At 75.4% G+C, this 115343-nt stretch carries 85 protein-coding genes and 7 tRNA genes (2 of these 92 cut by a window edge); 52 read left to right on the top strand and 40 right to left on the bottom strand.

The genetic code is table 11. From position 1 onward, the window contains the following. A protein-coding gene (locus HNR61_RS32735; protein ID WP_182847006.1) for a hypothetical protein crosses the window boundary here: on the top strand, positions 1 to 632 show its 3' portion. 583 nt of this gene lie to the left of the window's left edge; only the last 632 of its 1215 coding nucleotides appear in the window; its start codon lies off the left edge, out of view; it ends in the stop codon at positions 630 to 632. A 39-nt stretch (positions 633 to 671) separates the two neighbouring features. On the opposite strand, the gene HNR61_RS32730 is transcribed toward HNR61_RS32735, so the two are convergent. Then, on the bottom strand, positions 672 to 2189 hold the full coding sequence (locus HNR61_RS32730; protein WP_182847005.1) for an SDR family oxidoreductase: 1518 nt from the start codon (positions 2187 to 2189) through the stop codon (positions 672 to 674). Then, the gene (locus tag HNR61_RS32725; protein ID WP_182847004.1) at positions 2129 to 3058 is read right to left on the bottom strand and encodes a MerR family transcriptional regulator; all 930 of its coding nucleotides are present in this window, start codon (positions 3056 to 3058) and stop codon (positions 2129 to 2131) included. Before HNR61_RS32725 ends, HNR61_RS32730 begins: the two co-directional genes overlap by 61 nt. Before the next feature lie 72 nt (positions 3059 to 3130). On the opposite strand from HNR61_RS32725, the gene HNR61_RS32720 reads away from it, so the two are divergent. Genes HNR61_RS32720 through HNR61_RS32710 form a run of 3 tightly spaced genes read left to right on the top strand, consistent with a single transcriptional unit; the run spans position 3131 to position 6013 of the window. Continuing rightward, on the top strand, positions 3131 to 3901 hold the full coding sequence (locus HNR61_RS32720) for a maleylpyruvate isomerase family mycothiol-dependent enzyme (RefSeq protein ID WP_182847003.1): 771 nt from the start codon (positions 3131 to 3133) through the stop codon (positions 3899 to 3901). Between the two features lie 43 nt (positions 3902 to 3944). Next, positions 3945 to 4760 carry a F0F1 ATP synthase subunit A gene (atpB, locus tag HNR61_RS32715; RefSeq protein ID WP_182847002.1) on the top strand — a complete coding sequence of 272 codons (816 nt, stop codon included), beginning with the start codon at positions 3945 to 3947 and terminating at the stop codon, positions 4758 to 4760. Between the two features lie 47 nt (positions 4761 to 4807). Beyond that, the gene (locus tag HNR61_RS32710) at positions 4808 to 6013 is read left to right on the top strand and encodes a M20 metallopeptidase family protein (protein WP_182847001.1); all 1206 of its coding nucleotides are present in this window, start codon (positions 4808 to 4810) and stop codon (positions 6011 to 6013) included. A gap of 10 nt (positions 6014 to 6023) precedes the next feature. Here HNR61_RS32710 and HNR61_RS32705 read toward each other — a convergent pair whose 3' ends face one another. The 4 genes from HNR61_RS32705 to HNR61_RS32690 all read right to left on the bottom strand — a co-directional run bounded on the left by HNR61_RS32705 (position 6024) and on the right by HNR61_RS32690 (position 12256). Further along, positions 6024 to 6302, bottom strand: a complete 279-nt coding sequence (locus tag HNR61_RS32705) for a hypothetical protein (RefSeq protein ID WP_157419613.1) — start codon at positions 6300 to 6302, stop codon at positions 6024 to 6026. A gap of 94 nt (positions 6303 to 6396) precedes the next feature. Beyond that, positions 6397 to 8757, bottom strand: coding sequence for an ATP-binding protein (locus HNR61_RS32700; protein WP_182847000.1), 2361 nt, complete (start codon positions 8755 to 8757; stop codon positions 6397 to 6399). 72 nt (positions 8758 to 8829) lie between these two features. Further along, entirely contained in the window at positions 8830 to 10452 is a 1623-nt protein-coding gene (locus HNR61_RS50160) for a LuxR C-terminal-related transcriptional regulator (RefSeq protein WP_312898209.1), read from the bottom strand. Positions 10453 to 11137: 685 nt separating this feature from the next. Beyond that, on the bottom strand, positions 11138 to 12256 hold the full coding sequence (locus tag HNR61_RS32690; RefSeq protein WP_182846999.1) for a TDT family transporter: 1119 nt from the start codon (positions 12254 to 12256) through the stop codon (positions 11138 to 11140). A 71-nt stretch (positions 12257 to 12327) separates the two neighbouring features. On the opposite strand from HNR61_RS32690, the gene HNR61_RS32685 reads away from it, so the two are divergent. Further along, complete coding sequence (locus tag HNR61_RS32685; RefSeq protein ID WP_182846998.1) at positions 12328 to 13242, top strand: LysR family transcriptional regulator; 915 nt, start codon at positions 12328 to 12330, stop codon at positions 13240 to 13242. Between the two features lie 50 nt (positions 13243 to 13292). Here HNR61_RS32685 and HNR61_RS32680 read toward each other — a convergent pair whose 3' ends face one another. Continuing rightward, complete coding sequence (locus tag HNR61_RS32680; RefSeq protein ID WP_182846997.1) at positions 13293 to 13865, bottom strand: YceI family protein; 573 nt, start codon at positions 13863 to 13865, stop codon at positions 13293 to 13295. Positions 13866 to 14029: 164 nt separating this feature from the next. Here HNR61_RS32680 and HNR61_RS32675 point away from each other — a divergent pair, with 164 nt between their 5' ends. From HNR61_RS32675 to HNR61_RS32650, 6 genes are all read left to right on the top strand, one after another. Then, a complete protein-coding gene (locus tag HNR61_RS32675; RefSeq protein WP_182846996.1) occupies positions 14030 to 14836 on the top strand; it encodes a universal stress protein in 807 nt (268 codons plus the stop codon). A gap of 178 nt (positions 14837 to 15014) precedes the next feature. Further along, positions 15015 to 16061, top strand: a complete 1047-nt coding sequence (locus tag HNR61_RS32670; protein ID WP_182846995.1) for a CHAP domain-containing protein — start codon at positions 15015 to 15017, stop codon at positions 16059 to 16061. Positions 16062 to 16098: 37 nt separating this feature from the next. Next, positions 16099 to 16170 (top strand) — tRNA-Gly (locus HNR61_RS32665). A 313-nt stretch (positions 16171 to 16483) separates the two neighbouring features. Then, positions 16484 to 16555, top strand: a tRNA-Gly gene (locus HNR61_RS32660). Positions 16556 to 16579: 24 nt separating this feature from the next. Continuing rightward, a tRNA-Cys gene (locus HNR61_RS32655) sits at positions 16580 to 16650 on the top strand. 24 nt (positions 16651 to 16674) lie between these two features. After that, positions 16675 to 16749 (top strand) — tRNA-Val (locus tag HNR61_RS32650). A 45-nt stretch (positions 16750 to 16794) separates the two neighbouring features. On the opposite strand, the gene HNR61_RS32645 is transcribed toward HNR61_RS32650, so the two are convergent. Next, positions 16795 to 18234 (bottom strand): L-fucose/L-arabinose isomerase family protein, encoded by a 1440-nt coding sequence (locus tag HNR61_RS32645; protein WP_182847134.1) that lies wholly within the window; start codon positions 18232 to 18234, stop codon positions 16795 to 16797. 29 nt (positions 18235 to 18263) lie between these two features. Then, entirely contained in the window at positions 18264 to 19877 is a 1614-nt protein-coding gene (locus HNR61_RS32640) for an alkaline phosphatase D family protein (RefSeq protein ID WP_182846994.1), read from the bottom strand. Positions 19878 to 20411: 534 nt separating this feature from the next. On the opposite strand from HNR61_RS32640, the gene HNR61_RS32635 reads away from it, so the two are divergent. From HNR61_RS32635 to HNR61_RS32615, 5 genes are all read left to right on the top strand, one after another. After that, on the top strand, positions 20412 to 21200 hold the full coding sequence (locus HNR61_RS32635) for a DeoR/GlpR family DNA-binding transcription regulator (protein ID WP_067811813.1): 789 nt from the start codon (positions 20412 to 20414) through the stop codon (positions 21198 to 21200). A gap of 492 nt (positions 21201 to 21692) precedes the next feature. Then, a complete protein-coding gene (locus tag HNR61_RS32630) occupies positions 21693 to 22970 on the top strand; it encodes an ABC transporter substrate-binding protein (protein ID WP_182846993.1) in 1278 nt (425 codons plus the stop codon). A gap of 2 nt (positions 22971 to 22972) precedes the next feature. Then, positions 22973 to 23920: a carbohydrate ABC transporter permease gene (locus tag HNR61_RS32625; protein WP_182846992.1), complete on the top strand. Its 948-nt coding sequence runs from the start codon at positions 22973 to 22975 to the stop codon at positions 23918 to 23920. Further along, positions 23917 to 24744: a carbohydrate ABC transporter permease gene (locus HNR61_RS32620; protein WP_312898208.1), complete on the top strand. Its 828-nt coding sequence runs from the start codon at positions 23917 to 23919 to the stop codon at positions 24742 to 24744. Before HNR61_RS32625 ends, HNR61_RS32620 begins: the two co-directional genes overlap by 4 nt. Further along, positions 24741 to 28448 carry a glycosyl hydrolase gene (locus tag HNR61_RS32615; RefSeq protein ID WP_182846991.1) on the top strand — a complete coding sequence of 1236 codons (3708 nt, stop codon included), beginning with the start codon at positions 24741 to 24743 and terminating at the stop codon, positions 28446 to 28448. The genes HNR61_RS32620 and HNR61_RS32615 overlap by 4 nt, the downstream gene beginning before the upstream one ends. 1 nt (position 28449) lies before the next feature. On the opposite strand, the gene HNR61_RS32610 is transcribed toward HNR61_RS32615, so the two are convergent. Continuing rightward, positions 28450 to 28683: a hypothetical protein gene (locus tag HNR61_RS32610; protein ID WP_182846990.1), complete on the bottom strand. Its 234-nt coding sequence runs from the start codon at positions 28681 to 28683 to the stop codon at positions 28450 to 28452. A gap of 90 nt (positions 28684 to 28773) precedes the next feature. Here HNR61_RS32610 and HNR61_RS32605 point away from each other — a divergent pair, with 90 nt between their 5' ends. Continuing rightward, positions 28774 to 29676, top strand: coding sequence for a TIGR03619 family F420-dependent LLM class oxidoreductase (locus HNR61_RS32605; RefSeq protein ID WP_182846989.1), 903 nt, complete (start codon positions 28774 to 28776; stop codon positions 29674 to 29676). A 96-nt stretch (positions 29677 to 29772) separates the two neighbouring features. Here the strand turns inward: HNR61_RS32605 and HNR61_RS32600 are convergent, their stop codons facing one another. Continuing rightward, entirely contained in the window at positions 29773 to 30948 is a 1176-nt protein-coding gene (locus tag HNR61_RS32600; protein ID WP_312898207.1) for an MFS transporter, read from the bottom strand. Between HNR61_RS32600 and HNR61_RS48490 the strand changes: the two genes are divergently transcribed. After that, positions 30877 to 31179 (top strand): TetR-like C-terminal domain-containing protein, encoded by a 303-nt coding sequence (locus HNR61_RS48490; protein WP_312898222.1) that lies wholly within the window; start codon positions 30877 to 30879, stop codon positions 31177 to 31179. The two genes, HNR61_RS32600 and HNR61_RS48490, sit on opposite strands and share 72 nt — an antisense overlap. Positions 31180 to 31205: 26 nt before the next feature. Here HNR61_RS48490 and HNR61_RS32590 read toward each other — a convergent pair whose 3' ends face one another. From HNR61_RS32590 to HNR61_RS32570, 5 genes are read right to left on the bottom strand one after another with little or no spacing between them, the layout of a single operon-like run. After that, entirely contained in the window at positions 31206 to 32198 is a 993-nt protein-coding gene (locus tag HNR61_RS32590; RefSeq protein WP_182846986.1) for a LacI family DNA-binding transcriptional regulator, read from the bottom strand. Further along, on the bottom strand, positions 32195 to 33592 hold the full coding sequence (locus tag HNR61_RS32585; RefSeq protein ID WP_182847132.1) for a GH1 family beta-glucosidase: 1398 nt from the start codon (positions 33590 to 33592) through the stop codon (positions 32195 to 32197). Before HNR61_RS32585 ends, HNR61_RS32590 begins: the two co-directional genes overlap by 4 nt. A gap of 38 nt (positions 33593 to 33630) precedes the next feature. Continuing rightward, positions 33631 to 34500 (bottom strand): carbohydrate ABC transporter permease, encoded by an 870-nt coding sequence (locus HNR61_RS32580; protein WP_182846985.1) that lies wholly within the window; start codon positions 34498 to 34500, stop codon positions 33631 to 33633. Then, positions 34497 to 35465, bottom strand: a complete 969-nt coding sequence (locus tag HNR61_RS32575; protein ID WP_182846984.1) for a carbohydrate ABC transporter permease — start codon at positions 35463 to 35465, stop codon at positions 34497 to 34499. Before HNR61_RS32575 ends, HNR61_RS32580 begins: the two co-directional genes overlap by 4 nt. Continuing rightward, positions 35462 to 36763 (bottom strand): extracellular solute-binding protein, encoded by a 1302-nt coding sequence (locus HNR61_RS32570; protein ID WP_182846983.1) that lies wholly within the window; start codon positions 36761 to 36763, stop codon positions 35462 to 35464. The genes HNR61_RS32575 and HNR61_RS32570 overlap by 4 nt, the downstream gene beginning before the upstream one ends. A gap of 276 nt (positions 36764 to 37039) precedes the next feature. Here HNR61_RS32570 and HNR61_RS32565 point away from each other — a divergent pair, with 276 nt between their 5' ends. The 4 genes from HNR61_RS32565 to HNR61_RS32550 all read left to right on the top strand — a co-directional run bounded on the left by HNR61_RS32565 (position 37040) and on the right by HNR61_RS32550 (position 41556). Then, positions 37040 to 38437, top strand: a complete 1398-nt coding sequence (locus tag HNR61_RS32565) for a carbohydrate-binding protein (RefSeq protein WP_220510058.1) — start codon at positions 37040 to 37042, stop codon at positions 38435 to 38437. Positions 38438 to 38511: 74 nt separating this feature from the next. Continuing rightward, positions 38512 to 38874, top strand: a complete 363-nt coding sequence (locus tag HNR61_RS32560; protein WP_182846981.1) for an ArsR/SmtB family transcription factor — start codon at positions 38512 to 38514, stop codon at positions 38872 to 38874. 450 nt (positions 38875 to 39324) lie between these two features. After that, entirely contained in the window at positions 39325 to 40584 is a 1260-nt protein-coding gene (locus HNR61_RS32555; RefSeq protein WP_182846980.1) for an MFS transporter, read from the top strand. Between the two features lie 69 nt (positions 40585 to 40653). After that, positions 40654 to 41556, top strand: a complete 903-nt coding sequence (locus HNR61_RS32550; RefSeq protein ID WP_182846979.1) for an ROK family protein — start codon at positions 40654 to 40656, stop codon at positions 41554 to 41556. A 221-nt stretch (positions 41557 to 41777) separates the two neighbouring features. Here HNR61_RS32550 and HNR61_RS32545 read toward each other — a convergent pair whose 3' ends face one another. After that, the gene (locus HNR61_RS32545; protein WP_182846978.1) at positions 41778 to 42176 is read right to left on the bottom strand and encodes a hypothetical protein; all 399 of its coding nucleotides are present in this window, start codon (positions 42174 to 42176) and stop codon (positions 41778 to 41780) included. 119 nt (positions 42177 to 42295) lie between these two features. Here HNR61_RS32545 and HNR61_RS32540 point away from each other — a divergent pair, with 119 nt between their 5' ends. The 15 genes from HNR61_RS32540 to HNR61_RS32470 all read left to right on the top strand — a co-directional run bounded on the left by HNR61_RS32540 (position 42296) and on the right by HNR61_RS32470 (position 59456). After that, positions 42296 to 43570, top strand: coding sequence for a tetratricopeptide repeat protein (locus HNR61_RS32540; protein WP_182846977.1), 1275 nt, complete (start codon positions 42296 to 42298; stop codon positions 43568 to 43570). A gap of 18 nt (positions 43571 to 43588) precedes the next feature. Further along, positions 43589 to 43663 (top strand) — tRNA-Trp (locus HNR61_RS32535). Positions 43664 to 43670: 7 nt separating this feature from the next. Next, positions 43671 to 43743, top strand: a tRNA-Gly gene (locus HNR61_RS32530). 54 nt (positions 43744 to 43797) lie between these two features. Continuing rightward, positions 43798 to 43870: transfer RNA gene (locus tag HNR61_RS32525), tRNA-Cys, on the top strand. Positions 43871 to 43904: 34 nt separating this feature from the next. Next, positions 43905 to 45326, top strand: a complete 1422-nt coding sequence (locus tag HNR61_RS32520) for an SDR family NAD(P)-dependent oxidoreductase (RefSeq protein ID WP_312898206.1) — start codon at positions 43905 to 43907, stop codon at positions 45324 to 45326. After that, positions 45326 to 46483 carry a leucine-rich repeat domain-containing protein gene (locus tag HNR61_RS32515; protein ID WP_182846976.1) on the top strand — a complete coding sequence of 386 codons (1158 nt, stop codon included), beginning with the start codon at positions 45326 to 45328 and terminating at the stop codon, positions 46481 to 46483. The genes HNR61_RS32520 and HNR61_RS32515 overlap by 1 nt, the downstream gene beginning before the upstream one ends. After that, positions 46480 to 48093 carry an ankyrin repeat domain-containing protein gene (locus HNR61_RS32510; RefSeq protein ID WP_182846975.1) on the top strand — a complete coding sequence of 538 codons (1614 nt, stop codon included), beginning with the start codon at positions 46480 to 46482 and terminating at the stop codon, positions 48091 to 48093. Before HNR61_RS32515 ends, HNR61_RS32510 begins: the two co-directional genes overlap by 4 nt. Then, positions 48090 to 49592, top strand: a complete 1503-nt coding sequence (locus HNR61_RS50155) for an ankyrin repeat domain-containing protein (protein WP_182846974.1) — start codon at positions 48090 to 48092, stop codon at positions 49590 to 49592. The genes HNR61_RS32510 and HNR61_RS50155 overlap by 4 nt, the downstream gene beginning before the upstream one ends. Beyond that, on the top strand, positions 49585 to 51204 hold the full coding sequence (locus HNR61_RS32500; protein WP_182846973.1) for an ankyrin repeat domain-containing protein: 1620 nt from the start codon (positions 49585 to 49587) through the stop codon (positions 51202 to 51204). The genes HNR61_RS50155 and HNR61_RS32500 overlap by 8 nt, the downstream gene beginning before the upstream one ends. After that, complete coding sequence (locus HNR61_RS32495) at positions 51204 to 52916, top strand: ankyrin repeat domain-containing protein (RefSeq protein ID WP_182846972.1); 1713 nt, start codon at positions 51204 to 51206, stop codon at positions 52914 to 52916. Before HNR61_RS32500 ends, HNR61_RS32495 begins: the two co-directional genes overlap by 1 nt. Then, positions 52913 to 54556 carry an ankyrin repeat domain-containing protein gene (locus tag HNR61_RS32490; protein WP_182846971.1) on the top strand — a complete coding sequence of 548 codons (1644 nt, stop codon included), beginning with the start codon at positions 52913 to 52915 and terminating at the stop codon, positions 54554 to 54556. Before HNR61_RS32495 ends, HNR61_RS32490 begins: the two co-directional genes overlap by 4 nt. After that, complete coding sequence (locus HNR61_RS32485; RefSeq protein ID WP_182846970.1) at positions 54553 to 56067, top strand: ankyrin repeat domain-containing protein; 1515 nt, start codon at positions 54553 to 54555, stop codon at positions 56065 to 56067. The genes HNR61_RS32490 and HNR61_RS32485 overlap by 4 nt, the downstream gene beginning before the upstream one ends. Beyond that, positions 56064 to 57236: an AAA family ATPase gene (locus HNR61_RS32480; RefSeq protein WP_182846969.1), complete on the top strand. Its 1173-nt coding sequence runs from the start codon at positions 56064 to 56066 to the stop codon at positions 57234 to 57236. The genes HNR61_RS32485 and HNR61_RS32480 overlap by 4 nt, the downstream gene beginning before the upstream one ends. Before the next feature lie 4 nt (positions 57237 to 57240). Beyond that, entirely contained in the window at positions 57241 to 58419 is a 1179-nt protein-coding gene (locus HNR61_RS32475) for a vWA domain-containing protein (protein ID WP_182846968.1), read from the top strand. A gap of 95 nt (positions 58420 to 58514) precedes the next feature. Then, the gene (locus HNR61_RS32470; RefSeq protein ID WP_182846967.1) at positions 58515 to 59456 is read left to right on the top strand and encodes an MBL fold metallo-hydrolase; all 942 of its coding nucleotides are present in this window, start codon (positions 58515 to 58517) and stop codon (positions 59454 to 59456) included. A 16-nt stretch (positions 59457 to 59472) separates the two neighbouring features. Here the strand turns inward: HNR61_RS32470 and HNR61_RS32465 are convergent, their stop codons facing one another. The 10 genes from HNR61_RS32465 to HNR61_RS32420 all read right to left on the bottom strand — a co-directional run bounded on the left by HNR61_RS32465 (position 59473) and on the right by HNR61_RS32420 (position 85081). Next, on the bottom strand, positions 59473 to 61449 hold the full coding sequence (locus tag HNR61_RS32465) for a YehQ family protein (protein ID WP_182846966.1): 1977 nt from the start codon (positions 61447 to 61449) through the stop codon (positions 59473 to 59475). After that, complete coding sequence (locus HNR61_RS32460) at positions 61446 to 62594, bottom strand: VWA domain-containing protein (RefSeq protein WP_182846965.1); 1149 nt, start codon at positions 62592 to 62594, stop codon at positions 61446 to 61448. The genes HNR61_RS32465 and HNR61_RS32460 overlap by 4 nt, the downstream gene beginning before the upstream one ends. Before the next feature lie 127 nt (positions 62595 to 62721). Further along, complete coding sequence (locus tag HNR61_RS32455) at positions 62722 to 65013, bottom strand: DUF5682 family protein (protein WP_182846964.1); 2292 nt, start codon at positions 65011 to 65013, stop codon at positions 62722 to 62724. Then, a complete protein-coding gene (locus HNR61_RS32450) occupies positions 65010 to 66101 on the bottom strand; it encodes an ATP-binding protein (RefSeq protein WP_182846963.1) in 1092 nt (363 codons plus the stop codon). Before HNR61_RS32450 ends, HNR61_RS32455 begins: the two co-directional genes overlap by 4 nt. A gap of 17 nt (positions 66102 to 66118) precedes the next feature. Then, positions 66119 to 69418 (bottom strand): DUF4132 domain-containing protein, encoded by a 3300-nt coding sequence (locus tag HNR61_RS32445; RefSeq protein WP_220510057.1) that lies wholly within the window; start codon positions 69416 to 69418, stop codon positions 66119 to 66121. 29 nt (positions 69419 to 69447) lie between these two features. Then, on the bottom strand, positions 69448 to 72774 hold the full coding sequence (locus HNR61_RS32440; protein ID WP_182846961.1) for a DUF4132 domain-containing protein: 3327 nt from the start codon (positions 72772 to 72774) through the stop codon (positions 69448 to 69450). Between the two features lie 28 nt (positions 72775 to 72802). Beyond that, on the bottom strand, positions 72803 to 76159 hold the full coding sequence (locus HNR61_RS49510) for a DUF4132 domain-containing protein (protein ID WP_182846960.1): 3357 nt from the start codon (positions 76157 to 76159) through the stop codon (positions 72803 to 72805). Positions 76160 to 76191: 32 nt separating this feature from the next. Continuing rightward, entirely contained in the window at positions 76192 to 79509 is a 3318-nt protein-coding gene (locus HNR61_RS32430; RefSeq protein ID WP_182846959.1) for a DUF4132 domain-containing protein, read from the bottom strand. A gap of 48 nt (positions 79510 to 79557) precedes the next feature. Then, a complete protein-coding gene (locus HNR61_RS49505; protein WP_182846958.1) occupies positions 79558 to 82854 on the bottom strand; it encodes a DUF4132 domain-containing protein in 3297 nt (1098 codons plus the stop codon). Positions 82855 to 82885: 31 nt separating this feature from the next. Next, complete coding sequence (locus HNR61_RS32420; protein ID WP_182846957.1) at positions 82886 to 85081, bottom strand: DUF4132 domain-containing protein; 2196 nt, start codon at positions 85079 to 85081, stop codon at positions 82886 to 82888. Positions 85082 to 85207: 126 nt separating this feature from the next. Between HNR61_RS32420 and HNR61_RS32415 the strand changes: the two genes are divergently transcribed. From HNR61_RS32415 to HNR61_RS32395, 5 genes are all read left to right on the top strand, one after another. Then, positions 85208 to 85504 carry a hypothetical protein gene (locus tag HNR61_RS32415; protein ID WP_182846956.1) on the top strand — a complete coding sequence of 99 codons (297 nt, stop codon included), beginning with the start codon at positions 85208 to 85210 and terminating at the stop codon, positions 85502 to 85504. Between the two features lie 148 nt (positions 85505 to 85652). After that, positions 85653 to 86117: a DUF4383 domain-containing protein gene (locus HNR61_RS32410; protein ID WP_182846955.1), complete on the top strand. Its 465-nt coding sequence runs from the start codon at positions 85653 to 85655 to the stop codon at positions 86115 to 86117. A 62-nt stretch (positions 86118 to 86179) separates the two neighbouring features. Then, positions 86180 to 87199: an SDR family oxidoreductase gene (locus tag HNR61_RS48460; RefSeq protein ID WP_182846954.1), complete on the top strand. Its 1020-nt coding sequence runs from the start codon at positions 86180 to 86182 to the stop codon at positions 87197 to 87199. Further along, positions 87181 to 87984: an MBL fold metallo-hydrolase gene (locus tag HNR61_RS32400; RefSeq protein ID WP_182846953.1), complete on the top strand. Its 804-nt coding sequence runs from the start codon at positions 87181 to 87183 to the stop codon at positions 87982 to 87984. The genes HNR61_RS48460 and HNR61_RS32400 overlap by 19 nt, the downstream gene beginning before the upstream one ends. Before the next feature lie 25 nt (positions 87985 to 88009). Further along, positions 88010 to 88693, top strand: coding sequence for a catalase family protein (locus HNR61_RS32395; protein ID WP_182846952.1), 684 nt, complete (start codon positions 88010 to 88012; stop codon positions 88691 to 88693). Between the two features lie 12 nt (positions 88694 to 88705). Here the strand turns inward: HNR61_RS32395 and HNR61_RS50150 are convergent, their stop codons facing one another. Further along, positions 88706 to 89881: a zinc-dependent alcohol dehydrogenase gene (locus HNR61_RS50150; protein WP_182846951.1), complete on the bottom strand. Its 1176-nt coding sequence runs from the start codon at positions 89879 to 89881 to the stop codon at positions 88706 to 88708. Continuing rightward, positions 89878 to 90333 carry a hypothetical protein gene (locus HNR61_RS48445; RefSeq protein ID WP_182846950.1) on the bottom strand — a complete coding sequence of 152 codons (456 nt, stop codon included), beginning with the start codon at positions 90331 to 90333 and terminating at the stop codon, positions 89878 to 89880. Before HNR61_RS48445 ends, HNR61_RS50150 begins: the two co-directional genes overlap by 4 nt. 111 nt (positions 90334 to 90444) lie before the next feature. On the opposite strand from HNR61_RS48445, the gene HNR61_RS32380 reads away from it, so the two are divergent. Both HNR61_RS32380 and HNR61_RS32375 read left to right on the top strand, forming a co-directional pair. After that, positions 90445 to 91590, top strand: coding sequence for a carboxylate-amine ligase (locus HNR61_RS32380; RefSeq protein WP_312898205.1), 1146 nt, complete (start codon positions 90445 to 90447; stop codon positions 91588 to 91590). Then, positions 91587 to 92639, top strand: a complete 1053-nt coding sequence (locus tag HNR61_RS32375) for an iron-containing redox enzyme family protein (RefSeq protein ID WP_182846949.1) — start codon at positions 91587 to 91589, stop codon at positions 92637 to 92639. Before HNR61_RS32380 ends, HNR61_RS32375 begins: the two co-directional genes overlap by 4 nt. A gap of 26 nt (positions 92640 to 92665) precedes the next feature. Here the strand turns inward: HNR61_RS32375 and HNR61_RS32370 are convergent, their stop codons facing one another. Both HNR61_RS32370 and HNR61_RS32365 read right to left on the bottom strand, forming a co-directional pair. Continuing rightward, positions 92666 to 92917: a CDGSH iron-sulfur domain-containing protein gene (locus HNR61_RS32370; RefSeq protein WP_182846948.1), complete on the bottom strand. Its 252-nt coding sequence runs from the start codon at positions 92915 to 92917 to the stop codon at positions 92666 to 92668. After that, complete coding sequence (locus HNR61_RS32365) at positions 92889 to 93548, bottom strand: HemK2/MTQ2 family protein methyltransferase (RefSeq protein WP_182846947.1); 660 nt, start codon at positions 93546 to 93548, stop codon at positions 92889 to 92891. The genes HNR61_RS32370 and HNR61_RS32365 overlap by 29 nt, the downstream gene beginning before the upstream one ends. A gap of 83 nt (positions 93549 to 93631) precedes the next feature. Here HNR61_RS32365 and HNR61_RS32360 point away from each other — a divergent pair, with 83 nt between their 5' ends. After that, the gene (locus HNR61_RS32360) at positions 93632 to 95272 is read left to right on the top strand and encodes an FAD-dependent oxidoreductase (RefSeq protein ID WP_182846946.1); all 1641 of its coding nucleotides are present in this window, start codon (positions 93632 to 93634) and stop codon (positions 95270 to 95272) included. Here the strand turns inward: HNR61_RS32360 and HNR61_RS32355 are convergent. Continuing rightward, entirely contained in the window at positions 95269 to 96642 is a 1374-nt protein-coding gene (locus tag HNR61_RS32355) for an FAD-dependent oxidoreductase (RefSeq protein WP_182846945.1), read from the bottom strand. The two genes, HNR61_RS32360 and HNR61_RS32355, sit on opposite strands and share 4 nt — an antisense overlap. A 62-nt stretch (positions 96643 to 96704) precedes the next feature. After that, the gene (locus HNR61_RS32350) at positions 96705 to 97841 is read right to left on the bottom strand and encodes an amidohydrolase family protein (protein WP_182846944.1); all 1137 of its coding nucleotides are present in this window, start codon (positions 97839 to 97841) and stop codon (positions 96705 to 96707) included. Positions 97842 to 97932: 91 nt separating this feature from the next. Here HNR61_RS32350 and HNR61_RS32345 point away from each other — a divergent pair, with 91 nt between their 5' ends. Together HNR61_RS32345 and HNR61_RS46985 are read left to right on the top strand one after the other, a co-directional pair. Continuing rightward, entirely contained in the window at positions 97933 to 99339 is a 1407-nt protein-coding gene (locus tag HNR61_RS32345; RefSeq protein ID WP_312898204.1) for a type I glutamate--ammonia ligase, read from the top strand. Between the two features lie 67 nt (positions 99340 to 99406). Further along, complete coding sequence (locus HNR61_RS46985) at positions 99407 to 99952, top strand: CGNR zinc finger domain-containing protein (RefSeq protein WP_220510056.1); 546 nt, start codon at positions 99407 to 99409, stop codon at positions 99950 to 99952. Positions 99953 to 99988: 36 nt separating this feature from the next. Here the strand turns inward: HNR61_RS46985 and HNR61_RS32335 are convergent, their stop codons facing one another. Further along, positions 99989 to 101056, bottom strand: coding sequence for a M14 family zinc carboxypeptidase (locus HNR61_RS32335; protein WP_220510055.1), 1068 nt, complete (start codon positions 101054 to 101056; stop codon positions 99989 to 99991). A gap of 262 nt (positions 101057 to 101318) precedes the next feature. On the opposite strand from HNR61_RS32335, the gene HNR61_RS32330 reads away from it, so the two are divergent. Then, on the top strand, positions 101319 to 102635 hold the full coding sequence (locus HNR61_RS32330; RefSeq protein ID WP_182846943.1) for an FUSC family protein: 1317 nt from the start codon (positions 101319 to 101321) through the stop codon (positions 102633 to 102635). Between the two features lie 28 nt (positions 102636 to 102663). Here the strand turns inward: HNR61_RS32330 and HNR61_RS32325 are convergent, their stop codons facing one another. Then, the gene (locus HNR61_RS32325) at positions 102664 to 104109 is read right to left on the bottom strand and encodes an LVIVD repeat-containing protein (RefSeq protein WP_182846942.1); all 1446 of its coding nucleotides are present in this window, start codon (positions 104107 to 104109) and stop codon (positions 102664 to 102666) included. A gap of 208 nt (positions 104110 to 104317) precedes the next feature. Between HNR61_RS32325 and HNR61_RS32320 the strand changes: the two genes are divergently transcribed. Next, the gene (locus HNR61_RS32320) at positions 104318 to 105847 is read left to right on the top strand and encodes a peptide ABC transporter substrate-binding protein (RefSeq protein WP_182846941.1); all 1530 of its coding nucleotides are present in this window, start codon (positions 104318 to 104320) and stop codon (positions 105845 to 105847) included. On the opposite strand, the gene HNR61_RS32315 is transcribed toward HNR61_RS32320, so the two are convergent. After that, positions 105807 to 107159: an MFS transporter gene (locus HNR61_RS32315; RefSeq protein ID WP_182846940.1), complete on the bottom strand. Its 1353-nt coding sequence runs from the start codon at positions 107157 to 107159 to the stop codon at positions 105807 to 105809. The two genes, HNR61_RS32320 and HNR61_RS32315, sit on opposite strands and share 41 nt — an antisense overlap. A 60-nt stretch (positions 107160 to 107219) precedes the next feature. On the opposite strand from HNR61_RS32315, the gene HNR61_RS32310 reads away from it, so the two are divergent. Together HNR61_RS32310 and HNR61_RS32305 are read left to right on the top strand one after the other, a co-directional pair. Next, positions 107220 to 107789 (top strand): TetR/AcrR family transcriptional regulator, encoded by a 570-nt coding sequence (locus tag HNR61_RS32310; protein WP_220510054.1) that lies wholly within the window; start codon positions 107220 to 107222, stop codon positions 107787 to 107789. A gap of 72 nt (positions 107790 to 107861) precedes the next feature. Beyond that, a complete protein-coding gene (locus HNR61_RS32305) occupies positions 107862 to 108644 on the top strand; it encodes an MBL fold metallo-hydrolase (protein WP_182846939.1) in 783 nt (260 codons plus the stop codon). A 16-nt stretch (positions 108645 to 108660) separates the two neighbouring features. Here the strand turns inward: HNR61_RS32305 and recD2 are convergent, their stop codons facing one another. Further along, positions 108661 to 110895, bottom strand: coding sequence for an SF1B family DNA helicase RecD2 (recD2, locus tag HNR61_RS32300; protein WP_312898203.1), 2235 nt, complete (start codon positions 110893 to 110895; stop codon positions 108661 to 108663). Positions 110896 to 111045: 150 nt separating this feature from the next. Between recD2 and HNR61_RS32295 the strand changes: the two genes are divergently transcribed. Then, a complete protein-coding gene (locus HNR61_RS32295) occupies positions 111046 to 113154 on the top strand; it encodes a M28 family peptidase (protein ID WP_182846937.1) in 2109 nt (702 codons plus the stop codon). Positions 113155 to 113169: 15 nt separating this feature from the next. Here the strand turns inward: HNR61_RS32295 and HNR61_RS32290 are convergent, their stop codons facing one another. The 3 genes in view from HNR61_RS32290 to HNR61_RS32280 are tightly spaced (at most 31 nt apart) and all read right to left on the bottom strand, a layout consistent with a single transcriptional unit that may run on beyond the window. After that, positions 113170 to 114171 (bottom strand): NAD-dependent epimerase/dehydratase family protein, encoded by a 1002-nt coding sequence (locus tag HNR61_RS32290; protein ID WP_182846936.1) that lies wholly within the window; start codon positions 114169 to 114171, stop codon positions 113170 to 113172. A gap of 17 nt (positions 114172 to 114188) precedes the next feature. Continuing rightward, entirely contained in the window at positions 114189 to 115214 is a 1026-nt protein-coding gene (mtnA, locus tag HNR61_RS32285) for an S-methyl-5-thioribose-1-phosphate isomerase (protein WP_182846935.1), read from the bottom strand. 31 nt (positions 115215 to 115245) lie between these two features. Beyond that, positions 115246 to 115343 carry the 3' end of a polysaccharide deacetylase family protein gene (locus HNR61_RS32280; RefSeq protein WP_182846934.1) on the bottom strand. The gene runs 1321 nt beyond the window's last position, so only the last 98 of its 1419 coding nucleotides appear in the window; its start codon lies off the right edge, out of view; it ends in the stop codon at positions 115246 to 115248.

The following is a 115343-nucleotide window of genomic DNA, read 5'->3' as shown; positions in this document are numbered from 1 at the left end:
ACGCCCTGACGGTCATGTCGGCCGAGCAGCAGACGATGAACTTCTACATGACCGTCGGCCCGCAGTACATGGAGCCGATCGCGCGCCAGCTCTACCAGGAGATCGGCCTCATCGAGGAGGAGCACGTCACGCACTACGAGTCGCTGGTCGACCCCGGCGAGACCTGGTGGGAGCGCCTGGTCAACCACGAGTACAACGAGTGCTACATGTACCACTCGTTCATGGAGACCGAGAGCGACCCGAAGGTGAAGGCGATCTGGGAGCTCCACCTCAACATGGAGCTGGAGCACCTGCGCATCGCCTGCGACCTGATGCGCCGCCACGACGGCCGCGACCCCGAGAGCATCCTGGCCCCGCAGCTCCCGCCGCCGGTCACCTTCGAGCCCAACAAGGAGTACCTGCGCCACCTGCTGGCCACCCAGATCGACCTGACCACGCTCGGCGCCGGCTACGTCCGCGAGGCCCACGAGCGGTTCGAGAGGATGCAGGAGGCGATCCACGGCGGCGAGAAGCCCCCGTCCGAGCGCGTCATCGACATGCACCGCGAGAAGTTCGGCCAGGAGTACCGGCACCAGACCGACGGCCAGCACCCGGTGGAGAGCCTGCGCGAGGTGCGCGTCTCCCGGGACTGACCGGCCGGATCACCCGTTCCCTCCGCGCGGTCGGGCCGGTCACCCGGCCGCGCGACGCGCGATGTTGCGGGGCATCCTCCCGAAGATGAACCCGTGCAGCGGGGAGATGCCCCACCAGTACAGGTGGCCCAGCAGCCCGTGCGGGTGGAAGATCGCGCGCTGGGCGTAGACGCTGCCGCCGTCCCGGCCGGGACGGACCGACAGCTCCAGCCAGGCCAGACCCGGCAGCCGCATCTCGGCGCGCAGCCGCAGCAGACGGCCGGGCTCCAGGGCCTCCACCCGCCAGAAGTCCAGCGCGTCGCCGACCCGCAGCCGGGCCGGGTCGCGGCGGCCCCGGCGCAGGCCGACGCCGCCGAACAGCCGGTCCAGCGCCCCGCGCGCCCGCCAGGCGACCGGGAGCGAGTACCAGCCGTTGTCGCCGCCGATGCCCTCGACGACCCGCCAGACCGCCTCGGGCGGCGCGGCGACGGGGCGCTCGCGCTCGTCGGTGTAGAGGACGCCGCCCGCCCAGTCGGGGTCGGTGGGCAGCGGGTCGCTGGGCGCGCCGGCGGTGGAGGCCGACGACCAGCGGGTGGCGACGTCGGCCTCGCGGATGCGCTTCAGGGCCAGCTCCACCGCGCGGTCGAACCCGGTCAGGCCGCCCGGCGGGTCGGGGACGTACCCGGCGATGTCGTGCTCGCGGCAGACGACCTCGCTGGTCAGCGACTCCACCAGCGGGCGGGCCAGCGCGCCGGGCACCGGGGTGATGAAGCCGACCCACAGGCTGGACACCTCGGGCGACAGCACCGGGACCGGCAGCACGACCCGGCGCGGCAGTCCCGCGGCGGCCGCGTACCGCAGCATCATCTCGCGGTAGGTCAGCACGTCCGGGCCCCCGAGGTCGAAGGCCCGGCTGACCTCCGGCGGCAGCGTCGCCGCGCCGACCAGATAGTGCAGCACGTCGCGGATGGCGATCGGCTGGATGCGCGAGTGCACCCAGCGCGGGGTCACCATGACGGGCAGCCGCTCGGTGAGGTAGCGCAGCATCTCGAACGACGCCGAGCCCGACCCGATGATGACGCCGGCGCGCAGCACGGCCGTCGGCACCCCCGAGTCGAGCAGGATCCGGGCGACCTCGGCGCGCGAGCGCATGTGCCGCGACATCCGGCCGCCCGAGTACAGGCCCCCCAGGTAGACGACGCGCCGCACCCCGGCCGCCTTGGCGGCGGCGGCGAAGTTGTGCGCGGCGGTGCGGTCGCGTTCGGCGAAGTCGCCGTCCCCGCCCATCGCGTGGACCAGGTAGTAGGCGACGTCCACGCCGTCCAGGGCCGCGCGCAGCGAGTCGGCGTCCAGCACGTCGGCGCGGACGGTGTCCACCTCGCCCGCCCACGGATGGTCGCGCAGCCGGTCGGGGTGGCGCGCCATGCAGCGCACCCGGTGCCCGGCGGACAGCAGTTCGGGGACGAGACGGCCGCCGATGTAGCCGGTGGCGCCGGTGACCAGGCAGGTACGTGCGTTCACGCAGGCCCGGTACCCCGAAGTGACCGATTGGACACTCCCAGGGAGGCCAGCAGCCATTCATGGGTGAGGCCGAGGCTGAGCCGGTCGCCGGTGACGCGGGCCGCCAGCCGCCAGTAGCGGTCGAGGCGCGGGTCCTGGTCGAGGGTGAGCTCGGCGTGCAGGTGGCGGCGGAACTCCGGGGTGTCCCTGCCGCCGCGCACCCCCGCGTGCGCGGCGACCAGGCGGTCCAGGGCCGCGCCCGGGGCCGGCGGCGCCCCGGCCGCCAGGGCGGGGACCGCCAGCCGCCACGCCTCGCCGACGCCCTCCATCAGGGCCTCCTCGTCGGAGATCGCCCGGGCGTTGACGCGGCCGCGGGCGCGCACCCGCCGCACCAGCGTCGGGTCGGCGGCCAGGGCGACCATCTCGGCGTAGGCGACGACCTGGCCGGGTGTCGGGTCGGCGGGCGGGTCGGGGACCGCCAGCGCGACGAAGCCGTCGAGGTAGCGCCCGCCGATCGGCGCGACGATCACCGAGCGCCAGAACCCCACCAGCGCGTCGCGGGCGGCCGCGCCGTTCCCGGCGGCGGCCAGCAGGTCCAGGCGGGCGGCGCGCTCGGCGGGACCGGCCTGCTCGACGGCGCGCAGGGTGGCGTGCCGCCAGGCCAGCGCCGACAGCTCCACCTCCAGCGCGGCGCGTTCGGCCGCGACCGCCTCGGCGAGGGAGCGCTCGCCGTCCAGGACCCCGGCGATGGCGGCCAGGCCGAGGCCGAGGGCGCGCAGCCGCCGGATCGTGCGCAGCCGCTCCACCGCCGAGGGGTCGAAGCGGCGGTGGCCCCCGCCGCTGCGGCCCACCGGGAGCAGCCCCTCGTCGCAGTAGAACCGGACGGTGCGCACCGGCAGCCCGGCCCGGTCCGCCAGCTCCCCGATGCTCAGCGTGGTCTCGCTCACAGCGTCTTGAACCTCCACCCGGGTGGAACTCCTACGGTACGGGCGAGTCCGACAACGCGTGAGGAGACACCCATGGAGCACCCCGACGCGAGCACGCTCGCGGTGTGGCTGCACGAGCAGACGGCGGCGTTCGCGGCGGCGGCCGAGGGGCCGGACCTCGACACGTGGGTGCCGACCTGCCCGGAGTGGCGGATGCGGGACCTGGTCGCGCACGTCGGGCGCGCGCACCGCTGGGCCGTGGAGCTGGTGGCGTCCGGGTCCACGGAGATGCCGCCGCAGCCGGAGGTGACCCTTCCCGCCACCCCCGGCGAACGCACCGGCTGGCTGGTGGAGGGCGCCGAACGGCTGGTCGAGGCGGTCGAGCGGGTCGGCCCGGACACGCCGGTCTGGTCGTTCCTGGGGCGGCGGACCCCGGCGTTCTGGCTGCGGCGGATGCTGCACGACACCACCGTCCACCACGCCGACGCCGCGCTCACCGCGGGGATCGGGTACCGCCCCGAACCCGCGCTGGCGGCCGACACCCTCACCGAGGGCCTGGAGCTCATGGCCGCCGTGGTGGAGTCGGGGATCAACCCCACCCTCGCCGAGCTGCGGGGCGACGGCGAGACGCTGGCGTTCGTCCCCGACGAGACCGGCGTCGAGGGATGGGTCGTCACGCGGACCCCGGACGGGCTGGCATGGACGCGGGGAGGCGGGGACGCGCACGTCACGGTCGCCGGGCCGATGGCGTCCCTGCTGCTGGTGTTCAGCCGCCGGACCAGGCCCGACGACGCCTCGGGCGTGCGGGTCACCGGGCGGCGGCCACTTCTGGACCACTGGTTGGAACGGACCGCGTTCGGCTGAAAAAATGATCTTTCGTACGGCCTCGTGAAGGAGGTGCCGCACTGTGAGCCTCGCCTACGCCCTCGCCCTGGCACCCGGCGGCGACGGCGGATTCCACGCCCCCGACACCGAGATCTTCCGCTGGGGGCCGCTGTTCCCCGACGGGCCCCGCCGGCTGCGCTGGTTCACCAAGCCCGTGCTGCTGATCGCGCTGTCGGCGGCGCTCGTCGTGGCGTTCTACCGGATCGCGTTCCGCGCGCCCCGGCCCGTGCCGCGCGGCATGCAGAACCTCGGGGAGGTCGCCTACCTGTTCGTGCGCGACCAGATCGCCCGGCCCATGATCGGCAAGGACGGCGACCGGTGGATGCCGTTCCTGCTGTCGGTGTTCTCGTTCGTGCTGGTCATGAACCTCATGGGCGTGGTGCCGGTGCTCCAGCTCCCGGCCACCTCGCACTTCGCGATGCCGCTGCTGCTGGCGCTGGTCGTGTACGGGCTGTACCTGACCCTGAGCATCCGCGTCCAGGGGTTCACCGGCTACTTCCGCAACGTGATGTTCCCGCCCGGGCAGCCCGCGTGGATGTACTTCATCTACTCCCCCATCGAGCTGCTCCAGCACCTGGTGCTGCGCCCGGCCACGCACTCGATCCGGCTGTTCGCCAACATGTTCGCCGGGCACCTGCTGATCGCGTTCTTCGCGTCGGTGGCCTGGTGGTTCCTGGTCGAGAAGCCGTCGGCCGCCGGGGTCGGCGTCGGGATCGTCGGCGCGCTGATGACCGTCGTCATCACCGCGTTCGAGATCTTCGTGCAGGCGCTCCAGGCGTACATCTTCACCCTGCTGGCGGCGTCCTACATCGGCGGCGCCCTCAACCCCGACCACTGAGCGCCCGGCGGACGGGCGGGGCGCGGTGACCGAGTGAAGGAGAACCCATGAGCGACGCGCCGTCCCTGCGCGACGACGCCGCCGGACTGCGCGACGACCTCGTGCGGCTGCGCCGCTCCCTGCACCGCGAGCCCGAACTCGGACTGGACCTGCCGCGCACCCGGGAGAAGGTGCTGGCCGCGCTCGACGGGCTCCCGCTGGAGGTCTCCACCGGCGAACGGCTCACCTCGGTGACGGCGGTGCTGCGCGGGGCGCGCCCCGGGCCGACCGTGCTGCTGCGCGGCGACATGGACGCCCTGTCCGTCACCGAGCGCGGCGGCGCGGGCCCGGTGTCGCGGATCCCCGGGCGGATGCACGCCTGCGGCCACGACCTGCACACCGCGATGCTGGCCGGGGCCGCCCGGCTGCTGGCGGCGCGGCGCGAGCGCCTGGCCGGGAACGTGGTGTTCATGTTCCAGCCCGGCGAGGAGGGTCACGGCGGCGCCCGCATCATGATCGAGGAAGGCGTGCTGGACGCCGCCGGGCCGCGCCCCGTCGCCGCCTACGCGCTGCACGTGCTGTCGTCCGGGCCGCCCACCGGGCTGTTCACCACCCGGAGCGGGCCGGTCATGGCGGCGGCCGACCGGCTGCGCGTCACCGTGCGCGGCGCCGGCGGCCACGGCTCCAGCCCGCACCTGGCCCGGGACCCGCTCCCGGCCGCGTGCGAGATGGTCACCGCGCTGCAGACGATGGTGACCCGCTCGTTCGACCCGTTCGATCCGGTCGTGCTGACCGTGGGGACCTTCCACGCCGGGACCGGCGACAACGTCATCCCCGACGAGGCCCGCTTCACCGGGACCGTCCGCTCGTTCTCCGGCGAGGCGCACCGCGCGCTCCGCGACCGCAGCGTCCGGACGGTCCGGGGCATCGCCGCCGCGCACGGCCTGGACGTCGAGGTGGAGTACTTCCAGGACTACCCCGTCACCGTCAACGACGACGCGGAGGCCGCGTTCGTCGGCGACACCGTGCGGGAGGTGTACGGGGAGGAACGGTTCCGCGCCGCGCCCCGGCCGCTGCCCGCCTCGGAGGACTTCTCCTACGTGTGCGACGAGATCCCGTCGGCGTTCGTCGCGCTCGGCGCCTGCCCCGCCGACCGCGACCCCGCCAGGGCCCCCTTCAACCACGCGCCCGACGCGGCGTTCGACGAGGGCGTGCTCCCCGACGGGGCCGCCCTGTACGCCGAGCTCGCCACGCGCCGCCTGGCCGCCGGCTGACCCGCGCGGATCAGCGCCACACGATCGACGGCGTCAGGTCGTCGCGCGCCACCCGCGCGACCAGCCCCTCGTAGACGAACACCGCCGGGCGGGTCTGGCTGGGTCGCGCCCGCCAGATCTCCCCGACGGCGCCCGGCCCCGCCGACAGCAGGGCCTCCGACAGGGCGCGCAGCGCGCTCGGCTTGCTGCGGCTCACCCCGCACGGGCCCAGCCCGCCGTCCCCGGCGGGCAGGTCCTGCACCTCCCACGCGAAACACGCGGCGGGCACCGCCCGCCGATCCGTCTCCATGGCCATCGTCTCCCCCCGGAGCGAAACCGTCAGAGTTCCGAAAGTAGGACGAGGGGGCCCGGCGGCGCATGCGTGGACTCCCCCATCCGCATACCTATCCCGCCCGTCCGGCGAACCACTCGGCGATCTGCGAACGGGACGAGAAGCGCAGTTTCGCCAGGATGTGCTCCACATGGGAGTCGGCGGTGCGCTTGGCGATGACGAGCCGGTCGGCGATCTCCCGGTTGGTCAGGCCGTCGGCGACCAGTTCGGCGATCTGCAGTTCGCGGGGGGTGAGGGACGGTCCGGCCGAGCCGTTCAGCACGGCCGGCGCGGGGCGGCGCGGGCGCTCCCCCAGCGCCTCGGCGACCGCGTCGTCCAGGTCGAGCGCGCGGCCGTCCCGGCAGGCCGCCTCGAACCCCCGCTCGCCGAGCAGGTCCCGGGCCTGCCCGGTGACCAGCTCGCGCAGCATCCCGTGGTACGGGCCGAACAACCCCATGCCGGTCGCCGAACGGCAGCGTTCGGCCGCGCCCAGCAGCCGGGCCCCGCCCGCGCCGTCCCCGTCCGCGATCACCGCCGCGCCGAGCAGGTCCAGCGCCAGCGCGATCCCCAGCCGGTCCCGCAGGTCGCGTTTGACGCGCAGTGCCGCGCGCAGGTCCCGCGCCGCGCCGTCGGCGTCGCCGGTCGTCAGCAGCGCGAGGCCGTGCACGCACAGCGCGTAGGAGTGGCACCACTGCTCCCCCGCCTCCCCGGTCGCCGCGACGGTGGCGGCGGAGTGGCCGAGGGCGGCCGGGACGTCCCCGGCGGCCAGGCACGCCTGCGCCAGGAACACCTCCCCGATCGGGACCAGCACGTCGGCGGTGCCCGCCGCCTCGTGCAGCCGCCGCGCCTCGGTCAGCAGCCCGATCGCCTCCTCCGGGTGCCCGGAGTACACCGCGATGGTGCCCCTGACCTGGTGCGCGTAGCCGAGCGCGCGGGTGTCGCCGGCGGCGCGGGCGCGTTCCTCGGCCCGGTCGACCAGGTCGCGGGAGACGGCCAGGTCGTTCTGCACGGCGGCCAGCCACGCCGCCAGGGCCAGCATCTCGGTCCCCGCGGGGCCGGGCCCGGGCCCGCGTTCGGCCAGCAGCCGGTCGGCCCAGTGCCGGGCCTCGCCGATCAGTCCCTGCAACGCCAGGATGCGGCCCATCCCCAGCGCCGCGCGCGTCATCTGGTCGGCGGAGTCGTCCCGCAGCGCGAACTCGTACTGGGCGCGCAGGTTCGCCTGCTCGCGGTGGGCCCAGTCCAGCCAGTCCCTCTGCTCGCCGGTCGCCAGCGCGTCGGCGGCCCGCCGCACCAGCGCGGCGAACCGGGTGTAGGCGCGGGCCCGGACGCGTTCGGCGTCGCCGAGCCCGGCCAGGCGTTCGGCGCCGTACTCGCGCAGGGTGTCCAGCATCCGGTAGCGGGTCGCGCCGTCGCGTTCCACCCGCAGCACCACCGACTTGGCGACCAGCCCGGCCAGCACGTCGAAGACCTCGGCGACGGGGAGCCCCCCGTCGCCGGCGTGGTCGGTCCCGTCGGTGGCGTCGGCGTCGCAGCACACGTGTTCGGCGGTGGCCAGGTCGAAGTCCCCGGCGAACACCGACAGCCGCGCCCACAGCAGCCGTTCGCCCGGCGTGCACAGCTCGTGGCTCCAGTCGATCGCGGTGCGCAGCGTCTGGTGCCGGGACATCGTGGTGCGGCGGCCCCGGATGCGCAGGATGCGGCTGTCGAGGCGCTGCAGCGTCTCCTCCACCGACAGCGCCCGCAGCTGGACGGCGGCCAGCTCGATCGCCAGCGGGATGCCGTCCAGGCGGTGGCACAGCTCCGCGACGGCGTCCCGGTTGGCGTCGGTGATGCGCCAGCCGGGGACGACGGCGGCGGCGCGGTCGGCGAACAGCCGCGTCGAGTCGCACGGCGCGTCGTCGGCGACGCCGCCGGTGGGGGCCGCCGGGCCGGCGCACGGCAGCGGCGCGACCATCAGCGTGTGCTCGCCCGCGACGTCGAGGGGCTGGCGGCTGGTGGCCAGCACGCGCAGGCCCGGCGCGCTGCGCAGCAGCGCCTCCGCCAGGATCGCGCAGCCGTCCACCAGGTGCTCGCAGGTGTCCAGCACCAGCAGCATCCGCCGGTCGGCCAGATGGGAGGCCAGGGTGTCCAGCAGGGCGCCGGAGACCTGGTCGGGCAGGCCGAGCGCCGCGGCGACGGCCAGCGGCAGCAGCCCCGGGCCGCGCACGGCCGCCAGGTCCACGAAGCACACGCCGTCGGGCATCCGGTCGCGCGCCCGCGCGGCGGCGTGCACCGCCAGCCGCGTCTTGCCGACGCCGCCGGGCCCCATCAGCGTCACCAGGCGGCACCGCTCCAGCAGGCGGCCGACCTCGGTGAGCTCCTCGCGACGGCCGACGAAGCTGGTCAGCTCCGCCGGGAGCCGCCCGGACCGTTGTTCCAGAGTCGTGAGCGCCACGGCCGCCTCATGGTCGCTTGGGGGGACGTCGCCAGCATCGTACCCGCGCCGGGACCGTTCGCAACGGCCTTATCACGGTACGTGCCCGCCCTCCCCGGGAGGCCGCTCCGCGTGCCAGGTCGCGATCTGGACACGGGAGGTGAAACCGAGCTTGCCGAGGATGTGCTCGATGTGGGAGTCGACGGTGCGCTTGGAGATGACGAGGCGTTCGGCGATCTCGCGGTTGGACAGGCCGTCGGCGGCCAGCGCGGCCACCTCCCGCTCGCGGCGGGTCAGCGCGCGCCGCCCGGCCGGCCGTTCGGGCGTCTCCCCCAGCGCCTCGGCGACGGCCCGGACGGTGTCCAGCGACCGCCCGGCGGTGAACGCCGCCGTGAACGCGGCGGCGCCGAGCCCGTCCCGCGCGGCCTTCTCGAAGAACGCGCGCAGCCGCGCGTGCTGGCGGCCGAACAGCGCCGTGCCGATGGAGGTCCGCAGCCGGTCGCCCGCCCCGAACAGCCGGACGCCCGCACCGGACGCGCCCGTCCCGATCAGGCAGGCGCCGGTGATGTCGAGGGCCAGCGCGACCCCGAGCCGGTCCTCCAGCCCGTCCTTGACGGCCAGCCCGGCGCGCACGTGCGGCAGTGCGGCGGCCGGGTCCCCGGCGAGCAGGCGCGCCAGCGCCCGCATGCACAGGCCGTAGGACAGGCACCACTGCTCGCCGCTGTCCTCGGCCTCGCGCACGATCGCGGCGGCGTGGCGTTCGCCCTCCTCGGTGTCGCCCGCCAGCGAGCACGCCGCCGACAGGAACACCCGGGCGATCGGCACCAGCACGTCGCGGGAGCCCGCGGCCCCGTGCAGCCGCCCCGCCTCGGCCAGCAGCCGCGCCGCCTCGGCCATCCGGTCGGAGTACAGCTCGATCGTGCCCTGCACCTGGCGCACGTAGGCCGGCCCGGCCGGGTCGTCCCCGGCGTGGGCGGCGGCCCGCCCCACCATCCCGCGTCCCTCGTCCAGGTCGTCCTGGAGGGTGGCCAGCAGCCCGCCGAGGGCCAGCGCCTCGGCGGCGCACGTCCGGTCCGGCGCGGCGACGGCCAGCAGGCGGCGCAGCCAGTGCCGCGCCTCGCCGATGAGGCCCTGCAACGCCAGGATGCGGCAGAAGCCGAGGAACACCGGGTACAGGTCGGAGCCGTGGCCGTCGCGCAGGGCGTGGTCGAGCACGGCGCGGACGTTGGCCTGCTCGTCGCGGAACCAGCGCAGCCAGCCGGGCTGGGCGGCGGTGGCCAGCTCCTCGCGGGCCCGGTGGATCCGGCCGGTGAACCAGTCGAACGCGCGTTCCCGCGTCCGCTCGCGCTGGCCGAGTTCGGCCAGGCGTTCGGCGCCGTACTCACGGAGCGTGTCCAGCATCCGGTAGCGGGCGTCGCCGTCGCGTTCCACCCGCAGCACCACCGACTTGGCGACCAGCCCGGCCAGCGTGTCCAGGACGTGTTCGGCGGGCAGCTCCCCGCCGTCGGCGTCGTCGCGGCCCACGTGCTCGGCGCTCTCCAGGTCGAAGTCCCCGGCGAACACCGACAGCCGCGCCCACAGCAGCCGTTCCGGCGGCGTGCACAGCTCGTGGCTCCAGTCGATCGCGGTGCGCAGCGTCCGGTGGCGGGGCAGCGAGGTGCGGCGGCCCCGGGCGAGGACGAGGCGGTCGCCGAAGCGGTCCAGGAGCTGCTCCACCGACAGCGCCCGCAGCTGGACGGCGGCCAGCTCGATCGCCAGCGGGATGCCGTCCAGGCGGTGGCACGGCAGCGCGACGGCGTCCCGGTTGGCGTCGGTGACGCGCCAGCCGGGGACGACGGCGGCGCGACCACCACCGTGTGCTCGCCCGGCACCTCCAGCGGCTGGCGGCCGGTGGCCAGCACCAGCAGGCCGGGGGCGCTGCGCAGCAGCGTCTCGCTCAGCAGGGCGACGGCGTCGACCAGGTGCTCGCAGGTGTCCAGCACCAGCAGCATCCGCCGGTCGGCCAGCCGGGCGATCAGCGCGTCGAGCGCGGCGGCCGGTTCCTGGTCGAGCGGTTCCAGGCGTTCGGCGACGGTCTGGGCGAGCAGCGCGGGGTCGCGCAGCGAGCCGAGGTCGACGAAGCGGACCCCGTCCGGCAGGCCGTCGCCGACATGGACGGCGGCGCGCAGGGCCAGGCGGGTCTTGCCGACCCCGCCGGGTCCGGTCAGCGTCACCAGGCGGCACCGGGTGAAGAGGCGGGCGATCTCGTCGAGTCCCGCGCGGCGCCCGACGAAGCTGGTCAGCTCCGCCGGGAGCCGCCCCGACCTGTGTTCCAGGCCGGCCAGCGACACCTCGGCCTCTCAGCGGGAGGGGAAGGACTCCGCTGCATCGTACCTCCGGCGCACGGTCCGGATCGGCGCCGTCACGCGGCGCGCGCTTCGCGCAGCGGGACGCCGGCCGGGGCGGGCGCGGCGGGCGGGGCCAGCAGGCGGCCGGACAGGACGCCGCGCAGCGTGCGGGACGCGGCGACCGCCCACGCGACGGTCAGCAGCAGGAACAGCGCGGCGGCCACGGCGGTGAGCGCGGTCAGGCCGGTGCGCCGGGCCAGCGCGGCGGCGCCGGTGACGCAGGTCCCGACCGGGAACGTGTAGGCCCACCAGGTCATCGCGAACGGCATCCCGCCGCGCAGCGCCCGCGCGTTCGCCAGGCCCGCGACGGCCAGCCACAGCAGCGCGAACCCCAGCACCGGCACCCCGTACAGCACGGCGAACGCGCGCATCGCGGCGGCGTGCGCGGGCGCGGCGGCCCCGGCGGCGTCGGCGAGCTGGTTCACGGCGGTGGTGGACTGGCCGAGCGGCCCCAGGACCAGGAACAGGGTGGGGGTGAGGGTGACGGGGGCCAGGGGGTCGCGGACCAGGCGGGTCCACACGCCCGGCAGCAACGTCAGCGTGGCCAGCAGGCTCATCCCGAACATCGCGTAGCAGCCGTACAGCATCGTCGCGCGCGCCTCGCCCGGGGGCAGGTGCGGGACCAGCGCGGGGCCGAGGGCGGCGGCGACCATCGGCGCGACGACCGGCAGCAGCCGGGTCGGGTCCGAGGCGCCCGGGTGGCCGCGGTGCCGGGAGGTCATCAGGTACGGGACCGCGACGGCGACGGCCAGGGAGTAGAGCGTCCCCGTGGTCCACAGGACGAGGTCGAGGGCGACGGCGACGCGTTCGCCCAGGACGGCGGGGCCGATGACGAGGGTGCCGTGGCCGACGGCGAGCAGCGCCATCGGCGGGCAGCCGTAGAAGACGGCGGTGGAGGGCTCGTCCAGCAGGTGGGCGCGGGCGACGTCGCGGTGGCGCAGCAGGTGCGCGGCGCGGGCGGCGCCGACGGCGGCGAGGGCGGCCAGCGACAGCAGCCACACCGCGACCGCGAAGGCGTTCCGGCCGGGGAAACCGACGGGGAGGGCGTGGGCGGCGTTGGCCACGATGGCGGTGCCCATGACGCTGGCGTACCAGTTGGGGCCGATCCCGCGGCAGGAACGGGTGATGCTCATGGTCCCCAGGCTGGCCCGCGGGCGGGCGGGCCGGTAGAGGTCATCACCCTATGCCGTCATAAGCTGGCCTTATGAGTGTGGCGCGTCGCGTCCCCGATCTCGGGGCCCTGGAACTGCTGCTGGCGGTCGTGCGGCTGGGCAGCGTCGGGCGGGCGGCGGCCGAGCTGGGCGTGACCCAGCCCGCCGCCAGCGCGCGGATCCGGGCGATGGAGCGGCAGGTCGGGGTGGCGCTGCTGGAGCGGTCGCCGCGCGGCTCGCGGCCCACCGAGGCCGGGGCGCTGGTGGCCGGGTGGGCGCAGCAGGTGGTCGACGCGGCGCACGCGCTGGACGCCGGGATCGGGGCGCTGCGCGGGCGCCGCGACGGGCGGCTGCGGGTGGTGGCGAGCCTGACGGTGGCCGAGTACCTGATCCCGGGCTGGCTGGTGGCGCTGCGCGAGGCGCACCCGGAGGTGACGGTGACGCTGCGGCCCGCCAACTCCGCGGCGGTCGCCGACGCGGTGCGCGGCGGCGAGGCCGACCTGGGGTTCGTGGAGGGCGTGCGCACCCCGTCCGGGCTGGGCGGGACGGTGGTGGGGTCCGACCGGCTGGTCGTGGTCGTCGCGCCCCGGCACCGCTGGGCCCGGCGCCGGGGCGGGGTGGCGGCGGCGGAGCTGGCGGCGACGCCGCTGATCCTGCGGGAGGAGGGGTCGGGCACCCGCGAGGTGCTGGACCGGGCGCTGGCCGCGCACGGCGGGGCGGCCCCGCCGCGCCTGCAACTGGGCTCGACGACCGCGCTGAAGGCGGCGGCGGTGTCGGGGGCGGGTCCGGTGGTGGTGAGCGAGCTGGCGGTGGCCGACGAGGTGGCGGGCGGGCGGCTGGTGGTCGTTCCGGTCCCCGACCTGGACCTGAGCCGTCCCCTGCGCGCCGTCTGGCCCCGGGGCGGGCGTCCCGCGGGGCCCGCCCGCGACCTGCTGGCCCTCGTCCGGTCGGGGGAACGCGCCCTCTGAGCGACCGCCCGTGATCCCCGCTGCCGTCCCGGGATGTCCGTCCGGCGGCGTCAGGCGGCCAGGACGGCCTGGATCTCGAGCTGGATGGCGATCGTGTCGCCGAGCACGACCTTGCCGCCCTGGAGCGGGAGGTTGAACTCGACGCCGAAGTCGCCGCGGCTGATCGCGGCGGTCGCGGTGAAGCCGGCGCGGATGCCGCCCCAGGGGTCGGGGCCGACGCCGTGGTACTCGGCCAGCAGGCGGACGGGACGGGACACCCCCTTGATCGCCAGGTCGCCGTCGACGTGGTAGCGGGGCGCGCGGGCGCGGCGGCCGATGGCGGCGCGCCCGACGCCGCGGGAGGTGAACGTCATCACCGGGAAGCGCTCGACGTCCAGGAAGTCGGCCGAGCGGACGTGGGCGTCGCGCTCGGCGTTGCGGGTGTCGAGGGAGGCCATCCGGATGTCGGCGCGGACGGTCGAGGCCGGCACCTGTCGCGCGACCTCGATCTCGCCGGAGAAGGCGGTGAAGCTGCCGCGCACGGTCGTCATCAGATGGCGGATGGTGAAGGTGATCTCCGAGTGGGCGGGGTCCACGGTCCATCGCCCGGCCACCAGTCCGGGCAGCCCGGTCTCCAGAGTCACATTCCCCCCAAAAGTTATAAAAGCTGACAGATCACCAGAATCTACCTGAGGGCGCGGGCCGTCCCGGCCGCCTCCGAAGCGCTCCCGCCCAGGTCAGCCCGTTGCGCGGGAGGCCGGCGGCCCGCGGCGGTGCGAAGCGCCGTCGAAGGGGAATGACACCGACCATGATCGGAGAACACGTCCTGGTCGGGTACGTCCCCGACCCCGGAGGCAGGGAGGCGCTGGACCTGGCGCGCACGGTCGTCGCCCACACCGGCGGGCGGCTCACCGTCGCCCACGTCCACCCGCCCGACCGGGTCGCCGCCGCGGGCGAGGCGCACGCCCTGCTGGAGCAGGCCGCCGAACTGCTGGCCGGCCAGCCCGCCGAGTACACCGTCCAGGAGGGCCGCAGCGTGGGGCGGGGCCTGTCGTCGCTGGCCGGGAAGGTCGGCGCGGACCTGATCGTGGTGGGCTCCCCGCCGGGCGGGGCGCGCGGCCGCATCGCCGTCAGCGCGACCGGCGACCACCTGCTGCACTCGGCGCCCGAGGCGGTGATGCTGGCCCCGGCGGGCCACCGCCCCACCGAGGAGGGCCTGGCCCGGATCTCGGTGATGTACGTGCAGCGGCCGCAGGCCGACGAGGCGGTCGCCCGCGCGGCGGTGGCGGCGGTGACGCTCGGCGTCCCGCTGCGGCTGGTCACCCTGGCGATCGGCGACGTCTCCACCGGACGGCTGCGCGACGACCTGGCGCTGGCGATCCGGCTGGCCCAGGAGTCCTCCGGCCTGCCGCCCGAGAGCGTCACCGCCGAACTCGGCGAGGGCGACGACGTGGCCGCCGCGCTGACCGACGTCCCCTGGTCCGAGGGCGAGATCCTGGTGTGCGCCAGCAGCGAGGACGCCGGCGCGCACCGGGTGTTCCTCGGCGAGGTCGCCCTCAAGGTGCTGCGGGCCGCGCCGTGCCCGGTGGCGGTCCTCCCCCGGGGCTACTCCTGACCACCGGGGGACTATCGCCCTACTAGTCCGTAACGACCACTTCTCGCGGGACGACTTGTCACTCGTTCTTTACCTCGGCTAGATTCTCGCGTGATCGGAACGTGACCTTGAAACGGGGTCACGTTTCTCATGGTCGGGCGCACCCGTCCGCACCAGGCACGCCCCGGGGAGTACGTCAGTGGACCCGATTGGTCAGAAGCTGCTCGAAGTCGCCAAAGGCCAGCTCGGCTACACCGAGAAGAGCGACGGCTACACCAAGTTCGGCGACTGGTACGCCGAGAACGTCGACGGCGACAACGACGAGTACTTCAAGACCGCCCCCTGGTGCGACATGTTCCTGGCCTGGGCCGCCGACAAGGCCGGGGTCGCCGACGAGGCCGGGCAGTTCGCCTCGACGATCCTGCACGCCAAGTGGTTCGACGAGCAGGACGCGTTCGGCGACGACCCCGAGCCCGGCGCGCTGGTGTTCTTCGACTGGAACGGCTCCAACGACATCGACCAGATCGACCACGTCGGCATCGTCGAGAAGGTCGTCGGCAAGAAGATCCACACGATCGAGGCCAACGCCGACGGCTACAAGCTGACCCGCAAGGTCCGCTCCATGGACCAGATCGTCGGCTTCGGGTACCCCGGCAAGATCGCCGAGGTGAAGAGCGCGGCCGAGAAGAAGTACGTGCCCAAGCACGCCGCGCCCGCCCCCGGCGTCGAGGCGCTGACCGGCGCGACCCCGGCGACCGGCGTCAGGACCGTCCAGCAGCAGCACAAGCCCGCGCCCGAGATGGTGATCCCGCACGAGGAGGCGCTGCTCGGCGGACTGCTGGCGTTCTTCCTGTGCGGCACGTTCGCGCTCGCCTTCGGCAAGGCCGCCGCCGCCAAGACGCCCACCACCCCGCCCATCCGGGTCCGCAAGCGCGGCAAGCACCACCGCCCCGCCGCCCCGGTCCTGCTGCCCGCCGACATGACCCCCGCCGACCTGGCCGCCGCCGAGGGCGAGACCACGATCATGCCCGCGCTGTCGCTGGCCGCCGCCCACGAGGCCGAGGACCGCGAGTTCTGGGGCCGCATCGCCCACCTCCAGGAGGACGAGGAGCTGGCGTTCTGGGACGACCTGCACGCCGAGTCCACCCTCGTCGGCCGGGGCACCGACCAGCCCGAGCAGCCCGAACGGCCCAGGAACTCCCACGCCGTCCCCAGCGTTTTCGCGAGCGGCCCCGACATCGGCTAAAGTTGAGCCTGCGCGACGGGGCGAGCCCCGGAGCCAAGCGGAAGTGGCTCAGTGGTAGAGCATCACCTTGCCAAGGTGAGGGTCGCGGGTTCGAATCCCGTCTTCCGCTCGCGAGTTGGGCCACCCTGGTCGACGCGGCTGTGTCTTCCCCGGTGGCCCGCGGTGTCTTCTGGGGGGCGACCCCCAGGCCCCCGGGTTGGGGGCCCGCCCCCAAACCCCCGTCGGGGTTCCCCCTCACCCCCTTGGGGCCACGCCCCTGAATCCCCGCGTGCGGACGAGCCGCTCTCTGTCGAGAGCGGCTCGTCCGCTTTCCAAGATCCTTCGTAGCTCCTGACCTCGGGGCCCGGCTCGTTGGAGTACGCATCCACTCCGGAAGTCCGCTAAAGTTGAGCCTGCGCGACGGGGGAAACCCCGGAAGCCAAGCGGAAGTGGCTCAGTGGTAGAGCATCACCTTGCCAAGGTGAGGGTCGCGGGTTCGAATCCCGTCTTCCGCTCTGAGGAGGGGCCTGGCCCCACTCGGTGGAGTGGCCGAGAGGCGAGGCAACGGCCTGCAAAGCCGTGTACACGGGTTCAAATCCCGTCTCCACCTCGACATCCCGCGAGGGAACGTCACGGGCGATTAGCTCAGTGGGAGAGCGCTACCTTGACACGGTAGAGGTCACTGGTTCAATCCCAGTATCGCCCACCACCTCCGGAAGGCCCGGTCCGTATGGACCGGGCCTTCCGGCGTCTGTCAGGGGGTCACCTCGACCAGTTCGACCTCCATCAGGTCGGCCAGGGCCCGCAGGTCGGCGATGCGGTGGCCGGTGCACAGGGCCCAGTGGTGGGAGATGCCGGTGGCGCTCCAGGCGTCGGTCCACTCCCCCGGGTCGCAGCCGAAGTCGACCCGGGAGGTGGTGTTGCCGATCCTCATGAGCGGCCCGTCGACGACGTCGCCCTCGGACGCGACGAACCCGTAGCGGCCGTCGCGGCGCTGGACGATCCCGAACGCGGTGACCGGCCCGTGCCTGACGTCGAACTCCACCGACACGCCGTAGCCGCGCTTGCCGTGGTAGACGCCCAGGCCGCGCAGCAGCGGGCGGCGGGCCGAGATCGCCAGGTGCGCGGGCCCGTCGTGCCCCATCTCGACATGGCCGCGCCGGAAGTCCAGGGCCTGCAGCTCGGTGAACGAGCCGCCCCCGCCCAGCCGGTCGGCGACCAGCATCGCCAGCGAGGTGCGCAGCTCGTACTCCCCCGCCGCCGGGATCCCGCGCGCGGTGAGCAGCGAGGCGCCGAGGATCATCCCGGCGCCCAGCCGCTCGTGCACCTCGCCGTCCAGCCCGCGGTGGTAGTAGGCGAGGCTGTCCAGCCCGAAGTCCTCGACCAGGCGGTCCAGCCCGACCGAGACCCGGGCCGCCCAGGCCAGGTCGTCGCCGTTCACCGAGCCGTCCAGCTCGAAGATCTCCGCCGCCCGGTCCGTGCGGGCCCGGACCTCGGCGTCGGTGACCTTCTCCACCCGGACCCGCAGGTCGTCGAACTCCAGGACCTCGACGTGGCCGCCGAAGTTGGCGCTGACCAGGGTCAGGTCGGTGGAGACGTCCAGCATCCCCGGGTAGAGGTGCCCCATCAGGCCGTGGCGGCCGCGGCGCAGCGCGGCCCGCACCCCGGCGGCGCGGACCCAGCGTCCGATCCGGGTCCAGGCCCGCTCGTCCTCCAGGTGGCCGCTGACCGAGCGGAACGGGACGCCGCAGCGCTGGAACGCGTTCGCCATCTCCGGCAGGGGGCAGGCGCCGCAGTAGGCGAGCCACTGCCCGGTGTCGACGGACCCGTGGTCCATCGACTCGGTCGGCTGGAGGTTGATCAGCAGTACCGGCGCGTCGCCGCGCTGGGCGATCGGGACCAGCATCGTCGCGGTCATGTAGGTGGTGAGGAACCCGACGATGAGGTCGCAGCCCGCCGCGCGCAGCTTCTCCGCGGCCGCCGCGCCCTCCCGCGCGTCGGAGATGAACCCGACGTCGACCACGTCCGCGCCCAGTTCCCGCATGCGCGCCGACACCCGGTCGGCGGACCTGCGAAGCTGCGGCAGCAGGTCGGGGAACTGCGGCCAGTACGCGCCCAGGCCCCCGGCGACGAGGCCGACCCTGACGCGCGGCGCGGTGACGCGGTCGAGCGGGAGTTCGGTGGGGACGGTCATGGTGCCCTCCTCGGACATGGATGCGAACGCTATGCCTCCCGCACGCCCGGCCTGCGGTCCTCGACCACGAAGCTGGCGCGGGTGGTGACCGGCGCGCCCGGTTTGGTCACGTACGGCAGCACGCGGAAGTCGGTGCGCCACCGCTGCCGGTCGACGTTGATCCTCAGGTAGCCGCGCTGGGCGTTGAAGAACTTCATGTGCGGGTTGGCCGACAGGAACGTGCGGCCGAGGGCGTCGATGTCGGCCCCGTCGCCGCCGCTGGTGACCGACGTGCCGACGAACTCCGAGCCCACGGTCGGCGAGTCGGGGTCGTCGTGGTCGCGTTTGAGGTCGACGGCGTAGTTCTGGTGCCGGTCGCCGCTGACCACCACGAGGTTGCGGACGCCGAGGTCGTGCGCGGCGGCCAGGAGGCGGTTGCGCTCGCCGGCGTACCCGTCCCACGGGTCCACCCAGACGTCCTTGCCCGGCCCCGGGTCCCAGTCGGTCTCCGCCATCGGCATCTGGTTGCCCAGGATGTGCCAGCGGGCGCGCGAGGTGCGGAAGCCGTTCAGCAGCCAGCGCCGCTGCTGGTCGCCCAGCACGGTGCGGGCGGCGTCGAAGCGCTCGTCGCAGTCGCGCGTGCGGCCCGTGCCGTTGCCGTAGGAGCAGGCCTGGATGTCCCGGTGGCTCCGGGTGTCCAGCATGGTGAAGTCGGCGAGCCGGCCGTAGGAGATCCTGCGGTGCAGCCGGATGTCGGGGCCGGACGGCAGCTGCGAGCGGCGCAGCGGCAGGTTCTCGTAGAACGCCTGGAACGCCGCCGCCTTGCGCCGCGCGAACTCGGCCGGGTCCGGGTTCGGGTGGCGGCCCATGATGACCGTGTCGTCGGCCCAGTCGTTCACCACCTCGTGGTCGTCGAGGGTGTGGATCCACGGGACGGCGGCGTGCGCCCTCTGGAGCGGCGCCTCGGCCTTGTAGAGGGAGTACTGCAACCGGTAGCGGGCCAGGTCGAACGTCTCGGTGGTGAACTGCGGGCCCGGCACCGGCACGCCGCGCCGGTTCCTGGCGGGGATCTCGTACTCGTAGATGTAGTCGCCGAGATGGACGATCAGGTCGAGGTCGTCCTCGGCCATGTGGTCGTAGGCGGTGTAGAAGCCGTCCTGCCAGGCCTGGCAGGAGGCGACCGCGAAGTTCAGCCGGCGCGGCTGGGAGGTCGCCGGGGGCATCGTGCGGGTCCGGCCCGCAGGGGAGATCTCCCCGGCCGCGCGGAACCGGTAGAAGTACTCGTGGCCCGGCCGGAGCCCGGCGATCTCGGGGTGGACCGAGTGGCCGAGCTCCGGCGTCGCCACCGCCGCCCCGCGCCGGACGACGTGGCGGAACCGCTCGTCGCGGGCGACCTCGTACTCGACCCGGACGCGGCGGTCGGGCATCCCGCCCCGGCCGTCGGGGGCGAACGGCTCGGGCGCCAGCCTCGTCCACAGCACGAAGCCGTCGGGCGACGGGTCGCCCGAGGCGACGCCGAGCGTGAACAGGCCCGCCTTCCGCAGCGTGTAGGCGTGGGCGGCCGACGCGCCCAGGGCGCCGGTGCCGAGCATGACCGCCGCCGCGCCGGCCCCGCCGGCCCCGAGGAACCGGCGCCGCGACACCTTGTCGTCGTTCGGAGTCATCTGAACACTTCCCTTCGGGGGGCGGCGGGCGTGGACGCCGGAGCCGGTGAAGCGGATGTCCTCGTGGGTGGTCCGGCCGGGCCGGTGATCTCGGGGGCGGGCCGGGGGCGTGGTCGAGCGGGGAGGGGACCGTCCACGCACCGCTCCGATCACGGATCAATGTGTGAACGTAACTTTTAAAATGTGAAATGAGCGTAGGGGTGGCCCCGAACGGCGTCAAGATCCTCGGAGGCGGCGGCGCTCGGGGCCCGGCGCGGTAGGTCGGGACGGTCCAGGGCCTCGGGAGACGGGAGTGCGTCCATGGCCTACGGGGAAAGGCGCTGCTCGCGCCGCATGCCGACGCGCCGTCCGGGCGGCGACGGCGGGCCCGGGTGGAGGAGCCCCCTTCGCGTCACGGCTCCCGGATTTACCAACTGGTAGTGTTAACTTACACCGCCAGTCATCGCGTCAAGGGGTCCTCTTCACCGCCTCCGGACCAGCGGAGTGACGGCGGTCGTCCACCGCCCCGCCGCCCGGCCACGAGAGGAACGCAGCATGACCAAGGACAGCAGCGTCCGGCGCGGGCCCGACGTGCGCCGCCAGGCCATCACCGACCACGTCCTGTCGGCGGGCTCGGTCACCGCGGGGGAGCTGGCCGAGCGGTTCGGCGTGAGCCTCATGACGATCCACCGGGACCTGGACGAGCTGGAGCGGCAGGGCATCGTCCGCAAGTACCGGGGCGGGGTCACCGCGCAGCCGTCCGCGGTGTTCGAGAGCAACGTCGCCTACCGCATGAAGTCCATGCAGCCCGCCAAGGACGCCATCGCCGGGAAGGCCGCCGAGATGGTGGAGCCGGGCATGGCGGTGATGCTCGACGACTCCACCACCACCCTGGCGCTGGCCCGCCGCCTCGGCGCCGTCACCCCGCTGACGGTGATCACCAACTTCCTGGAGACCACCAACCTGCTGGCCCGCGAGCGCGGCATCCGGCTGATGGCGCTGGGCGGGGAGTACGACGCGCTGCACGACTCCTTCCTGGGGGTCTCCTGCGTGGACGCCATCGCGGCGCTCCAGGTCGACCTGTGCTTCGTGTCGACCTCGGCCGTCTCCGGCGGGTTCGCCTACCACCAGGAGCAGCACATCGTGTCGGTCAAGCGGGCCATGCTGGAGGCCGCCGCGCGCCGGGTGCTGCTGGTGGACCACTCCAAGCTCGGCCGGGTCGCGCTGCACAGGGTGGCGCCGCTGTCGGTGTTCGACCGCGTCATCGTCGACGACGGCGCGGGCGCCGAGGCGCTGCGGGAGCTGGACGAGCACAAGGTCGCCTACGAGGTCGCCGCCACCTGAGCGGGACGGGACTGCCGCGGGCGCGGGACACCATTTCGTAACGTTAGATCTGTTCTCATCGCACCGCCGCCCTCGTCCGGGCCGTAGCACCGCGATCACCGCTCACCGGCTGTCGCCGCACCCCTCGATGCCTTGCGACCAGGGCCGATGTGCCAGCAGGGCCCGGATTCGGGCTGCCCTCCCCCGGCTTCCCGGCAGCGCCGAAAGCCACCGGAGCGTGATCCTCCTAACATCTTGACACCCCAAATTGGTATCTCTACGCTCCTTCTCACACTCGCGGGTGTTAACTCACGATCAATTGATGTAGGGATCGGAGCGGCTCATGACCGGCCACCCCACGACGACGCCGATGCCCCATCACCCGCGTCACCAGCCGCCCGGTGAGCACCCGGCCGGCCCCGAGGCCGCCGGTCCGTCCCGTCCGCGGTGCTCGTGACGGCCCCGGGCCGCAGACACCATCGCGGCGCAGGGCCGCGGTTTCGAGGAGGACTCATGACATCGTCGTCCGGACCGGCGGCCCTCAGCCGCCGCGGATTCCTTGGCCTGACCGGCGGCGTCGCCGCCATGGGCGCGCTCGCGGCCTGCGGCGGGACGTCCGGCGGGGGCGGGGGCGGCGGAACGCTGCGCCTGGTCGCCGTCGCCGACCAGCAGAAGCCGCTGGAACTGCTGCTCAAGGAGTACACCAAGGCGAAGTTCAACGCCTCGTACGCCCCCACCGACCAGGTGCAGACCTCGGTGCGCACCCAGCTCGGCGCGGGCAACGCCCCCGACGTGCACGTGGTGTACCCCGGCGACGGCTCGGCGATGAGCATGGCGCAGATCGCCCAGGCCGGGCTGCTGGCCGACCTGGGCGACCAGGCCTGGGCCGGGCGCATCCCGGAGGGGCTGCGGCCCGCGTTCCAGAAGAACGGCAGGACGTTCCTCTACTCGGCCGGGTCCAGCGTCATCGGCGCCGTCTACAACAAGAAGGTCTTCCAGGAGGCGGACGTCGAGCCGCCCACCACCTGGAGCGGGTTCCTGGAGGTCTGCGAGAAGATCAAGAAGAAGGGCAGGGTGCCGATCGCGCTGGGCGCCCAGACCCAGTGGGTCACCCAGCTCATCACCTACGCCCTGGTCCCCTCCACCGTCTACGCCAAGAACCCCCGGTTCGACGAGCAGATGCGGGCGGGCTCGGCGAGCTTCGCGAACTCGGGCTGGACGGACGCGCTGGAGATGTACCTCGAACTCCAGAAGCGCGGGTACTTCAACGACAACCCCAACGGCACCACCTTCGAGCAGCAGACCTCGATGGTCGCCACCGGCAGGGCCGCGATGGCGATCCAGGTCTCGGCGGTGCTGCCCGACTTCCGCAAGGCCGCCGCCGGCGCCGACGACCTGGACATGTTCCCGGTGCCCGGCGCCGACGACGCGGGCGGGGTCTGGATCCCGGCGGGCGTGGTCGTCGGGCTCGGCGTCAGCGCGCGCGGGAAGAACGCCGACGCGGCCAAGGCGTTCATCGAGTTCCTCGGCGAGCAGCGGAACATGAACCGCTGGGCCGAGGCCGTCGCGTGCGTGCCGCTCAGCCGTGACGCCGACTCCAGGATCGATCCCGCGCTGAAGTCGTTCCTGCCGTTCATCGACGGGAACAAGGCCGTGCCGTTCATGGACCAGGGCTGGCCGAACGCCGAGGTCCAGCCCGCCCACTTCGCCGCGGTGCAGGAACTGCTGGGCGGGCGGACGACGGTGCCCAAGGCGCTGGCGAAGCTGGACGAGACCTACCGGAAGAAGTGACCGTGGCCTCCACCCTCCGTCCCGCCCCGGCCGAGCGGGCCGCCCCGCCGGACGCCGCGGCCCACCGGCGGCGGCGGGGCGCCCGCTTCCTCTCGCCGCCGTGGTGGTTCGCCGCGCCCGCCCTGGCCGTGTACGCCCTGGTGGTGCTCTACCCGAGCCTCAGCGGCATCCTGTACGCCTTCACCGACTGGAACGGCCTGGGCGACCGGAGCTTCGTCGGCCTGGACAACTTCACCAAGCTGTTCGGCGACGACGCGGCGCGCGGCTCGCTGGTCAACACGCTGCTGCTGACCGTGGCGATCGTGGTCGTGCAGAACGGCGTCGGGCTGCTGCTGGCCCTCGGCGTCCACACCGGGATCAGGTCGCGGACCGTCCTGCGGGTCGTGTTCTTCGCCCCGGCCGTGGTCAGCCCGGTGATGGTGGCGTTCCTGTGGAAGTACATCTACAACCCCTCGCCGGACGCCGGGCTCAACGGCATCCTCGGCGCGGTCGGCCTGGGCGGGCTGCGCCAGGACTGGCTGGGCGACCCCGACCTGGCGATCTGGTCGATCGCGGGCATGGTGATCTGGCAGTTCGCCGGCTACTCCATGGTGATCTTCCTGGCCGGGCTGGAGGGGGTGCCCGCCGAGCTGCACGAGGCCGCGATGATCGACGGCGCGGGCCGGTTCCAGCGCTTCCGGCACGTGACCTGGCCGCTGCTGGCCCCGGCGGTCACCATCAACCTGATGCTGTCGACCATCGGCGGCCTCAAGCTGTTCGACCAGGTCTACGCCGCGACCAACGGCGGGCCCGGGCACGCCAGCGAGACGCTGTCGACGGTGCTCTACAAGCAGGCGTTCGTGTTCGGCAACTTCGGCTACAGCACCGCGATCGCGCTGGTCCTGGCGCTGTTCGTGGCCGCGGTGTCGATGGTGCAGATCCACTACCTGCGGGGACGGGAGGTCGCGTGAACGTCAGGTACGGAGCGCGCACGCTCGGCCTGGAACTGGTGATGATCGTCGTGGCGGTCGCCTTCCTGTTCCCGGTGTACGCGCTGGTCACGCTGTCGCTCAAGGGCCAGCGGGAGGTCGCCGAGTCGCCGCTGGCACCGCCGGCCGACCCCACGGCGGACAACTTCGCCAACGCCTGGACGCGCGCCGAGCTCGGCCCGGCGCTGCTGAACAGCACGGTGATCACGATCGCGAGCCTGGTGGCGCTGATCGCGCTCGGCTCGTTCGCCGCCTACTTCCTGTCCCGCCGCGCCTCCCGGCTGGGCTACGGGCTGTACGTGCTGTTCCTGCTGGGCATCGTGCTGCCGTTCCAGCTCGGGATGATCCCGCTGTTCAAGCTGGTGGACGGGGCCGGGCTGCTCGGCACCTACCAGGGGATGATCCTCTTCTACACGGGGATCCAGCTGCCCTTCACGGTGTTCCTCTACACCGGGTTCATCCGGGCGCTGCCCGCCGACTACGCCAACGCCGCGCTGATCGACGGCGCCGGTCACTTCCGGGCGTTCACCCAGGTGGTGTTCCCGCTGCTGCGGCCGATCACCGGGACCGTGCTCATCCTCAACGCGGTGTTCATCTGGAACGACTTCTTCACGCCCCTGCTGTACCTGGGCGGCTCGGCCCGCGAGACGGTCCCGGTGCGGATCTTCGCCTTCGTCGGCCAGTACGTCTCCGACAACGGGCTGGTGTTCGCCGGGCTGGTGCTGGCCGCGCTGCCGATCCTCGCGGTGTTCCTGGTGCTGCAGCGCTATGTGATCAAGGGCTTCGCCAGCGGGCTGAAGGGATGATCCCCGACCGGCTGCGCGCGGTGCTGGACGCGCCGCCCCGCGCCTACTCCCCCGCGCCCATCTGGTGGTGGAGCGGCGAGCGGCTGGACCGGCGGCGGCTGCGCGACCAGCTCGAACGCTTCGCCGCGGGCGGCGTGTACAACCTGGTGATCCTCAACCTGGCGCCGTCGGGGCCCATGTTCGGGGCCGACGCCGACGACCCCGCGTTCTTCACCGACGCGTGGTGGGAGCTGCTCGACGGGGTGTGCGAGGACGCCGCCGGGCTCGGGGTGTCGCTGTGGTTCTACGACCAGCTCGGCTTCTCGGGGGCCGACCTCCAGGCGCGGCTGGTGCGCGACGTCCCCGCGTTCGCCGGGCGGTGGCTGGAGCCCGGCGGCGGCACCGCGGCGCGCGGCTTCGACTACCTGTCGGCGCAGGCGTGCGCGGCGCTGCTCGACCGCGTCCACGGGGAGTTCGAGCGGCGGCTCGGCCACCGCCTCGGCAACGTGATCGTCGGGTCCTTCCAGGACGAGCTGCCCGCGCTGCCGACCTGGACCGAGGGGTTCGCCGGGGAGTTCGCCGCCCGCCGCGGCTACGACCCGACGCCGCACCTGCCGCGCCTGTGGCAGGGCGGTGACCGGAAGGGCGGCGGCAAGGACGGTGACGAGGCGCTCCGGTTCCGCCGCGACTACCACCTCACCCGGGCGGAGCTGGCCGAGGAGGCGTTCTTCCGGCCGCTGGCCGACTGGCACGCCCGGCACGGGCTGCTGCACGGCTGCGACCAGCAGGACCCTGCCCGCGCCGGGCACCCGGTGGACGGGGTGCGGCTGTACGCCGACTACGCCCGCACCCACCGCTGGTTCGGCGCGCCCGGCTCGGACCACCACGGCGACGCGCGCGTCCACTCGTCCCTGGCCCACCTGTACGGCAGGGACCGGGTGTGGATCGAGGCGTTCCACTCCAGCGGCTGGGGAGGCACGCTGGAGGAGACCCTCGACTGGCTGCTGCCCTGGCTGCGCGCCGGGGCCACCCTCTACAACCCGCACGCGGTCTACTACACGACCAGGGCGGGCTGGTGGGAGTGGGCGCCGCCCGCCACCGACTGGCGGCAGCCCTACTGGGCGCACCACCGGGTCTTCGCCGACGCGGTCGCGCGGCTGTGCGCGGCCCTGTCGCTGGGCCGCCACGTCTGCGACGTGGCCGTGCTGCTCCCGACCGCGACCGCGCAGGCCGGCGCCCGGCTCGACGGCGTCGATCCGTCCGCCGCGCTGGCCCAGGAGACCTACCGGGAGCTGGTGGGCGACATGGCCTGGTTCCGGATGGTCCCCGGCGTCCTCGACCGGCTCGGCGTCGACGCCGACGTCATCGACGACGACTCCGTCCGGCGGGCCTCGGTGGAGGCGGGACGGCTGAACGTGGCGGGCGAGTCCTACGGCACGGTCCTGCTGCCCGCCTGCGACGTCCTGGAGGCGGAGACCGCCCGGCGGCTGGTCGCGCTGGTCGAGCGGGGCGGCCGGGTCGTCGCCGTCGGGCCGCCGCCCCGGCGCGGCGTCGGCGCCCCGGACGCCGACGCGACGGTGGCGCGGCTGGCGGCGCTGCTGGAGACCGTGCCGGACCCCGGCGCGCTCGGCCCCCTCCTGGCGGGCTCCCGCCGCGTCGAGGCCCCGGTCCCCGCCCTGGTCCGCGAGGTCGACGGCGCGACGGTGGTGTTCCTGACGGCGGCCGCGTCCATGGCCAGCCGCGTGTCGGTGGGCCGCCCGGACGAGCGCGGCGCCGACCTCGGCTGGCTGGACGTGACCTACGACTTCGACCCCGGCCGCTACCACCGCGACATGCGGGTCCGCGTCCACGGCGTCACCGGCCCGGCCCTCCTGGTGAGCCCCTTCGGCGGCCCGCCCCGGACGCTGCCCGCCACCCGGGCGGACTCCGGTGCGCCGGTCGAGGTGGTCGTCCCGTTCGACGACGGCCCCGCCGCGCTCCTGGTGTTCCCGGGCGGCGCGTGCCCGCCGCCGGAGACCGGCGGCCGGGAGGGGCGGCCGCGTCCCGTCCGCGAAACGGACCTCGGCCCGACCTGGGACATGGAGCTGGTGCCGACGCTCGACAACACCTGGGGCGACTTCGCCCGCCCGGCCGGTGCCATGGCGTCGGTGGAACGCCGGCGGCTGTGGCACCGGGTGGAGGACGACCCCGCCGGGGACTGGACGCCCGTCCACGCGACGTTCGGTCCCCACGGGCTCCGGTCCGGTCCCGGGGGCCGGTGGCGGCCGGTCGTCTACTCCGACAGCCGGGGCATCCGCAAGGACCCGGTCCACCGGACCGTGCTCGGTCCGAAGGGGCACGTCCCCGAGGAGTTCCTCGACTTCGGCGAGGTCGCGGCGGGCGAGCGGGTCGTCCTGCGCACCCGCGTGACCGTTCCCGCCGAGGGCTTCCTCGTGCTCGGCGCCGCCGCCGCCAAGACGCTCCTGGTGGACGGGGCCGCGGTCCCGCTCGACGACCACGGCTACCTGGCGGTGGCGCGGGCGCCGCTCCCGCCGGGCGAGCACGGTCTCGAACTGCGCCTGGTGCCCGACGAGGACGTGCGGCTGCGCGGCCACCTGTCCGTCGCGGCCGACCCCGCCCGCTGCCTGCGGCCCGAGTGGATCACCGTCGCGGGCCCCTCCCGGCCGGGCGCGCGGATCCGTTTCGGCGCCGTGCTGCCGGACGCGGCCGCCCCCTCCCTCCTCCAGGTCGCGTCCGCGTCCCCGTGCCGGGTCCTGGTCGACGGCGTGGAGATCGGCCGCCAGGGCGGCTTCGACCCGTACGCCGAGCAGCAGGCCCCCCGCGCCGGCCGCTACGACCTGCCCGGGACGCCCGGCGCCCGGCTCACCCTCGTCCTCACCGAGGGCGAGGGCCCGGCGGCGGTCCTGGTGGACGGCCCGCTCGTGTCGGGCGCCGGGTGGCACGCCACCCGCGACGGCGTCCCGGTGCCCGTCGTGCCCAGGCGCGCGCAGCCCGGCGACCCCGCGGCCTTCCACCTGCGGCGCCGCCCGCATCCGCTGCCCGGCGCGCACTGGCTGGAGGACGGCCCGCAGGAGGACGCCGTGCTGCCCGCCCGGTTCGCCGTCCCGGGCGCGCGGCCCCGGGTCGAACGGCTGCGGTTCGAGGTCCCGCCCGGCGCGACCCGGATGCGGTTCACCGCGCGCGGCGAGGTCCTGGACGTCCTGCTCGACGGCGTTCCCGTCCCGGCCGCCGCCCGTGACGGCCGTGTCGACCTGGAACTCCCCGGAGAGCGCCGCCCCGCCGGGACCGCGGAACTGCGGCTGCTGACCCGGCCCGAGCACCGGGAGGGCGCGGCGCTGGCCGGTCCGGTCGCGTTCACCGTCGGCCCCGGGACGATCGGGCTGGGCGACTGGGAGGACGTGGGGCTCGCCGGGTACAGCGGCGGGGTCCGCTACCGGCGGACCGTGGACCTGGCGGCGGCCCCGGCCGGAGCCGAACTCGACCTCGGCCGCGTCCGCGGCACCGCCGAGGTGGCGGTGAACGGGACCCCGGCGGGCGTCCGGATCTGCGCCCCGTACGCCTTCGACCTCGGCGCCGCCCTGCGCGGCGGCCGCAACGAGATCGAGATCGTCGTCTACGGCACCCTGGCCCCCCACCTCGACGAGACCAGCCCCACCCACTTCGTCTTCCCCGGCCAGCGGACCTCCGGGCTGCTCGGCCCGGTGGTCCTGCGGACCTTCGGGTGACCTACCAGGCCATGTCCCGGGCCACCTCCCCCCGCGCGGCCGCGATCTCCTCCTCGGTGGACGCGGTGACGTCGGTGTCCGTCTCAAGGCTCGCGAGCAGGTCGGCGAGGGCCTGCTTCTGCGCCGGATGGGTGACCGGGACGGTGTCGAGGTCCGTGCTCGCCAGCCAGTCGAACAGGACGACGGCGTCGGCCCGCCACAGCGTGACGTCCACGGTCGGCAGATCGGGGTCCATGACCGGCATCCTGCCCGGAGACCGATGATTTGTCCCCGGCCGCCGGGTCTACCGAGGGGACATGATCTGACGTAGACGGAGGCGAGCGACATGGGTCAAGTGGAACTGGGGGTCAACCTCCCCACCGCCGGGGAGGGCGCCGCCCCCGAGGCCATCGTCCGGGTGGCGGAGGAGGCCGAGGCCGCCGGGCTCGGCTCGGTGTGGACGTTCGAGCGGCTGCTCAGGCCGACCGTGCCGATCGCGATGGGCGGCGAGGGCGGTCCGGTGATGGAGCCGCCGGAGGCGTTCGGCAACGTGTACGACCCGCTGGAGGTCCTCGGGCACGTCGCGGCCCGCACCGAACGGATCAGGCTGGGCAGCAGCGTGGTGGTCGCGCTGTTCCACAACCCCGTCGTGCTGGCCCGGCGGCTCGCCACCCTGGACCGGCTGAGCGGCGGGCGGCTGCTGGCGGGCGTCGGCCAGGGCTGGATGGGCCAGGAGTTCGAGGCCGCCGGGGTGCCGCTGAGGCGGCGCGGGGCCGGGTTCGAGGAGCACCTGCGGGCGATGCTGGCCGTGTGGGGCCCCGACCCGGTGCGCTTCGAGGGCCGCTTCTACCGGATCCCCGAGAGCGAGATCGGTCCCAAGCCGGTGCGGAACGGCCATCCCGGCCTGCTGGTCGGCGGCGTCACCCCCGCCGCGATCGACCGCGCCGCGCGGCTCGGCGCCGGGATCTCCCTGGTGGTCTTCGACTGGGACGCGCTGCGCGGCCAGGTCGAGGCGTACCGGGCCGCGGCGGAGGCGGCCGGGCACGCCGCCGGGCCCGTCGTGGTGCAGGTGAACGGCCCGGTCACCGCGCGGCCGCTGGACGGGCGGGCCCCGCTGACCGGCTCCGCCGAGCAGGTCGCCGCCGACCTGGAGCGGCTGGACGCGCTGGGGGTCGACCACGTCTTCTGGTCGATGACCGGGGACCCCGCCGAACGCGTCCCGCTGGTCGCCCCGCTGCTGAAGCGCTGACCCGGCCGCCGGGAGGCCCGCGCGGGCCTCCCGGCGGCCGTCAGGGGCGGACGAGGCGGCACGACAGCGGCATCCCCGCCGCCGCGAGCAGGCCGGTCAGGACGAACACCCCCAGCAGCGCGGGCCGCGTCGACCCGCCGTGGTGGCGGCCGAGGGCGAGGGCCGCGCCGCCCAGGCCCGCGACCAGCGCGGTGGCGAACGTCTGGGCGAGCTGGAGCGCCGCGCTCGCCTCGCCCTGCCGGTCCCCGGGACCTGCCCGAGGGTGGCGGTGGTGGAGGCGTTGAACGCCACGCCCATGCCCAGCCCGCCGACCGCCCAGCCGGCCGGCGCGGCCCACGGCGGCAGCAGGTCCGTCAGGACCGTCACCGCGACCAGCGCGACCCCGGCCAGCAGCACGGCGAAACCGGCGACCGTGGCGGCCACGCGCCCGCCGCCCGCGTCGTCGCGCCGGGCCTGGAGGGCCGAGCCGACGACCCAGGTCACCGCCCCCGCCGACAGGCCCAGCCCGGCCGCGGCCGCGGCCACGCCGCGCAGCTCCCGCAGGCCCAGCGGCAGGAACGCCTCGCTGCCGAAGCACACCCCGCACAGCAGCGCCCGGACGACGACGCCCGCGCCCAGGCCGCGCCGCGCGGTCAGGGTGCCCTCCGGGGTGGCCCACCGCAGCGCGGGCACCGTCACCACCAGGCCCACCAGGGCCAGCGGGACCAGCGCGGCGGGGTTCTCCAGCAGCAGCGCCTGGAGGAGGACGCCGGTGCCCGCGGTCAGCAGGACCGCGCTGACCAGGGGCCGCCGCCACCACGGCAGGACGGCGGTGTCGGCGGTGTCGGCGGGCGCGTCGGCGGGCGCGGGGCGCAGGGCGCGCATCGGGGGCAGCGTGAGGACGGCCGCGACGGCGGTGATCGGCGGCATGAGGGCGAAGACCGCGCGCCAGGAGACGTGGTCGGCGGCCGTTCCGGCGACGGCGGGCCCGGCCGGCGAGGGCAGGGTCCACGCCGACGACAGCAGCGCGTACATCCGCGCCCGCAGCCGCTCGGGATAGGCCAGGCCGATCAGCGTGTAGGCCATCGCCATCACCGCGCCCACGCCGAGGCCCTGGCCGAACCGGCCGAGCAGGAACAGCGGCCAGCTCCCGGCCGCGCCCGCCACGGCGCAGCCGACGGCGAACACCAGCATGCCCAGCGCCATCGGCGCCGCCGGGCGCTGCCCGGCCTGGTCGCCGACCTGGCCGCCGACCCGGTCCTGGAGAAGGAGTTCCCCGACACCTTCTTCCACCCGCGCCGCGCCACCACGGCCGCGGCGCTGCGGCGCGGCGTCGCCCGCGGCGACATCCGCCCGGGCGCCGACATCGACCTGCTGCTGGACATGCTGGCCTCGACGACCTACTACCGCGTCCTGTTCGGGCACCTGCCGGTCACGCCCGGCCTCGCCGGGGACGTCGTCTCAGTGATCATGGCGGGCGTCGCGACCGACCGCTGGCGCACCGTCCACGAGGCGCACTCCTAGGCGGCCGCCTCCGGGAGGGGCGCCGGTCAGGTGGAGTCGCGGACGATCAGCTCGGTGGGCAGGACCACCGGCTCGGCCCCCTCCTCCACCCCGTCCAGCAGCATCCGGACGATGGTCCGGGCGACCTCGGCGATCGGCTGGCGCACGGTGGTCAGCGCCGGGTCGGTGAACCGGGCGGCCTCGATGTCGTCGAACCCGACCACGGCGACGTCGTCGGGGACGCGGCGGCCCGCCCTGCGCAGGGCGCGCAGGGCGCCGATCGCCATCAGGTCGCTCGCGGCGAACACCGCGTCGAGGCCCGGGTCGTCCTCCAGGAGCTGGCTCATCGCGGCCACCCCCGAGTCCCGGGTGAAGTCGCCCACGGCCACCAGGGAACGGCGGCCGCTGCCGGACATCAGCTCGCGGTACCCGGCCAGCCGGTCCAGCCCCGCGGACATGTCGACCGGGCCGGTGATGGTGGCGATGCGCCGCCGTCCCCTGGCCAGCAGGTGCTCCACGGCGGCGCGCGCTCCCCCGACGTTGTCGGCGTCGCAGTACGGCGGCCTGGTCGTGGACACCGGCCGCCCGTGCGAGATCACGGGCACCCCCGTCCGCACGAGGGCCGTGGGCAGCGGGTCCGAGCCGTGCTGCGACAGCAGGATGACCCCGTCCACGTGGCGGCCCGCCACGTACCGCTCGACCCGGTCGTAGCCCGCCGGGGAGGACGCCATCATGAGCACGACCTGCTTGTCGGCGGCCTCCAGCTCCTGGCTCACCGCGCGGATGACCAGGGAGAAGAACGGGTCGTCGGAGAACACGCGGGCCGGCGGCTCGGAGACCACCAGCCCGATCGACCCGGTGCGCTGGGTGACCAGGCTGCGGGCCGCCGGGTTGGGGACGTAGCCCAGCTCCTCCACGGCGCGCAGCACGACGGTGCGGATCCGCGGGTTGACGGTGGCCGAGCCGTTGACCACACGCGACACCGTCGCCCGGGAGACTCCCGCCCGGGCCGCCACGGCCTCCAGCGTGGGACGTTTCATTTCGCCTTTCCACCGATTCCGTTGCGGGCGATGACATCACGGAACCACAGCGCGCTGTCCTTGGGCAGGCGCCGCTGGTCGGCGAAGTCCACGTAGACGATGCCGAACCTCTTGGCGTAGCCCTCGGCCCACTCGAAGTTGTCCAGGAGCGACCATACGAGATATCCCCGCAGGTCCGCACCGGCGGCCAGCGCGGCGTGCGCGGCGCGCAGGTGCCCGTCGAGGTAGGCGATGCGGGCCGGGTCGCGCACCCGCCCGTCGGCGCCCGGGACGTCGTCGAACGCGGCGCCGTTCTCGGTGACGACCAGGGGCGTGCCCGGGTAGTCGCGGCTGAGCCGGACCAGCAGGTCGCCGAGGCCGCCGGGCGCGATGGGCCAGCCCATCGCCGTGAGCGGCGGCTCGGCGGGCGGGAACGCCACGCCCTCGGAGCCGGGGTAGGCGGGGTGCGGCGGGGCGCCGGGGGACGCCGCGACGCGGGTCGGGTTGTAGTAGTTGATGCCGAGCGAGTCGATCGGCTCGGAGACGACGGGCAGGTCGTCGCCGTGGACGTGGTCCAGCCCGCCGTGGCGGGCCGCCGCGGCCAGCACCCGTCCGGGGTACTCCCCGCGCAGCACCGGGTCGAGGAACTGCCGGTTGAGCATGGCGTCCACCAGGTCGGCCGCGTCCGCGTCCGGCTCCGCCGCCCCGGCGACGACCGGCGCGAGGTTGAGGGTCAGGGAGATCTGCCCGGCCCCGGCGGCGCGCAGCCGCCGGACGGCCAGGCCGTGCCCGAGCAGCAGGTGGTGCGCGGCGCGGAACGCGTCGGCGGCGCTGGTCCGGCCGGGGGCGTGGATCCCCGCGGCGTGGCCGAGGTAGGCCGCCACCCACGGCTCGTTGATCGTCGTCCAGGTGCCGACCCGGTCGCCGAGGCGGCGGTGCACGGCCTCGGCGTAGTCCGCGAAGCGCAGGGCGGTGTCGCGCGCCGTCCAGCCGCCCCGGTCCTCCAGCGCCTGCGGCAGGTCCCAGTGGTACAGGGTGGCGTAGGGGGTGACGCCGGCCTCCAGCAGCGCGTCGACCAGCCGGTCGTAGAAGCCGAGACCGCGCGGGTTGACCGGGCCGGAGCCGTCGGGCTGCACCCTCGGCCAGGCCACCGAGAAGCGGTAGGCGCCCAGCCCCAGCCCGGCCATGAGGCGGACGTCGTCGCGGAAGCGGTGGTAGTGGTCGCAGGCCACGTCGCCGGTGTGCCCGCCGGCCACCGCGCCCGGCCGGCGGCTGAAGGTGTCCCAGATCGAGGGGCCGCGGCCGTCGTCGCGCGCCGCGCCCTCGATCTGGTAGGACGCGGTGGCCGCCCCCCAGACGAAGCCGGAGGGGAAGGTGAGGGGCCGGTCGTCGGTCTGGAGCGCGGGGGCCGTCATCGTCTCGGCGGGTCTCTCCGGTGGCGAGGGGGAAGTGATCATGCTTTGAGGGCGCCGTCCATGATCCCGCTGATGATCTGGCGTCCGAACAGCAGGAAGACCGCCAGCAACGGCAGCGTCGCCACCACCGTGCCGGTGAACATCAGCGAGTAGTCGGTGTAGTAGGCGCCGTTGAGCAGGTTGAGGGAGTACTGCACGGTGGGGTTGTCGGGGTTGAGCACGGCCAGCGGCCAGATGAACTCGTTCCAGGTCTGCATGAAGGTGAACAGCCCGAGGACCGCCATGGCGGGGCGCAGCACGGGCAGCACCACGCTCCAGTAGATGCGGAAGGTCGAGCAGCCGTCGATGCGGGCGGCCTCGATCAGCTCGTCGGGGACCGCCTGCGTCGTGTACTGCCGCATCATGAACACGCCGAACCCGGTGACCAGGAACGGCACGATGACGGCCTGGAGCTTGCCGGTCCAGCCGATCTCGGCCATGAGCATGTAGAGCGGGATGACGCCCATCTGCACCGGCACCATCATCGTCGCGAGCATGACCAGCAGCAGCGCGCCCCGCCCGCGGAAGCGCAGCTTGGCGAAGGCGAACCCGGCCAGCGTGGCGAACAGCAGCGTGGAGACGGTGACGGTCGTGGCGGCGACGGCGGAGTTGACCAGCCCGAGCGTGAAGCGCGCCTGCTCGTTGCCGAACAGCCGGGCCAGGTTGCGGCCCAGCTCGCCGCCCGGGGTGAGCGGCGGGGGCACCGACCCGACGGCGTCGTTGGTGCGGGTGGCGACGACGAACATCCAGTAGAGGGGGAACAGCGACAGCACGACCGTCGCGATCAGCGTGATCCGGGTGAGCGGCCCGGCGCCCCAGAGCGCGGCCACGGCGCCCGAGCGCCTCCGGCGGGGCCTTCGGGGCGTCATCGGGTGCCTCCCACACGTCGCAGCCACAGGAAGTTGAGCAGGGATCCGACGAGGATGAGCATGAAGAGCATCCAGGAGACGGCGGACGCGTAGCCGTAGTCGAACCGGCGGAACGCGTTCTCGAACATGTACATGGTGACCGTCTGGAACTGCCGCAGCGATCCCCCGGCCATGTCGCCGTTGCCGAACAGCAGCGGCTCGGTGAACAGCTGGAACCCGCCGATGGTGGAGACGATCGCGGTGAAGACGATGGTCGGCCGCAGCATCGGCAGCGTGATCGTCCAGAACCGGCGGGCGCGGGACGCCCCGTCGATCGCCGCCGCCTCGTACAGGTCGCGCGGGATCGACTGCATCGCGGCCAGGTAGATCAGCGCGTTGTAGCCGGTCCACCGCCAGTCCACCATCGCCGAGATCGCCAGCCAGGACGACCAGCGCCCCGCGGCCCAGTCGAGGCGGTCCACGCCGAACCAGCCGAGCACCCAGTTGACGAACCCGAAGTCCCGGCTGAACAGCTGGCCGAACACGATGGCCACCGCGGCGATCGAGGTGACCATCGGGGCGAGCACGCCCAGCCGGGCCACCAGCCGGCCCCGCATGCGCCGGTCGAGCGCGTTCGCCAGCACCAGCGCGAACAGCAGTTGCGGGACGGTGGCGATGACGAACATGCCGAGGGTGTTCAGGACCGCGTTCCAGAACTGCGGGTCGGTCAGCACGAGCCGGAAGTTCTCCAGGCCGACGAACCTCTGGTCGCCGAGCAGCTCCCAGTCGTGCAGCGCGACCCAGAGCGTGTAGCCCATCGGGAAGAGCCCGAAGACGAGGAACAGCAGGAAGTACGGCGAGACGAACAGGTAGGGCGAGAGCCTGGCGTCCAGGCGGGTGAGCGCGGACCCGCGCGGGCGCGGGCCCGGGGGCCCGGACGGCCGGGCCGTCCGGGGCGGGACGCGGACGTCGGCGGGGACGCTCATCGGGCTTCCCGCTCGGCGTCGGCCAGGGCCTTCCGCCACGCCGCGTCGGGTGAGAGCCTGCCCTGCTCCAGCGCGAGCAGCGCGTCCTCGAACCGCTGCTGGACCGGGTTGTTGTCGGGGCCCAGGTAGAGCGGCCTGATCGCCTTGGCGCCCTTGGCGTAGATCTCCCCGACGGGCGCGTTGTTGAAGTACCCGTTGCGGAACGACAGCACCGCCGGGTCGTCCAGCGCCCGCGGCGACGAGGGCAGGTTGTTGCGCGCCTTGAACGCCACGATCTGGCTCTCCGCGCCGGTCAGGAACCTGACCAGCGCGGCCGCCTCCGTGGCGTGCCTGCTCTGCCTGGGCACCGCCAGGAACGACCCGCCGCGGCTGCCCGCGCCGCCCGGGATCGGCGCGACGTCCCACTTGCCGGACGCCTCCGCACCGGCGTTCTCCTTGATGACGCCCAGCATCCACGACGGGCAGGCGACGGTGGCGAAGCCCGCCTTCTTGAAGCCGGAGCCCCAGCTCGGCTCGAACGACTTCAGCCCGGCCGACAGCCCGCTCTGCTGGATCCTCACGGTCGTGTCCCAGGCGCCGCGGACCGCCGGGTTGGCCCCGGCGACGAACCTGCCGGAGGGGTCGAAGAAGGTGTGCCCGGCGGCCTGGCCCGCCTGCTGGGCGAGGATCGTGTTGTAGAGGTTCACCGACCCGTCGACGAACCTGGAGTCCTTCACCTTGCCGGCGTACCTGCGGCCGGTGGCGATGTAGGCGTCCCAGGTCGGCCAGAGCCCGCCGACCTTCTCCCGGTCGGTGGGCAGGCCCGCCTTCGCGAACAGGTCGGTGCGGTAGCACATGGCCAGGCCGCCGATGTCGGTGCCCAGGCCGACCAGGTACCTCCCGTCCCGGCTGAGCGCCTGCTTCCACTTCCAGTCCAGGAAGCCGCCCTTCAGGGAGGCGGCCCCGTGGTCGAGCAGGTTCACGAACCGGTCGGGCTTGGCCAGGAACTTGCTGAGGATGCCCTCCTCCAGGGCGACGACGTCCCCGGCGCCGCTGCCCGCGGCGATCCACTGCTCCAGGCGGGGCAGGTACTCGTCGAGCTGCACCACGTTGCGGTGCTTGATCCTGACGCCGGGGTGGGACGCCTCGTACCGCTTGAACAGCTCCTCGTACCCGAACGTGCTGAAGGTGTCGACGGTCAGCGTGACCGTTCCGTCCGGGCCGGCGCCGGATCCGCCGCCTCCGCAGGCGGCGGCGCCGAGCGCCAGGGTGACGGCCGCGGCGAGGCGGGACGCGGGGCGGCGGTGGGATCTGCGCATGGGCTGTCCTCGGGTCAGAGGTGGGGGGTGGGCCCGCGACGGGCGAGAGAGCGCTCTCGCAGAGAGTGAAGCGACGAGGCGGGAATGTCAAGAGAGCGATTTCCCGACAGGACCGGCTCAGATTCCGGATTGGTATAACGCCAGCAAAACGCGCCAACGCGGTTCAGAGAGCGCTCTCACGCTCTTGACACGCGTTCCCGGGAGGGTGACATTGACCCGCACCAGAGGGCACGCGACACAACGCCTGCTCCCCTCACTGTGGGAGGTCCCCCCGCCATGACCCCACTGAGAAGACGGCCCCGGCGCCGGTCCGCCCCGGCCGTGCTCACCGCCGTGCTCGCCGCCGTGCTCCCGGCGGCCGTCGCCACGGCCGCGGCGCCGCGACCCGCCGCCGCCACCGTCCCGCCGCCCCCGGCGGGCTGGAGCCTGGTGTGGAGCGACGACTTCGACGGCCCCGCCGGAGCCCGTCCCGCACCGGAGAACTGGATCATCGACACCGGGCACGGCTACCCGGGAGGCCCGCCCAACTGGGGTACCGGCGAGATCCAGAACTACACCGCCGACCCCGCCAACGTGAGCCTGGACGGCGGCGGCAACCTGCGGATCACCCCGCTGCGGAGCGCGTCGGGAGAGTGGACGTCGGCCCGGATCGAGACCCGGCGCGCCGACTTCAAGCCCGCCGACGGGCGCGTCCTGCGGATCGAGGGCCGGATCCGGATGCCCGACGTCACCGGCGAGCAGGCGCTGGGCTACTGGCCCGCCTTCTGGGCCCTCGGCGCCCCGTACCGGGGCAACTACCAGAACTGGCCGTCGATCGGCGAGTTCGACGTCATGGAGAACGTCAACGGGATCAACTCGGTCTGGGGCGTGCTGCACTGCGGCGTGAACCCCGGCGGTCCCTGCAACGAGCCCAACGGGATCGGGGCCAGCCGCGCCTGTCCGGGCACCTCCTGCCAGGCGGGCATGCACACCTACCGCTTCGAGTGGGACCGGAGCGTCACCCCCGACCAGCTCCGCTGGTACGTGGACGGCCAGCAGTTCCACAGCGTCGGCCAGAACCAGCTCGACGCCGCCACCTGGTCGAACATGACCGGGCACGGCGGCTACTTCCTGCTGCTCAACGTCGCCATGGGCGGCGCGTTCCCCAACGGCGTCGCCGGGCGCGCCACGCCCACCGCCGCCACCGTCCCGGGACGTCCCATGCTCGTCGACTACGTCGCGGTCTGGCAGAGCGGCGGCCCGCAGGAACCGCCGCCCGGCGGGGTGGACGCCCGCTCGACCATCCAGGCCGAGAGCCGCCAGGCCCAGTCGGGCACGCGGCTCGAGACCACGACCGACAGCGGCGGCGGCCAGAACGTCAGCCACATCAGCGACGGCGACTGGCTGCGCTACGACGGCGTCGACTTCGGGAGCGCCCCGGCGACGCAGTTCCGCGCGAGGGTCGCCTCGGGCGCGGCGAGCGGGATCAGCGGGCGGGTCCAGGTGCGGCTGGGCAGCCCGACGGGCCAGGTCGTCGGTGAGTTCTCCGTCGCCGACACCGGCGGGTGGCAGAGCTGGCGGACGGTGCCCGCCAACATCTCACCGGTGACCGGCAGGCACACGGTCTACGTCACGTTCAGCAGCGGCCAGCCGGCCGACTTCGTCAACCTCAACTGGATGACCTTCGCCGGCTGACGGCGTCCCGCGACCGGCCGCCGGACCGGGCCCGGCGGCCGGTCCGGTGGTCGACCGCGCACTACGATGGCCGTATGCCAGAGCGCGAGCACGCCGCGTCCCCGGTGGCCCACCACCACGAGTGGACCCCCGACCGGGAGCAGTTCGAGCGGGCGAGCGCGGTGTTCGCCCTGCTGGCGGATCCGACGCGGCTGCACCTGCTGTGGCTGCTGGCCGAGGGCGAGGCCGACGTGACCGAGCTGACCTCCGCCAGCGGCGGGGCCCGGCCCGCCGTCAGCCAGCACCTGGCCAAGCTCCGCCTGGCGGACCTCGTCCGGTCCCGGCGCGAGGGGCGGCGCGTGGTGTACTCGCTGCGCGACGGGCACCTGCGCGGCCTCGTCAACGAGGCGCTGAACCACGCCGACCACCTGATGACCGGCGAACCCTGGCACGACTGAGCCGTGTTGCAAAGCCCTGGCCCACGGCACTCGCCCGGGGGGCTCGCACCTCACCAGGTCTTGGCGAGCGCGCCATCGCTTCGCGATCTTCCCGGTGGGGCTCGCCTCCGGCATCGCCCCACCGCTCAGGTCACGCGCTCGCGCGGTGGCTGAGGGCACCTTGAACACTCGCCAGGCGGTGTTCGAAAGCCCTGGTCTACGGAGCTCGCCTGGCAGCTCGCGTCTCACCAGGTCCTGGCAAGTACAAGATCGCTTCGCGATCTGACCTTCGAGCCCTCGCCTCCGGCTTCGGGCCCGCAGGCCGGGTAACGCGCTCGCGTGCGCGCCTCTGTGAAACAGGCCCTGGCCCCCCTCCGCCTCCCGGGAATGGATCGGCACCCCTCTGGGTTCATTATGTGCGCAAGTACGCACATAATGAACTGTCGAGTCGTCACCGAGAGGGCAGGGGCCATGTTCGCCGTTCTCCGTCACCGCACCTACCGGCACCTGTTCGCGGCGCAGGCCATCGCCCTGGTGGGCACCGGGCTCGCGACCGTGGCGCTGAGCCTGCTCGCCTACGACCTGGCCGGAGGGGACGCCTCCGCCGTGCTCGGCACCGCGCTGGCCATCAAGATGGTCGCCTACGTCGTCGTCTCGCAGATGGTCGGCGCCGTCGCGGACCGCCTGCCGCGCCGCGCCCTGATGGTGACCACCGACCTGGTCCGGGGCGGCGTCGCGCTCGCCCTGCCGTTCGTGACCGAGGTCTGGCAGGTGTACGTCCTGATCTTCCTGCTCCAGTCCGCCTCGGCCGCGTTCACCCCGACCTTCCAGGCGACCATCCCCGAGGTGCTGCCCGCCCGGGGCGACTACACCCGTGCCCTGTCGCTGTCGCGGCTCGCCTACGACCTGGAGAGCCTGTTCAGCCCGGTGCTCGCCGCCGGACTCCTCACCCTGATCAGCTACAACTGGCTGTTCTTCGGCACCGTGCTGGGGTTCCTGGCCTCGGCCGCGCTCGTGGTCTCGGTCGTGCTGCCCAGGCCGGCGCCGGCCGCCCGCACCGGCGGCGCGCTCGCCAAGGCGACCTACGGGGCCAGGCTGTTCGGCGCCGCCGCCTCCCTGCGCGCCCTGCTGGCGTTGAACGTGGCGGTCGCGGCGGCCGGCTCGATGGTCGTGGTCAACACCGTGGTCCTGGTCCGCGAGCAGCTCGGCCGGGGCACCGGCGACGTCTCCCTGGCGCTGGGCGCGTTCGGGGCCGGGTCGATGGCGGTGGCGCTGCTGCTGCCGCGCGTCCTGGACAGGTTCGAGGCCCGGACCGTGATGCTGCCCGCCGCCGCCGTGCTGTTCGCGGTGCTCGGCGTCCTCACCGCCGGGCTGGCGGCGGGCGCGCTGACCTTCGCCGCGCTGCTGGCCGCGTGGGCGGTGCTGGGGGCCGCCACCTCGGCGGTGCTGACCCCGGCCGGCAACCTGATCCGGGGCGCGGTGCGCCCGGCCGACCTGCCCGCCGCGTTCGCCGCGCAGTTCTCCCTGTCCCACGCCGCCTGGCTGGTCACCTACCCGCTCGCCGGGTGGCTGGCCGCCGGGGCCGGGATGACCGCCGCCGCGGGCGCGCTCACCGTGATCGGGGCCGGCGCCGCCGTCGCCGCCCGGGCGCTGTGGCCCACCCGCGCCGCCGCGGTCCCCGCGTCGCCGCGCGGCGGGCGGGTCGCCGCCGGACACGACCTGGCCGCCTGAGGCCCGCGCGCCGGTCGCGGCCCCCGCGACCGGCTATGCTCCGGCCGACCCCCGGACGGAATGGAACCCATGAACACCTTTGTCGCGCTGGACGTCGGCGGAACGTCGATGAAGGGCGGACTGGTCGCCGCCGACGGGACCGTGCTGCTCGCCGAGTCCCGCTCCACCGGACGCGAGCGCGGGCCGGACGCCGTCGTCACCGCCGTCGGGGACTTCGCCGCCGAGCTGGCCGGACGGGCCGGGAACCCGCCGGTCGCCGCCGGGGTCGCCGTTCCCGGCATCGTGGACGAGGCGGCCGGGACCGCCGTCTACTCGGCCAACCTCGGCTGGCGCGACACCCCCCTGCGCGCCCTGCTGGAGGCGCGCCTCGGGATGCCGGTCGGGCTCGGGCACGACGTGCGCACCGGCGGGCTGGGCGAGGCCGCGCACGGCGCGGGGCGCGGCCGGGGCGACTTCCTGTTCGTGCCGCTGGGCACCGGGATCGCCGCCGCGATGATCATCAACGGGTCGCCGTACCCGGGCGCGACCGGGGCGGGCGGCGAGATCGGCCACATGGTGGTGCGGCCCGGCGGCGAGGCGTGCGCCTGCGGCCAGGCCGGCTGCCTGGAGGTCTACTCCTCCGCCTCGGCGCTGCCCCGCCGCTACGGGGACGCGTCGCTGCGGACCGAGGACGTCCTCGCGCGGGCCGCCGCGGGCGACCCGGTCGCCGCCCGCGTGTGGGAGGAGGCCCTGGACGCCCTCGCCGACGCGCTGACGGCGGCGACGATGCTGCTGGACCCGTCCCTGGTCGTGCTGGGCGGCGGGCTCGCCGGGAGCGGGGAGCGCCTGACCGTCCCGCTGGCCGGCCGGCTGGCGGCGCGCTTCACGTTCCGCGAGCCGCCGCCGCTGGCGCTCGCCGAACTCGGCGCGCAGGCCGCGATGCACGGCGCCGCGATCCTGGCCGCCCGCGCCCTGACCGGCTCGAACGTCTGACCGGCTCGAACGTCTGGTCCCTGTTTCAGGAGCCCTGGCCCGCGGCGCTCGCCTGGAGCCCGCTTCTCACCGGGTCCTGGCGGGCGCGGCATCGCTGCGCGATCTGATCCGCGGGCCCTCGCCTCCGGCGTCGGGCCCGCGGATCAGGGAGCGCGCTCGCGTGCGTGGCCGGGGCCACTCCGAAACAGGCCCTGGAGCCGGTGGCCAAGGCCCGGCCGCGGTCACGAACGGACGCGCGCCGCCGCCTTGGACGCCTTCTCCGCGGCGACGGCCTTGGCCTTGGACCCCTGGACCACCGCCTGCTCGCGGGCGATCCCGGCCCCGGCCTTCGCCCCGGCGCCCGCCTTGGCCGCCAGCGTGTCCACCTGCCGGCGGGCCCGGTCCCAGCGGCTCATCCTGGTGCGGCGCCGCCACCACAGGAACACCGCGACCGCGCAGGCCAGGGCGCCGGCGGTCCCGGCGCCGGACCAGACGACGGGCTTGCCCCCGAGCCTGCTCCCGCCGGAGTCCAGGTTCTCGCGCGTGCGCACGCCGTCCTCGTGCAGTTCCTCGGGCGAGCTCTGCGGCTCCCCCTGCGGAACGCCGATCCCGGCGGTGTTCGGAGCCTTCTGGGTCGTCATCGCCTTCCCCTCTCGCGACGCTTACGGACGCAACCGCCGTACCCGTTCCGTCCGTCCCAAACGTCCCGGTCCGAAAACCGTGCGGGGATCGGCGGCGGGAGTCGCTAGGGTGCGGGCGCATGAGCGAGGAGATCGTCAAGGGGCGGGAGCTCCTGGAGGCAGGGGACGTCGGCGGGCTGATCCGGCATCTGCGGTTCACCGCGGAGGGGCTGCCGGTCGTCGAGGTGGCGCGGCTGCTGGAGGGTGCCGCCGGGCTGTCGGGGTTCGACGACCTGCGGGAGGCGTCGGGGGCCGTGGTGCGGGAGCCCGCCTCCCCGCAGGCGCTCTACGACTTCGGGTACGCCTGCATCGAGCGCGGGGTGCCCGAGCTGGGCGTCCCGGCGTTGCGGGAGGCCCTGGAGCTGACCGGCGGGGCGCCGCCGGTGCTGCGGGAGCTGGCGGCGGCGCTGGAGCGGGCCGAGCGGCACCGCGAGGCCGTGGAGGTCCTCCAGGCGCACGACGCGGCGCTGGAGCCGTGGCCCGACCGGTACCTGCTGGCGCTCAACGCATTGCTGGCGGGAGGGCTGGAGATCGCCGACCGCGAGCTGGCGGCGCTGCCCGCCCCGCCCGACGACGGGTTCGCGTGGGCGCACGGGCGGTTGCGGCGCATGGTCGGGCGGGCCCGCGCGGCGCACGGCGCCGGCCCCATGGACGAACGCGACCTGCGCGGCTGGCACTTCGCGCTCACCGGCGGGCTGCTCGGCGAGATCTCGCCCTACGGCTACGACGAGGGCATGGTCGGGCGCTACGCCTACACGCAGGTCAGCCCGGGGAGCTGCGTGCGCGGGCTGCTGCGGCTGCGGGCGGTGCTGGAGGCGACCGGGGCACGGCCCCGGTCGGTGTCGCTGCTCCCCGAACGGTCCTCGCACATCCTCGGGCTGGTCGCCGCGCGGGTGCTCGGGCTGCCCGCCGCGCCGTTCCGGCCGGACGCCGCCGCCGAGACGGTGGTGGTCGCGTTCGACCTGAACGACGCCGACGACGACTCCCTGCGCGCCCTGCACGACCGCGCCCCCGGCCAGGTCCTGTACGAGCACGCCACCTGCTGGACCGACCCGCCCGCCGTCAGCGCCGACATGTCGGGGCTGCTGCACCAGGTGGCCGTCACGCCGTGGGGCGAGCGGATGCGCATGGTGCGGGAGGGCGAGCCGGAGACCGTCCCGGCCGACGACCGGCCCGCCGAGACGATCGCGCAGGAGATCGCGCAGGCCGGTCCGGAGACCGGCGACGAGGTCGCGCCCGGCGGCACCGACGCGGACCTGGCGCGGTTCGCCGCCGCCGTCGCGGGGCACTGGCTGGCCGGGCCGCGCGACCGGTGCCCCTACACCGGCCCCGTGCGGAGCTCCCGGTTCATGTGACCCTATGCTGGCGCGCGGCGGACCGTAGCGCAGAGGTCGTCGCGCCCGGTCTCCAAAACCGGGAGGACGCCGGTTCGAATCCGGCCGGTCCGCCCCGCGCGGGATCGTAGCGCAGAGGTCGTCGCGCCGCCTTGCCAGGGCGGAGGACGCCGGTTCGAATCCGGCCGATCCCACCGCGGGGAATGATGCGGGAAATGTCGGATCAAGCCGCTATGCTGCCGCACGGCAAGGCCGTAGCGCAGAGGTCGTCGCGCCCGAGCTGCAAGCTGGAGGACGCCGGTTCGAATCCGGCCGGCCTTGCCCCAGAACGCCGAAGGAGCCGCGAAGGAGCACCGTGTCGTCCCTCCCCAGCCCGGCCGGTGCGGCGGCGGGGGACGACGGCCCGGAGGCCCTGCCGGACGCCGCCGAGATCGAGACGTGCCTGCGGGTGCTGGCGCGGGCCAGGGGCACCGACCCCGACGACCCGCGCTGGCGTCCGGTGCACGAGGCCGCCGCGCAGACGTACCGGTCGGGCAAGAAGGCCCGCAAGGCGGCGCGGCTGGACGAGCGGCGGCGGCACGACCGCGAGGCGCTGGCGCGGAGCACGCGGTTCCGCGAGCAGGACCCCGGCTTCGAGCGGCCCGCCGTCGAGGCCCCCGCCGCCGGGACGCCGCGCGGGGAGGCCCGGCGGCTGCGGGCGGACCGGCGCTGCTACGTGTGCAAGCAGCGCTACCGGGAGGTCCATCCCGACTACCACCTGATGTGCCCCGGGTGCGCGGCGGAGAACGTCGCGCGCCGTCACGCCCGGTGCGACCTGCGCGGGCGCCGCGCGCTGCTCACCGGCGGCCGGATCAAGATCGGGTTCTGGACGGCGCTGAAGATGCTGCGCGACGGGGCTGAGGTGATGGTCACCACCCGGTTCCCGCGCGACGCCGCGCGGCGGTTCGCGGCCGTGCCCGACTCGGCCGAGTGGCTGCACCGGCTGCACGTCCACGGCGTGGACCTGCTGGACCTGCCCGGCGTGGCGCGGCTGCTGGAGACCGTCCACGAGCGGTTCGACCACCTCGACATCCTCGTCAACAACGCCGCCCAGACGATCCGGCGGCCCGCCGCCTACCACCGCGAGGTCCGGGCGGCCGAGGCCGAGCCGCTGCCGGGCACGGCCGCCCGGATCGCGCTGACCGGCGGCGCCGGGGCGCCCGGCGGGACGCCGGCGCTGCCGGTGCCCGCCGACGAGGCGCTGTTCCCGGCGGGCCGCGTCGACGAGACCGGGCAGCCCCTCGACCTGCGCGACCGCAACAGCTGGGTGCTGCGGCTGCACGAGGTGGACCCGGCCGAGTGGCTGGAGGTGCAGATGGTGAACGCGTTCGCGCCGTTCCTGCTGACCTCCCGGCTGCGCGGGCTGATGGAGGCGTCGCCGTTCCCGGACCGGTACGTGGTGCAGGTGTCGGCGATGGAGGGCAGCTTCTCGCGCAGGGGCAAGACCGTGCGGCACCCGCACACCAACATGGCCAAGGCCGCGCTGAACATGCTGACCCGCACCTCGGCCGCCGACTACGCCGCGTCCGGAATCCACATGACCAGCGTGGACACCGGGTGGGTCACCGACGAGCGGCCGCACCCGGACAAGCAGGCGCAGCGGGCGGTGGGGTTCCGGCCGCCGCTGGACGTGATCGACGGCGCGGCGCGGGTCTACGACCCGGTGGTGCGCGGGGTCGGCGGCGGCGAACGGCTGTCCGGCCTGTTCCTGAAGGACTACCGACCGGTGGAGTGGTGATGACCGAGCCGACCCCCGGGCCGACGCCCGAGCCGACCCCCGTGCGCTGCCCGGCGATCGAGCACGCCGACGTCCCGCCCGCCGACCCGGCCGGGCTGGACCCGCTGCTGGCGCGGCTGGCCGACGCCGCGCCGGTCACCGGCGACGAGACGTTCCCGCTGGGGACGCTGCGCGCCGACGGCCGCGTGGACCTGTGCAAGCAGGGCCTCGGCGCGGCGGGCGTGGCGCGGCTGGTCCCGGCGGCGGTGGCGTCCCCGCACGCCGCGCACCTGCTGCTGGGCACCAACGCGATGGGCGGCGAGGGCGCGCGGACGATCGCGGCGGCGCTGGCGCCGGGCCACGGCGTCGAGACGCTGTACCTGGGCTGCAACCGCATCGACGCCGCGGGCGCGGCCGCGCTCGCCGACCGGCTGGCCTCCGACGGGACCGTGCGGGCGCTGTGGCTCAAGCGCAACCCGGTCGGCGACGAGGGGGCGCGGGCGGTCGCGGCGATGCTGCGCCGCAACACCGCGATCCGCACGCTCGACATGGTCAACACCGGGCTGTCCGCGGACGGCCTGCGGGCGCTGCTGGAGGCGCTGGTGGCGCGGGACCGGCCGCTGGAGAGGATCTTCCTGGGCGGCAACGGGTTCGGGCCCGACGCCGCCGGCCTGCTGGCGGCGCTGGTGCGGGACGCGGGGGTGCGCGAGGTGTACGCGCCCGCCAACCATCTGGGCGACGCGGGCGCGCGGACGCTGGCGGGGGCCGCCGACCCGGACCGGCCCGTCCGGCTCGGCCTCGGCGGCAACGGGATCGGCCCGGCGGGCGCGGCGGCCCTGGCCGGGGCGCTGGCCGGGATCGAGGCGCTGGACCTGGGGCGCCCGCCGTCGCAGCGCGCGCTGGGCGCGCCGTCCAACGCGACCGGCGACGCGGGCGCGCACGCGCTGGCCGAGGCCCTGCCCGGCAGCCCGCTGCGGCGGCTGGACCTGCGGCACACCGGGATCACCGGGCGCGGCGCGAAGGCGCTGCTGGCCCGGCTCGACGGCGGGACGCGGCTGGAGCACGTGGGGCTCGGTCCGGGCGTGCCGCGCCGGGTGAAGCGGGCGTTCGCGGCGTGCCTGCGCCCGGAGGCCGGCCCGCACCCCGACGTCCACGCGATCGGCAGCCTCTACCGTTGAACCGGCGGGCCCGACTCAACCGGCTCCGCGTCCTGCGGTACGCCCTGCCGCGCCGGATGATCGAGAAGGCGACGCGGGCGCGGCTGGCCGGGGACTGGCGCGGCGCGTGCGCGGCCGCGTGGTGCGACGCGGGGCCGGAGCTGGACGCCGCGCCCGCCGAGGTCGAGGGCGACCTGCGGCACCTCGTGCCCGACCTGCTGCGCTGGCACGTGCCGCGGATCAGCGAGGGCGACGTCTCGATCCTCGGCCACCGGGTGCTGGTCCTGGCCCGGTACGGCGACGCCGCGCTGTACGTGCGCACGCCGCTGAAAGCGGAGGCCCCGCAACGGCTGCGGCTGTGCCTGGGCCCGCCCCCGCTGGGGGCCCCGGCCGAGGACGGGCTTCCGCTGCACGGCGAGGACTGGACCGGGCTGCGGCACCTGTGGGACGCGCGGCACGCGGGGGAACTGCTCGCGCGGCGTTTCGGCGGGGACCGCGCGCCGTTCCTGCGCCCCGACGGCACTCCCCTGGGCGAGGACGAACTACCCGGCCGCTGCCCCGGCCACGACGACCCCGTGGCGCACGCCGAGTGGGTGACGCGACTCCAGGAACAAGGACAGGAGCAGTTGGGGGCCGCCTACCGCTGCCTGGGGCTCGACCGCCTCGGCGGCCGCGCGTACGACCCCGAGGAGATGTGGGACCTCACCCGGCTGATGCGCGAACCGGCCCTGGACCTGTACGCGTTCGCGCGGGCGCTGCGGGAGTGGCACGCGCGCGGCGCGGAACGCGTCCGGATCAGCATGCTGTGGGCCGACGCCGCGGTGACCCTCGACGGGATGCGCGTCGAGTACGGCCCCTCCGACGCGTTCGCCGGGCTGCCGTCGGTCCCGGAGGCGGTCTGGCACAAGCTGCCGGATCTGGAGCTGCTGCGCACCGGACTGGCCACCCCCGAGGACCTGCATCCGCTGGTCCGGGACGCGCTGTGCCCGGCGCGCCCCCCGGCCGGCGGCCCGGTCGGCCCGCCCGGCCCCGAGCCGCCCGCCCCGGTGACGATCCGCTGCCAGGGCGAGGAGCACGAGATCGCGGTGCGCGACGGCCGCCTGGTGACGCCGCACTCCCCCGAGGAGCTCCAGCGCGAACGGGCGCTGCGCGCGTTCGGCGGCACGTCCGTCGCGTGCCTGGCGGTCCTGGACGCCTGGAGCACCGGCGAGGGGAAGCTCCCGCCGAAGCTGCGGGAGATCCGGCTCGACCTGTTCCGGCGGATGGAGGCGGGCGACACCGACGGCGTGCTGGCGCTGCTGGACGCCGGGTTCGACCCGCGCGTCCGCGACGCGCGGAGACGCACCCTGCTGCACCACGTCCACCACATGGACCACCGGGTGCTGCTGCCCCGGCTGCTGGCGGCCGGGCTCGACGTCAACGCCGAGGACGGCGCGGGCCGCACCCCGCTGATGCTGGCGGTGAGCGACCACGGTTCGCCCGACGTCGTGCGGGCGCTGCTGGAGGCGGGGGCGCGCGTCGACGTGGCCGACGTGCTCGGCAACACGCTGTCGGTGCTGATCCGCGGCCGCGGCGACCTGGGCTTCCTGGCGGAGCGTCTGCCGCGCGACGAGGGGCGTGCGGACCGGTGAACATTCCGCGGGGCTGGCTGTCCGGGGGCCTCAGGGACTGGTGGCGGATCCGCCGGTACGCCGTGCCGCGGTGGATGATCGAGCGCGCCACCGAACGGCGGCTGGCCGGGGACTGGCGCGGCGCGTGCGCCGCCGCCCGCGTGGACGTCGACATCGACCCCGCCTACCTCACCCCCGAGATCGAGGACGACCTGCGGCACCTCGCGCCCGACCTGCTGCGCTGGCACGCGCCCCGCCGCCTCACCGGCAGCACCGCCCTCGACCCGCGCCGGGCGCTGGTCCTGGCCCGCCACGGCGGCGCGGCGTTGTACGCGCTCACGCCGCCCGGGGCCGAGGCCCCCCAGACGCTGCGGCTGCGGATCGGCACGCCGCCCGGCGGCGACCGCGCCCTGCCCCACGAGGACTGGACCGTCCTGCGGTACCTGTGGGACGCGCGGCAGGCACCGGACCTGCTCCTCCACCGGTGGGGCCGCCGCGACCGCGCGCCCCGCCTGACCGCCGAGGGCGAGCCGCCGGGCCCGGAGGACCGGCGGGACGCCCGCCACGAGTTCGGCTTCCCGGAGGCCGCGGAGGAGACGGCCCTCCCCGGGGGGCTGCTGTTCCACTCGTACATCGACCCGGTCGCGTTCGCGCGGACCCTGCGGTCGCTGCGGGAAGGCGGCACCGAGCGGGTCCGGATCGCGGTCGGATCCGGAGGGACCTGGTCGGTGGACACCGAGGGGCCGCGCGTCCGCGAGCGGAACCACCGGGACGTCGCGGACCTGCCGGAGCTTCCCTGCGTCGCCTGGCGCAGGCTGCCCGACCTGGAGCTGCTGCGCACCGGCGTGCTGACCCCCGAGGACCTGCATCCGCTGGTCCGGGACGCGCTGTGCCCGGCGCGTCCCCCGGCTGACGGTCCGGTCGGCCCGCCCGACCCGGAGCTGCCCGAGCCCGTCCGGGTCCGGTGCCGCGACGAGTGGCACGAGATCGCGTTGCGGGACGGGAGGCTGTGCACCCCGCACGCCCCCGAGGAGCGCGACCGGGAACTGGCGCTGGGCGCGCTCGGCGGCCCGGCCGCCAGGTGCGCGTCCGTCATGGCCGCCTGGGCGAACGCCGGACGGAAGCTCCCCTCGGTCCTGCGGGAGGCGCGGATCGGGTTGTTCCTGCGCATGCACGCGGGCGACGCCGAAGGCGTGCTGGCGTTGCTGGACGCCGGGTTCGACCCACGCGTCCGCGACGCGCGAAGACGCACCCTGCTGCACCACATCCACCAGGTCGACCACCGGATGCTGCTGCCCCGGCTGCTGGCGGCCGGGCTCGACGTCAACGCCGAGGACTCCGACGGACTCACCCCGCTCCACGTGGCCGTCTGTCACCACGGATCCCCCGAGGTCGTGCGAGCACTGCTGGAGGCGGGCGCGCGCCCCGACACCGCCCGCCGCTCCCTGGCCCGCCTGATCCGCAAACACGAGCGTGACAACCTGGCCTTCCTGCTGACCGAGGAGGCAGCCGATGAATGACTGGGAGCTGTCGATCTGGCGGACGGCGCGCCGGTACGCGGTGCCGCGGTGGATGATCGAGCGCGCCACCGAACGCCGCCTGGCCGGGGACTGGCGCGGCGCCTGCGCCGCCGCCCACATCGACGTCGACATCGACCCCGCCGACCTCACCCCCGAGATCGAGGACGACCTGCGGCACCTCGCGCCCGACCTGCTGCGCTGGCACCTGCCGCGCGGCTCCCAGCAGCTCACGACCGTGGTGATCAACCGCGTGGTGGTGCTCGCGCGGCGCGGCGCGGACCTCCTGTACGTGCTGACCCCGCCGGTTCCCGCCGGGGCGCAGCGGTTGCGGCTCGGGTTCGGCCCGCCGCCCCCGGAGGCGGCGGACTTCCTCCGGGAGGACTGGAGCGGGCACCGGTGCCTGTGGGACGCGCGGCGCGCGGGCGGGCTGCTGACGCTGTGGGGCGGGGACCGGCCGCCGTTCTTCCACGCCGACGGCACGCCGCTCACCGACGCCGAACTGCCCGCGGGCGACCCCGGCCCGGACGATCCGGTCGCCCGCGCCGAGTGGCTGACGCTGCGCCGCGACCGCGACGGCCTGGAGAAGGCGCTCACCGACGCCGGTCTGGACGCGTTGCTGGCGCGCACGGACAGGGCCGTCAACGTCGGGTGGCTGCGCGTCCTGGCGATCGACCCGGCGCTGTTCGACCGGATGGTGCGCGGGCTGCGCGAGGCGGGCGTGGAACAGACCTGCCTGACCTACCAGTCCTACCGCTTCCGCCTGGACACGCGCCTCCCCCACCTGCGTTTCCTGGGACACGCCAGCGTCTCCTCTCCGGCGGTCCCGTCCGGCTCGGCCCCGCCCGAGCAGACCTGGCGCGAGCTGCCCGACCTGGCGCTGCTGCGCGCCGGGCGGATCACGCCGGAGGAGCTGCATCCGCTGGTCCGCGACGCGCTCTTCCCGGCGCGGCCCCCGGCGGACCGGCCGGTGGGCCCGCCCGACCCCGAGCTGCCCACCCCGTTCCGGATCCGCTGCCGAGACCGGGAATGGCACCTGGTCTCGCTGCGCGACGGGCGGCTCGACATGCCGCACACCGCGGAGGAGCAGCGGCGCGAGCAGGCCGTGGTGGCGCTCGGCGGCACGACCACCGGCTGCTTCGCGGCCCAGGAGGCGTGGGCGAACGGCCGCAAGCGCCCGCCCCGGGCGTTGCGCGCGTTCCGCCGGGAGCTGCTGCTGCGCTTCCAGCACGGCGACGCCCCCGGCGTGACCCGGCTGCTGGACGCGGGGCTCGGCCCGCACTTCCGCGACGGCCTCGGGCGCGGGCCGCTGCACCTGCTCCACCTGGTCGACCACGAGGAGCTGCTGCCGCGCCTGCTGGCGGCCGGGCTCGACGTGGACGCCGCCGACCGCGACGGATGGACGCCGCTGTTCACGGCCGTGACCGAGGGCGGCTCGGAACGGTACGTGCGGGCGCTGCTGGAGGCGGGGGCCCGCACCGACACGGTCGACCGGCAGGGGCGCACCCTGGCCACGATGATCCACCACAGGCGCCGTACGGACCTGCGGTTCCTGCACGAGAAGGTGCGGCGCGACCATCCGCACCTGCCGCGTCACCGAGGAGAGCCCGACTGATGGACAACCGCGAGGAGATGTCGTCCTGGACGCTGGTCCGCCGGTACGCGGTGCCGCGCTGGATGATCGAGCAGGCGACCGAACGGCGGCTCGCCGGCGACTGGGCGGGCGCGTGCGCGGCGGCGCACGTGGACGTCGGGTTCGACCTCGCCGAGGTCGCCGGCGGGTACGGCGCGCGGGCGGCCGCCGACCTGGAGGCCGACCTGCGGCACCTCGCGCCCGACCTGCTGCGCTGGCACCTGCCGCGCGTGCTGAACGGCCGTACCTCGGTCGGCACGCTCCGCGCGCTCGTCCTCGGCCGGTACGGCGACGGCGTGCTGCACGTGGTGACGCCGCCGATGGTGGACGGGCCGCAACGGCTGCGGCTGCTGTTCCGGCGCAAGCCCCTGCGCAGGGTGCCGCGCGGGCACACCTCGATCGTCGCCGAGGACTGGAGCGGCGTGCGGCATCTGTGGGACGCCCGGTCCTCCGCCGGCCTGCCGGCCCACTACGGCGGAACCGGCCGGCCGCCGTTCTTCCACGCCGACGGCACGCCGCTCGCCCCGGACGAGCTTCCCGGCACCGCGCCGGACCCCGCCGACACCACCGCCCACCACGAGTGGGTCACGCTGCTGCACGAGCGCGGTGAGCTGGAGGCCGCGTTCGAGGCCGCCGGGGCCGTCCCGGACTTCAGCGACGAGGGCCTGCCGGGCTGGGCCCGGACCGATCCGCGCCGCCTGATGGCGCGGCTGCCGGTGGACCTGGCCCTGCTGGCCCGGGAGAGCCGGGCGCTGGCGGAGCGCGGGACGACGGCGCTGTGGATCTCGTTCGGCTGGTACACCGGTTTCGCCGTCACGCGGGAGTCGCCGCAGGACCCGCCCCGGATGCGCGTCGCCTCCGCCTACGACCTGCGGGGCCTGGACCGGCTGCCCGAGTTCTCCTGGCGGCGGCAGCCGGACCTGAGCCTGCTGCGCGCCGGGCGGATCACCCCGGAGGAGCTGCATCCGCTGGTCCGCGACGCGCTGTTCCCCAAGCGGCCCGCGGCGGACGGTCCGGTGGGCCCGCCCGGCCCCGAGGCGCCCGCTCCGGCGCGCGTGCGCTGCCGGGGCGAGTGGCACGAGGTGCGGATGCGCGACGGCCGGTTCGACATGCCGCACACCGCCGAGGAGCGGCAACGCGAGCAGGCCATGCGGGCGTTCGGCGGCGCGGTCACCGGGTGCTTCGCGGTGCGGGAGGCGCTGACCGGCGGCGAGGGGAGGCTCCCCCGCGCGCTGCGCGGGCAGCGCCGCGACCTGTTCCTGCGGATGCACAACGGCGACACGCGGGGGGTGCTGCGGCTGCTGGACATGGGTGTCGACCCGCGCGTCCGCGACGGCCGCAAACGCACCCTGCTGCACCTGCTCCACCTGGTCGACCACGAGGAGCTGCTGCCGCGCCTGCTGGCGGCCGGGCTGGACCTGGAGGCGACCGACCAGAACGGGCGTACGCCGCTGCACCTGGTGGTCGGCGAGCACGGCCGCGCGCCGCTGGTGCGGGCGCTGCTGGACGCCGGGGCCCGGATCGACGTGGTGGACGAGAGCGACTACTCGCTGGTCGACCTCATGGAGCGCAACGACCGCACCGACCTCCGGTTCCTGCGCGACCGGATCGCCGCCGAGTATCCCGACATCACCGCCCACGACTACTGGGAGTACGACGAGGACGAGGACCCGGAGGACGAGGACGGCGAGTGAGCGGGAACGTCGCGAACGACCTGCGGGTGTGGGAGCTGGTGCGGCGGTACGCGGTGCCGCGGTGGATGATCGAGCGCGCCACCGAACGCCGCCTGGCCGGGGACTGGCGCGGCGCCTGCGCCGCCGCCCACATCGACGTCGACATCGACCCCGCCGACCTCACCCCCGAGATCGAGGACGACCTGCGGCACCTCGCACCCGACCTGCTGCGCTGGCACCTGCCCCGGGACCACGGCGGCACGCACATCGCCGTCCGCCGGGAGCTGGTCCTCGGCGGGTACGGCGGGGCGGTCCTGTACGCGGCCACGCCCCGCGCCCGCAACGCCCCGCAGATCCAGCGGCTCCGGCTCCGCCTGGACCGGAAGGCGCCCGGCCGGTACCGGCCGGCGGACCCGCCCGTCGTCCGCGAGGACTGGTCCGGGCTCCGGCACCTGTGGGACGCGCGGCGCGCCGGCGGGCTGCTCGACCACCACGGACCGGGCGGGCGGCTTCCGTTCCTGCGTCCCGACGGCGTTCCGCTTCCCGAGGGGGAGCTTCCCACCGCCGACCCGAGGCCGGGCGATCCGGCCGCGCGTTCGGAGTGGGTGTTCCTGCTGCGGGAACGCGGCGACCTGGACGGCGCGATCACGGCGGCGGGCCTGACGGCCGTCGAGCCCCGGGGGCGTCCGGGGGCGTGGCGGACGATGACGCTGGTGCGGCACGGGCTGGCGACGCTGGACCTGTCCCTGCTGGCGCGGGCGGGCCGCTCCCTGGCGGGGACGGCGCGGGTGCGCGCGGACGTCTCCTCCCGCCACTGCCTGGTGCTGGAACGCGTCCAGGGCCGGCTGACGCTGAGCGCGGCCGACCCGCGCGACGTCGCGGACGTGCCGGTCCTGCCCGAGCCGTGCTGGCGGACGCCGGACCCGCTGCTGCTGCGCGCCGGGCGGATCACCCCGGAGGAGCTGCACCCGCTGGTCCGCGCGGCGCTGTTCCCCGCGCGCCCGCCCGCCGGGCCGCCCCCGCCCGCGCCGCTCGCTCCCGTCCGGATCCGCTGCCGGGGCGAGCGGCACGAGGCCCGCTGGCGCGGCGGCCGCCTCGACGTCCCCCACCCCGCCGGGGAGCACGAGCGGGAACGCGCCCTGCGGGCGCTCGGCGGGACGATGACCGGCTGCTTCGCCGTGACGGAGGCGTGGACGAGCGGCCGGGGCGGGCTGCCGCCCGCGCTGGAGGCGCTGCGGGAGGAGATCTTCCTGCGGATGGAGCACGGCGACACCCCCGGCGTGCTGCGGCTGCTGGAGGAGGGCGTCGATCCCCGCGTCCGCGACGGCGACGGCCGCACGCTGCTGCACCTGGTGTACCTGGCCGACCACGAGGTGCTGCTGCCCCGGCTGCTGGCGGCCGGGCTGGACCTGGAGGCCGAGGACGGGCACGGGGGCACCCCGCTGTACCGGGCGGTGCTGCACCGGGCCTCGGCCGGATGCGTCCGGGCGCTGGTGGACGCCGGGGCCCGGATCGACGTGGTGAACGAGGGCGGCTGGTCGCTGCGCGACCTGATCAACACGCACCGGTACGCCCACCTGTACTTCCTGCGCGACCGGATCGCGGCCGAGCACCCCGGCCTCGGCCGCGGCCTGCCCGACGAGACGGGAGGCGACGGGTGAGCGACCCGGGGGTGGTCGCCGACCAGGAGCTGGCGTCGTGGGCGCTGGTGCGGCGGTACGCGGTGCCGCGCTGGATGATCGAGCGCGCCACCGAACGCCGCCTGGCCGGGGACTGGCGCGGCGCCTGCGCCGCCGCCCGCGTGGACATCGGGTTCGACCCCGCCGACCTCACCCCCGAGATCGAGGACGACCTGCGGCACCTCGCGCCCGACCTGCTGCGCTGGCACGCGCCGCGCGTGCGGTACGGCCGGGCCGAGCTGTCCCCGCACCAGGGGCTGGTCCTCGGCCGGTACGGCGACGCGGTCCTCTGCGCGGCCACCCCCCTCCACCACGACGGCGCGCAGCGGTTGCGGCTGCGGCTCGTCCCGGCCGGCCCGCGTCCCTCCGGGGCGGACGTTCGGACGGTGGACTGGACGGGTCTGCGGCACCTGTGGGACGCGCGGCGTTCGGCCGGGCTGCTCGCCCACTGCGGGGGCGGCGACCGGCCTCCGTTCTTCCACGCCGACGGCGTCCCGCTCGCCCCCGAGGAGCTTCCCGGCGGCGATCCCGGACGCGGGGACCCGGTCCGGCACGCCGAGTGGGTCGGGCTGCTGCACGAACGCGGCGCTTTCAAGGAGGCGTCGGCCGCCGCCGGGCTCGCCCTCGAAAACATGTGGACGTGGACCGAGGAGCGGTGGCAGCGTCGGGGGCGGGTGGCCCCGGTGGACCTGGCGCTGCTGGGGCGCACGATGCGGGACTCCACGGAACATCACCGGATGGAACTGTCCTGGGATCTCTCGCTGGCCGTGAAGGATGGCGCCATGGTGGAGACCGTGTTCGTGATCGACGCGATCAATCCGCGCCCCTACCTGAACGTTCCGCTGCTCGCGGACGGCCTGTGGCGGCGGCTGCCGGACCTGGACCTGCTGCGCGCCGGGCGGATCACCCCGGAGGAGCTGCATCCGCTGGTGCGCGACGCGCTGTTCCCGGCGCGGCCTCCGGTCGACGGGCCGGTGGGGCCGCCGGGGCCCGCGCTCCCCGTTCCCGTGGCGGTGCCGTGCCGGCGGAGGCAGCACGGGCTGCGGTTCCGCGACGGCGTCCTGGAGGACTCCCACACCTCTCAGGAGCGCGACAGGGAACGGGTCCTGGGGGCGTTCGGCGGCGAGCCCTCGGGGTGCTTCGCCGTGCGGGCCGCCTGGGAGGACGGCCGAGGGCGGCTGCCGGGGGCGCTGCTGCGGCTGCGCAAGGACCTGTTCCGGCGGATGGAGCACGGCGACACCCCCGGCGTGCTGCGGCTGCTGGACGCGGGCGTGGACCCCCGCGTCCGCGACCGGGGCGGCCGCACGCTCCTGCACCTGGTCCACCGGGTGGACCATGAGGTCCTGCTGCCCCGGCTGCTGGCCGCCGGGGTCGATCCGCGTTCCCGGGACCATCTGGACCGTACGCCCACGTGGGCGGTCCGAGACGCGGGCGGTCCGCGGGCGCTGGTCCGGGCCCTGGACGCCGCCGAACAAGACGAGGAGACAGTGTGAACGACCCCCTGGCCGCCGCCGACGAGCTCAACCGGGCCGCGCGCGACTGGCGTTCGGAGCCCGCGCGCAGCACCCAGCTGGAGGCCCTCGCCCTGGCCGTGACCGCGAACCTGCCGGTGCTGCTGTGGGGCGAGCCGGGCATCGGCAAGTCGGCGGGCATGGAACGGCTGGCCGACGGGCTCGGCGTCCCCCTGGAGACGGTGATCGCCAGCGTGCACGAGCCGTCCGACTTCGCCGGGCTGCCGGTGATCGGCGACGATCCGGCCGCCACCGGCGTGCCGATGGCCCCGCCGGACTGGGCGGTGCGGCTGGCGACGGCGGGGCGCGGGCTGGTGTTCTTCGACGAGCTGTCGTCGGCGCCGCCCGCCGTGCAGGCCGCGCTGCTGCGGGTGGTCCTGGAACGCCGCGTCGGCAGCCTGTCGCTGCCCGAGCCGGTGCGGGTCGTGGCCGCCGCCAACCCGCCCTCCAGCGCCGCCGACGGCTGGCACCTCAGCCCGCCGCTGGCCAACCGGTTCGTCCACCTGAACTGGACGCACGACCCCCGCACGGTCGCGCGCGGCCTGGCCGGGACCTGGCCGGAGCTGCGGGTGCCGATGGTGGACCCCGCGAAGACAACCGGCGCGGTCGCCCGGGCGCGCGGCGCGATCTCCGGTTTCCTCACCGCCCGCCCCGGCCTGGTCCACAGCCTGCCCTCCGACGCCGAGGCGCGCGGCGGGCCGTGGCCGTCGCCGCGCAGCTGGGAGATGGCGCTGCGGCTGCTGGCCGCCGGATACGCCACCGGCGTGGCGCGGGACGCGGTCGCGGCGGCGGTGGTCGGCGCGGTCGGCGACGGCGCGGGCCTGGAGCTGCTGAACTACCTGGAGGAACTGGACCTGCCCGACCCCGACCGGGTGCTGGCCGACCCCGACGCGTTCGCGCTGCCCGACCGGGGCGACCGGCAGCTCGCGTTCCTGACCGCCGTGGTCGCCGCCATCCAGGCCGAGCCGACGCGGCGGCGCTGGGAGGCGGGCTGGGCGGTGCTCGCCAAGGCCGTGGACGCGGGCGTGCCGGACGTGGCGGCCCGCGCCGCCGGGGACCTGGCGAAGATGCGCGACACCGACTGGCCGGTGCCCAGCGGCATCGACGGGTTCGTGGACCTGCTGCGGCTGTCCGGCGCGCTCGCGGGCTGAGCCGATGGCCGAACTCGACCGCACCAAGCTGCTGGCCGCCCGGTTCAAGGCCGCCGGCGACCGGCCCTACCTGGCGTCGGCGCTGTACTCGCTGACGGTGGTGCCCTCCGAGGCGGTGCCGACGATGGGCGTGGACCGGCACTGGCGCTGCTACGTGTCCCCGTCGTTCGTCGAGGCCACCCCGGTCCCGGAGCTGGCCGGGGTGTGGATCCACGAGGTCGCGCACCTGCTGCGCGACCACCACGGCCGCGCCGACCGGCTGCCCGCCGCCGACCGCCGCGACCGGGTCCGCGTCAACATCGCGCAGGACTGCGAGATCAACGACGACCTGCTCGACGACGGTCTGCCCCTGCCCGAGGGCCGGGTCGAGCCGGGCCTGTTCGGCATGGACAAGGGGCTGCTGTTCGAGGCGTACCTGCCGGGCGTCCCGCCGCAGCCGCACCTCCACGACTGCGGGTCGGGCGCGCACGGCGACCCGCTGCCGTGGGAGATCAACGGGCCGGGCGGGCCGCCGAAGGTCAGCCAGGTGGAGGCCGAGGCGCTGCGCCGCGCGACCGCCGAGGCGATGCGCGCCCACCAGCGGTCCCGCGGCACGCTGCCGGGCGGCTGGCTGCGCTGGGCCGACCAGGTCCTGGAGCCCGCCGTGGACTGGCGGCGCGTGCTGGCCGGGGCCGTGCGGGAGGCCGTGGCGTGGGCGGGCGGCGCGGTCGACTACACCTACCGGCGGCCGTCGCGCCGCACCGCCGCGATGCGCGGGGTGGTGCTGCCGAGCCTGCGCCGCCCGCTGCCCCGCGTCGCGATCGTCATCGACACCTCCGGGTCGATGGGCCCCGACGACCTGGCCGCCGCGCTCGCCGAGGTCACCGGGGTGCTGCGGGAGGTCGGCGTCGGCGCCAACCGGGTGACGGTGCTGGCGGTCGACGCCGACGTGCGGGCGGCCTCGCGGGTCACCAGCGTGGACCAGGTGGTGCTGGCCGGGGGCGGCGGCACCGACATGCGGGTCGGGATCGAGGCGGCCATGGCGGCGAAGGAGCGCCCCAACGTCGTCATCGTCCTCACCGACGGGTACACGCCGTGGCCCGCCGAGCCCGCCACCGCCCGGCTGATCGCGGCGCTGGTCGGCGACGACCCGCCCGCGCCGCCGGCGTGGGTGGAGTCGGTGCGGGTGACGCCCGGCGGCTGACCACGGCGGCGGCCGACCACGGCGGCCGGGGCGCGGCGGTACGCTGCGGCGGACGACGTCCGCCGCAGCACGTCCCCCGCTGGAGGAGCCCCCTCATGTCCGGAGTCCACCACGACATCACCGCCCCCGGTCCGCCGCGCCTGGAGGAGGTCTCCGACGGGATCTTCGCCTACCTGCAGCCGGACGGCACCTGGTGGATCAACAACACCGGGTTCGTCGCCGGGTCGCGCGGCGTGGTCGGCGTGGACTCCTGCTCCACCGAGCGCCGCACCCGCGCCTACCTGGACGCGATCGCCTCGGTCACCGACCGGCCGGTGCGGACCCTGGTCAACACCCACCACCACGGCGACCACACGTTCGGCAACCACCTGTTCGCCGGCGCGACGATCGTCGGGCACGAGAGGACCCGCACCGCCGCGATCGAGTGGGGCGCCCCGATGGACGCGCCGGTGTGGGAGCCGGTGGACTGGGGCGCGTTCGAGCTGGCGCCGCCGTTCCTGACCTACACCGACGGCGTCACGCTGTGGTCGGACGACCTGAGGCTGGAGGTCCGGCACGTCGGGACGCCCGCGCACACCACCAACGACTCGATCGTGTGGATCCCCGAGCGGCGGGTGCTGTTCTGCGGGGACCTGCTGTTCAACGGCGGCACGCCGTTCCTGCTCCAGGGCTCGGTCACCGGGGCGATCACGGTGCTGGAGGAGGTCGTCGCCCCGCTCGGCGCCGAGACGATCGTGCCGGGGCACGGTCCGGTCGCCGGTCCCGAGCTCATCGACCGGGTGCTGGGCTACCTGCGGTTCGTGCGGGACGGCGCGGTGGAGGCCAGGGCGGCGGGCCTGGCCCCGCTGGAGGCCGCGCGGGAGCTGGACCTCGGCGAGTACGCGGAGCTCAGCGACCCGGAGAGGATCGTCGGGAACCTGCACCGCGCCTACGCCGAGCTCGACGGCCTGGAGCCCGGCGGGACCATCGACGTGCTCACCGCCATCGGCGACATGATCACCTACAACGGCGGCCGCCCGCTGAGCTGCCGCGCCTGACCGGCCACCCGGCGGGCTAGCGGAGTTCGGCGGTCACCAGCAGCCGCAGCTGGGCGTCCAGCCACGCGTCGGCGGCGCGGTGCGGGGCGTCGCCGCCGAGGGCGTCGCCGAACGCCCGCACCGCCGCGGCGGCGGCCCGCAGCCCGATCCCGGCGAGCCCGGCGGCGGCGCGCTCGACGGCGGCGACCGTGCCCGGCGTGACGTGCAGCAGGCCCCGGTGGGCGGCGTCGGCGCAGGCGGCCAGGGCCTCGTCGAGCGCGGCGGTCAGCGGGTCGGGGCGTTCCCCGGCGTGCGCGGCCAGGGCGGTCTCGCCGTCGCCGGGGGCCAGGTCGGGCACCACGACGCCGCTCGCGGTCAGCACCGCGAGCGGCTCCAGCAGCAGGCGGCCCCGCGCGCGGCGCACCTCGGCGCTGACGAAGCGGGGGCCGTCCTCCAGCGCGGCGGCCAGCGCGTCCAGCGCGCCGGGGCTGTGCGGGGCGTGGGTCGCCGACAGCGTGGCGGTGGTCCCGGACCGGTCGGCGACCTCCGCCTCCAGGCGTTGCGCGCCGGGGTGGTAGCCGACCGAGCGCACCTCGGCGATCTCGACGACGCGGACGAACTCGGCGGCGACGCGGGGGCGGATCGGGCGCGGCGGCAGGGCGGCGATCCGCGCGTCGAACGCGGCCAGGTCGCGGACCAGCAGGGTCGCGGGCAGGTCCGCCCAGGCCGAGCCGAGCGGGCTGACGGTCGTGCGGCCGACCCTGCCGACCGGCAGCCGCACCGTGCGGCCCGCGCTGCGCACGGCGGTCTCGGACACGACGTTGCCGGTGGCCAGGGCCCGCAGCGTCGTGCCGGAGATCCGGCGGCCGGCCAGGTCGTGCCCGGTCAGGGCCGCGTCCCCGGGGACCTCCCAGTCGCGGGGCAGCACCAGCGTGACGCCCGCGCCGGGGTGGGCGAGGAACACCTCGGCGGTGCGGCGGCCGGCGGTGCCGCCGACGCGGCAGCCCAGCGCGGCCAGCCGGACCCGCCGCAGCGGCGTCTCGGCGGCCTCGTCGGTGCCGAGGACCTGGGAGCGGGGGCTGCCGTCCTCGTGGACGGCGGCGCGGTGGCGGGCGTGGACCTCGGCGAGCAGGGCGGCGAAGCGTCCGGGGTCGTAGGCGGCGTCGCGGTGGGCGTAGCCGTCGAGCTGCCCGGCGATCTCCTGGAGGGCGGCGGCGGGCCAGTGCAGGTCGCGGGCGGTCAGGTCGCGGGCGGCGCGGCGCAGCGCGGTCGCCTGGACGGGCCCGGCGTGCATCGCGCCGTCGAGCAGGAGCCGGACGGCGAGCTCGACGGCGGGCTCCAGGCCGCTGCCGGCCGCGGGCACGGCCGCGCCGCCGACGTCGAGCCGGACGTCGGGGCCGGTGAGGCCGCGTTCGTCGGCGGCGCGGAACGCCCACACCGCCAGCACCGCCATCTCGGCGCGGGTGGTCGCGGCGGCGTCGGTGTGGACGTAGCCGAGCTCGTCCGGCACCAGGAACCGGACGGTGCAGGTGGGCAGGTCGGCGGAGGGGACGGGGTCGGCCCCGGTGGGGCGGCGCAGGCGGGCGGCGTACCCGGCGCGGAGGGTGCGGCGGGCGGCGGTCAGGGCGCGTTCGCCGAACACGCGGGCCAGGGCGTCGTCGTCGAACACCCCCGGCGACCAGTCCACGAACGCCTCGGCGGGCTCCGGGGCCGCGTCCTTCGCGGGCTCGGCGGGGGCGTCGCCCTGGCGCTGGTAGGCCAGGACCGCGCCGATGATGTGGCGGCACGTGCTGGTGGCGGCGCAGGTGCAGGCGGCCGCCTCCAGGCCCACGGCGGGGGGCAGGGTCGCCACGGGGCCGTCGGCGAACGTCGCGGTGAGCGTGCCGTCCCCGGCGACGGCCACCTCGGGGGCGTTGCCCGCGTCCAGGTCCTTGGCGGCGCGCTTGACCAGGCCCCGGTTGGCGAGGGCGGCCAGCGCGTCGGGGGTGAGGGCGAGCAGGTCGGCGCGGGTCACCGGCCGATCCTCTCGGCGACGAACGCGGCGAGCTGGCCGGGCGTCATCGCGCCGACGTGCGCGCCGACGTCGGCCCAGCGCTGCGCCATGCGCCGGTCGTAGTCGGGTTCGGCGTCCTCGTCGAGGGCGGCCAGGCCCAGCACCTGGGTGCCCTGCTGGCACAGCTCGCGGACCGACCGCACCAGGGCGTGCTCGTCGCCGCCCTCGTAGAAGTCGGTGATGACCGCGAGGATGGTGCGGCGCGGGTTGTCCACCAGGCCCGCGCCGTAGGAGACGGCGCGGGCGATGTCGGTGCCGCCGCCGAGCTGGACGCGCATGAGCAGTTCGACGGGGTCGGTGACGTCGGCGGTCAGGTCCACCACCTGGGTGTCGAACGCGACCAGGTGCGTCCTCAGCCCGGGCAGCCCCCACAGGCAGGCGGCGGTGACCGCGGAGTGGATGACCGACCCGACCATCGACCCGGACTGGTCGACCAGCAGGATGAGCTGCCAGTTCTCCAGGCGCTTGCGGGTGCGGGACAGGAACTTCGGGTGCTCGATGTACAGGCGGCGCTCGTCGGGCCGGTAGTGGGCGAGGTTGGCGCGGATCGTGCCCCTGAAGTCGAAGTCGCGGGCGATCTTGAAGTTGCTGGGGCGGCGCGAGCGGGTGCCGTGGAACGCGCGCCGCACCTCCACCCGGAGCCGTTCGGTGAGCTCCCGCACCACCGCGTCGACGATGCGCCGCGCCATCGCCAGCACGTCGGGGTTCATCAGGTGCTTGGTGCGCAGGACGGCGCGCAGCAGCGCCTGGCTGGGCTCGACGCGGGCCAGCAGCGCGGGATCGGTGACGATCTCGTGGATCTCGTAGCGTTCGACGGCGTCGCGCTCCAGGCGCTCGACCGTCTCCTTGGGGAACAGGCGGTGCACGTCGTCGAGCCAGTCCACGGCGGCGACGATCGAGTGGCCGGAGCCGCCCTCCTTGCCGCCGAGGGCACCGCCGCGCCGCACGCCCCGGCGCTCCAGGTCGGGGTCGCGGCCGTACAGCCAGTCGAGGGCGGCGTCGCGGGCGGCGGCGTCACCGGACAGCCCGCCGGAACAGGCGTCGGCGGGCGCCCCCAGGATGAGCCGCCAGCGTTCGAGGTCGGGGTCGGGAGTGGGGATGGTCATGGCGCCGCCTGGTCTGGACTGAGGAGCGTGAAGATCGGGAGCTCGCGAACGATCTTGAAAGCGACGAGGGAAGGCCCGGCGTCCCAGCGCCGGGATCTGCCGCGCGCACGCGCGGCGATGGGCAGGGTCATGGTGGCGGGTCCTTCAGCAGTCCCTCGGTGGTCAGCAGGGTCGTGGCGCGCAGGTCCAGTTCGGCCGCGGCGGCGAGCAGTTCGGGTGAGGCGGCGGTGCGCAGCAGGGAGCGGGCCGAGCCGCGCAGGCCGCGCCGTTCCAGCAGGCCGCGCGCGATGGTCTCGCGTTCGCGGGGCGGGAAGAACGCGAACGCCTGCCGCAGCGCGGGCAGCGCGACCAGGAAGTCGGTCTCGGTGAGATGGCCGACCAGCTCGTCCAGCACGGCCAGGACCGAGCCGTTCCCGGCGGTGATCACCTCGTCGCGGGCCAGGGCGAACAGCCCGGCCAGCCAGTCGCCGAGCACGCCGGGGGAGGCGGCCCCGCGGACCGCGCGTTCGGGGTCGGCGGCCGCGCCGGTCGCCCCGGCCAGCGACCAGCACAGCCCGAACGCCGCGCCGCGCAGGTCGGGGGGCGCGGCGGTGTCGGCGCTGACGCGCGCGGCGGTGGCCAGCACGGCCGCCCGGTCCAGGTCGATCACCTCGGCGGCGTGCAGGACGGCGTCGCGGACGGCGGCCAGGGCGCGCAGCCGTTCCAGGTCGGCGGGGGCGGGGCCGCCGCGCACGCCCTCCACCTGCCACAGCACGCGGCGGACGCAGCCGTCGATGACCGCGCCGAACAGCGGGCTCCCGGCGGTGCCGAGGACCCGGTCGTGCCGCCACAGGCCCAGTACCGTGCCGAGGACGTGCCCGAGCGCGCCGACGTCGGGCGCGTGCGCGATGCCGCGGCGCAGGGCCAGGGCGATCCGGTCCGACAGGTCGGCGCTGCCGCACAGCGCGGCGTCGAACAGCACGGCGGCCAGGGCGCGCATGTCGGGTCCGGCGGCGGCGATCCTCCCGTCGAGGGCGGCGGCCGCGGCCTCCCGGAGCGTCGCCCCGTACGCGCCCGCCTCGATCAGCGCGGGCAGCCGGTCGCCATCGGGGGTCAGGGACCAGACCTCCTCCAGCACCGGGTCGGCGCCGCCGGCGGGACCGGACTCGCGGCGGAACCCCGGGACGTCGAGCACGCGCAGCCGGTGCAGGGTGCGGCTGCGGGTCAGGTCGGCCTCGCCGGTCAGGTCCAGGGTGACGTGGCCGGCGCCGTCGAGGCCGAGGCGTTCCAGCTCGGCGGTGACGTCGTGGACGAGCGGCGGCGCGGGGGTGCCGGGCGCGAGCCGTCCCACGCGGTCGCCGCTGAGCGCCCGCACCATCGCCACGACCGCCGGGTGCGCGCCGGATCGCAGCGGGCCCCGTCCGGTCCACGGCAGCCGCTGCTCCAGGTCGTCGGTCACCAGCGCGGCGACCAGGCCGTCCAGCAGGTCGGTGCGGGCGGGGGCGCGGTGGCCGCGCAGCCGCGTCAGGCCCTCGGTGAGGGTGCGGGCGGCGATGAGGTCGGCGGTGGAGACGATCTGCTTGCGTGCGCGCAGGCTCCGCACGACGGTCTCGGTGAGGGCGTCGGCGGCGGCCTGCGGGCCGTCCTCCCACACGCGCTGGTAGTACTCCGGTGACGGCATCCCCGACTGGTAGCCGGTGAACGCGTCGAGCCGCTTGAACGAGTACGGCACCAGGTAGCTGCCGCCGGTCGCGCCGTCCGGCGGGCGCGGCACCTCCGGCCAGCCCTTCTCCGGCGCGGTCCGCCCGGCCAGGGCCCGCAGGGCGGGGCGGTGGAAGCCGCCGGTGACCACGACGACGGGACGTCCGGCCGCGTCGGCCTCGGCGGCCTCGATCCAGCGCGCCATGTACGCCTCGCGGGCGGTGTCGTCCTCCCCTGCCGCCGACTCGCCGCGCACCAGGTCGAAGTAGGCGGCCAGGCGTTCGGCCATGCCGTCGTCGTCCTGGATCTCCACCAGGTGGTCCCACAGCGCGTCGGTGTTGTCGACGGCGAACTCGCGGCACAGGCGTCCGGTGGCCTCGGCGTAGCGTTCCTCGGCGTCGGTGTAGCGGTTGCTGCGTTCGGCGAACGCCGGGTGCCAGGCGGGCAGGTCGATGAACCGGACCTCGGCCCCGGCGGCGCGGCCCTCGGTGAGCGCCACCCACTCCGGGGAGTAGGCGCAGAACGGCGTCCAGGAGGCGTGGCGGCGTTCGCCGTCCCGGTGGTGGCTGAAGATCGCGACGGGGAGGGTGTGGCCGAGCAGCAGCTCGTCCAGCCGGTCGTTGAAGTCGGCGGGGCCCTCCACCAGTACGTGCGCGGGCCGCAGCTCGGCGATGGTGCGGCGGACCAGCCGCGCGCACGCGGGGCTGTGGTGGCGGACGCCGACGTAGGTGACGGTCACCGGCCCGGCAGCCGGTGGCGGGCGGCGTGCAGCGCCTTCCACTGCTCCCCGCCGCGGCGGGACGCCTGCTGCTCCAGGTAGCGGCGCAGCCGGGCCAGGTCCTCGGGGCTGTCCTTGGCGGCGGTCCCGGCCAGGCACTCGACGATGTCGGCGGCGTCGCCGGGCTCGCCGCGCAGGAACCAGCCGCGCACCCCGACCGCGTGCGCGACCGCCACGGCCTCGGCGGTGCTCATCACGGCGGAGGGACGTTCGGTGGGCCGCCCGTCGGCGGAGCTGCCCGAGCGCAGCTCGCGGAACGTGGTGACCAGCACCTCCAGCACGTCGCGGCGCGGCGCGGCCTGGACGCCGGACCTCTCCAGCAGCGCGGTCGCCTCGGCCTCCACCAGCTCCAGCTCGGTGCCGAAGTCGGCGATGGGGAAGACGGTCTCGAAGTTGAAGCGGCGCTTGAGGGCGGCGCTCATCTCGTTGACGCCGCGGTCGCGGGTGTTGGCGGTGGCGATGACGTTGAACCCCTCGCGGGCGAACACCATCGCGTCGGGGCCGGTCAGCTCGGGCACCGCCAGCACCCGGTCCGACAGCGGCGACAGCAGCGAGTCCTGCACCTCCAGCGGGCAGCGGGTGATCTCCTCGAAGCGGACGACCTTGCCCTCGGCCATGCCGCGCAGCAGCGGCGCGGGCACCAGCGACCGGGTGGAGGGGCCCTCGGCGACCAGCAGGGCGTAGTTCCAGGAGTACTTGATCTGGTCCTCGGTGGTGGCCGCGCCGCCCTGGATGGTGAGGGTGGAGTCGCCGGACACCGCCGCCGCGACCAGCTCCGACAGCAGCGACTTGGCGGTGCCGGGCTCCCCCACCAGCATCAGGCCGCGGCTGGTGGCCAGGGTCACCAGGGAGCGGTCGATCAGCGACGGGTCGCCGACGAACTTGCGGCGGACCCCCAGCGCGTCGTCGCCGACGATGAACCGGCGCGCGGCGTCCAGGCTGAGCGCCCAGCCCGGCGGGCGGGGCGCGGTGTCGTTCTGGCGGAGCCGTTCCAGCTCGTCGGCGAACCGCGCCTCGGCGGGCGGGCGTTGCACCATCTGCTCGGTCATGGAGGGATCTTTCCGTGTCACTGGGTCAGGGCGGTGAGGTCGGCGATCACTTCGGAGACCGCCGCCGGGTCGGGCTCGCCGAGGGGCCTGGGGTCGCCGAACGCGCGGTCGGTGGGCTCGGGTCCGATCCACAGGTCCTCGATGGTCTGGTCTCCGCTGTCGGCGGCGAAGCCCACGCTGATGCCGGGGCGCAGGGCGGCGACGGCGTGCAGGCCGCCGGGCAGCGGCTTGGAGATCCACCGTTCGCCGCCCGCGTCCAGGGGCGTGCCGCGTTCCCAGCCGCGCCGGGTCAGGCCGAGCACCTTCCCGACCGGGACGGTGACCGTCCCGAAGCGGGTCAGCGCGGTGGCGGCGCGCTCGGTGTCGGTGAGGGTGTGGACGGGCCGTCCGAGCTGCGGGAACGGCTGGAGGATCTCGTAGTCGGCGAACACCTCCGCCCACGCCTTGAGGTCCTCGCCCAGGTGGAGCGGGTGCGGCAGGCGGACCGGCGCGGCGTCGGGCAGGTCGAACGCCTCGTCGTCGACGTCGGCGAACGTGCCGTCCTCGGCGACGCGGAACGCCGTGCCGCCGGCCTGCCAGACCAGGCGGCGGGCCAGGTGCCGGATCAGGGGGTGTCCCACGACGTGGGTGCGGAACTCCTCCGCCGTCCACCGGCGGCCGGTGACCATGGCCCGCTCCATACGGTGGACCTCGCCGGAGGCAATGGCCCGCACGTCCTTCTTCATCTGGGCGAACCGCTGGTAGGCGGCCTCCGCCGGCTCCGGGTCGTCCTTGGCGCCCGGCTTGGGCAGGGCCTTGCGCGGCTTGCCCGAGTCGTCCCGGACGAACGGCCTGAGCTGCTCGTCGAACCCGACGGTGAAGCGGCGCGGCCCGTAGTCCAGGACCATGCTCCCGCCGGCGTCCAGCCCGAAGTCGGGCACCAGGCGGTCGGCGAGCTGCTCGGCGGTCAGGCCGAGCCTCTCGGCGACCTCCCCGATCTTCTCCTGCGCGCGGGTCCTGAGCGCCTTGAACTTCACCTTCTGCGCGATGCCGTGCAGGTGCGTCAGCGCCGTCTCGGTGCCGATCGCCGCCAGCACGTCCAGGCCGACGACGGCCTTGTGGTGGCCGTTCTCCCCCGGCCACGCCCGGATGATCGGGGTGAGGCGGCGGACGGTGTCGTCGTCGCCGGTCAGCGCGAGCTGCGCGAGCGCCCAGCCGCCCCCGGCCGGGGAGCCGCCCTGCTCCCACTCCCGGAACAGCGCCCAGCCGAACGCCGCCAGCGACGCCGGGTCGCACGCTTCGCGCACCTCCGCGAGGAGGGGGTAGGGGGCGTCGGGCCGCGAGATCGCCAGCATCGTGATCAGGTGGCCGGTCGCCGCGAGCGGCAGGGCCCGTTCGCGGCCGCGCAGCAGCACCGGGGGCAGCACGGCGGGATCGGCCCAGATCCCGATGGACGGCATGGGCTCGGGCAGCGTGGCCAGGGGGTCGCGGGCCGCCAGCCCGGCGACGGCGTCCGCGGCCCGGTCGCCGTACTCGCGGGCCACCGCCACGACCGCGTCGGCGCCGGCGCGGTCCACCAGGAACAGCAGGGCGCGTTCGGCGTCGCGGCGCGCCTTCCCTCCCGGCTTGCCGAGCGCCGCCGGGACCAGGGGGCGGGCGGCGTCGGCCCCGTGGCGCTCGAACCACGCCTCGGCCGCGGGCCGGATCCGCTTGCCCTTCTCCAGCCCGCCCGCCATGAGCCTGGCGACGTCGGCGTCCAGGTAGGGCAGCAGGATCTCGCCGCAGTCACCGGAACTCGCCTTGACGGCGGCCATCGCGACCGGGAACGCGTCGATCTCGAACCGCGCCACGACGGTCCGCAGCCACGGCACGTCGCCGCCGCTCGCCAGCCCCGCTCCCCACCAGCCGCCCACCAGCGGCCGGACCAGCTCCACGGGGGCCAGTTGCAGCAGGTCGACGCCGTCGCGCCACTTCAGGCGTCTTTCGGTGAACTGCCGGACGGCCTCCGCCCAGTCGGTGTCGGGGCCGGTCCATCGGTCGCCGAACGGGTGCGGGGCCGCCCAGCTCTCGCGTTCCCCCTCGCTCCAGACGACGCGCGGCTCACCGAGGGGTTTCAGTCCCTTGACGACGACCGGTTCCGCGTTCGGGCGCGCGCGGGTCCACGGCGGGGAGACCAGCGGCTCCGGCAGGTCCTCCGGCGCGGCGTCGGGGACGCGTCCGCCCGCCGCCTCCAGCGTCTCGACCACGGCGCGGACGTCGGCTGGCAGGTCGGCGTCGCGGAGCCGGGGGTGGGCGCGCAGGTGCGCGGCGAGCAGGTCGGCGACGTCCGGGGCGGCGGCCTCGGCGGCGCAGGTCCGCAGTGCCCGCTCGGGGAACCGCCGGGCCGCCGCGAGCAGCGCCGGTCCCGCGAACCGCCGGTCGCGCCGCTCCAGCAGCGCCCGGAACGCCTCGTCGGTGGGGATCGCGGAGATCGCCTGGAGGACCAGCCGGAGGGCGGCGGCGTCCACCCGGTCGTGGTCGTAGGTGCGCAGCAGCAGGGGCAGGGCGGCGGGGCCGAGCCCGTCGAGCAGGGTGGCGAGCATCGCGGGCGTGGCCTCGCCCCAGGCCAGCAGCAGCCGGTCGCCGAACAACCCGAGGTGCTCGGGGGCGAGCGTGCTCAGCAGGAGCTCGCGGTCCGATCCGGGCGGGCGGGCGGTCAGGTCGTCGACCTCCGCGAGCCAGTCGGGACGGCCCGGGACCAGGTACGCCGTCCACTCCCGGCGCTGCGGGGTGGTGCGCAGCCCGGCCAGGCGCGCGACGGCCTCCCGGTGATCGTCCTCGCCGGCGACGGCCAGCAGCGCGCGCATGCGGCGGAGCCGCCCGTCCTCGCGGGGAAGCTCGACCCCGCGCACGACGCCGACCCACGCGCCCCGCCAGTCGCCGCCGGCCGCGCGCTCCGTGGCGAGCCCGTCGCGTTCCACCACCGCGCACGCGGCGAACGCCAGGCCGTGTTCCCGGACCCATCCGTCCACGAACACGCCCGGCGTGGCCCCCTCCACGCCCGCCAGGCCCACGACGGCCGCGACCGCCGCCGCCCCGGCGGGGTCGGCCTCCCCGTCCAGGTAGCGCCGGGCCGCCTCGGCCAGATCGGGCTCCCCGGCCCGCCCGGCCAGCAGCGAGTCGAGGGCGGGCCGCGCCTTCGCGACCACCCGCCGCAGTGCGGCCCCGGCCGAGTCCCGGATCCGGACGTCGACGGCGGCGTTGACGGCGTGGCCGTCGCGGCGGGGGTGCGTCCGGCCGGCCCACTCCTCGGGGAGGGCCAGGGTGTTCTCGTCCTGCGGGGTGAGCGTCTCGGGCATGTGGATCACCGTAGGGGACATCACCGACATCACGGCCCGGTGAGCTCGGTGAGGTCGGTGAGGACCTCCGAGGCGGTCACCGGGTCCAGATCACCGAAACGCGAGCCGGGGTCGGCGTCGAGGGCGATGTGGATGAGGCGCTGCTCGGGCCAGAAGCCGGGGTCCCCGACCGAGATGCCGGGATCCAGGTGCGCCACCAGGGAGCGGCCGTCGGGCAGGGGGCGGAAGATCTCCCCCTGGACGCCCGCGTCCTGGGCCTCCCCGCGCTCCCAGCCGCGCCGTTCCAGGCCGAGGATCCGGTGGGTCGGGACGGTGACGTCCGCGAACCGGTCCAGGGTCCGGGAGGCGCGCTCGGCGTCGGTGAGCGCGTGGACGGGACGGCCGAGCTGCGGGAACGGCTGCATGATCTCGTAGTCGGCGAGCAGTTCGCTCCATGCCCCGGCCCCCTCCCCGAGGTCCAGCGGGTGGGCGATGCCGACCCGGGCGGTGTCCGGGAGGGTGAACGGGTCGTCGTCCACGTCGGCGAACGTGCCGTCCTCGGCGACGCGGAACGCCACGGATCCGTTCCCGTCCTCGGCCAGCCACACCAGGCGGCGCACCAGGTGCCTCAGCAGCGGATGCGCCACGAACAGATCCCGGAATTCGGCGGCCGTCCAGCGGCGGCGGCGCACCATGGCCGATTCGAGGCGGTGGATCTGGTCGGCGGCAACGGTCCGCACGTCCTTCTTCAGCGCCGCGAACCGCTGGTAGGCGTCTCCCGCCAGCGTCTCGTCGTCCTTGACGCCCGGCTTGGGCAACGCCGTGCGGGGCCTGCCGTCCTCGTCCCGGACGAACGGCTTGAGCCGCTCGTCGAAACCCACGGTGAAACGGCGCGGACCGTAGTCGAGAACGAGACGGCCGTCGGCGTCCAGGCCGAAGTCGGGGACCAGGCGGTCGGCGAGCCGGTCGGCGGTGAGCCCGAGCCTGTCGGCGACCTCCTCGATCTTCTCTCGGGCGCTGGCCCTCAGGCCCTTGAACCTCACCTTCTGGGCGATGGCGTGCAGGTGCATCAGCGCCACGTCGGTGCCGATCGCCGCCAGCACGTCCAGCCCGGCGACGGCCTTCTTGTGCCCGCCGTCGCCGGGCCAGGTCCGGATGAGCGGGGTGAGCCGCCGCACCGTCTCGTCGTCGCCGGTCAGCCCGAGCTGCGTCAGCGCCCACCCGTCCTTGGAGGGTGAGCCCGCCGCCTGCCATCGTTCGAACAGCGCCCACCCGAACTCGGCCAGCGACGCCGGATCGCACACCTCCCGGACCACGTCGACGCCCGGATAGACCTCGTCCAGCGGGGACATCGCCAGCATCGTGACGACGTGCCGCGTCGCGTCGAGGGGCAGGGCGCGTTCGCGGTCGCGCAGCAGCGGTCGCGGCAGGAGGGTGGCGTCCGCCCAGTCACCGGGCTTGGGGACGCGGGCGGGCAGCCGCTCCAGAGGATCGGTGTCCAGGAGTCCCCCGATCGCGGCGGCGGCCTGGTCGCCGTACTCGCGGGCGGCGGCCAGCACCGTCTCGGCCCCGCTGTGGGCGGCCAGGGCCAGCAACGCGCCCTCGGCGTCGCGCCGCCGCGGCCCCGGCTCACCGAGGGCGTCGGGGACCAGCAGCCGGGCGGCGGCGGTGCCGTGCCGCACCAGCCAGCGCAGCGCCACCGGACGCACGGATTTCAGGCGGGCCCGCCAGTCGGCCATCCGCCGGGCCACCTCGACACTCCGGAACGGCGCGAGCCCCTGGGAGCCGGTGGCGGCCCTGGCGTCCGCGACCCGCAGGATCAGCGGCAGCGCGTCCGTCCCGAACCGCGCCGCGACCGAACGTTGCCAGTCCTCGGCGTACCACACCTCCTCGGGCCCCCACTCCGCCAGCACCGGAGGCAGCAGGTGATCGGGCGCGTCGAGCAGGACCGCGGCCGCGCCGTAGGAGGACAGCGTCCCGGCGAGCATCTCCGCGACCCGCTCCTCCCAGTCGACGCCGGATTCCCGCCAGCCGAAGGACTCCGGTCTCCTCGCCCACTCCTCGCGCTCGCCCTCCGCCCAGGACAGCTCCGGCCCGGCGGGCGGGGTCAGCCCGGTCAGCACCGTCCGCCGCACCGGCCTGCGCCCACGCGTCCACGGCGGCGACACCAGCAGGTCCGGAAGGCCACCGGACGGCGCGTCCGGGACCCGCGCCGACGAACGCGTGATCTCCTCGATCGCCTCGCGCGCGTCGTCCGGCAACCCGGCCAGGACCTCCGCCACCAGGTCCGTCGAGGTCATCACGTGGTCGCGCAGCAGCGCCGACAGCAGCTCCGCCTTCCGGCCCGTCCCCCCGGCCGCCGCGGGAAGCAGCCGCAGCGCCCGCACCGGGAACCGCTTCACCGCCTTCGCCAGGGCGGGACCCGTGTACCTGTCCCCGACGCCGTCCGCGAGGACCTGGAACGCCTCGTCGTCCGGGAGCACCGACAGCGCGTTCACCAGCAGCTTGTGAGCGTCGGCCGGGAGGTGCGCACTGCCCAGCGCCTTCCGCACGGCCGGGGCCGTTCCCGCGCCGGCCCCCTCGGCGATGGTGGCGATGATGTCGAGATGCCACTCGTACCACCCCAGGCCCGCGTGCGCGCCGAGCCCGGCGGCCTGCTCGGGCGAGCCCACCGCGCACCACAGCATCCAGTGGCAGGACCTCTCGCTGACGACGTCCGACAGCTCGCCCAGGCACCCGTCCAGCCAGTCCGCCCGTTCGGGAAGGAGATAGGACGTGATGATCCGCCGCAGCGGGGTGTCCCGCGCCCCCTCCAGCAGCTCCAGCGCCGCCCGGTACTCCGCCTCGTCGGCGGCGACCAGCAGGGCGCGCATCCGGCGGGCGGCGGACCGCGCGGCCCACCAGCGGCCCATCCGGTCGTCCTCCCGGACCGGCCCGAGCCTGAACACCTTGCACCGCGCGCCCTCGCTCCAGGTGCCCCGGTCGGTCTGCATCGATCCCATCTCGACCAGCGCGCGGGCGGCGAAGGCCAGCCCGTGCTCGGCGGCCCAGGCGTCGATGACGCGCGCGTGCAGGTCGTCGGGGAGGTCCTCCAGCGCCCGGCCGACCAGCGTCGCGATCCCCGCGGCTCCCACCGGATCGGGCTCGCCCCTCAGGTGCGCCCACATCCGTTCGGCCATCGCGGCGTCCACGTGGCCTTGCACCAGGCTCACCTGGAGGGTCGCGCTCATCCGTTCCGTGTGGTCGCGCATCTCCCGCACGGCCTCGGCGTCCACTCCGGGAACGGGCACGGGAGCGCCGCCGCGCCGGGGATGCAGGCGGCTCCGCCAGGCGGCGGGCAGGATCAACGAGTCCTCGTCGGGGACGGTGAGAGACATGTTCGCGGTGCTTTCCAGGAAGGAGGGGTCAGGATTCGGTGAGCTCGGTGAGCTCGGCGAGGATCTCGGAGGCGGTCACCGGGTCCAGGTCGCCGAAGCGCGGGCCGGAGTCGCCCGGTCCGCGGACGGCGTCGGGCCGGGTGCCGAGGACGACGGAGTGGAGCTGCTGCTCGGAGATGGCGTCCAGCGCGCCGACCACGATGCCGGGGTCCAGGTGGACCACCAGGTAACGGCCGTCGGGCAGGGGGCGGAAGATCTCCCCCTGGATGCCCGCGTCCTGCGGCGCCCCGCGCTGCCAGCCGCGCCGTTCCAGGCCGACGACCCTGCCGGTGGGGAGGGTGACGCCCGCGAACCGGGACAGCTCCCCGGAGTCGCGCTCGCCCTCGGCCAGCGCGTGCACCGGGCGGCCGAGCTGCGGGAACGGCTGCACGATCTCGTAGTCGGCCAGCAGGTCCGCCCACGTCCCCCTCTCGCCGTCCAGGTCGAGGGCGTGGGCGATCCCGATCCGCGCCGCGTCCGGGAGGGTGAACGGGTCGTCGTTCACGTCGGCGAACGTGCCGTCCTCGGCGACGCGGAACGCGGTGGTCGCGTTCCCGTCCTCGGCCAGCCACACCAGGCGGCGCACCAGGTGCCTCAGCAGCGGATGCGCCACGAACAGATCCCGGAAATCGTCCGCCGTCCAGCGGCGGCGCCTCACCATGGCCGATTCCAGGCGGCGGATCTGGTCGACGGCGACGGTCCGGACGTCCTTCCTCAGCGCCGCGAACCGCTGGTAGGCGGCGGTCGCCAGGGCCTCGTCGTCCTTGACGCCCGGCTTCGGGAGCGATTTGCGAAGTTTGCCGTTCTCGTCCCGGACGAACGGCTTGAGCTGCTCGTCGAACCCGACGGTGAAACGGCGCGGCCCGTAGTCCAGGACCATGCTCCCGCCGGCGTCCAGCCCGAAGTCGGGCACCAGGCGGTCGGCGAGCTGCTCGGCGGTCAGGCCGAGCCTGTCGGCGACCTCCTCGATCTTCTCCTGCGCGCGGGTCCTGAGCGCCTTGAACTTCACCTTCTGCGCGACGCCGTGCAGGTGCATCAGCGCCACGTCGGTGCCGATCGCCGCCAGCACGTCCAGCCCGGTCACGGCCCTCTTGTGCCCGCCCTCGCCGGGCCAGGCCCGGATGAACGGGGTGAGCCGCCGCACCGTCTCGTCGTCGCCGACCAGCCCGAGCTGCGTCAGCGCCCACCCGTCCTTGGACGGCGCGCCCACCACCTGCCAGCGTTCGAACACCGCCCACCCGAACTCGGCCAGCGACGCCGGATCGCACACCTCGCGCAGCACGTCGACGCCCGGATAGACCTCGTCCAGCGGGGACATCGCCAGCATCGTGACGGCGTGCCGCGTCGCGGCGGCGGGCAGCCCGGTCGTCCGGTCGCGCAGCAGCGGTCGCGGCAGCAGGGCGGGGTCCGCCCAGGCCCCCGGCTTGGGGACGCGGGCGGGCAGGCGGTCGAGCGGGTCCATCGCCAGCAGTTCCCCGATCGCGGCGGCGGCCTGGTCGCCGTACTCGCGGGCGGCGGCCAGCACCGTCTCGGCGTCGGTGCGCGCCGCCAGCGTCACCAGCGCCCCTTCGGCGACGCGTCGCTGCGCCCCCGGCTTTCCGAGGGCGTCGGGGACCAGCAGCCGGGCGGCCGCGGTGCCGTGCCGCACCAGCCAGCGCAGCGCCACCGGGCGGACCGACCTCAGGCGGGCCAGCCAGTCGGCCATCAGCCGCGCCACCTCGACGCTCCGGAACGGCAGCAGTTGCTGACCGCTGACGGCGGGCTGGGCACGGGCGACCCGCAGCACCAGCGGCAGCGCCTCCACCTGGAACCTCGCCACCGTGTCGGGCAGCCAGCCCTCCGTGTTCCACAGGTACTCGGGCGTCCATTCCTTCAAAAGCGGGCGGACGGCCTCCTTGGGCGCGTGGGGGAGCACCCAGTAGGCGCTGTCCCAGCCTTCCCGGCCCTCCCGTATCCGAGCGAGCTCGGCCTTCCAGTCCCCCCGGGAGTAGGGCGGCCGGTGGTCCGGCCGCTCGTCCCATTCCCTGCGCTCCCCGTCCTCCCAGACCAGTTCCGGTTCGGCGGGCGGGACGAGCCCGGTGAGGACGGCGGGCCGCGTGGTCCGCCCGCGTTCCCAGGGCGGGGAGACGAGCAGGTCCGGGAGGGCGTCGGCCGGGGCCTCGGGAGCCCGCACGAGGGACCGCCTGACCTCCTCGACCGTCCGCCGCGCCTCGTCCGGCAGGGCGGGCAGCGCCGCGGCCGTCGCGTCGGGGGCGGCCAGCACCCGCTCCTCCAGCAGCGAACGCGCGAACATGGCCCGCCTGCCGGTGCCCCTGGCCGCGGCGGACAGCAGACGCAGCGCCCGCACCGGGAAGCGCTCCGCCGCCTTCGGCAGCACGAGCCGCACGTGCCGGTCCTCGACCCGGTCCACCAGTGCCCGGAACGCCTCGTCGCCCGGCAGCCTCGTCAGGACGTCCACCAGCCGATCGCGCACATCGGCCGGGAGGTACTCCTCGTCCAGCGGCGCCGTCACGAACGAGGTCATGCCCGCACCGGCCCCGTCGGCGATGGTGGCCAGGACGTCGAGCTCACGTTCCTCGTGGCCGAGGTCCGCCCATCCGCCCATCCGGGCGAGCTGGTCGGCCGTGCCGACCGAACACCACAGCATCCACCGCGCCGACTCCTCGGCCGGGGAGGACGGCGGCGCGGCGCAGCACTCGTCCACCCAGTCACGCCGGTCGGGCAGCAGATAGGACACGACCAGGCGGCGCAGCGGCGTGTCCCGCGTCTCCGCCAGCCGGTCCGTCACCTCCCGCCGGACGTCCTCGTCGGCGGCCGCCAGCAGCGCGCGCAGCCGCCGGCAGGCGGCCCGCAGGGACCGCTCCTTGCCCAGATGGTCGCCCGGACGGACGCGCCTGAGCACGAAACGCCGCTCCGTCGGTCTTTTCGACCAGGTCGACCATTCGGTCTCCAGCTCGAACATCTCGACCAGCGCGCGGGCGGCGAAGACCGGCCCGTGCTCGACGACCCAGGCGTCCGCCAGCCGGGCGCGCCATCCGTCGTGCTCGCCGCGGGGCAGACCCCAGGCGAGGATCTTCGCGACGCCCGCCGCCCCCAGCGGGTCGGCCGTGCCGTCCAGATGGGCGCGAACGCGTTCGGCGACCTCCGGATCGGTGCCCTCCCTGCCCAGGACCTCGTCGAACGGCACGCCGCGCTCCTCGACGAGAACGCGGATCTCCGCGATCGCCGCGGGATCGGGCGCGGGGGTGGGGACGGGGGCGCCGCCGCGCCGGGGGTGCAGGACCTCGGTCCAGGCGGCGGGCAGGACCAGCGAGTCCTCGTCGGGGAGGGCGGAGGGGGTGATCATGGTGCCTGACGGTAGGGGGCGGGTCGGACGTTTCAGTGGTCGGCGGCGGTCAGCGCGGTGAGGTCGGCGAGGACCTCCGAGGCCGTGACGGCGTCCAGGACGCCGAACCGGACGTCCTCGGCGGAGCGGGAGGCGCCGCCGACGGGGAGGGTGCCGAGCCGGACGCGTTCCACGGTCTGGTCGGGGTCATCCTCGCCGGAGTCGTAGGGGACGCCCGGGGACAGGTCGACGACGACGTGCCGGTCGGGGGCGAGCGTGCGGAAGATCCACCGCACGATGCCGTCCGGCGCGTCGCCGGGCTGCCAGCCCCGTTTCCGCATGTGCCACACGTTCGGGACGGGGACGGCGCTCCCCTCGAAGCGCACCGGCCGACGGCCGTCGCGTTCGGCGTCGGTGAGGGTGAACACGGGCCGGTGGAGCTGGTCGAACGGCTGCGTGATCTCGTAGTCGTCGAACACCTCCGTCCAGGCCGCCAGGTCGCCGCCCAGCTCGGCCGGGTGAGCGACGCCGACCCGCGCGGAGGCGGACGGCTCCAGCGCGTCGTCGCGCACGTCGGCGAACGAGCGGTCCTCCGCCAGCCGGAACGCGGTCGTCCCGCCCCCGTCCTCGGCCACCCACACCAGGCGGCGCGCCAGGTGCCAGACCAGGGGATGCGCCACCAGCAGGTCGCGGAACTCCTCGACCGGCCAGCGGCGGCGGCCCAGCATCGCCGCCTCCAGGCGCCTGATCTGGGTCTCGGCGACGCCGCGCACGTCCTTCCTCAGCCCGGTGAACCTCGCGTACGCGGCGGGGGCCCGGACCGGGTCGTCCTTGGCCCCGGGCTTGGGGAGGGTCCTGCGGGGCGTGCCGTCCTCGGTGGTGACGTGGGGGCGCAGGTGCTCGTCGAAGCCGACGTGGAAGCGGCGCGGCCCGTAGTCCAGGATCATGCCGCCCTCGGCGTCCAGGCCGAAGTCGGGGACCAGGCGGTCGGCGAGCCGGTCGGGCGTCAGCTCCAGTTCGGCGGCGAGCTGGTCGAGCCGCTGCCGGGCGCGGGCCCGCAGGGACCTGAACGTGCCCTTCTCGGCGGCGTCGTGCAGGTGCAGCAGGGCGACCTGGGTGCCGATGTCGGCGAGGGCGTCGACCCCGGCGAGGGCGCGGGTGCCGCCGCTCTCCCTCGGCCACCTCCTGAGCAGCGGGGCGAGCCGCCGGACGGTGGTGTCGTCGCCGAGCGCGCCGAGCTGCGCCAGCGCCCAGGCTCCCTGGCCCGCCGGGCTGTGTGCGCACCACATCTCGAAGACCGCCCAGGAGAACTCCGCCAACGACGCCGGGTCGCACACCTCCCGCACCACCGCCAGGCCCGGATAGTGCTCGCCGGGCTTGGACAGCGCCATCATCGACAGCAGGTGGCCCACGGCGGTGGCGGGCAACGCCGTCGAACGGCCCCGCAACAGCACCTGGGGCAGCAGGGCCGGGGTCGCCCACACGCCGAGCTTGGGCATGCGGGCGGGAAGCACCTCCAGGGGATCGACCGACAGCAGTTCCCCGATCGCGGCGGCGGCCTCCTCCCCGAACGGCCGGGCCTCCGCGACCACCGCCCCGGCGCCGGAGCGGGCGGCCAGGAAACGCAGCGCCCCCTCGGCGTTGCGGCGCTCCTGCCCCGCCGCTCCCAGCGCCGCCGGGACCAGGAACGGGACCGCCGCCGTCCCGTGCCGTCCGAACCACGCGCGGGCGAGGGAACGCGTCGACTTGCGCCGCACCAGCCAGTCCGCCATCAACGCGGTCACCTCGGCGTCGCGGAGCGGCAGCAGCGTCCGCCCCGCGGCGACCACGGACCAGTCGGCGAACCGCCTGGCCACGGGGAGGGCGTCGAACGCGAACCGGGCGACCAGGATCCGGGCGATCTCGCCGGGGTCGCCGAAGGAGACGGGGCCGCGCGTCCAGTCCGCCAGCAGCGGACGGACCAGGTCCTCGGGGGCGTGGGTCAGCACGAACGCCTCCCGGGAGAGCGGGACGGCGCCCTTCCGGTAGCGTGCGATCTCCGCCGTCCAGTCGACGCCCGTGAAGCGCACGGTGCCCGCGCCGGGCGCCCACGCCTCACGTTCGCCTGGCATCCAGACGACGGCCCGTTCGTCCGGGGGCTCCAGCCCGTGGATCACGGCCGGGCGGGTGGCGCGGCGCCTACGCGTCCACGGCGGCTCCGCCAGCAGCCGGGGCAGCGCCTCCGGCGGCGCCTCGGGGAGCCCGTCCGCCGTGGCGGTGGCCTCCTCGGCGGCGCGGCGGGCCGGGGCGGGCAGTTCCGGCAGCACCGCCTCGGCGACCCCGGGGCGGGACAGCAGATGGACGCGCAGCAGTTCGGCGGCCCGTTCGTCCCCGTCGGCGGCGGCCCCGGCCAGCAGGCGCGCCGCGCGCCGGGGAAACCGTTCCACCATGGCGAGCAGGAAGTGCCGTACGTAGCGCTGGCCGCTTCGTTCCAGAAGCGTCAGGAACGCCTCGTCGGTCGGCAGCAGCGACACCGCCGTCAGCAGGTCCTTCCGGTCCGCGTCCCCCCAGCGGTCGATCGCGTCGCGCAGCAGCGGCAGCGCCGCCGGACCGGCCGCGTCCAGAAGGCTGCCGAGCAGGTCGGCGGACAGGTCGGTGGGGTGCGGCTCCGGCAGGTCGCCGAACGATCCGAGCCGCTCGGGCCCGTCCAGCATGGAGAGGAGCATCCGCCGCCACCCGCCGCCGAGGGCGGACGCGTCCGCCCAGACGTCGTCCGCCCACTCCCGCCGGGTCGGATCCAGATAGGCGGTGATCATCCGCTGCTCGGGGGTGCGGCGCCACTCCGCCAGCCGTGCCACGGTCTCGGCGTACACGTCCGGGTCGGCGGCGGCCAGCAGCGACCGCAGCCGATACGCCTGCTCTCCCGGGAGCTGCGGGACGTGTCGCCCCGCGGCGCGCAGGACGGGCACCCACCGCCCGCCGGTGGCCTCCGACCAGTCGAGCGCCACCTCGGCGCGGGCGGCGAACGCGCAGGCGGCGAACGGCAGGCCGTGGTCGGCGACCCACAGGTCCGGCAGCGCCGTCCACCGCGACGGGACCACCGCGCTCCTCCCGTCATCGGCGACGATCTCGGCGACCGCCGCCGCGCCCAGCGGGTCGGCCCAGCCCGCCCGGTGGGCCCGTGCGGCGGCGACCAGCGCGGCGTCGGAGCGCTCGTGGCCGAGCGCGTCCTCGACCCGGGCGTCGGCCGCCGCGATCTTGGCACGGACCCGGTCCATCGCGGCCTCGTCCGGCGGCGCGACCGGCACCGCGAACCCGCCGCGCCGGGGGTGGAGCCGGTGCCGCCAGGCGGCGGGCAGGACCAGCGCGTCCTCGTCGGAGGAGAAGATCATGGCGCCGACCGTAGTGGAGAAGCCCAACGTTTCAGGCGGATTCCGGATTCAGGTGGATTCCACCAGCGCGGTCAGGTCGGCCAGCACCTCCGAGGCCGTCACCGGGTCCAGGTCGCCGAAGCGCGCCACGGCCGCGCGTTCGGGGGCGTAGGCGACGGACTCGGTGCCGATCCAGACGCGCTCCACGGTCTGGTCGGGGTCGTCCCCGGTGTCGTAGGGGATGCCGGGCGACACGACGATCATGACGTGGCGGTCGGCGGCGAGGCGGCGGACCAGCCAGCGCGCGTCGTCCATCTCCCACGGCGGGGAGCTGCGCAGCCAGCCGCGGCCGTGCAGGCGCCGCAGCGCCGCGCAGGAGACGACGGCCCCCTCGAAGCGCGTCAGCCGGTGGTCGCCGCGTTCGGCGTCGGTGAGGGCGAGGGCGGGGCGCGACAGCTGCGCGAACGGCTGCGTGATCTCGTAGTCGGCGAACACCTCCGCCCAGGCCGCCAGGTCATCGCCCAGCTCGACGGGGTGGGCGACGCCGATCCGCGCGGAGGCGGGCAGCGTCAGCACGTCGTCGTGCACGTCGGCGAACGAGCGGTCCTCCGCGACGCGGAACGCGGCCGTCTTGTCGCCGTCCTCGGCCACCCACACCAGGCGGCGCACCAGGTGCCAGACCAGGGGATGCGCCACCAGCAGGCCGCCGAACTCCTCCGCCGACCAGCGGCGGCGCTCCAGCATGGCCGTCTCCAGACGCCTGACCTGCGCGTTGGCGGTGGCGGGGACCTCCTTCCCCAGCCGGGCGAACAGCTTGGCCGCGGCGGGCGCGAGATCGGGGTCGTCGTTCCTGCCGGGCCGGGGCAGCGTCCTGAGGCGGGCGCCGTCCCCGTCGACGACGTAGGGCCGCAGCGTCTCGTCGAAGCCGACGTGGAAGCGGCGCGGCCCGTAGTCCAGGACCATGCTTCCCCGCTCGTCCAGGCCGAAGTCGGGCACCAGGCGGTCGGCGAGCCGGTCGGGCGTCAGCCCCAGACCGGCGGCGATCTCCTCGATCCTCTCCCGGGCGCGGGCCCGCAGCCCCTTGGCCTTGGCGCGCTGGGTGATGTCGTGCAGGCACAGCAGCGCGGTCTCGGTGCCGATCTCGGCCAGCACCTCCACGCCGGTGGCGGCGCGGGTGGTGCCGCCCTCCCCCGGCCACCGCTTGACCAGCGGGGTGAGCCGCCGGGCGGTGGCGTCGTCGCCGAACGCGCCGAGCTGCGACAGCGCCCACATCTCCTTGGTGGGCGTGTCCTGGTCCAGCCACGCCTGGAACACCGCCCAGGAGAACCGCCGCAACGACGCCGGATCGCACAGCTCCCGCACGACCGCCAGGCCCGCGTAGTGGTCGTCGGGCTTGGACAGCGCCATCATCGACAGCAGGTGTCCCACGGCGGTGGCGGGCAGCGCGCCCGAACGGCCGCGCAGCATCAGCGGGGGCAGCAGGGCGGGGTCCGCCCACGCGGCGGGCCTGGGCATGCGCGCCGGAAGGACCTTCAGGGGATCGGCCGACAGCATCTCCCCGATCGCGGCGGCGGTCTCCTCCCCGAACGGCCGGGCCTCCGCGACCACCGCGTCGGCGCCTGAGCGCGCGGCCACGAAGCGCAACGCGCCCTCGGCGTTGCGGCGCTCCTGCCCCGCCGGACCCAGCGCCGCCGGAACCAGGAACGGGACCGCCGCCACCCCGTGCCGCCGGAACCACGAGCGCGCGACGGTCCGGCCGGTCCCGCGCCGCACCAGCCAGTCGGCCATCACCGCCGCCACCCCGGCGTCGCGGAACGGCAGCAGCGCCCCGCCCGACACCCTCGGCGCGGTGTCCGCCCACGACAGGGCGAGGGGAAGGGCGTCCAGCCCGAACCGCGCGACCAGCGCGCGCACGCTGTCGGCCGGGTACCTCAGCTCGATCCCCCGCCGGTCCTCCACCAGGGGGCGGACCAGGTCCTCCGGGGCGTGGGTCAGCGTGAACGCCTCGCCGCGCCGGGGGAGGCGGCCCTCGCGGACCTCGCGGACCTCGGGTTCCCAGTCGATCCCGGCGAAGCGCGCGGTCCCCAGGCCGGGAGCCCATCTCTCGCGTTCGCCGGGGTTCCAGACCACGGCCCGTTCGGTGGGGACCGTCAGGCCCTCGATCACGGTGGGGCGGGCGGCGCGGCGTCCGCGCGTCCACGGCGGCTCCACCAGCAGCCGGGGCAGCGCCTCCGGCGGCGCCTCGGGGAGCGCGGCGTCGGCGGTGATCTCCTCCACGGTCCGGCGGGCCGGGGCCGGCAGGTCCGGCAGCACCGCCCCGGCGGCTTCGGGATGCCTCCCCAGGTGCCGGCGCAGCAGTTCGGGGGCGTGGTCGTGCCCGTCCACGGCGGCCGCCGCCAGCAGCCGCACCGCGCGCCGGGGGAAGCGTTCCATCGCCTCGCGCAGCACGGGCCTGGCCACCCGCCGGCCGGCGCGGTCCAGCAGCGTCCGGAACGCCTCGTCGGTCGGCAGCAGCGCCACCGCCGCCAGCAGGTCCCCGCGGTCCGCGCCGTCCGCGTGGTCGATCGCGTCGCGCAGCATCGGCAGCGCCGCCGCGCCGACCCCCTCCAGGAGGGTGGCCAGCATGCTCCGGTCGACCCTGATCCTCAGCGCCAGCCCCCCGAGCCGTTCGGGGCCGTCCAGCAGGTGGTAGAGCATCCAGGTCCGCCCCCTGCCCGGATGGGGCCGGTTCGAGAGGACGTCGTCCACCCACTCCCGCCGGGTCGGGTCCAGGTAGGCGGTCATGACGCGCTGGCCGGGGGTCCGCCGCCAGTCCTCCAGCCGCGCCACGGTCTCGGCGTGCGCGTCCGGGTCGGCGACGGCCAGCAGCGACCGCAGCCGCCGCGCCGCCGGGTCGGCCCCCCGGCCGTCGCTCTCCCGGGGTCGTTCCAGGTAGTACTCCCAGTCCCCGCGGCCGCCGGGCCGGTCCCAGCCGACCGCCACCTCGTCGGTCGCGGCGTACGCGCAGGCGGCGAACGGCAGCCCGCGCCCGGCGACCCACAGGTCCACCAGCGCCGCGTGGTCCGCCTCGGAGGGGCGTTCGGTGACGAGCAGCGCCACGGCCGCCGCGCCCAGGGGGTCGGGGTCGCCGCCGAGGTAGGCCCGCAGGTGCCCGACGAGCGCGGGGTCCGAACGCCGGTGGACGAGGGCCTGCGTCAACCGCTCCGCGGCGCCCTCGACGAACGCGAGGGTCCGCCGCAGCGCCTCCTCGTCCGGCGGCGCGACCGGCACGGGAAGGCCGCCCCGCCGCGGGTGCAGGACCTCGCGCCAGTCGGCGGGCAGGATCAGGGAGTCCTCGTCGGGGGGAACGGGGGAGGGAGCGTCCATGGCACCCGAGGGTAGGGCGGGGGCCGGACGTTCAGCGGTCCACGGCGGTCAGCTCGACGAGGTCGGCGAGGAGCTCGGCGGCGGTGACGGCGTCCAGGTCGCCGAAGCGCGCCGCGCCGGGGACGGGGCTCCAGTCGGGGCGGTCGCCGATCCACACCGCGGTGGTCCGCTGCTCGGGGAACACGTCGATCGCGCCCATCGCCACGCCCGGGTCCAGCCCGACGACGGCGACCGCGCCGGTCGGCAGCGCCCGCCAGGTCCAGTGCTGGATGCCGTTGTCCTGGGGCGCGCCCCGCCGCCAGCCGCGCCGTTCCAGGCCCAGCACCCGGCCGGTCGGAACGGTCGCGCCCTCGAACCGGGGCAGCCGCGCGGCCGTCGCCTCCTCGGCGGTGAACGCGTACACGGGGCGTCCGAGCTGCGGGAACGGCTGGGTGATCTCGTAGTCGGCGAACAGGTCCGCCCACGCCGGACGTCCCTCTCCCAGCTCCACCGGGTGCGGGAGGCCGACCGTCGCGGACTCCGCGAGGGCGAACGGGTCGTCGTCCACGTCGGCGAACGTGCCGTCCTCGGCGACGCGGAACGCCGTGCCGTCGGCGCTCCACACGAGCCGCCGGGCCAGGTGCCGCAGCAGCGGGTGCTCCACGACGAACGCGGTGAACTCGGCCGTCGTCCACCGGCGGCCCGCCACCATCGCCGTCTCCAGCCGCCGGACCTGCTCGGCGGCGACGGTCCGCACGTCCTTCCTCAGCGCCGCGAACCGCTGGTAGGCGGCGGTCGCCAGGGCCTCGTCGTCCTTGACGCCCGGCTTCGGGAGCGATTTGCGAAGTTTGCCGTTCTCGTCCCGGACGAACGGCCTGAGCTGCTCGTCGAACCCGACGGTGAAACGGCGCGGCCCGTAGTCCAGGACCATGCTCCCGCCGGCGTCCAGCCCGAAGCCCGGCACCAGGCGGTCGGCGAGCTGCTCGGCGGTCAGGCCGCGCGCCTTCGCGACCTCCGCGAGCGTCCGGTCGGCGTTCTCGCGCAGGCCCCGGTAGCGCGACCGGGCGGCGATCCGGTGGAGGGCGGTCAGCGCGGCGTCGGTGCCGATCGCCGCCAGCACCCCCACGCCCTGCACGGCGCGGTGGTGGCCGCTCTGCCCCGGCCACTGCTCCACCAGCGGCCGGAGGCGGCGCACGACGTCGTCGTCGCCGAGCCGTCCCAGCGCCTCCAGCGCCCAGCTCTCCCGGCCCGGCGTGCCCGCCGCCCGCCACGCCTCGAACACCGCCCACCCGAACGGCGGCAGCGACGCGGGCGCGCAGGCCGCCAGCGCCCCGTCCAGCGCCTCCGCCAGGCCGGGGAACGCCGTGCCCCGGCGGGCCATGGCCAGCATGGTCAGCAGGTTGCGGACCGCGTCCGGGGGCAGCGGCGCGCCGTCGCGCAGGAGCGGCGCGGGCAGCGCCTCGACATCGATCCACCGGGGAAGCCGGGGCAGGTCCGGCAGGGCGTCGGGGACCGGTTCGCTGGGCATCGGCGCGTGCGGCCGCGCCAGGACCTCGGCGACGGCGTCGGCGGCCCGGTCGCCGTGGACGCGCGCCGCCTCGACGACCGGCCCGGCCCCGTGCGCGGCGGCGAGGTACCGCAGCGCCGCGACCGCCTTGAGGCGGGGGACGCGGCGCTTGGCGAGCGCGTCGGGCACCAGGTACGGAACGGCCGCCAGGCCGTGCCGGTCCAGCCAGGCGTCGCCGACCTTCCGCCCCGACACGGTCCGGTACCGCCAGTCGGCCATCCGCCGGGCGACCTCCACGTCCAGGAACGGCAGCAGCGCCCGCCCGGTGCCGTGCGGGTTCGATTTGGCCACGTGCAGCGCCGCGTCCCGCGCGTCCTGCTCGAACCGGGCGATCACCGGCATGAGCGAGTGGGCGAAGTCGTGGGCGGCGCCGGGGCGCCACTCCGCCACCAGGGGCCGGGCCAGGTGCTCGGGGGCCTGCGCGAGGAACCCGGCCCGGGTCGGCTCGTAGCTCATCCGCCGGTCGCGGAACTTCCCGGCGGCCTCCTCCCACTCGTCACTCCCCCAGGCGCCGTAGGCGCGGATCTCGCGCCACCGCTCCCGCTCCCCCTCCTCCCACACGGTGCGGCGGTCGGCGGGCGGCTCCAGGCCGGGGACCAGGATCGGGTCGTCGTCGGCCGGGGCCGGGGTCGGCGCGGTCCGCCACGGCAGCTCGACCAGCACGGAGGGCAGGGAGGTCACCTGAGGGGCTCCTTCTCGGTCCGGAGGGGAGCCCCGATGATTCCAGAACCGGCCGGGAACCCGAAGATCCCTCCCGACGTTCCCCCCTACGAGCACTCCCCCACACCGACGGAACGGAGGTGGCTCATGAGCGTCTTCCTTCTCCTGCTGACCACGCTGTGCCTGCTGGGCACGGTCGCGATGCTGCGGTGGTGGCTGAACGACGACGGTGTCGACGACTGGCACCGCAGGCTCGACACCCTGCGCTCGGCCACCGGGGCCGAGCCGATCGACCCCGCCACCGGCGCGGACACGGCGGTGACCGGCGTCCCCCTCTCCAACGTCCGCGTGCTCGGCGACCGGCGCTCCGCCGGCCCGCGGGAGGCCGGGGCCGAGGAGGACTCCGCGGAGGAGGCCGAGGAAGGTCTGCCGGCGGCCGCCTGAGCGGCAAGGTTCCCCCACGGAAGTTCCCGGTTTCCTTCAACGGCCGTCCTATAACGGTCGAACCACCGCGTTCCGGCCGGGCGGCACCGCATGACCCTCACCCAGAGGGGTAGGGACGGGTCCCTACACTCTGGAAGGAAGGTCGGCCATGAGTCACCCCACCGGAGCTTCCCGAGGTTTCGGCGCGCTTCCGCTGATCAGCAAGGCGGCCCTCGCCGTGGGCGCCGTCTTCCTGCTGGTGGGCGTGCTGGGATTCATCCCGGGAATCACCACCGATTACGACACCATGACGTTCGCCGGGCACCATTCCGACGCCAAGCTGCTCGGGATCTTCGAGGTGTCGATCCTGCACAACATCGTCCACCTGCTGTTCGGCGCCGCCGGGCTGGCCCTGGCCCGGACCGTGTCGGGCGCCCGGGCGTACCTGATCGGCGGCGGCGCGATCTACCTGGTGCTGTGGCTGTACGGCCTGGTCATCGACAAGACCTCCAGCGCCAACTTCGTGCCCGTCAACACCGCCGACGACTGGCTCCACTTCGTCCTGGGCCTCGGCATGATCGCTCTGGGCGTCCTGCTCGCCCGGCGCGCCCCCGCGTCCCGCGCGACGCGCTGACCCGAATCCGACCGGCGGCCCGGCCCCGGCGGGGCCGGGCCGCGTAAGGAGTCCCCACACCCATGCGCATCAAGAACTCCGTCGTCGTGATCACCGGAGCCTCCAGCGGCATCGGGCGCGCCACGGCCCTGGCGTTCGCCGCCAAGGGCGCCAGGGTGGTGCTGTCGGCCCGCCGCAAGGACGCGCTGGAGGCCGCCGCCAGGGAGTGCGAGGAGAGGGGCGGCGAGGCCCTGGTCGTTCCGGCCGACGTCGCCGACTACGCCGCCGTCGAGGAGCTGGCGCGCCAGACCGTGCAGCGGTACGGCCGGATCGACGTGTGGGTGAACGGCGCCGCCGTCAGCCTCTTCGCGCCCTTCCAGGAGGCGCCGCTGGACGACTTCCGGCGGGTGCTGGACGTCAACGTCATGGGCTACGTCCACGGGGCCCGCGCCGCCCTGGAGCACATGCGGCGGCGCGGCCGGGGCGTGCTCGTCAACGTCTCCTCCCTCACCGCCCTCGCCCCGCAGCCCTACTCGACCGCCTACGTGATGTCCAAGGCGGCCGTCACCGCGCTGGGCGCGAGCCTGCGCCAGCAGCTACGGCTGGAAGGCCACAAGGGCGTCCACGTGTGCACGGTGCAGCCCGCCACCATCGACACCCCGTTCTTCCAGCACGCCGCCAACTACACCGGCCGCCAGGTCGTCGCCATGCCGCCGGTGTACTCCCCCGAACGCGTCGCCGACACGATCGTGCGGCTCGTGCGGGACCCCGAGCCCGAGGTGACCGTGGGGCCGTCCGCCCGGGCGGTGCGCGCGCTGACCCGGATGAACGCGCAGGCGGTGGAGAAGGTGATGGCCCGGCAGGTCGACAAGGCCCACCTGTCCCGCCAGGACCCCGCGCCCGCCATGTCGGGGAACCTCTACACCCCGTCGGCCGGGAGCGGCGACGTGCACGGGGGCTGGCACGGCAGACGCCGCACCGCCGGACGCCGCCTGGCCATGGTGGCCGCCGCCGCGGGCGGCACCGCCCTGGCCGTGGCCGCCCGGCGCGGGGCGCTGCCCTCGCCCGACGGCAGGGAGCTGTCGTGGCCGAGGACGCGCTGACCTTCGTCGGCAACGCCACGACGATCATCCGGTACGGCGGCTTCACCCTGCTGACCGACCCGAACTTCCTGCGCGCCGGCCAGTACGCCCACCTGGGCTACGGGCTGCGCAGCAAGCGCCTGAAAGACCCGGCGCTGCGGCCCGAGGAGCTGCCGGACCTCGACGCGGTCGTGCTGTCCCACCTGCACGACGACCACTGGGACCGGGTCGCCGAAGGCGCCCTGGACCGCGGCCTGCCCGTGCTGACCACCCCCGCCGCCGCCCGCGCCCTGCGCGGGCGGGGCTTCGGGGAGTCGGCCGGGCTGGCCACCTGGGAGTCGACCCGGCTGACCAAGGGCGACCGGTGGGTGCGCGTCCACGCCATGCCCGGACGGCACGGACCCGGCCCGCTGCACCGGATCCTGCCGCCGGTGATGGGCGCGCTGCTGGAGTTCGGCGCCGGGGACGGCGAACCCGACCTGCGGATCTACATCAGCGGCGACACGGTGATGTACGGCGGGCTCGCCGAGATCCACCGCCGCCACCCCGGCATCGACCTGGGCGTGGTGCACCTCGGCGGCACCCGGCTGCTGGGCCTGGTGACCGTCACCATGGACGGCCGCCAGGGCGCCGACTGGCTGGAGACGGTCCGCTGCGCGCGGGCCGTCCCGGTCCACTTCGACGACTACACCGTCATGAAGTCCCCGCGTTCGGCGTTCGAGGCCGAGGTGGCGCGGCGCGGTCTCGGCGACCGGCTGCGCCTGGTGGAACGCGGCGAACGCCTGTCCCTGCGACCGGCGCGCTAGGCGACCGGCGCCCACGGAGGAACCCATGCTCTCCAGGATCGTCAGTGTCCCGTTCGAGACGGCGGCCCGGCTGCGGCACGGCCGGGCGCTGCACCGGCGCGGCCGGACCTACGCCGCGACGCTGCGGGTGACCGAACCGCTGCCCGGCCTGGCGGCCGAACACCCCTATGACGTGATCGCCCGCCTGTCGAAGGCGCTGTCCACCCCCGGCGGCGTGCCGGACATCCTCGGTGTCGCGCTGCGGATCTCCACCGACGACGGGCCGCTGGACCTGCTGTTCGCCTCCACCGGGCGGCTGCCGGGGCTGCGGCACGTGCTGCTGCCCCGCGCCTCCTACACCCAGGGCGCCTACACCACGCTCCTGCCCTACGACGTGGCCGGGGAGACCCGGGTGCTGGCCCTGCTGCCCACGACCCGGCGGACGGTGCGCACCGGCGACGAGGAGCTGAACGCCGAGGTGGCCGTCGCGCCGCTGACGTTCGCGCTGGCCACGGCCACGCTGACCGGGCCGTGGCGGACGCGCGGGGTCCTGGAGGTGCGGCAGCCGCCGGTCCGGGACCTGCCCGACGCGTTCGACCCCCAGCTCAACCGGCTGCCCGGGCTGCACCCGACCGGGCCGTTCCAGTCGGTGCGGCAGGCGGCCTACGACGCGTCGCGGCGGGGACGGCACGAGCCCGCCCCGAAGGCGGGCTCGATGTCCCGGCGCTGACCGGCCCGGCGGCTAGGCGGCGGGCCGGATGACGGCCCGCACGCAGCCGTCCTTCTTGTTCTTGAACAGGTCGTAGGCGCGCGGGGCCTCGTCCAGCGGCATCTCGTGGGTGACCAGGTGCCGCGTGCTGATCTCGCCCTTGGCGATGCGGTCCAGCAGCATCGGGATGTACCGCTGCCCGTGCATCTGCGCCGCGCGCAGCGTCAGCCCCTTGTTCATCAGCGCGCCCAGCGGGAACTTGTCCACCACCCCGCCGAACACGCCCAGCACGAACACCGAGCCGCCCTTGCGGCAGGCGTAGATCGCCTCGCGGACGGCGGCGGGCCGGTCGGTCTGCATCCGCAGCCGCGTCTTGGCCTGGTCGTACAGCTGTTCGGGCCCGGTCGTGTGCGCCTCCATCCCGACGGCCTCGACGCAGACGTCCGGGCCGCGCCCGCCGGTGCGCTCGCGCAGCTCCGCGCCGACGTCGGTGGTGGTGTAGTCGATGGTCTCCACGCCGATGACGTCGCGGGCCATCGCCAGCCGCTCGGGGATCCGGTCGATCGCGATGACCTTCTCGGCGCCCAGCAGCACCGCCGCGCGGGCCGCCATCTGGCCGACCGCCCCGCAGCCCCACACGGCCACCACGTCGCCCGGCCCCACGCCGCCGAGGTCGGCCCCCATCCAGCCGGTCGGGACCGAGTCGGAGGCGAACAGGGCGCTGGTCTCGTCCACGCCCTCGGGGATCGGGAACGCCCCGTAGTCGGCGAACGGCACCCGCACGTACTCGGCGTGGCTGCCGCGCAGGCCGCCCATGGCGTGGGAGTAGCCGAACACCGCGCCCGGCTCGTAGCCCCACATGGCCTGGGTGATCCCGGCGTTGGTGTTGCTGTTGTCGCACAGCGACCACAGGTCGTTGGCGCAGTACCAGCAGCGCCCGCAGCCGACGAACGAGCACACCACGACGCGTTCGCCGACCTGGCGGTGGCGCACGCCCGGTCCGACCTCGACGACCTCGCCGACGAACTCGTGGCCGATCACGTCCCCGGCGCGCATGGCGGGCACGTACCCGCCGATCAGGTGCAGGTCGCTGCCGCAGGTGGTGGACGCGGTGACCTTGACGATGACGTCCTGGTCGTTGCGGATCTCCGGGTCGGGGACCCGCTCGACCGCCAGCTTGTTGACGCCCTCCCAGACGAGTGCCTTCACAGCCGTCCCTCCCCTCCCGCGCGGCGGGTGGCCAGTTCCACGAGCTTTCCTCCCGGGGTGGAGCGGGTGGTGGGCGGCGCGTCGGGCCGCATGACCTCGCCGGTCTCGATCAGCGACTTGGCCTCGCGCAGCGCGGAGCGGACCTTCTGGCGCGGGTCGTCGCCGGTGGCGCGGGCCACCGGGCCGGTGGGGCCCGGTTCGCGGAGCCGGGCGGCCAGCTCGGTGCCCCGGCCGCCGGGGGCCGGGGTGATCCGGATCTCGGCGATCGGCTCCAGCCGGGCCAGCGGCTCGGGGCGGCCGCCCTCGGCCAGGGACTCGGGCGGGCAGTTCACGGTGACCGTCAGCCACCGGTTCGGCGCGTCCTCGACGCCGGCCGCGCGGGACAGCACCCGCCGTGCTCCGGCGGCGCCCAGCCCCGCGACGAAGGCCGCGACCGCGACGGTGCGTTTCATGAGCGTTCTCCTCGTGGCGTGAACGGTGTCGCCCGCCGTACCCGCGGGAAGGCGGGATATGCGGCGCATCGGGCCGGGCGTGATCGGATATGGGCTGGGAATGCCCACCCGGTGACCAACGCGCTGACGATCGGGGTGGAAGAGGAGTTCCTGCTGGTGGAGGCGGGGACGGGGAGAAGCGCGCCCGGGGCGGCGCGGGTGCTGGCGCGGGCGCGGGAAAGGCCGCTGGCCCCCGGCGCGGCCCTGCACGCGGAGCTGCTGGCCACGCAGGTGGAGGCGGCCACCGGCGTCTGCTCCGGCCTGGCCGAACTCCGGGACCAGCTGGAGGGCGCGCGGGCCGCGCTCGGGGACGCCGCGCGCGCCGAGGGGCTGTGGGCGGTCTCCACGGGGACACCGGTGCTGCCGAACGCCGCGCCCCCGTTCACCCCCGGGGAGCGCCCCGCCCGGATCGGCGACCTGTACGCGGGGGTCGTCGCCGGTTACGAGGTGTCGGGCTGCCACGTCCACGTCGGCGTCGCCGACCGGGAGGCGGCGGTGGCGGTGCTCGGGCACCTGCGGCCCTGGCTGCCGACGCTGCTGGCGCTGTCGGCCAACTCCCCGTTCGACCGGGGCCGCGACTCCGGCTACGCGAGCTGGCGGATGATGGAGCAGGCCCACTTCCCCGGGTCGGGGGTGCCGCCCTCGTTCGCCTCGGCCGCCGACTACGACCGGGCGGTGGAGCGCCTGGTGGACTGCGGGGTGATCGCCGACGCGGCGATGACGTTCTGGCTGGCCCGGCTGTCGCCGCACCTGCCGACCGTGGAGGTGCGCGCCGCCGACGCGGTGGTCACGGCGGACGAGGCGGTGCTCCAGGCGGCGCTCACCCGGGGCCTGGTGCGGGCCGCGCTGGACGATCTGGCGGCGGGCCGGGAGGGGCCGCGCGTCGACGACCAGGTGTGCGCGGCGGCCGTCTGGACGGCGGCCCGGTACGGGATCGCCGGTCCCGCCGTGGATCCGGTGGCCGAGCGGCGCGTCCCGGCCGGGGCCATGCTCGCCGCGCTGCTGGACCGGGTCCGGCCCGCGCTCGACGCGGCCGGGGACCTGGCGGCCGTCGAACGGCTGCTGGCCCGGGTCTCCGCCGAGGGCTCCGGGGCCGACCGGCAGCGCCGCGCCGCCGCCCTCGGACCGCACGCGGTCGCCGAGTGGCTGGCCCGGCAGGCATGTACCCGCACATACCGGGTACCCCACGCACACCAGCGAATCCAGGAGTGGGAATGACAGCGAGCACGATGGCCCCGATCGACCCGGACGCCCGCCCGCCGCGGCTGCCGGAGGCGCGCGGGGCGTTGTCGGAGGCGGTGCTGGCGGCGCTGGACCGCTCGCCGCTCGGCGACGCGGCCTCCCCGATGCTCACCGCCGCGGTGGGCGCGGGCCGCCGCTCCACTGTCGACCCGTTCGGCGAGGATCTCCAGCTCAGCCTTTACCTGTGCTATGAGATGCACTACCGGGGCTTTGCCGGGGTCGACCCCGGCTGGGAGTGGGACCCGGAGCTGCTGCGGCTGCGCGGCGCGATGGAGCGCCACTTCCTCCAGGCGCTGCGCGCGCGGGTGCCGGGCGGCGACGACGTGGACGCCGCGCTGGCGGAGCTGCTGGTCGAGCCGGTGGACGGCCAGGGGGTCTCCCACCACCTGCGCGACCGGGGCGAGGCGTGGCAGATGCGCGAGTACGTGGCGCACCGCTCGATCTACCACCTCAAGGAGGCCGACCCGCACGCCTGGCTGATCCCCCGGCTACGGGGGCGGGCCAAGGCGGCGCTGGTGGCGGTGGAGTTCGACGAGTACGGCGGCGGGCGCGCCGAGGCGATGCACTCGCGGCTGTTCGCCGACCTGATGGAGGAGCTGGGGCTCGACCCGCACTACGGCCACTACCTGGACGCGGTGCCCGCCCCGATGCTGGCGACCGTCAACATGATGTCGATGTTCGGGCTGCACCGGTCGCTGCGCGGCGCCATGGCCGGGCACTTCGCCGCCGCCGAGATCACCACCGCGCCGAGCGCGCGGCGGATGGCGCAGGCCCTGGAGCGGCTCGGCGCCGGGCCGCGCGCCGTCCGGTTCTTCACCGAGCACATCGAGGCCGACGCCGTGCACGAGCAGGTGCTGCGCCGCGACGTGCTCGGCGACCTGCTGGGCCGGGAGCCGGAGCTGGCCGCCGACGTGGTCCTCGGCATCCAGGCGACGTGCCTGCTGGAGGACCGGCTCGGCGAGCACCTGCTGTCGTGCTGGGACGCGGGCCGCACCTCGCTGCGCCACCCGCTGCCCGGCCGCTGATCGGCCTCGCGGGCCCCGCGGGTGGGTCAGTCCCGGTCCGGGGAACCCTGGTCCTGGGAACGGACCCGCTTGCGGTGGCTGGTGTCGCAGAACGGGTAGCGGCGGCTGCGGCGGCACACGCACAGCGCCACCATGAAACGGTCGGAGACCACGGTCTCCCCGTCGGGCGTCTCGATCTCCACCGGGCCCTCCACCAGCACGGGCCCGCCCTGCTCGATCACGACGCGGCGGCGCTCCCGCCCGCCGCGCTCACCGCCGGGACTCGACGCGGTCGGCACGGATCACCACCAGTTCCTCGGAACGCTGCCCGGGCGCGATCAGCCCCCGGGCCTCCAGTTCGGCCGCCCGGCCGCGCATGACCGGCCCGAACGGCTCGGTCCTGCGCGCCACCACCGACGCCTTCAGCCCCTGCCCGCGCAGCGCCGCCAGCGTCGGCGCGACGCCGCTCAGCGCCGACTGGACCACCAGCAGCATCCCGTCCTCCGCCAGGTGGCGCGGGGCCTGCTCGCAGATCCGGTCCAGCAGCGCGCGGCCGTCGTCCCCGGCCTCCCACGCCCGCGCCGCGCCGTGCCGGGGCGGCGCGGAGCGGCCGGGCACGTAGGGCGGGTTGGACACGATCACGTCGAAGAGCTGCCCGGCGACCGGCCGCAGCAGGTCGCCGCGCACGGCCTTCACGGGCAGGCGCCGCAGCCGCGCGTTCAGCCGGGCGGCCAGCACGGCGCGCGTGGACACGTCCACGGCCGTGACGCTGGCCCCGCCGAGGGCGGCGGCCAGGGCGACCGCGCCCGTTCCGGTACAGATGTCGAGCACGCGCGCACCCGGCCGCATCCCCGAGCGGCGCAGCGTCTCGGTCAGCAGCAGGGTGTCCCCCTGTGGCCGGTAGACCCCCGGCGGTCTCAGCAACAACACGCCTCACGAGTACCCCGACAGTGCCTGACAAACCGGATCTTCCCTCCGGGTTAGGGGCGGCGACCTCGGGCACAAGCAGGGGTATGCCCGAGACCGCGACCACCTCGTACTGGATCGACAGCGCCCCGGCCCCCGCCCCGGCGGCCCCGCCCGTCCTGCCCCGCGAGGCGGAGGTCGTCGTGCTCGGCGGCGGCATCTCCGGGCTGACCACCGCCCACCTGCTGGCGCGGGCGGGCCGCTCGGTCGTCGTGATCGAGGCCGGGCGGATCGCCGAGGGGGTCAGCGGCCACACCACCGCCAAGATCACCTCCCAGCACAACCTCGTCTACGCCGACCTGGTCGACGGGTTCGGCCGGGAACGGGCCCGCGCCTACGGGGAGAGCCAGCAGGCCGCCCTGGAATGGATCGCCGAGCGGGTGGCGGAGCTGGACGTCGACTGCGGCTTCCGCCGCCGCGACAACCACGTCTACGCCGAGGACCGCGCCTACCTGGACCGGCTGCGCCGCGAGGCCGACGCCGCCGCCGCGCTGGGGCTGCCCGCCGAGTTCACCGCCGAGACCGAGCTGCCGTTCCCGGTGGCGGGCGCGGTCCGGTTCCGCGCCCAGGGACAGTTCCACCCCCGGCGCTGGCTGCTGCGGCTCGCCGAAGAGATCACCGAGGCGGGCGGGACCGTGCTGGAGAACGTGCGGGCGCTGCGCCTCGGCCTGCCGGACGAGTCGGTCGTGCACACCACCGCCGGAACGATCAGGGCGCGCGACGTGGTGGTCGCCACCCACTACCCGGTGTTCGACCGGGGCCTGTACTTCGCGCGGCTGGAGCCCAAACGGTCGCTGCTGCTGGCCGGGCCCGCCCCGCAGGACGCCCCGCGGGGCATGTACATCGCCGCCGACACCGGCCACTCGATCCGCACCACGCCCGGCGACGGCGGGGAGGTGCTGCTGCTCGGCGGCGAGGGCTACCACCCCGGTGAGGACGACGACGTCACCGCGCGCTTCCACCGCCTGACCGCGTGGGGGCAGGCCCGGCTGGGAGCCGCCGCCTTCCCCCACCGCTGGGCCACCCAGGACAACTCCACCGCCGACCGGATCCCCTACATCGGCCGCTACCACCCGCTCTCCCGGCACCTGTGGGTCGCCGCCGGCTACGGCCTGTGGGGCATGACCAACGGCACCCTCGCCGGGATGGTCCTCAGCGACCTGATCCTCGGCAAGGACAACCCCTGGGCCGGGCTGTACGACCCGGCGCGGCCCACGGTGCGGCGGTCCGCGCCGGGCGTGGCCCGGCTCGGCGCGAAGACCGGGCGGCACTACCTCGGCGACTACCCCCGCGCGTTCGCCCCCGGCGACCGCATCGCCGGCCTCGAACCGGGCGAGGGCGTCGTCACCCACGTCGGCCGCCGGCCGGTCGCCGCCTACCGGGCCCCGGACGGGGAGGTCACGGCGGTGTCGGCCGTCTGCACTCACCTGGGCTGCCTGGTGGCGTTCAACGACGCCGAGAAGACCTGGGACTGCCCCTGCCACGGCTCCCGCTTCGGCACCGACGGCTCGGTCCGGCACGGCCCGGCGACCAAGCCGCTCCCGCCGGTCGAGCTGGACCCGCCGCCCGCCACGGACCAGCCGCCCGCCACGGACCAGCCGCCCGCCACGGACCAGCCGCCCGCCACGGACCAGCCGCCCGCCACGGACCAGCCGCCCGCCACGGACCAGCCGTCCGCCACGGACTAGCCGCCGTCGCGCATCGCCTCCTCCACCAGCGCGGCGGCCTTGCGCGCGGTGATCAGGACCGGGTCCCAGACCGGGGAGAACGGCGGCGCGTACGCCAGGTCCAGCCCGGTCATCTCCTCGACCGTCATGCCGTTCCACAGCGCGATGGCCAGCCCGTCGATGCGCTTGGCCGCGCCCTCCTCGCCGACGATCTGCGCGCCGAGCAGCCGCCCGGTGCGCCGCTCGAACACCAGCTTGGTGCGCATGGTGGTGGCGCCCGGGTGGTAGCCCGCGCGGGTGGTGGACTCCACCGTCGCCGTCAGCGCGTCGAACCCCGCGCGCTCGGCGTCGCGGGAGTTCAGGCCGGTGTGCGCCACCTCCACCTTGCAGATCTTGGAGATGGCGGTGCCCACGACGCCGGGGAAGGTGGCGTAGCCGCCGCCGATGCCGGTCCCGGCGACGCGGCCCTGCTTGTTGGCGTGGGTGCCCAGCGCGATCGCGACCGGCGCGCCCGACACCAGGTGCCGGGTCTCCACGCAGTCCCCGGCGGCCCAGACGTTCGCGGTGCGGGTGCGCATGCGGCGGTCGGTGACGATGCCGCCGGTCGGGCCGGTCTCGATCCCGGCGGCGCGGGCCAGGTCGCTGCCCGGGCGCACGCCGAGGCCGAGGACGACGAGGTCGGCGGGGATCGTGCGCCGGGCGGTGCGCACGGCCGTCACGCGCCCGCCCCCGGTGTCGAAGCCCTCCACGGGCTCGTCGAGGCGCAGGTGGATGCCGAGCCCGCGCACGGCGTCGGCGACCAGCGCGCCCATGTCGGGGTCCATGGCGCGCATCGGCTGCTCGCCCGCCTCGACGATCGTGACCTCGATGCCCCGCCTGACCAGCGCCTCGGCCATCTCCAGGCCGATGTAGCCGCTGCCGACGACCACGGCGCGCGCGGGACGGTCGCGTTCGACGGCCCGGTGGATCGCGATCCCGTCGTCCAGCGTCTGCACCCCGAAGATCCCCGCGGCGTCCACGCCGGGCAGGTCCGGGCGGACCGGCACCGCCCCGGTGGCGATCATCAGATGGTCGTAGGGCTCCCAGCGCTCGCCGCCGGAGGCCAGGTCGCGGACCCGCACCCGCGCGCCGCCGGTGTCGATCTCGACGGCCTCGTGCCGCAGGTGCAGGACGATGCCGCGTTCGCGGTGCTCGGCGGGCGTGCGGGCGACCAGCGCGTCGGCCCCGGCGACCTCCCCGCCGACGAAGTAGGGGATGCCGCAGGCCGAGTAGGAGGTGTGGCCGCCGCGCTCCACCACGACGATCTCCAGCTCGTCCGGCCCGCGCAGCCGCCGGGCCTGGGACGCCGCGCTCATCCCGGCCGCGTCGCCGCCGATCACCAGCAGCCTCATCGCACTCCCCTCGACGGCCCCGCACCAAGAAAGATCTTCCTGGAACCTACCGCGCCCGGCGGTCAGCGCCCGTACGCGCGGCGCGCGTTGCCCTCGGCGACCAGCCCCGCCAGCCGCCGGGCGTCGTGCTCGGTCCAGGCGTCGTCGGCCACGCCCTCCCGCAGGTAGCGGGCCAGCGCCCGCCGGAACAGCAGCGCTCCCAGATGGTGGAACTCCGCCAGCCCGAACGCGTCGGAGGAGTACAGCACCTTCCCGAACGGCGCCAGCTCCAGCAGCTCGGCGACCAGCGCGGGCGCGCGGTGCCCCAGGTTGTGGGTGGCCAGCCCCACGTCCACGAACACGTGCGGGAACACCTGCGCCAGATAGCCCGCCTGCCGGTGGAACGGGTAGTTGTGCAGCAGCATCATCGGCACGCCCGTCGGCTGCACCGCCCGCAGCAGGTCCGTCAGCAGCAGCGGGTCCCCGCGCCGCAGGTCGGTCTCGCTGTCGCCGTAGCCGACGTGGAACTGCACCGGCAGCCCCAGGTCCACCGCGCACCACACCAGGAACCGGTGCATCACCTCGTCGCACACGCGCGGCGGCGCGCTGCGCCCGGCCATCGCCCGGTCGGCCTCGCGCAGCAGCCGCGCGGCGGCCTGCGCGACCTCGTTGTCGCGGGGCCGCTCCCCCGCCAGCTCCAGGCCCGCCCGGTAGGCGGCGATCGACTTGGCGCCGGCCGCCGTCGCCGCGCGCGCCGCCAGCCGGGCCCGCACCTCCCCCGTGAACGCGCCCACGCTCATCCCCTCGGAGGCGACCTGCTCGGCGACCGTCTCCAGCCGCACCACCTCGTGCGCGGGCGCCCCGGCCAGCTTGCCCAGCTCGGCCGGCTCCAGCATCGACTCGGGCAGGTACCCGGTGTCCACGCACAGTCCCGACAGCCCGGCCGCCGCCAGGAACCTCCGGTTCACCTCGGACGCGCCCAGTTCGGCCCGGCGCGCCAGATAGGCGTCGGGTTCGGCGTGCGGCGACAGGTCCAGCACCGGGGCGCACCAGCGGCGCACCGCCAGCCCCGCCTGGGTGTCGAACATGCTGCCGCCGAGCGGCCCGGCCCCGTCCGCCTCGGTCAGCAGCGCCTCGAACGCCGCCCGGTCCAGGTCGCGCCGCACCACCCCGTGGCAGTGGTGGTCGAACAGCGGTATCGACTCCAGATCCAGCAGCACGACGCGCTCCCTCCGTGAAACGGCCCCCCGGTCTCCCTACGATGCCCGTAAGACCGTCGCCCATCACCCACACCGCCCGGGGAGCGCCAGCGTGGACGAGACGACCGGACCCCGCCCACCGGAGCCCCGCCCGCTGGACCGCGCCGAACGCGCCCGGCTCGGGGAGCGCGCCGCCGTCCTCGCCGAGGAGCTGATGGCCGAGAACGTCGCGGTCGTCGCGCTGACGTTCGTGGACACCACCGGCCTCACCCGGGTCAAGGCGGTGCCGGTGGAGCGCCTGGGGCACGCCGCGACCTGGGGGGTGGGGGCCTCGCCGTGCTTCGACGCGTTCCTGCAGGACGACTCGGCGGTCCCGGCCCGCTTCACCGGCGGCGCGACCGGCGATCTCCGGCTGCACCCGGTGCTGGACCGGCTGGTCCCGCTCACCGCGCTGCCCGGCTGGGCCTGGGCGCCCGCCGACCGGTACGCCCAGGACGGCGCCCCGCACCCGGTGGACGGGCGCCACGCGCTGCGCCGCGAGACCGCCCGGCTGGCCGCGCTGGGCTGGTCGGCGCGGGCGGCGTTCGAGACCGAGTGGGTCGTGCTCGACGCGGAGGGCGAGCCCCGCTTCGGGCACCCCGCCTACGGCATGTCGCGGCTGGTGGAGGCGGCGGACTACCTGCGGGACGTGGTCCAGGCCCTCGCCGCCTCCGGGGTCGCGGTCGAGCAGATCCACCCCGAGTACTCGCCGTCGCAGTTCGAGCTGTCGGTCGCCGCCGAGGACCCGGTCGGCGCGGCCGACACCGCCGTGCTGGTCCGCGACACGATCCGCGCGGTGACCCGCCGCGCCGGGCTGACCGCGACGTTCGCGCCGAAGGTGCGGGCCGAGGGGGTCGGCAACGGCGGGCACGTCCACCTGAGCCTGTGGGGCGGGGGCGCGCCCGCCGCGCCGGAGGGGAACGCGATGGCGGGCGGCGCCGGGCCGTTCGGGATGGCCCCCGCCGGGGAGGCGTTCGCGGCCGGGATCCTGGCGCACCTGCCCGCGCTGCTGGCGCTGGGCGCCCCGTCGGCCGCCAGCTACCTGCGGCTGCTGCCGTCCCACTGGGCGGGCGCGTACGCCTGCTGGGGGCTGGAGAACCGGGAGGCCGCGCTGCGGTTCGTCACCGGCGCGGCCGGCTCCCGCCACCACGCCGCCAATCTGGAGATCAAGTGCTTCGACGCCACCGCCAACCCCTACCTGGCGCTGGCCGGGCTGCTGGCGGCGGGCCGCGCCGGGCTCGCCGCCGGCGGCGCGCTGCCCGAGCCGGTGGACGTCGATCCGGCGACGCTGCCGGGCGCCCGGCGCCTGCCGGCCACCCTCGCCGAGGCCACCGACGCGTTCGCGGGCGATCCGGCGCTGACCGGGGCGTTCGGCGAGGCGATCACCGACACGGTCGTGGCGGTGCGGCGGGGCGAGAGCGCGCTGTTCGCGGGGGCGTCCCCGGAGGAGATCGTCCGGGCCACCGTCACCCGCTACTGAGCCGGTCCGGACAGGCGTTATAACTGGAACCGAGTTCACCGACCACCGGCGACGGGATCACGAGGTCATGCGCATCACCGGCTACCAGAGCCACGGAGTGGCCGCCTCCGTCGCCCTCGTCAACGCCGTGACCTGCGACGAGGGGGACGACAGCCCCGAGGCTCTGCGGGCGGTCCTGCGCGACAACGGCTTCTTCTGGCAGGACTTCGAGGACGCCCACGCCGACGCGTTCCGGTCCTGGGCCTGGTCACTGCGGCGGTTCTTCGAGGCGGGCGAGCTCACCCAGGCGGTCGCGGTGCTCAACGAGCTGATGCTGGAGACGCCGATGCACCCGCACCTGTCGGAGCACGGCGGCCTGGGGCTGCACATGCACTACGCGCCGCCGTCGGCGCGGCTGCCGCTGCGGTTCCGCGCCACCACGCTCATGCACATCTCGACGATGGTGTGCGAGCACGGCCTGGCCCGCAGCGGCGTGTGCGCCGCGCCCGACTGCGACCGCGTCTACGCCGACACCTCGCGGGCGGGGCGGCGGCGGTTCTGCTCGGAGACCTGCGCCAACCGCACCAACGTCGCCGCGTTCCGCGCCCGCAGGCGCGCCCGCCGGGACGGGTGAGAACGCGGCGACGCCGGCCGGCCGGTGACCGGGTGGTCAGGCGGCGTTGTCGTGACCGTGGCCGTGGTCGTGCGCCGACCGGGCCCCGGGCAGCTCGGGGCCGCGCGGCGGGATGGCGTCGGCCCGGGCCGGGTCGATCCGGTCGAGCGCGCCGGTCCCGGCGGCGAACGCCAGGTCCACCATCGACAGGTGGGCGGTGCGGACCTGGAAGCGCTGCCGCTCGGGCGGCAGGTCGCTCAGCTCCACCAGCAGCGAGGCGCTGCCGCGCAGGCCGTAGGCGTTGCGGGCGATGCCCTGGTAGGAGCCGCCGGGGTACTGGGACACGACCGCGCCCGCCCGGGTGAACGCCTGGTTCATCCGCACCGCGACCTGCTTGGAGCGCCGGACCGCGTCGGCGGGGACGCCGGCGGCGGTCGGCCACTGGATGGAGGTGGTGATCTCCCGGCCGTCGGGCGGCGGGAAGGCGTAGCGGCCCTGCATGTGGTAGTCCACCACGATCGACGGCCGGAACGCCGCGTAGGTGCGCTGGATGGCGGCGGCCTCGGGGACCGGGTTGTCCTCGGGCCGCACCGCCGGGTCGTGGTAGCGGTTGATGTCGTAGCCCTTGCCCGGCTCGCCGTACTCCGGCTTGGCGTCGGGGTCGTAGTTGTAGCGCCAGTTGCGCTCGTGGCCGTCGGGGTTGGCGCGGACCAGGACCCCGAGGGTGATCTTGGAGCGGAGGTGGCGGGCGGCGCGGCCGTTGCCCAGGCCGAGGTCGCGGACCGCGGAGATCGCCGACTCGGTGGCCAGCGGCTCGTCGCCGTGCTGCTGGGTGACGTACAGCAGCCGCCTCGGGCCGTTGCCGAGGGTGACGAACCACAGGGGCCGGCCCTCGTTGCTGGTGCCGACGCTGCGGACCTTGACGCGGCCGTGCGAGGCGCGGGCGATGCGGCGCAGCGCGGCGGCCAGCTCGGCGTTGGTGTGCAGGCGCACGCCCTTGCCCGCCTGCGGGGCGGCGGCCGGGTGGGGCCGCGGGGCGGGCTCCGCGTGGGCGGGAACGGCCGGGAGCGCCGCGGCGAGGGTGAGCGCGGCCATCCCGGCGGCCGGGACCAGACGGGTTCTCATCAGGAGCCTCCAGCGGATCGGCGGGCCATCCCCGACATGACCCTGGTGATCATCTGGTCGGACCGTATCCGATCATGCGCGTGGCGTCGAGATCGGCCCACGATCTCCGCCCGCTTGGTGTGAGCCCGCTTACCTTTACGAACTCCTGGGGTTTTGGGGCATACCCAAGGGGGTCCGATGCATTGGACAAGGGGTGCGCCCGCCCGAGGCCCGGCGCGCCCACCCCCTTCCACCGCACGTCTTCGAACCCTTTTCCGGAGCCATGTCGTTCGTGCTGCCGCATGCCGTCCGTACCGCCCGTCCCGACCGGCCGATCCGCGTCACGGCCGAAGTCCAGTCCACCGCCTTCCGGATCACCCGGCTCACCTTCACCGCCACCGCCGCCTACCTGCTGGCGCTGGCGGTGCTGCCCGCCGGGATCCCCGCGCCGCTGCTGGCGCCGCTGACCGCGCTGCTGGTCGTCCAGTACTCCGTCTACCAGACGATCAAGGCGAGCGTGTCGCGCGTGGTCGCCGTCGCCTCCGGGGTGCTGGTGGCGGTGCTGTCGGCCGGGACCGTCGGGTTCTCCTGGTGGAGCCTGGGGCTGACCATCCTGGCCGCGCTCGCCGTGGGGCACGTGCTCCGGCTGGGCGAACACGTGCTGGAGGTCCCGATCAGCGCGATGCTGATCTTCGCGCTGGGCGCGGCGAGTGACGCGGCCGCCGCCGACCGCGTGCTGGAGACCCTGATCGGGGCCGGCGCCGGGCTCGCCGTCACGCTGCTGGTGCCCTCGGTGCGGGTGCGCCCCGCGCAGGAGGCCGTCGAGGGCGTCGGCGCGAAGCTGGCCTCGGTGCTGACCGGCCTGTCGGCCGACATCCGGCACGGCCTGACCGCCGAGGCCGCCGACCGGCGCCTGCACGGCACCGAGGACCTGGCCCACCGCATCGACGGCCTGCACGTGGAGCTCGGCGAGACCGAGGACAGCCTGCGCCTCAACCCGCGCGCGATCAGGATGACCCACGCCGGGATCGCGCTGCGCGACGGCCTGGAGACCATGGAGCACTTCACGCTGTCGCTGCGCGGGCTGCTGCGGGCGCTGGCCGACTACACCCGGCTGGGCGGCGACGCCTCACGCCTGGGCTCCGACGACGCGGTCCGCGGCCCGCTGGCCGACATGATCGGCGCGATCGGCGCGGCCGTGGACACCTACGGCCGGCTCGTCTGCTCCGACCTGGCCCCCGACGCCCGGCCCGACGATCTGGAACGGTCCCTGGACCGCTACCTGCGGGAGGCCCGCGAGCACCGCGCCCGGCTCGGCGCGGCGGTGCGCACCCGGCCCGGCACCACCGGCCCGTGGCCGCTGTACGGCGAGATCATCATGCATCTGGACCGGCTGGTCGAGCAGCTGCGCGTCGAGCGCCGCGCGATGGCGCGGGAGGACTGGCGCCGCCGCCGCGCCGCCGACCGGCACCTGCCCGAGCGGCCCGCCCGGCTGGTGGGGACGGCGGGCGCGCGGCTGCGGTCGGCCGCCGAGCGCCACGCCCGCGAGGTCGATCTCGGAGAGATGCCCTACCGGCCGCAGCTGCGGCGGCGCCGGTAGGGCCTCCCGAGGGGCTCGCGCCGGGCGGTCAGCTCCGGCCGAAGGTCGTCTCCAGGACGTCGATGCCCCGGGCGTGGTCGGCGACGTAGACGTACTTGCCGTGGTAGTACGCCGCCCACGCCCGCGAGTCGTCCGGCCGGAAGTAGGCGATCTGCTTGGGGTTCGTGGGGTCGCGCACGTCCAGGAACCGGGTGCCCTGCGAGTAGAACGACTGGGCGAGCACGCCGTTCCTGATGTCGAAGTAGTGCGCCGAGCAGTCGTCGGTGTCGGGGCGGCTGCCCTCCTGCCCGGCGACGCCCCAGGTGCCGAGCGTCCGCAGCCGGAACTTGTTGTCCGGCGTCGAACGCCAGCCCTGCCCGCCGTAGGAGCCCTTCAGCGACGCGAACACCAGCAGGCCGTCGTTGGCGCAGCCCTCGTTGAAGGTCTCCTCGGTGACGATCAGGACCTGGCCCACGCCCCACTTGCGCGGGTCGGGGCCCTGGTTCCAGGTGCGGCCGACGGCCCGGAAGCTGTTGTGCATGAACGAGGAGTTGGTGGTCGCCTCGTCGATGCCGCCGCCCGCGTACGGGACCGGGTCCCACGCGGTGGCCTTCCGGAAGCGCTTCTTCACCGGGTCCCAGCGGCGGCCCTCGGTGTGGTAGCCGCGCACGCCGCCGCGGCCCGACGCCCACGCGATCCCGGCGGCGTCCACCTGGATGTCGTGGGTGTAGTCGGTCGTGCCGTCGTTGCGGCCGGTGTCGATCGGGTTCTGGAACACCTTCGGCCGGCGCGGGTCGCGCACGTCGGTGACCCACACGGGGCGGCCGGCCCAGTCGGCGGGCATCCAGCTGGCCTTGGCGGGGCCGCCGGTCCACAGGTACCGGCAGTCGTTGACGCAGGAGGTGGTGTGCCCGGCCGGGACCTTCACGTAGGTGAGCTGCTTCAGGCTCTCGGGCTTGGACACGTCGATGACGTAGATGCCCGACTCGCCGGTGTCGGTGTTCCCGCCGAACGCGCGCGGGTCCCGCGACAGGTAGATGATCTTGCGCTTGTGGTCGGCTTCGGTGTCCTCGCCCTGCCAGAACCCCGGCAGGTCGAACGTGCCGACCAGCGGCGGGCTCTTGGGGTCGGCGGTCAGGTCGTAGGCCTTGAGCCCGAACCGGCCGCTGACGTACATGATCGTCCGCTTGTTCTTGCCCTTGCCGTAGTCCATGAAGACCAGCGAGGTGGACTCCTTGGCGTCGGGCACGTTGCCGACGGGCTTCACGCCCTTGATCGCGTTGGAGACCCGCTGGGAGGTCTTGCCGACGTCGCGGGGCCCGTGCCCGGCGTGCGCGCCGAGATCGCGCCCCTCCCCCTGGGCCGAGGCCACACGGGTCTGCTGGTTGCCGGGGTCGGGCGGGCACGCCCAGGCCGTCCCGGCCGTCAGCGCGGCGGCCGCCGCGACCGAGGCCGTGCCGAACAGGACACGTCGGGTGGGTCTGCCGGGGGACATCGCGCCTCCGATCACGCGGGGATGGCGAGTCGAGTGTGACCGTAAAGATCATCAAGCTCAAGGGGCGAGGAGTGACGAAGAAGTCGCCGCCGGAATGTGAGCAGATGCCCACCGGCCCAGGTGGCGGCGGTCCGCCCCTTCTCGGCGGTGCGCCGGTGCCGTACGCTCACCGGCGTCCGGCACCGGTCAGATCGAAGGAGCGCCCCGCGTGAAGAGCGTCGCCCGCACCGCCGCCCTGGTCGCGGGGGCGGTCGTGGTCCTGGTGTCCCCGGTGGTGGCGTTCCGGGCATGGAGCGGGCCCGCCGACCCGCGCCCGTCGGTGGGGGCCGCGCCCGCCGCGACGCTGCTGCCGGGCGACGTGCGCGACGCCACCGGGCGGATGGTCGCGGGCGCGGTGTGGACGGGCCTGGTCGAGCACGACCCGGCGACCGGCCGCGCGGTCGAGGCCGCCGCCCAGTCGATCACCAGCCCGGACCGGCGGGTGTGGACGGTGCGGCTGCGCCCCGGCGGGCGCTTCCACGACGGCTCGCCCGTCACGGCCCGGTCGTTCACCGACGCCTGGACGGCGGTGCTGCGCGAGCGCTGGGCCGGGGCGCGGCTGCTCACCGAGGTCGCGCGGGTCAAGGGCGCGCGGGAGGGCGCGGACGGCGTCGCCGGGCTCAGGGTGACCGGGGACCTGTCGTTCGAGGTGACGCTCGACCGGCCGCTCAACGGCTTCCCGTCGCTGCTGGGCGACCCGGCGTTCCTGCCGATGCCCGAGCCGGTACTGAGGTCGCGCGACTGGGCCGCCTACGCCCGGCGGCCGGTCGGCAACGGGCCCGTGCGGGTCGTCTCCAACGACGGCCGGGCGCTCGTCCTGCGGCGCGACGGCGCGCGCGACGTCGTGGTCAGGGCCGTGCCGGACGCGGGCCGCCAGTACGCGGCGGTCGAGGCGGGCGACCTGGACGTCGCCACGGCCGTCCCGCCGAACCGGCACGCGTCGATGGACAAGGACTTCCCCGGGCGGCACCTGGTGGTGCCGGGCCGGGCGATGACGTACCTGGCGTTCCCCGGGTGGGAGAAGCGGCTGTCCTCGCCCGCCGTCCGGCAGGCGATCTCGATGGCGATCGACCGGCGCGCCGTGTCCGAGGGGCCGCTCGGCCACCAGACCACCCCGGCCAACTCGCTGGTCGCCCCCGGCATCCTGCCCGGCCGCCGCGAGGGCCAGTGCCGCCTGTGCGTGCACGACCCGAAGGCCGCGTCGGCGGCGCTCGCCGACGCGGGCGGGCTGGGCGGGCCGGTGACGTTCTGGTACGAGGCGGGGGCGGGCGACGACGCGTGGGTGAAGGCCCTCGCCGACCAGCTCCGCGCGAACCTGAGGCTCGACACCCGCCTGAAGCCCGTGCCGACCGCCGACCTGCGCAGAGCTCTGGACAAGCGCGAGGTGGACGGCCCGTACGTGGTGCGTTCGGCCGCCGCCTACCCCGCCCCGATCGCCGCGCTCAGCCCGCTCACCGCCGCCGGGACCGGCTACCGCGACGAGTACGCCCTCGACCAGATCGGCCGGGCCGAGAGCGCCGCCACCCCCGACGACGCGGTGATCCCGGCCCGCCTCGCCGAGAGCGCGCTGCTGCGGGACATGCCGCTGCTGCCGCTGTGGGCCCCGCACGACCACTTCGTGTGGTCCGAACGCGCCCGGGGCGTCACCGCCGACGCGTTCACGGGCCTGCGCCTGGACCGCCTGACCGCGACGGGGTGAGGGCGGGCGTCGCCGCCCGCGCCAGCAGGAGCGCGGGCAGCGCGCCCGCGATCGCCGGCACGGCGGCCGTGACGAACATCGCGTCCACTCCGGACATCCCGTAGGGGACGCCGAGCACCGCGATCCCGACGGCGATGCCGACCTGCTTGCCGGTGTTGGTCACCCCGGACGCCACGCCCGCCGCGCGGGCGGGCACGGCGGCCAGGGCGACCTGGCTCGCCGCCAGGTTCCCGATCCCCATGCCGAGTCCGCCGAGCACGAAGCCGGGCACCATCGCGCCCCACGCGTGCGTCCGGCAGGTGGCCGCCAGCAGCAGGCAGGAGGCGGCCAGCAGCAGCGGCCCGGCGGCGACCAGCGCGGCGGGCGGCAACCGGTGCGCGACGCGGGCCAGCAGCAGGGGCGCGGCCAGGCCGGGCAGGCCGTAGGCCAGGAACCACGCGCCCGCCTCCGCCGGGCGGGCTCCCATCGGGCCCTGGACGTGGAGCGAGAAGTAGGCCAGCGATCCCGCGCCGGTGACGTGGAGGGCGCAGGCGGCGACGGCGTTGGCGCGGAACAGCCGCCCGCCGAGCGGCGCGAGCACGGCGGTGCGCCGCCGGGCGAGCGCGGCGAACGCCAGGGCGGCGACGGCGAGCCCGCCCACCGCCTCCGGTCCGCCCCACCCGGCGCGCGGCCCCTCGATCAGCGCCCACAGCAGCCCGCCCATCCCGGCGGCCAGCAGGCCGGTGCCGCCGGGGTCCAGCGGGCGCGGGTCCGGGTCGCGCGACTCGCGCACCGCGCGGGCCGCGACGGCGAGCGCGGCCAGCCCGACCGGGACGTTCAGCAGGAACAGCGCCCGCCAGCCGAACGCCTCGGTGAGCGCGCCGCCGACCAGCGGCCCGGTCACGCCCGCCGCCCCGGCCGCCGCCGCGAGGACGGCCAGGGCGCGGTCGCGTTCGGGGCCGGGCGGGTGGAGCGCGGCCAGCAGCGGCGACGCGGTCCCGTAGAGCAGGGCCGCGCCCGCGCCCTGGACCGCGCGCAGCGCGTCCAGCACCGGCGCGGAGGGCGCCAGGGCGCAGGCCAGCGAGGCGGCGGTGAAGACCGCCAGACCGGCCAGCAGGAAACGGCGGCGGCCGAGCCGGTCGGCCAGCGCCCCGGCGGGCAGCAGCAGGACCGCCAGCGTCAGGGCGTAGGCGTCCACGGCCCACTGGGCCTCCGCCAGCCCGGCGTCCAGGTCGCGGCGCAGGGCGGGCAGGGCGACGTTCACGCCGATCAGGTCGAGGACGAGCAGGTAGCCGGTGACGGTGACGACCGCCAGGGTCCACCGGGGGGACATGGGACCTCACTTGGTATACAGGGTATATATACGGCGTATATTAAGCGGTAGGCTGGACGGGTGACCACCCCCGCCCCGCGCGGCCGGGGCACCCGTGGCCTGACCCGCGACGAGGTGCTCGACGCCGCCCTCGACCTCGCCGAGGAGCGCGGCCTGTCCGCCGTCGGCGTCCGCGCCGTCGCCTCCCGCCTCGGCGTGACCCCGATGGCGCTCTACCGCTACGTCGGCGACAAGGACGGGCTGCTGGACGGCCTGGTCGAGCGGCTGATGCGCGAGATGCCCGAGGACGACCCGGACCTGCCCTGGCAGGACCGGATGCGCGCGTTCGCCGCGGGCGTCCGGCAGGTCGCGCGCCGCCACCCCGCGCTGTTCCCGCTGCTGTTCACCCGCCCGACCGTCGGCCCCGAGGCGCGCCGCCCCCGCGACGCGGTGCAGGACATGCTGCGCGCGGCGGGCGTCCCCGAGGAGGTCGTCCCGCCGCTGCAACGGCTGCTGGACACCGTCGGCATGGGCCTGGCCGCCTCCGAGGCGGGCGGGCGCTTCACCGCCGCCCCCGAGGAGATCGACCGGGTCCACGCCCTGGCCGAGGAGATCTTCCTCGACGCGATCGAGCGCTACGCCGCCCGCTGACCGCTCCCCCGTCACAACCCCGGACCGTCATCCGGCTTGCCAAAAATATGTAGACCGGTCTACTTTCACCCCATGCGCATCCATCACCTCAACTGCGGATCACTGACGACGATCGAACGGGTGGAGGGCGGCGACGCCCGGCACGTCGTGTGCCACTGCCTGCTGATCGAGACCGACGCCGGGCTGGTGCTGGTCGACTCCGGCCTCGGCACCCACGACATCGCCCGCCCCGGCGAGCGCCTCGGCGCCGACTGGGTCACCTACGCCGGTCCCGTGCTGGACCCCGCCGAGACCGCGCTGCGGCAGGTCCGGCGGCTCGGCCACTCCCCCGCCGACGTGCGGCACATCGTCCTCACCCACGCCCACAACGACCACATGGGCGGCCTGTCGGACTTCCCGGAGGCGACCGTCCACCTGCACGAGGCCGAGCACGCGACGCTCGACCCGGACAACGCGCAGCTCGCCCACGGGCCTCGCTGGAGCACCTACGGCGACGGCGGCGACGAGTGGTTCGGGTTCGCGGGCGCACGGCCCCTGCCGGGGCCGCCGCCGGAGATCGTGGTGTTCCCGCTCGGCGGCCACACGCCCGGCCACGCCGGGGTCGCCGTGGACGCTGGGGACCGCTGGCTGCTGCACGCGGGCGACACGTACTTCTACCACGGCGAGATCGACCGGCCCGAGCCGGTGACGCACCCGCTGATGCAGCTCGTCCAGGAGGGCGGCGAGACCGACCGCGCCCTGCGCCTGGACAACGTCGCGCGCCTCCGCGAACTGGCGCGCACGCGCGGCGGCGAGGTCGAGGTGTTCAGCGCCCACGACCCGTGGGAGTTCGGCCGCCTGAGCGCGGTCTCCTGAGCCCGGTCCCCTGGGCTCAGTCTCCTGAGCCGAGGCGGTAGGCGAGGGCCGTGTGGCGGCGGCCCTGGCCCGTCGTGCGGACGGCGGCGGCCAGCGCGCGGCGGGAGCCGACCAGGACGACCAGCTTCTTGGCGCGGGTGATGCCGGTGTAGAGCAGGTTGCGCTGCAACATCATCCAGGAGCTGGTCGTCAGCGGCAGCACCACCGCCGGGTACTCGCTGCCCTGCGAGCGGTGGATCGTGATGGCGTAGGCGTGGGCGAGCTCGTCCAGCTCGTCGAAGGCGTAGTCGATGTCCTCGTCCTCGTCGGTGCGGACCGTGAGGGTGTGCTCCTCCAGGGAGACGGCGGTGACGACGCCGACGGTGCCGTTGAACACCCCGGCCTCGCCCTTGTCGTAGTTGTTGCGGAGCTGGGTGACCTTGTCGCCGACCCGGAAGACGCGCCCGCCGTAGCGGCGTTCGGGCTTCCTCTCGTCGTGCGGGGTCAGCGCGTCCTGGAGCATCTGGTTCAGTGTGCCCGCCCCGGCCGCGCCCCGGTGCATCGGCGTGAGGACCTGCACGTCGCGGCGCGCGTCCAGGCCGAACTTGCGGGGGATGCGGTGGGCGACGACGTCCACGGTGAGGGTGGCGGTCTCCTCGGGGTCGTCGCAGGGGAACAGGAAGAAGTCGGGGTAGCCGTGGGTGTGCGGGTGCTCGCCGCTGTTGACGCGGTGGGCGTTGACGACGATCCCGGACCGCTGGGCCTGCCGGAAGATCCTCGTGAGCCGGACGCGCGGGATGACCTCGGCGTTCAGCAGGTCGGCCAGCACCTCGCCCGCGCCGACCGACGGCAGCTGGTCCACGTCGCCGACCAGCAGCAGGTGCGCGCCGCGAGGGACGGCCTTGACCAGCTTGTTGGCCAGGATCAGGTCGACCATGGAGCTCTCGTCCACCACGACCAGGTCGGCGTCCAGCGGCTCGTCCTGGTCGTAGCGGGCGTCGCCGCCGGGCTGGAGCTGGAGCAGGCGGTGCACGGTGGACGCCTCGTGGCCGGTCAGCTCGGCCAGCCGCTTGGCGGCGCGGCCGGTCGGCGCCACCAGCACGATCCTGGCGTTCTTCGCGGCGGCCAGCTCCACGATGGACCGGACGGTGAAGCTCTTGCCGCAGCCGGGGCCGCCGGTCAGGACCGCGACCCGGGAGGTGAGCGCGAGCCGCACGGCCTGCTCCTGCTCGGGGGCCAGCTCCACGCCGGTGCGCTGCCGCAGCCAGCCGAGCGCCCGGTCCCAGTCGACGTCGGCGAACGCCTTGAGCCGGTCGTGCCCGGCCTCCAGCAGCTCGCGCAGGCCGCGCGCCAGGGAGCGTTCGGCGCGGTGGAACGGCACCAGGTACACCGCCGGGATGTCGGCGGCGTCCTCGCCCGCGCCGGGGATGCGCTCGCGGACCACGCCCTCCTCGGCGACCAGCTCGTCCAGGGCGGGGCCGATCAGCTCGCGCGGCACGCCGAGGATCTTCTCGGCCGCCGTGACCAGGTTCGGCTCGGGCATGAAGCAGTGGCCGTTGTCGGCGCCCTCCGACAGGGTGTACTGGAGCCCGGCCTTGATCCGCTCGGGGCTGTCGTGCGGGATGCCGACCGCCTGGGCGATGGTGTCGGCGGTCTTGAAGCCGATGCCCCACACGTCGGAGGCCAGTTTGTACGGCTCGCGCCGGACGGTGCCGATCGAGGCGTCGCCGTACTGCTTGTAGATCCGCACCGCCAGGGAGGTGGAGACCCCGACGCCCTGCAGGAAGACCATCACCTCCTTGATGGCCTTCTGCTCCTCCCAGGCGTCGGCGATGCGCTTGACGCGCTTGCGGCCGAGGCCGCGCACCTCGTTGAGGCGCTCGGGCTCCTCCTCGATGACCTGCAGGATGTCGGTGCCGAAGTGCTCGACCATCCGGTCGGCCATCACCGGCCCGATCCCCTTGATCATCCCGGAGCCCAGGTAGCGCCGCAGGCCCTGCACGGTCGCGGGCAGCACGGTGCTGTAGGAGTCCACCTCGAACTGCTTGCCGTAGCGGGGGTGCGACCGCCACCGGCCGGTCAGCCGCAGGCTCTCCCCCACCTGCGCGCCCAGCAGCGCGCCCACCACCGTCAGCAGGTCGCCGGTCGGGCCGGTGCGGTCGGTGGCCACGCGCGCGACGGTGTAGCCGGTGTCCTCGTTGGCGTAGGTGATCCTCTCCAGGACCGCCTCCAGCACCACCGGCCGGGGAGGGTCAGGCGCCGCGCTCGTCACATGCCCAGGATGCCCGACCCCACCGACACTCCGGTAACCGCGCCCGGACGGGCCGCTGGCCGCATCCGGCAGATGATCTAGAACTCGCGGTGATCGCGGCGTACGTTCCGGGAGGCCCATCCGTACCGCGAGTACCGAGAGGTGTCGCTGGTGTTCCGCTCCCGATTCCTGACACTGGCCACGGGCTTCGCCACCGCCGCCACGCTGGTCGCCGCGCCCCCGGCGGCCGCGGCCCCCGCCGCCGACAACGCCCCCATCGCCGGGTTCACGCCGCGCAGCGCCACGCTGCAACGGCAGCTGGAGAAGGCGTTCGGCGCCGTCCCGACCGCGACCAGGGCGCGTGCCCTGGACCGGGAACTGGCCTCCGAACCCGGCCTGGCCGCCACCACGGGCGACCGGCGGCGCGTCGACCGCATCGTGCGCGAGCTGCGCTCCTACGGCCTCAGGCCCGAGGTGAAGACCTACCACACGTACCTGTCGCAGCCGAGGCGCATCAAGGTCGAGATGACCGCGCCCCGGCGGGTGAACCTGCCGGTCAAGGAACGGCGGCGCCCCTGGCAGAAGGACTTCCAGCACGTCATCCCCGGCCACAGCGGCATGTCGCCCGACGGCCGCGTCGAGGGCGAGGTCGTCTACGCCAACTACGGGCGGCCCGAGGACTTCGCGCTGCTGGAGAAGAACGGGATCTCCGTCAAGGGCAAGATCGTGCTGGCCCGGTACGGCGCGGTGCTCCGCGGCGTCAAGCCGCGCGAGGCCGCCCGGCGCGGCGCCAAGGCCGTGCTGATCTACTCCGACCCCGCCGACGACGGGTTCACCCACGGCAAGGTCTACCCGCAGGGGCCGTGGCGCGCCGCCGACGGCATCCAGCGCGGCAGCGTCGCGCAGATCATGTACGCGGCCGGCGACCCGCTCACGCCCGGCTGGCCCGCCACCCGGAACGCCCGGCGGATCAGACCCGAGCAGTCGGTGATGCTCCGGGGCCTGGTGCCCACCGCGCCGATCTCCTACGGGGCCGCCGAGCCGCTGCTGCGCTCCCTCGGCGGCGCGCGGGTGCCCAGGGAGTGGCAGGGCGGGCTCAGGTTCCCGTACCGGTTCGGACCCGGCGGCACGCGCGTCCACCTGGACCTGAGGAACGACTACCGGGTCCGTCCCATCTGGAACGTCATCGTCCGCGTCCCCGGCGCCGAACGCCCCGACCAGGAGGTCATCCTCGGCGCCCACCACGACTCCTGGGCCTACGGCAGCGTCGACAACCTGTCGGGCACCGGCAACATCCTGCAGATCGGCCGGGGCCTCGGCGCGCTGCTGAGGAAGGGCTGGAGGCCCCGGCGGTCGATCGTGCTGGCCACCTGGGACGGCGAGGAGTACGGCATCTACGGCTCCAGCGAGTACGCCGAGGACCGCGACCGGCTGCTCCGCAACGCCGTCGCCTACATCAACATGGACGGCGCGGGCGGCTCGGACTTCGGCGCGCAGGCCACCCCCGCCCTCGACCGGTTCGTCACCGACGTGACCAGGGAGGTCCGCTGGCCCGGCACCACCGGAACGGCCTACGACGACTGGAAGCGCAAGAACGGAGGGACGACCCCGATCGACCGCATCGGCGGCGGCTCGGACTTCCAGGCGTTCTTCCAGCGGTACGGCGTCCCGGCGATGGACCTGGGCTCCTCCAGCCCCGGCACCGCGGGCAGTTACCACTGCGCCTGCGACGACCACTACTGGACCTCGCGCTTCGGCGACCCGACGTTCGAGTACCACGCGGCCATGTCGCGGCTGGTCGGCATCGCGGCGCTGCGGCTGGCCAACGCCGACGTCGCGCCGCTGCGCTACCAGTCGTACGCGGCCGAGACCGTGACGTACCTGAACGACTTCACCGCCGCGCAGAAGAAGAAGTACGGCCGGGTCGTGGTGGACGTGTCGCGCGACGTGCGGCAGGCGCGGGCGTGGCAGCGGGCCGCCGAGGCGTTGCAGGCCCGTGCCGACGCCGCGCTGAAGGCCGGGGACACCGCCGCGTTCCGCCGCCTCAACGACAAGATCATGCAGACGGAGCGGGACCTGCTGACCGCCGCCGGGCTGCCCCGGAGGCCCTGGTACCGGCACCAGATGTACGCGCCCGGCATCGACACCGGGTACGCCACCCAGCGGCTGCCCGCCCTGAACGACGCGCTGTTCCAGTTCGGCGATCCGGCGCTGGCCCGCAGGTACGAGGCCGAGCTCTACCGCAGCCTCCGGGCCGCGACCCGCACCCTCACCCCCTGACCGGGTGACCGGGCGTCATCCTCGCCGCGCGGCCCCGGCCATCGCGGCGAGGGTGGCGCGCGCGTCGTGCCGGGGCGTCCAGCCCAGCTCGCGGCGCGCCTTCCCGGTGTCCATGACCATGGAGTGCTTGGCGCCGTGGATCCACTCGGCCTGCGCGGGCAGGTACGGCAGCAGGTCGACCGCCCCGGCGGCGAGCCCCACCAGCCGCCCCGACACCGGCAGCGCGTACGCGCCGATCGCCCGCGCCACGTCGGAGATGGTGATCTCGCCGTCCCCGGCCAGGTTGTAGGCGCCGGGCGGGCCGTCGCCGTTGACGGCGGCGGTCACGGCGCCCGCCACGTCGTCGTGGTGGACGAGCTGGAAGGCGCGGCCGGGGTCGGGCAGCACCGGCCGCAGCCCCGGCACCAGCCCCAGCGTCCTGCGGACCGGCTCGGGCACGTACTTCGCGACCTGCTCCCACGGCAGGCTGCGCAACATCACCGTCGCCTCGGGGCCGGCCACGACGCACGGCCGCAGCACGTACACCTCCAGGCCGGAGCCGCCGGTGACCTCGGCGAGGATCCGTTCGCAGGCGGCCTTCTGCCGCGAGTAGTAGTGCTCGTCCGAGCCGCGCGGCGGAACGTCCTCGGTGATCGGGACGGGCGTGTCGGGGTGGTACCCGTAGGCGGCGACCGACGAGGTGTAGACGAGGCGGCGGGGCCGACGCGCGGCGACGGCCGCCTCGAACACGTTCCGCGTCCCGGCCAGGTTGACCCGCTCGCTCTCGCTCCGCGACCCCATGATGACGTAGGCGAGGTGGACCACGACGTCGGCGTCCGCGACCAGCGCGTCCACCGCGGCCCGGTCCAGGATGTCGCCCCGCCGGTAGGCGGTCTTCCTCCAGCCGTGCGAGGCGGGGTCGAACGGGCGGCGCGCCATGCCGAGCACCCGCTCCACGCGGTCGTCGTCCTCCAGGGCGGCCACCGCCGCCATGCCGATCTCTCCGGTGGGTCCGGTCACCGCGACCGTCAGGCCCATGGCGGTCTCCCGAGCTGTCAGGGGGCTGGACGATCCGGGGTGGTACCCGCCGAGACCTCCAGCACACCCGTCTCGGTGACCAGCGCGGTGACCAGGCGCGCCGGGGTGACGTCGAACGCCGGGTTGAACGCCCGCGCCCCCGGCGGCGCGACCGGCGCCCCGCCCCAGGCCAGGACCTCGTCGGCGGCGCGCTCCTCGATCGGGATCGCCGCGCCGTCGGGGGTGGCCAGGTCCACGGTGCTCCACGGCGCGGCCACCACGAACGGGATCCCGGCCGCCGCGCAGGCCAGCGCGACGCCGACCGACCCGACCTTGTTGGCGGTGTCGCCGTTGGCGGCGACCCGGTCCGCCCCGATGACCGCCACGTCCACCAGCCCGCGCAGCACCGTGCCCGCCGCCGCCCCGTCGGCCTGGACCAGGTAGGGGATGCCCGCCTGCTCCAGCTCCCAGGCGGTGAGCCGCGAGCCCTGCAACAGCGGGCGGGTCTCGTCGGCGTAGACGACCTCCAGCCGGTCGCGGGCGTGCAGCTCGCGGACGATCCCGAGCGCGGTCCCCCATCCGGCGGTCGCCAGCGCCCCGGTGTTGCAGTGGGTGAGCACGCGCAACGGCCGGTCGCCCACCCGGTCCAGCAGCCAGTCCGCGCCGTGCGCGCCGATCGCGCGGTTGCCGCGCACGTCCTCCTCCAGCAGGGCCCGCGCCTCGGCGACCACGGCGTCCAGGCCCTCGGCCACCAGCGGCCGGACCCGGTCCACGCCCGCCGCCAGGTTCACGGCGGTCGGCCGGGCCTCGCGCACCCGCGTGATCGCCGCCTCCAGCGTCGCGTCGTCCCAGCCCTCGGCGGCGGCCTGCCGCATCGCGACCGCGACGCCGAACGCGCCCGCCACGCCGAGCGCGGGCGCGCCCCGCACCGCCAGCCGGACGATGGCGTCGACGAGCCCGTCCACGTCCCGCACGTCCAGGGGGACGACCCTGCCCGGCAGCGCCGTCTGGTCGATCAGCCGCAGCCCGTCCCCGGTCCACTCCACCGCCCGAATGTCCGCCATCCGAGCAGGATATGCCGGTCGCTCCCGCCGGTCAGGCGCCGCCGAAGCGGCCGCCCGGCGGGACCTTCCGGTTCGCCATCAGCTCCGAGACCGTCACGAACGTGTAGCCCTTGGCCGCCAGCCGTTCCA

This window comes from Actinomadura kijaniata, assembly GCF_014138665.1.
GTDB lineage: Bacteria > Actinomycetota > Actinomycetes > Streptosporangiales > Streptosporangiaceae > Spirillospora > Spirillospora kijaniata.
This window is presented reverse-complemented; position numbering and strand designations above follow the sequence as displayed.

Coding starts and splice junctions, on each gene's coding strand:
- HNR61_RS32730 (WP_182847005.1), bottom strand. CDS start 2,189: ATGGCTGCTGGCCTCCCTGGGAGTGTCCAATCGGTCACTTCGGGGTAC.
- HNR61_RS32720 (WP_182847003.1), top strand. CDS start 3,131: ATGGAGCACCCCGACGCGAGCACGCTCGCGGTGTGGCTGCACGAGCAG.
- HNR61_RS32710 (WP_182847001.1), top strand. CDS start 4,808: ATGAGCGACGCGCCGTCCCTGCGCGACGACGCCGCCGGACTGCGCGAC.
- HNR61_RS32705 (WP_157419613.1), bottom strand. CDS start 6,302: ATGGAGACGGATCGGCGGGCGGTGCCCGCCGCGTGTTTCGCGTGGGAG.
- HNR61_RS32690 (WP_182846999.1), bottom strand. CDS start 12,256: ATGAGCATCACCCGTTCCTGCCGCGGGATCGGCCCCAACTGGTACGCC.
- HNR61_RS32685 (WP_182846998.1), top strand. CDS start 12,328: ATGAGTGTGGCGCGTCGCGTCCCCGATCTCGGGGCCCTGGAACTGCTG.
- HNR61_RS32675 (WP_182846996.1), top strand. CDS start 14,030: ATGATCGGAGAACACGTCCTGGTCGGGTACGTCCCCGACCCCGGAGGC.
- HNR61_RS32645 (WP_182847134.1), bottom strand. CDS start 18,234: ATGACCGTCCCCACCGAACTCCCGCTCGACCGCGTCACCGCGCCGCGC.
- HNR61_RS32640 (WP_182846994.1), bottom strand. CDS start 19,877: ATGACTCCGAACGACGACAAGGTGTCGCGGCGCCGGTTCCTCGGGGCC.
- HNR61_RS32635 (WP_067811813.1), top strand. CDS start 20,412: ATGACCAAGGACAGCAGCGTCCGGCGCGGGCCCGACGTGCGCCGCCAG.
- HNR61_RS32630 (WP_182846993.1), top strand. CDS start 21,693: ATGACATCGTCGTCCGGACCGGCGGCCCTCAGCCGCCGCGGATTCCTT.
- HNR61_RS32615 (WP_182846991.1), top strand. CDS start 24,741: ATGATCCCCGACCGGCTGCGCGCGGTGCTGGACGCGCCGCCCCGCGCC.
- HNR61_RS32610 (WP_182846990.1), bottom strand. CDS start 28,683: ATGGACCCCGATCTGCCGACCGTGGACGTCACGCTGTGGCGGGCCGAC.
- HNR61_RS32605 (WP_182846989.1), top strand. CDS start 28,774: ATGGGTCAAGTGGAACTGGGGGTCAACCTCCCCACCGCCGGGGAGGGC.
- HNR61_RS32590 (WP_182846986.1), bottom strand. CDS start 32,198: ATGAAACGTCCCACGCTGGAGGCCGTGGCGGCCCGGGCGGGAGTCTCC.
- HNR61_RS32585 (WP_182847132.1), bottom strand. CDS start 33,592: ATGACGGCCCCCGCGCTCCAGACCGACGACCGGCCCCTCACCTTCCCC.
- HNR61_RS32580 (WP_182846985.1), bottom strand. CDS start 34,500: ATGACGCCCCGAAGGCCCCGCCGGAGGCGCTCGGGCGCCGTGGCCGCG.
- HNR61_RS32575 (WP_182846984.1), bottom strand. CDS start 35,465: ATGAGCGTCCCCGCCGACGTCCGCGTCCCGCCCCGGACGGCCCGGCCG.
- HNR61_RS32570 (WP_182846983.1), bottom strand. CDS start 36,763: ATGCGCAGATCCCACCGCCGCCCCGCGTCCCGCCTCGCCGCGGCCGTC.
- HNR61_RS32565 (WP_220510058.1), top strand. CDS start 37,040: ATGACCCCACTGAGAAGACGGCCCCGGCGCCGGTCCGCCCCGGCCGTG.
- HNR61_RS32560 (WP_182846981.1), top strand. CDS start 38,512: ATGCCAGAGCGCGAGCACGCCGCGTCCCCGGTGGCCCACCACCACGAG.
- HNR61_RS32555 (WP_182846980.1), top strand. CDS start 39,325: ATGTTCGCCGTTCTCCGTCACCGCACCTACCGGCACCTGTTCGCGGCG.
- HNR61_RS32550 (WP_182846979.1), top strand. CDS start 40,654: ATGAACACCTTTGTCGCGCTGGACGTCGGCGGAACGTCGATGAAGGGC.
- HNR61_RS32545 (WP_182846978.1), bottom strand. CDS start 42,176: ATGACGACCCAGAAGGCTCCGAACACCGCCGGGATCGGCGTTCCGCAG.
- HNR61_RS32540 (WP_182846977.1), top strand. CDS start 42,296: ATGAGCGAGGAGATCGTCAAGGGGCGGGAGCTCCTGGAGGCAGGGGAC.
- HNR61_RS32515 (WP_182846976.1), top strand. CDS start 45,326: ATGACCGAGCCGACCCCCGGGCCGACGCCCGAGCCGACCCCCGTGCGC.
- HNR61_RS32500 (WP_182846973.1), top strand. CDS start 49,585: ATGAATGACTGGGAGCTGTCGATCTGGCGGACGGCGCGCCGGTACGCG.
- HNR61_RS32495 (WP_182846972.1), top strand. CDS start 51,204: ATGGACAACCGCGAGGAGATGTCGTCCTGGACGCTGGTCCGCCGGTAC.
- HNR61_RS32475 (WP_182846968.1), top strand. CDS start 57,241: ATGGCCGAACTCGACCGCACCAAGCTGCTGGCCGCCCGGTTCAAGGCC.
- HNR61_RS32470 (WP_182846967.1), top strand. CDS start 58,515: ATGTCCGGAGTCCACCACGACATCACCGCCCCCGGTCCGCCGCGCCTG.
- HNR61_RS32460 (WP_182846965.1), bottom strand. CDS start 62,594: ATGACCATCCCCACTCCCGACCCCGACCTCGAACGCTGGCGGCTCATC.
- HNR61_RS32450 (WP_182846963.1), bottom strand. CDS start 66,101: ATGACCGAGCAGATGGTGCAACGCCCGCCCGCCGAGGCGCGGTTCGCC.
- HNR61_RS32445 (WP_220510057.1), bottom strand. CDS start 69,418: ATGCCCGAGACGCTCACCCCGCAGGACGAGAACACCCTGGCCCTCCCC.
- HNR61_RS32440 (WP_182846961.1), bottom strand. CDS start 72,774: ATGTCTCTCACCGTCCCCGACGAGGACTCGTTGATCCTGCCCGCCGCC.
- HNR61_RS49510 (WP_182846960.1), bottom strand. CDS start 76,159: ATGATCACCCCCTCCGCCCTCCCCGACGAGGACTCGCTGGTCCTGCCC.
- HNR61_RS32430 (WP_182846959.1), bottom strand. CDS start 79,509: ATGATCTTCTCCTCCGACGAGGACGCGCTGGTCCTGCCCGCCGCCTGG.
- HNR61_RS49505 (WP_182846958.1), bottom strand. CDS start 82,854: ATGGACGCTCCCTCCCCCGTTCCCCCCGACGAGGACTCCCTGATCCTG.
- HNR61_RS32415 (WP_182846956.1), top strand. CDS start 85,208: ATGAGCGTCTTCCTTCTCCTGCTGACCACGCTGTGCCTGCTGGGCACG.
- HNR61_RS32410 (WP_182846955.1), top strand. CDS start 85,653: ATGAGTCACCCCACCGGAGCTTCCCGAGGTTTCGGCGCGCTTCCGCTG.
- HNR61_RS48460 (WP_182846954.1), top strand. CDS start 86,180: ATGCGCATCAAGAACTCCGTCGTCGTGATCACCGGAGCCTCCAGCGGC.
- HNR61_RS32395 (WP_182846952.1), top strand. CDS start 88,010: ATGCTCTCCAGGATCGTCAGTGTCCCGTTCGAGACGGCGGCCCGGCTG.
- HNR61_RS48445 (WP_182846950.1), bottom strand. CDS start 90,333: ATGAAACGCACCGTCGCGGTCGCGGCCTTCGTCGCGGGGCTGGGCGCC.
- HNR61_RS32375 (WP_182846949.1), top strand. CDS start 91,587: ATGACAGCGAGCACGATGGCCCCGATCGACCCGGACGCCCGCCCGCCG.
- HNR61_RS32360 (WP_182846946.1), top strand. CDS start 93,632: ATGCCCGAGACCGCGACCACCTCGTACTGGATCGACAGCGCCCCGGCC.
- HNR61_RS32355 (WP_182846945.1), bottom strand. CDS start 96,642: ATGAGGCTGCTGGTGATCGGCGGCGACGCGGCCGGGATGAGCGCGGCG.
- HNR61_RS46985 (WP_220510056.1), top strand. CDS start 99,407: ATGCGCATCACCGGCTACCAGAGCCACGGAGTGGCCGCCTCCGTCGCC.
- HNR61_RS32335 (WP_220510055.1), bottom strand. CDS start 101,056: ATGAGAACCCGTCTGGTCCCGGCCGCCGGGATGGCCGCGCTCACCCTC.
- HNR61_RS32330 (WP_182846943.1), top strand. CDS start 101,319: ATGTCGTTCGTGCTGCCGCATGCCGTCCGTACCGCCCGTCCCGACCGG.
- HNR61_RS32325 (WP_182846942.1), bottom strand. CDS start 104,109: ATGTCCCCCGGCAGACCCACCCGACGTGTCCTGTTCGGCACGGCCTCG.
- HNR61_RS32315 (WP_182846940.1), bottom strand. CDS start 107,159: ATGTCCCCCCGGTGGACCCTGGCGGTCGTCACCGTCACCGGCTACCTG.
- HNR61_RS32305 (WP_182846939.1), top strand. CDS start 107,862: ATGCGCATCCATCACCTCAACTGCGGATCACTGACGACGATCGAACGG.
- HNR61_RS32290 (WP_182846936.1), bottom strand. CDS start 114,171: ATGGGCCTGACGGTCGCGGTGACCGGACCCACCGGAGAGATCGGCATG.
- mtnA (WP_182846935.1), bottom strand. CDS start 115,214: ATGGCGGACATTCGGGCGGTGGAGTGGACCGGGGACGGGCTGCGGCTG.